The 115,343-nt window shown below is 70.6% G+C and carries 88 protein-coding genes (2 of these 88 running past the window's edge); 31 read left to right on the top strand and 57 right to left on the bottom strand.

Features of this window, described 5'->3' with window-relative positions; all coding sequences use genetic code 11:
* A protein-coding gene (gene hemE / locus ACIBSV_RS06155; RefSeq protein WP_395859779.1) for a uroporphyrinogen decarboxylase crosses the window boundary here: on the bottom strand, positions 1–993 show its 5' portion. It extends 72 nt beyond the left edge of the window; 993 of the gene's 1,065 nt are visible here — the first part of the coding sequence; its start codon is at positions 991–993; its stop codon lies off the left edge, out of view.
* Between the two features lie 93 nt (positions 994–1,086).
* On the opposite strand from hemE, the gene ACIBSV_RS06160 reads away from it, so the two are divergent.
* The 4 genes from ACIBSV_RS06160 (at position 1,087) to efeU (ending at position 5,152) form a co-directional block, all read left to right on the top strand.
* Positions 1,087–1,683, top strand: a complete 597-nt coding sequence (locus ACIBSV_RS06160) for a DUF3000 domain-containing protein (RefSeq protein ID WP_395859780.1) — start codon at positions 1,087–1,089, stop codon at positions 1,681–1,683.
* A gap of 179 nt (positions 1,684–1,862) precedes the next feature.
* Positions 1,863–2,531 carry a response regulator transcription factor gene (locus ACIBSV_RS06165; RefSeq protein ID WP_078974877.1) on the top strand — a complete coding sequence of 223 codons (669 nt, stop codon included), beginning with the start codon at positions 1,863–1,865 and terminating at the stop codon, positions 2,529–2,531.
* Between the two features lie 269 nt (positions 2,532–2,800).
* Positions 2,801–4,078 carry an HRDC domain-containing protein gene (locus ACIBSV_RS06170; protein WP_395859781.1) on the top strand — a complete coding sequence of 426 codons (1,278 nt, stop codon included), beginning with the start codon at positions 2,801–2,803 and terminating at the stop codon, positions 4,076–4,078.
* Positions 4,079–4,300: 222 nt separating this feature from the next.
* A complete protein-coding gene (efeU, locus tag ACIBSV_RS06175; protein ID WP_395859782.1) occupies positions 4,301–5,152 on the top strand; it encodes an iron uptake transporter permease EfeU in 852 nt (283 codons plus the stop codon).
* A 129-nt stretch (positions 5,153–5,281) separates the two neighbouring features.
* Here efeU and efeB read toward each other — a convergent pair whose 3' ends face one another.
* Together efeB and efeO are read right to left on the bottom strand one after the other, a co-directional pair.
* On the bottom strand, positions 5,282–6,559 hold the full coding sequence (efeB, locus tag ACIBSV_RS06180) for an iron uptake transporter deferrochelatase/peroxidase subunit (RefSeq protein WP_395859783.1): 1,278 nt from the start codon (positions 6,557–6,559) through the stop codon (positions 5,282–5,284).
* A 110-nt stretch (positions 6,560–6,669) separates the two neighbouring features.
* Positions 6,670–7,806 (bottom strand): iron uptake system protein EfeO, encoded by a 1,137-nt coding sequence (gene efeO / locus ACIBSV_RS06185; protein WP_395859784.1) that lies wholly within the window; start codon positions 7,804–7,806, stop codon positions 6,670–6,672.
* Positions 7,807–8,268: 462 nt separating this feature from the next.
* Between efeO and ACIBSV_RS06190 the strand changes: the two genes are divergently transcribed.
* Positions 8,269–9,495 (top strand): thiolase family protein, encoded by a 1,227-nt coding sequence (locus tag ACIBSV_RS06190; RefSeq protein WP_395859785.1) that lies wholly within the window; start codon positions 8,269–8,271, stop codon positions 9,493–9,495.
* Entirely contained in the window at positions 9,492–11,627 is a 2,136-nt protein-coding gene (locus tag ACIBSV_RS06195) for a 3-hydroxyacyl-CoA dehydrogenase NAD-binding domain-containing protein (protein ID WP_395859786.1), read from the top strand. Before ACIBSV_RS06190 ends, ACIBSV_RS06195 begins: the two co-directional genes overlap by 4 nt.
* Before the next feature lie 115 nt (positions 11,628–11,742).
* Here the strand turns inward: ACIBSV_RS06195 and ACIBSV_RS06200 are convergent, their stop codons facing one another.
* Genes ACIBSV_RS06200 through ACIBSV_RS06215 form a run of 4 tightly spaced genes read right to left on the bottom strand, consistent with a single transcriptional unit; the run spans position 11,743 to position 19,866 of the window.
* Positions 11,743–13,035, bottom strand: coding sequence for a TIGR02679 family protein (locus ACIBSV_RS06200; RefSeq protein ID WP_395859787.1), 1,293 nt, complete (start codon positions 13,033–13,035; stop codon positions 11,743–11,745).
* A complete protein-coding gene (locus ACIBSV_RS06205) occupies positions 13,032–17,147 on the bottom strand; it encodes a TIGR02680 family protein (RefSeq protein ID WP_395859788.1) in 4,116 nt (1,371 codons plus the stop codon). Before ACIBSV_RS06205 ends, ACIBSV_RS06200 begins: the two co-directional genes overlap by 4 nt.
* A complete protein-coding gene (locus tag ACIBSV_RS06210; RefSeq protein WP_395859789.1) occupies positions 17,144–18,337 on the bottom strand; it encodes a TIGR02678 family protein in 1,194 nt (397 codons plus the stop codon). The genes ACIBSV_RS06205 and ACIBSV_RS06210 overlap by 4 nt, the downstream gene beginning before the upstream one ends.
* Positions 18,334–19,866 carry a DUF2397 domain-containing protein gene (locus ACIBSV_RS06215; RefSeq protein WP_395859790.1) on the bottom strand — a complete coding sequence of 511 codons (1,533 nt, stop codon included), beginning with the start codon at positions 19,864–19,866 and terminating at the stop codon, positions 18,334–18,336. Before ACIBSV_RS06215 ends, ACIBSV_RS06210 begins: the two co-directional genes overlap by 4 nt.
* 199 nt (positions 19,867–20,065) lie before the next feature.
* On the opposite strand from ACIBSV_RS06215, the gene ACIBSV_RS06220 reads away from it, so the two are divergent.
* On the top strand, positions 20,066–20,572 hold the full coding sequence (locus ACIBSV_RS06220; protein ID WP_395859791.1) for a GNAT family N-acetyltransferase: 507 nt from the start codon (positions 20,066–20,068) through the stop codon (positions 20,570–20,572).
* 176 nt (positions 20,573–20,748) lie between these two features.
* Positions 20,749–21,801: an LCP family protein gene (locus ACIBSV_RS06225; protein ID WP_395859792.1), complete on the top strand. Its 1,053-nt coding sequence runs from the start codon at positions 20,749–20,751 to the stop codon at positions 21,799–21,801.
* A gap of 4 nt (positions 21,802–21,805) precedes the next feature.
* Here ACIBSV_RS06225 and ACIBSV_RS06230 read toward each other — a convergent pair whose 3' ends face one another.
* Positions 21,806–24,805: a hypothetical protein gene (locus tag ACIBSV_RS06230; protein WP_395859793.1), complete on the bottom strand. Its 3,000-nt coding sequence runs from the start codon at positions 24,803–24,805 to the stop codon at positions 21,806–21,808.
* Between the two features lie 774 nt (positions 24,806–25,579).
* Between ACIBSV_RS06230 and ACIBSV_RS06235 the strand changes: the two genes are divergently transcribed.
* From ACIBSV_RS06235 to ACIBSV_RS06245, 3 genes are all read left to right on the top strand, one after another.
* Positions 25,580–26,389, top strand: coding sequence for an SDR family NAD(P)-dependent oxidoreductase (locus tag ACIBSV_RS06235; protein WP_395859794.1), 810 nt, complete (start codon positions 25,580–25,582; stop codon positions 26,387–26,389).
* A gap of 182 nt (positions 26,390–26,571) precedes the next feature.
* Positions 26,572–27,690, top strand: coding sequence for an LLM class flavin-dependent oxidoreductase (locus tag ACIBSV_RS06240; RefSeq protein ID WP_395859795.1), 1,119 nt, complete (start codon positions 26,572–26,574; stop codon positions 27,688–27,690).
* Between the two features lie 77 nt (positions 27,691–27,767).
* The gene (locus ACIBSV_RS06245; RefSeq protein ID WP_395859796.1) at positions 27,768–28,562 is read left to right on the top strand and encodes a hypothetical protein; all 795 of its coding nucleotides are present in this window, start codon (positions 27,768–27,770) and stop codon (positions 28,560–28,562) included.
* 136 nt (positions 28,563–28,698) lie between these two features.
* Here the strand turns inward: ACIBSV_RS06245 and ACIBSV_RS06250 are convergent, their stop codons facing one another.
* The 4 genes from ACIBSV_RS06250 to ACIBSV_RS06265 form a co-directional block, all read right to left on the bottom strand.
* Positions 28,699–30,168 carry an amino acid permease gene (locus tag ACIBSV_RS06250; protein ID WP_395859797.1) on the bottom strand — a complete coding sequence of 490 codons (1,470 nt, stop codon included), beginning with the start codon at positions 30,166–30,168 and terminating at the stop codon, positions 28,699–28,701.
* A gap of 359 nt (positions 30,169–30,527) precedes the next feature.
* Positions 30,528–32,462, bottom strand: coding sequence for a 1-deoxy-D-xylulose-5-phosphate synthase (dxs, locus tag ACIBSV_RS06255; protein WP_395859929.1), 1,935 nt, complete (start codon positions 32,460–32,462; stop codon positions 30,528–30,530).
* A 136-nt stretch (positions 32,463–32,598) separates the two neighbouring features.
* On the bottom strand, positions 32,599–33,729 hold the full coding sequence (locus ACIBSV_RS06260; protein ID WP_395859931.1) for an ROK family transcriptional regulator: 1,131 nt from the start codon (positions 33,727–33,729) through the stop codon (positions 32,599–32,601).
* Between the two features lie 414 nt (positions 33,730–34,143).
* The gene (locus ACIBSV_RS06265) at positions 34,144–34,611 is read right to left on the bottom strand and encodes a hypothetical protein (RefSeq protein WP_395859798.1); all 468 of its coding nucleotides are present in this window, start codon (positions 34,609–34,611) and stop codon (positions 34,144–34,146) included.
* A 146-nt stretch (positions 34,612–34,757) separates the two neighbouring features.
* Here ACIBSV_RS06265 and ACIBSV_RS06270 point away from each other — a divergent pair, with 146 nt between their 5' ends.
* A complete protein-coding gene (locus ACIBSV_RS06270; protein WP_395859799.1) occupies positions 34,758–35,756 on the top strand; it encodes an asparaginase in 999 nt (332 codons plus the stop codon).
* 293 nt (positions 35,757–36,049) lie between these two features.
* On the opposite strand, the gene acnA is transcribed toward ACIBSV_RS06270, so the two are convergent.
* Positions 36,050–38,767 (bottom strand): aconitate hydratase AcnA, encoded by a 2,718-nt coding sequence (gene acnA, locus ACIBSV_RS06275; RefSeq protein WP_395859800.1) that lies wholly within the window; start codon positions 38,765–38,767, stop codon positions 36,050–36,052.
* Between the two features lie 351 nt (positions 38,768–39,118).
* Here acnA and ACIBSV_RS06280 point away from each other — a divergent pair, with 351 nt between their 5' ends.
* Entirely contained in the window at positions 39,119–40,144 is a 1,026-nt protein-coding gene (locus ACIBSV_RS06280) for a Gfo/Idh/MocA family protein (protein ID WP_395859801.1), read from the top strand.
* A gap of 64 nt (positions 40,145–40,208) precedes the next feature.
* Here the strand turns inward: ACIBSV_RS06280 and ACIBSV_RS06285 are convergent, their stop codons facing one another.
* On the bottom strand, positions 40,209–40,583 hold the full coding sequence (locus tag ACIBSV_RS06285; RefSeq protein ID WP_395859802.1) for a PH domain-containing protein: 375 nt from the start codon (positions 40,581–40,583) through the stop codon (positions 40,209–40,211).
* A gap of 49 nt (positions 40,584–40,632) precedes the next feature.
* The gene (locus tag ACIBSV_RS06290; protein WP_395859803.1) at positions 40,633–41,739 is read right to left on the bottom strand and encodes a PLP-dependent cysteine synthase family protein; all 1,107 of its coding nucleotides are present in this window, start codon (positions 41,737–41,739) and stop codon (positions 40,633–40,635) included.
* Between the two features lie 231 nt (positions 41,740–41,970).
* Here ACIBSV_RS06290 and ACIBSV_RS06295 point away from each other — a divergent pair, with 231 nt between their 5' ends.
* From ACIBSV_RS06295 to ACIBSV_RS06315, 5 genes are all read left to right on the top strand, one after another.
* Positions 41,971–42,480 (top strand): SigE family RNA polymerase sigma factor, encoded by a 510-nt coding sequence (locus ACIBSV_RS06295; RefSeq protein WP_395859804.1) that lies wholly within the window; start codon positions 41,971–41,973, stop codon positions 42,478–42,480.
* Between the two features lie 205 nt (positions 42,481–42,685).
* Positions 42,686–43,630: a hypothetical protein gene (locus tag ACIBSV_RS06300; protein ID WP_395859805.1), complete on the top strand. Its 945-nt coding sequence runs from the start codon at positions 42,686–42,688 to the stop codon at positions 43,628–43,630.
* Positions 43,631–43,813: 183 nt separating this feature from the next.
* The gene (locus tag ACIBSV_RS06305; protein WP_395859806.1) at positions 43,814–45,184 is read left to right on the top strand and encodes a DUF2252 domain-containing protein; all 1,371 of its coding nucleotides are present in this window, start codon (positions 43,814–43,816) and stop codon (positions 45,182–45,184) included.
* Positions 45,185–45,272: 88 nt separating this feature from the next.
* Positions 45,273–46,733: an AlkA N-terminal domain-containing protein gene (locus ACIBSV_RS06310; RefSeq protein WP_395859933.1), complete on the top strand. Its 1,461-nt coding sequence runs from the start codon at positions 45,273–45,275 to the stop codon at positions 46,731–46,733.
* The gene (locus ACIBSV_RS06315) at positions 46,730–47,284 is read left to right on the top strand and encodes a methylated-DNA--[protein]-cysteine S-methyltransferase (RefSeq protein ID WP_395859807.1); all 555 of its coding nucleotides are present in this window, start codon (positions 46,730–46,732) and stop codon (positions 47,282–47,284) included. The genes ACIBSV_RS06310 and ACIBSV_RS06315 overlap by 4 nt, the downstream gene beginning before the upstream one ends.
* A 44-nt stretch (positions 47,285–47,328) precedes the next feature.
* On the opposite strand, the gene ACIBSV_RS06320 is transcribed toward ACIBSV_RS06315, so the two are convergent.
* Complete coding sequence (locus ACIBSV_RS06320; protein ID WP_395859808.1) at positions 47,329–48,240, bottom strand: hypothetical protein; 912 nt, start codon at positions 48,238–48,240, stop codon at positions 47,329–47,331.
* Positions 48,241–48,456: 216 nt separating this feature from the next.
* Between ACIBSV_RS06320 and ACIBSV_RS06325 the strand changes: the two genes are divergently transcribed.
* On the top strand, positions 48,457–49,662 hold the full coding sequence (locus ACIBSV_RS06325; protein WP_395859809.1) for a DUF4073 domain-containing protein: 1,206 nt from the start codon (positions 48,457–48,459) through the stop codon (positions 49,660–49,662).
* Positions 49,663–49,918: 256 nt separating this feature from the next.
* Here ACIBSV_RS06325 and ACIBSV_RS06330 read toward each other — a convergent pair whose 3' ends face one another.
* Both ACIBSV_RS06330 and ACIBSV_RS06335 read right to left on the bottom strand, forming a co-directional pair.
* Positions 49,919–50,854 (bottom strand): hypothetical protein, encoded by a 936-nt coding sequence (locus tag ACIBSV_RS06330; protein ID WP_395859810.1) that lies wholly within the window; start codon positions 50,852–50,854, stop codon positions 49,919–49,921.
* Positions 50,855–50,888: 34 nt separating this feature from the next.
* Positions 50,889–52,802: an IucA/IucC family protein gene (locus ACIBSV_RS06335; protein ID WP_395859811.1), complete on the bottom strand. Its 1,914-nt coding sequence runs from the start codon at positions 52,800–52,802 to the stop codon at positions 50,889–50,891.
* 1,208 nt (positions 52,803–54,010) lie between these two features.
* Between ACIBSV_RS06335 and ACIBSV_RS06340 the strand changes: the two genes are divergently transcribed.
* A complete protein-coding gene (locus ACIBSV_RS06340; protein WP_395859812.1) occupies positions 54,011–54,247 on the top strand; it encodes a hypothetical protein in 237 nt (78 codons plus the stop codon).
* Positions 54,248–54,292: 45 nt separating this feature from the next.
* On the opposite strand, the gene ACIBSV_RS06345 is transcribed toward ACIBSV_RS06340, so the two are convergent.
* On the bottom strand, positions 54,293–54,715 hold the full coding sequence (locus tag ACIBSV_RS06345) for an ATP-binding protein (RefSeq protein ID WP_355529513.1): 423 nt from the start codon (positions 54,713–54,715) through the stop codon (positions 54,293–54,295).
* 242 nt (positions 54,716–54,957) lie between these two features.
* Between ACIBSV_RS06345 and ACIBSV_RS06350 the strand changes: the two genes are divergently transcribed.
* Complete coding sequence (locus ACIBSV_RS06350) at positions 54,958–55,455, top strand: hypothetical protein (protein WP_395859813.1); 498 nt, start codon at positions 54,958–54,960, stop codon at positions 55,453–55,455.
* Positions 55,456–55,538: 83 nt separating this feature from the next.
* A complete protein-coding gene (locus tag ACIBSV_RS06355) occupies positions 55,539–57,101 on the top strand; it encodes an MDR family MFS transporter (RefSeq protein ID WP_395859814.1) in 1,563 nt (520 codons plus the stop codon).
* Here the strand turns inward: ACIBSV_RS06355 and ACIBSV_RS06360 are convergent.
* Positions 57,063–57,602 carry a hypothetical protein gene (locus ACIBSV_RS06360; RefSeq protein ID WP_395859815.1) on the bottom strand — a complete coding sequence of 180 codons (540 nt, stop codon included), beginning with the start codon at positions 57,600–57,602 and terminating at the stop codon, positions 57,063–57,065. The two genes, ACIBSV_RS06355 and ACIBSV_RS06360, sit on opposite strands and share 39 nt — an antisense overlap.
* 1,036 nt (positions 57,603–58,638) lie before the next feature.
* Positions 58,639–59,013 (bottom strand): peptidase inhibitor family I36 protein, encoded by a 375-nt coding sequence (locus tag ACIBSV_RS06365; RefSeq protein ID WP_395859816.1) that lies wholly within the window; start codon positions 59,011–59,013, stop codon positions 58,639–58,641.
* 202 nt (positions 59,014–59,215) lie between these two features.
* Here ACIBSV_RS06365 and ACIBSV_RS06370 point away from each other — a divergent pair, with 202 nt between their 5' ends.
* Entirely contained in the window at positions 59,216–59,716 is a 501-nt protein-coding gene (locus tag ACIBSV_RS06370; RefSeq protein WP_395859817.1) for a hypothetical protein, read from the top strand.
* A gap of 42 nt (positions 59,717–59,758) precedes the next feature.
* Here the strand turns inward: ACIBSV_RS06370 and ACIBSV_RS06375 are convergent, their stop codons facing one another.
* From ACIBSV_RS06375 to ACIBSV_RS06405, 7 genes are all read right to left on the bottom strand, one after another.
* On the bottom strand, positions 59,759–60,436 hold the full coding sequence (locus tag ACIBSV_RS06375; RefSeq protein ID WP_395859818.1) for a class II aldolase/adducin family protein: 678 nt from the start codon (positions 60,434–60,436) through the stop codon (positions 59,759–59,761).
* Positions 60,437–60,486: 50 nt separating this feature from the next.
* Positions 60,487–62,124, bottom strand: a complete 1,638-nt coding sequence (locus tag ACIBSV_RS06380) for a BCCT family transporter (RefSeq protein ID WP_395859819.1) — start codon at positions 62,122–62,124, stop codon at positions 60,487–60,489.
* A 48-nt stretch (positions 62,125–62,172) separates the two neighbouring features.
* Positions 62,173–63,615, bottom strand: coding sequence for a hypothetical protein (locus tag ACIBSV_RS06385; protein ID WP_395859820.1), 1,443 nt, complete (start codon positions 63,613–63,615; stop codon positions 62,173–62,175).
* A 26-nt stretch (positions 63,616–63,641) separates the two neighbouring features.
* A complete protein-coding gene (locus ACIBSV_RS06390) occupies positions 63,642–64,037 on the bottom strand; it encodes a hypothetical protein (RefSeq protein ID WP_395859821.1) in 396 nt (131 codons plus the stop codon).
* A 245-nt stretch (positions 64,038–64,282) separates the two neighbouring features.
* Complete coding sequence (locus tag ACIBSV_RS06395; protein ID WP_395859935.1) at positions 64,283–65,230, bottom strand: ATP-binding cassette domain-containing protein; 948 nt, start codon at positions 65,228–65,230, stop codon at positions 64,283–64,285.
* Positions 65,231–65,268: 38 nt separating this feature from the next.
* Entirely contained in the window at positions 65,269–66,078 is an 810-nt protein-coding gene (locus ACIBSV_RS06400; protein ID WP_395859822.1) for an ABC transporter permease, read from the bottom strand.
* Positions 66,071–66,925, bottom strand: coding sequence for an ABC transporter permease (locus ACIBSV_RS06405; RefSeq protein ID WP_395859823.1), 855 nt, complete (start codon positions 66,923–66,925; stop codon positions 66,071–66,073). The genes ACIBSV_RS06400 and ACIBSV_RS06405 overlap by 8 nt, the downstream gene beginning before the upstream one ends.
* Before the next feature lie 300 nt (positions 66,926–67,225).
* Here ACIBSV_RS06405 and ACIBSV_RS06410 point away from each other — a divergent pair, with 300 nt between their 5' ends.
* On the top strand, positions 67,226–68,530 hold the full coding sequence (locus ACIBSV_RS06410; RefSeq protein ID WP_395859824.1) for a TerD family protein: 1,305 nt from the start codon (positions 67,226–67,228) through the stop codon (positions 68,528–68,530).
* A gap of 465 nt (positions 68,531–68,995) precedes the next feature.
* On the opposite strand, the gene ACIBSV_RS06415 is transcribed toward ACIBSV_RS06410, so the two are convergent.
* From ACIBSV_RS06415 to pstC, 15 genes are all read right to left on the bottom strand, one after another.
* Positions 68,996–70,045 (bottom strand): hypothetical protein, encoded by a 1,050-nt coding sequence (locus tag ACIBSV_RS06415; RefSeq protein WP_395859825.1) that lies wholly within the window; start codon positions 70,043–70,045, stop codon positions 68,996–68,998.
* Between the two features lie 312 nt (positions 70,046–70,357).
* A complete protein-coding gene (gene arcC, locus ACIBSV_RS06420; protein WP_395859826.1) occupies positions 70,358–71,293 on the bottom strand; it encodes a carbamate kinase in 936 nt (311 codons plus the stop codon).
* A gap of 162 nt (positions 71,294–71,455) precedes the next feature.
* On the bottom strand, positions 71,456–72,457 hold the full coding sequence (argF, locus tag ACIBSV_RS06425; RefSeq protein ID WP_395859827.1) for an ornithine carbamoyltransferase: 1,002 nt from the start codon (positions 72,455–72,457) through the stop codon (positions 71,456–71,458).
* A 91-nt stretch (positions 72,458–72,548) separates the two neighbouring features.
* A complete protein-coding gene (locus ACIBSV_RS06430) occupies positions 72,549–73,775 on the bottom strand; it encodes an arginine deiminase (RefSeq protein WP_395859828.1) in 1,227 nt (408 codons plus the stop codon).
* A gap of 162 nt (positions 73,776–73,937) precedes the next feature.
* Positions 73,938–75,392: an amino acid permease gene (locus ACIBSV_RS06435; protein WP_395859829.1), complete on the bottom strand. Its 1,455-nt coding sequence runs from the start codon at positions 75,390–75,392 to the stop codon at positions 73,938–73,940.
* Positions 75,393–75,666: 274 nt separating this feature from the next.
* Complete coding sequence (locus tag ACIBSV_RS06440) at positions 75,667–78,267, bottom strand: polynucleotide kinase-phosphatase (protein WP_395859830.1); 2,601 nt, start codon at positions 78,265–78,267, stop codon at positions 75,667–75,669.
* Positions 78,264–80,051: a 3' terminal RNA ribose 2'-O-methyltransferase Hen1 gene (locus ACIBSV_RS06445; protein ID WP_395859831.1), complete on the bottom strand. Its 1,788-nt coding sequence runs from the start codon at positions 80,049–80,051 to the stop codon at positions 78,264–78,266. The genes ACIBSV_RS06440 and ACIBSV_RS06445 overlap by 4 nt, the downstream gene beginning before the upstream one ends.
* 126 nt (positions 80,052–80,177) lie before the next feature.
* The gene (locus ACIBSV_RS06450; protein ID WP_395859832.1) at positions 80,178–81,110 is read right to left on the bottom strand and encodes a MerR family transcriptional regulator; all 933 of its coding nucleotides are present in this window, start codon (positions 81,108–81,110) and stop codon (positions 80,178–80,180) included.
* A 292-nt stretch (positions 81,111–81,402) separates the two neighbouring features.
* Positions 81,403–81,789, bottom strand: coding sequence for a hypothetical protein (locus ACIBSV_RS06455; RefSeq protein ID WP_355529452.1), 387 nt, complete (start codon positions 81,787–81,789; stop codon positions 81,403–81,405).
* Positions 81,767–82,483 carry a phosphate ABC transporter ATP-binding protein gene (locus ACIBSV_RS06460; RefSeq protein ID WP_395859937.1) on the bottom strand — a complete coding sequence of 239 codons (717 nt, stop codon included), beginning with the start codon at positions 82,481–82,483 and terminating at the stop codon, positions 81,767–81,769. Before ACIBSV_RS06460 ends, ACIBSV_RS06455 begins: the two co-directional genes overlap by 23 nt.
* Before the next feature lie 181 nt (positions 82,484–82,664).
* Complete coding sequence (locus ACIBSV_RS06465) at positions 82,665–83,627, bottom strand: sortase (protein WP_395859833.1); 963 nt, start codon at positions 83,625–83,627, stop codon at positions 82,665–82,667.
* Positions 83,624–85,903: a hypothetical protein gene (locus tag ACIBSV_RS06470; protein ID WP_395859834.1), complete on the bottom strand. Its 2,280-nt coding sequence runs from the start codon at positions 85,901–85,903 to the stop codon at positions 83,624–83,626. Before ACIBSV_RS06470 ends, ACIBSV_RS06465 begins: the two co-directional genes overlap by 4 nt.
* Before the next feature lie 196 nt (positions 85,904–86,099).
* Positions 86,100–87,731: a phosphate ABC transporter substrate-binding protein PstS gene (gene pstS / locus ACIBSV_RS06475; protein WP_395859835.1), complete on the bottom strand. Its 1,632-nt coding sequence runs from the start codon at positions 87,729–87,731 to the stop codon at positions 86,100–86,102.
* Entirely contained in the window at positions 87,728–88,906 is a 1,179-nt protein-coding gene (gene pstA, locus ACIBSV_RS06480; protein WP_395859836.1) for a phosphate ABC transporter permease PstA, read from the bottom strand. Before pstA ends, pstS begins: the two co-directional genes overlap by 4 nt.
* Positions 88,907–88,955: 49 nt before the next feature.
* Positions 88,956–89,972, bottom strand: a complete 1,017-nt coding sequence (gene pstC / locus ACIBSV_RS06485; RefSeq protein ID WP_395859837.1) for a phosphate ABC transporter permease subunit PstC — start codon at positions 89,970–89,972, stop codon at positions 88,956–88,958.
* Between the two features lie 371 nt (positions 89,973–90,343).
* On the opposite strand from pstC, the gene ACIBSV_RS06490 reads away from it, so the two are divergent.
* The 3 genes from ACIBSV_RS06490 (at position 90,344) to ACIBSV_RS06500 (ending at position 94,292) form a co-directional block, all read left to right on the top strand.
* A complete protein-coding gene (locus ACIBSV_RS06490) occupies positions 90,344–91,312 on the top strand; it encodes a PstS family phosphate ABC transporter substrate-binding protein (RefSeq protein WP_395859838.1) in 969 nt (322 codons plus the stop codon).
* Positions 91,313–91,800: 488 nt separating this feature from the next.
* Positions 91,801–92,574, top strand: a complete 774-nt coding sequence (locus tag ACIBSV_RS06495) for a hypothetical protein (RefSeq protein WP_395859839.1) — start codon at positions 91,801–91,803, stop codon at positions 92,572–92,574.
* A 98-nt stretch (positions 92,575–92,672) separates the two neighbouring features.
* A complete protein-coding gene (locus tag ACIBSV_RS06500) occupies positions 92,673–94,292 on the top strand; it encodes a hypothetical protein (RefSeq protein WP_395859841.1) in 1,620 nt (539 codons plus the stop codon).
* A 179-nt stretch (positions 94,293–94,471) separates the two neighbouring features.
* Here the strand turns inward: ACIBSV_RS06500 and ACIBSV_RS06505 are convergent, their stop codons facing one another.
* Both ACIBSV_RS06505 and ACIBSV_RS06510 read right to left on the bottom strand, forming a co-directional pair.
* Positions 94,472–95,398, bottom strand: coding sequence for an LLM class F420-dependent oxidoreductase (locus ACIBSV_RS06505; protein WP_395859842.1), 927 nt, complete (start codon positions 95,396–95,398; stop codon positions 94,472–94,474).
* Between the two features lie 138 nt (positions 95,399–95,536).
* Positions 95,537–96,088, bottom strand: coding sequence for a hypothetical protein (locus ACIBSV_RS06510; RefSeq protein WP_395859843.1), 552 nt, complete (start codon positions 96,086–96,088; stop codon positions 95,537–95,539).
* A gap of 337 nt (positions 96,089–96,425) precedes the next feature.
* On the opposite strand from ACIBSV_RS06510, the gene ACIBSV_RS06515 reads away from it, so the two are divergent.
* On the top strand, positions 96,426–96,782 hold the full coding sequence (locus ACIBSV_RS06515; protein ID WP_395859844.1) for a hypothetical protein: 357 nt from the start codon (positions 96,426–96,428) through the stop codon (positions 96,780–96,782).
* A complete protein-coding gene (locus ACIBSV_RS06520) occupies positions 96,779–98,101 on the top strand; it encodes a hypothetical protein (protein ID WP_395859845.1) in 1,323 nt (440 codons plus the stop codon). The genes ACIBSV_RS06515 and ACIBSV_RS06520 overlap by 4 nt, the downstream gene beginning before the upstream one ends.
* 201 nt (positions 98,102–98,302) lie before the next feature.
* Here ACIBSV_RS06520 and ACIBSV_RS06525 read toward each other — a convergent pair whose 3' ends face one another.
* Both ACIBSV_RS06525 and ACIBSV_RS06530 read right to left on the bottom strand, forming a co-directional pair.
* Positions 98,303–99,673, bottom strand: coding sequence for a class I SAM-dependent RNA methyltransferase (locus ACIBSV_RS06525; protein ID WP_395859846.1), 1,371 nt, complete (start codon positions 99,671–99,673; stop codon positions 98,303–98,305).
* A gap of 222 nt (positions 99,674–99,895) precedes the next feature.
* Entirely contained in the window at positions 99,896–102,019 is a 2,124-nt protein-coding gene (locus ACIBSV_RS06530; protein WP_395859847.1) for an APC family permease, read from the bottom strand.
* A 149-nt stretch (positions 102,020–102,168) separates the two neighbouring features.
* Here ACIBSV_RS06530 and ACIBSV_RS06535 point away from each other — a divergent pair, with 149 nt between their 5' ends.
* Positions 102,169–102,831, top strand: coding sequence for an NAD-binding protein (locus ACIBSV_RS06535; protein ID WP_395859849.1), 663 nt, complete (start codon positions 102,169–102,171; stop codon positions 102,829–102,831).
* On the top strand, positions 102,831–103,487 hold the full coding sequence (locus ACIBSV_RS06540) for a TrkA family potassium uptake protein (RefSeq protein WP_078974936.1): 657 nt from the start codon (positions 102,831–102,833) through the stop codon (positions 103,485–103,487). The genes ACIBSV_RS06535 and ACIBSV_RS06540 overlap by 1 nt, the downstream gene beginning before the upstream one ends.
* A gap of 24 nt (positions 103,488–103,511) precedes the next feature.
* Here ACIBSV_RS06540 and ACIBSV_RS06545 read toward each other — a convergent pair whose 3' ends face one another.
* From ACIBSV_RS06545 to ACIBSV_RS06590, 10 genes are all read right to left on the bottom strand, one after another.
* Entirely contained in the window at positions 103,512–104,897 is a 1,386-nt protein-coding gene (locus tag ACIBSV_RS06545) for a hypothetical protein (protein ID WP_395859850.1), read from the bottom strand.
* A 357-nt stretch (positions 104,898–105,254) separates the two neighbouring features.
* Positions 105,255–106,049, bottom strand: coding sequence for a DUF3159 domain-containing protein (locus ACIBSV_RS06550; RefSeq protein WP_395859851.1), 795 nt, complete (start codon positions 106,047–106,049; stop codon positions 105,255–105,257).
* Between the two features lie 4 nt (positions 106,050–106,053).
* Entirely contained in the window at positions 106,054–106,455 is a 402-nt protein-coding gene (locus ACIBSV_RS06555; RefSeq protein WP_395859852.1) for an OB-fold nucleic acid binding domain-containing protein, read from the bottom strand.
* 115 nt (positions 106,456–106,570) lie between these two features.
* On the bottom strand, positions 106,571–107,245 hold the full coding sequence (locus ACIBSV_RS06560; protein WP_078974940.1) for a response regulator: 675 nt from the start codon (positions 107,243–107,245) through the stop codon (positions 106,571–106,573).
* Positions 107,242–109,806 carry a DUF4118 domain-containing protein gene (locus ACIBSV_RS06565; RefSeq protein WP_395859853.1) on the bottom strand — a complete coding sequence of 855 codons (2,565 nt, stop codon included), beginning with the start codon at positions 109,804–109,806 and terminating at the stop codon, positions 107,242–107,244. The genes ACIBSV_RS06560 and ACIBSV_RS06565 overlap by 4 nt, the downstream gene beginning before the upstream one ends.
* A gap of 79 nt (positions 109,807–109,885) precedes the next feature.
* Positions 109,886–110,620, bottom strand: coding sequence for a potassium-transporting ATPase subunit C (locus ACIBSV_RS06570; protein WP_395859854.1), 735 nt, complete (start codon positions 110,618–110,620; stop codon positions 109,886–109,888).
* 5 nt (positions 110,621–110,625) lie between these two features.
* A complete protein-coding gene (gene kdpB / locus ACIBSV_RS06575) occupies positions 110,626–112,740 on the bottom strand; it encodes a potassium-transporting ATPase subunit KdpB (RefSeq protein ID WP_395859855.1) in 2,115 nt (704 codons plus the stop codon).
* Positions 112,737–114,401 carry a potassium-transporting ATPase subunit KdpA gene (kdpA, locus tag ACIBSV_RS06580; RefSeq protein ID WP_395859856.1) on the bottom strand — a complete coding sequence of 555 codons (1,665 nt, stop codon included), beginning with the start codon at positions 114,399–114,401 and terminating at the stop codon, positions 112,737–112,739. The genes kdpB and kdpA overlap by 4 nt, the downstream gene beginning before the upstream one ends.
* A complete protein-coding gene (kdpF, locus tag ACIBSV_RS06585; RefSeq protein ID WP_391581698.1) occupies positions 114,402–114,491 on the bottom strand; it encodes a K(+)-transporting ATPase subunit F in 90 nt (29 codons plus the stop codon).
* A 443-nt stretch (positions 114,492–114,934) separates the two neighbouring features.
* Positions 114,935–115,343: the final stretch of a DUF3710 domain-containing protein gene (locus tag ACIBSV_RS06590; protein ID WP_395859857.1), read on the bottom strand. 410 nt of this gene lie beyond the right edge of the window; only the last 409 of its 819 coding nucleotides appear in the window; its start codon lies beyond the right edge, outside the window — the gene reads right to left on this strand; it ends in the stop codon at positions 114,935–114,937.

The raw sequence follows: 115,343 nt of genomic DNA on the forward strand, positions 1-115,343 counted from the left end.
GCCGTGCCCGAGGTTGAAGATGTGCCCCTCGGCCGCGCGGCCGGCGGCGAGCACCTCGTCGGTCTTGGTCCGCACCGCGTCCCACGGCGCGAACACCACCGCCGAATCCAGGTTGCCCTGCAGCGCCTTGCCCGGCCCCACCCGGGTCACCGCCTCGTCCAGCGGAATGCGCCAGTCGACGCCGACCACGTCGGCCCCGGCCTCGCCGAACATGCGCAGCAGTTCCCCGGTACCGACGCCGAAGTGGATCCGCGGCACGCCGTAGTGCTCGACCGAGGCCAACACCTTCGTGCTGGCCGGCAGCACCGACGCCCGGTAGTCGGCGGCGGACAGCGCGCCGGCCCACGAGTCGAACAGTTGGATCGCCGACGCGCCCGCCTCGATCTGCACCTTCAGGAACGCCGAGGTGATCTGTGCGAGCCGGTCCACCAGGTCGGCCCAAAGCTGCGGGTCGCCGTACATCAGCGCCTTGGTGCGCTCGTGGTTCTTCGACGGACCGCCCTCGACGAGGTAGCTCGCCAGCGTGAACGGCGCACCGGCGAAGCCGATCAGCGGTGTGCCGCCGAGTTCGCCGACGAGTTGGCCGACCGCCTCGGTGATGTAGGGGACGTCCTCCGGCGTCAGGTCGCGCAACTGCGCGAGGTCGGCGCGCGAGCGGATCGGGTTCGCGACCACGGGGCCGACGCCGGGCTTGATGTCGAGGTCGACGCCGATCGCCTTGAGCGGGACGACGATGTCGCTGAAGAAGATCGCCGCGTCCACGCCGTGCCGGCGCACCGGTTGCAGGGTGATCTCGGTGACCATGTCCGGCAGCGTGCACGATTCGAGCATCGCGGTGCCCTCGCGCAGCTTGCGGTACTCGGGCAGCGAACGACCCGCCTGGCGCATGAACCACACCGGGGTGTGCGGGACGGGTTCACGTCGGCAGGCCCGCAGGAAGGCCGAGTCTCGGACGGTGGCGTGCGGAAGGCTCGTTTCGGTCACATCCGCCATCGTCCCAGACGCACCCGGACGGCCCAGACCGAGCACCCCCGCCCGGCGCGTCGCCCGGGCCTGGCGACCCCGGCGCGGCCTAGGCTGCCAGGCATGGCAGCAGTCGGCGAGACCGAGGAGCCCGAGGAGTTCCGGCAGGCGCTGGCCGGATGGCGGACCGCGATCCTGCGCCCGGAGATCGTCCTGGAGGAGATGTCCCGGCCGCGCGGCCTGGCCCCCTTCTCCGCGGCGTTCGCGGCCGAGGTGGCCCTGGGCGAGGACGAGGACGAACTGGCCGGCGGCCGGATCGTGCTGCTGCACGACCCGGCGGGCCACGAGGCCTGGGAGGGAACGTTCCGCGTGGTCACCATGACGCGCGCCGAACTCGAACCCGAGCTGGCCATGGACCCGCTGCTGCCCGAGGTCGGCTGGACCTGGCTGACCGAGTCCCTGCACGCCGTCGGCGCCGCCTATCGGGCCCCCAGCGGCACCGTCAGTCGCAGTACGTCGCAGGGTTTCGGCGGGCTTTCCGGGCAGATCGCCCGCACCGAGATCGAGGTGCGGGCATCCTGGACGCCGGCCGACGACGAGTTGTTGCCGCACCTGTTGGCGTGGACCGAACTCATGTGCACGTGCGCGGGTTTGCCGCCGGTGGTTTCCGGCGAGGGGGTGGTGGCCATACCGCGCCGGCCCTCGCGACCCGGTTCCTGACACGCCGGGTCCGCATCACGAGACCTCACGGTCACACACCCGGGTCAACGTCGCATAACGGATTTGGATCTTCCTCTAAAGCCGAGCGCCATATGTGCCGAAGGACAGGGTGACCACCCCGAAGGAGTAGCTGGTCGGGCCGCTTCTTCGGGAATCGCGATCACTGCGCAGGAGGCCCGGTGTCGGTACTTCTCGATCACCCTGCAAACCTGCTTGCCTACCGTCCTTCCAAGCCCACGGCAATGGTTGTCGTCGCGGACCCTCGGGTTCGTGACGCGGTCATCCGCCACCTGTGGGCCCTCGGTGTACGCGACGTCGTCGGGGCGTCGACCATCGCCGAGGCTCGATCCCGTGCCGGCACGCCGCGCGACCTGTGTGTCGCCGACGTGCACCTGCCGGACGGCTCCGGACTCACGCTTCTCACCGAGATGCGCGCGTCCGGTTGGCCGAACGGCTTGGCACTCTCCGCAGCCGACGACATCGGTGCCGTCCGTTCCGCGCTTGCCGCGGGCGTTCGGGGCTATGTCGTGACCGGCGCGCGAGCGGGACTGAACCCTGGACACGCACGGCAAGCGGGAATGCACCACGGGATGCCCCAGGCAAACCGCATGCGTCCGTCGGAACAGCGCGGGACGGAGCCCGGCTCCGGCGTCCGGGAGCTTTCGGCGCGCGAGATCGAGGTCCTGCGCCTCGTCGCGGAGGGCCGGTCCAACAAGGCGATCGGCCAGGCGATGGGCCTGTCGGCGCTGACGGTCAAGAGCCATCTCGCCCGCATCGCCCGCAAGATGGGCACGGGCGACCGTGCCGGCATGGTGGCCCTCGCGTTGCGGGCGGGCATCATCAGCTGACGCAGGTCGGCCGAGCATCAGGACACCTCATCAGGTACGGCCCAATCCCGGCGGGTGGACCCACCCGCCGGGATTCGGCATGTGGCGCCGCGCCCGAGACAGGTGGTCCCGCCGCCGAGCCGGCGGGCCGATTCCGACTCCCCGGCACGTCCCGGATGTTTCGCGCCGGCTGATTTTGTGCGGTTTCCACCCGCCGTACACCCCCCGTGGCGCGCCCACCTTGGCGGGGACCTGCCCGATCGGGTGGACGGGCGGGTTATTTTGGTGGGGTGACCGACGCCTCCTTCGAAACCTCATCCGAACTTCCGGCGCCGGTCCCCCCGGCGCCGGTCCCTCTACTGGCACCTCGTGAGGGCGTACCGCCGGTCGTGGCGGATCCGCGGGCGCTCGCCGAGACCGTCGCCGCCTTCGCCGCCGGAGCGGGACCGGTCGCCGTCGACGCCGAACGGGCGTCGGGCTATCGCTACGGACAACGCGCGTATCTGATCCAACTGCGTCGGGCCGGCGCGGGCAGCGCCCTGGTCGACCCCGCCGCGTGCCCGGACCTGTCCGAATTGGGCGCGGCCATCGTCGACGCCGAATGGGTCCTGCACGCGGCCTCCCAGGACCTGCCGTGCCTGGCCGAGGTCGGTATGGTGCCGCGACGGATCTTCGACACCGAGCTGGCCGGCCGGTTGGCCGCCTTCCCCCGGGTGGGACTGGGCGCGATGGTCGAGACCGTGCTCGGCTTCTCGTTGGAGAAGGGGCACTCGGCGGTGGACTGGTCCACCCGGCCGCTGCCCGAGCCGTGGCTGCGCTATGCGGCGCTGGACGTCGAGGTGCTGATCGAGCTGCGCGACGAGCTCGAAGCCGTCCTGATCGAGCAGGGCAAGCTGGACTGGGCCCTGCAGGAGTTCGCCGCGATCGCCGCCGCGCCGCCGCCGGCGCCTCGGGTGGACCCGTGGCGACGCACGTCCGGGCTGCACCGCGTGCGGCGGCGCCGCCAGCTCGCGATCGTGCGCTCGCTGTGGCTGGCCCGGGACGCCATCGCGCGGCAGAAGGACGTCTCGCCGGGCCGGGTCATCCCGGACGGCGCGATCGTCGAGGCCGCGCTCGCCGGGCCTGCCTCGGTGGCCGCGCTGCTCGCGCTGCCCGGCTTCACCGGTCGCGACAGTCGGCGTCAGGCCGGGGTGTGGCTGGCCGCGATCGAGCAGGCCCGGGCGCTGCCCGAGGTCGAACTGCCGATGTCCACGTTGCCGCACGAGGGCCCGCCGCCGGCCCGGGCATGGACGGACAAGGACCCGGCCGCCGCGGAGCGCCTGACCGCCGCCAAGACGGCCGTGGCGGCCATCGCGGACGAGCACACGCTGCCCACCGAGAACCTGCTCGCGCCGGACTACGTGCGCCGGCTCGCCTGGGCCCCGCCCGCGGCTCCCACCGCCGACGCGGTCGCCGACGTACTGCGCGCGTTCGGTGCCCGGTCCTGGCAGATCGGCCTGACCGCGCACGCGCTGTCCGGCGCGTTCCTGCGACTGGCCGCGCACGCCGCCAACGGCACGAGCGCCTGACGGCTACGGCCGTACGGCCGTGCACCGGGCGCGCCCCGCCCGGTGCACGCACCCCGGTGTCGAGCAGCGCCCGGCGTCGGCCCGCCGCCCGCGCTTCGCCGCCTGTGCGTGCCCGGACACCCTTACCGGGGCTTTGCTTTGCCCGCATTGACGCCGGAACCGCCGGGTGGTTTGGTTAGCCTCGCCTAAATTTCAACATTTGTTCGAGTCGTGGGGTGGCCTGTGTTCGCCAACTATCTGATTGGCCTGCGCGAGGGCCTGGAGGCGGCCCTCGTGGTCAGCATCCTGATCGCCTATCTCGTCAAGAGCGAGCGCCGGGACGCGCTGCCCGCGGTCTGGCTCGGGGTCGGCGCCGCGGTGGCACTGAGCGTCGCGCTCGAGGCGACCCTCGAACTGACCTCGGCCGAGATGACGTTCAAGCAGCAGGAGTTGTTCGGCGGGTCGTTGTCGATCCTCGCGGTGCTGCTGGTGACCTGGATGATCTTCTGGATGCGGCGCACCTCGCACGCGCTCAGGGCGCAATTGCAGGGCCGGCTCGACCAGGCGCTCGCGATGGGTACCGGCGCGCTGGTGACCACCGCGTTCCTGTCCGTGGGCCGCGAGGGCCTGGAAACCGCGGTGATCGTGTGGGGCACCGCCCGCTCCACCGGCGAGAACACCGACCCGATGATCGGCGTCGCCCTCGGTCTGGCCACCGCCGTCGTCCTGGGCTACCTCTTCTACGCCGGCGCCGTCCGGATCAACCTCGCGAAGTTCTTCCTGTGGACCGGCGCCGGCCTCGTCGTCGTCGCCGCCGGCGTCCTGGCCTACGGCGTCCACGACCTCCAGGAGGCCGACTTCGTCCCCGGCCTCAACAACCGCGCCTTCGACATCACCGACACCATCCCCCCGGACAGCTGGTACGGCACCCTCTTCAAGGGCATCCTCAACTTCCAGCCCGACCCCACCGTCCTCCAGGTCGCCGTCTGGCTCGCGTATCTGGTCCCCGTGATGGCCCTGTTCCTCTTCCTCCCCAAGGGCGACGGCAAGAGCAGGACACCGGCGGCCGGCCTGGAAACCCCGGCCACCGCCTGAGCAAGGACCACACCACGGCGAAGGGCCCGATCCGTACCTCGGATCGGGCCCTTCGCGGCAACGCCCACAGGACGGTGGGGCAGGCCGGGAGACGTACCGCGCGCGGTGGCGTGGCACGGTCGCCGCGGGTCAGCCGAACAGCGCCTTCCCCCAGTGGTCGTCCGCGCCGCGCACCCCGCCGGGACACGCGAACAGGGCCGAACCCACGTGCTGGATGTACTCGTTCATCGTGTCGTTGGCCGCGAGGTGCTGCTGGAGCGGGATGAAGCCCTTGCGCGGGTCGCGCTGGTAGGCCAGGAAGAACAGACCCGCCTCGAGCCGGCCGAGCCCGTCCGAGCCGTCCACGAACGAGTAGCCGCGGCGCAGGATGGTCGCGCCGTTGTTCGAGTCGGGATGCGACAGCCGTACGTGCGAGTTCTCCGGCAGCGCCTTGAGCGGGACCACGTCGTGTTCGCCGGTCGCGCCGTGCGGCGCGCCGACGCCCTTGGAGCGGCCGATGATGTCCTGTTGCTCCGCGAGCGAGGTCCGGTCCCAGGTCTCGATGTGCATCCGGATCCGGCGGGCGACCAGGTAGGACCCGCCGGTCATCCAGTCCGGACCCTCGCCGGCCGGCACCCACACGTGCTCGCGCAGTCGCTCGGTCTCGGTGCCGGCGATGTTGCGGGTGCCGTCCTTGAAGCCGAACAGATTGCGCGGCGTCATCGCCTCGGGCGTGGTCGAGGAGGTCTTGCCGAAACCCAACTGGGACCAGCGCACCGACACCACGCCGAAGCCGATCCGGGCCAGGTTGCGGATCGCGTGCACCGCCACCTGCGGGTCGTCCGCGCAGGCCTGCACGGCGATGTCGCCGCCGGAGCGCTGCGGGTCGAGCTTGTCGCCGGGGAACAGGGGCAGTTCGGCGAGCGCCTCGGGCTTCCTCGCGGCGATCCCGAACCGGTCCTTGCCGTCCTTGTCGAACAGCGAGGGCCCGAACCCGACGGTGAGCGTGAGGTTGTTCGGCGGCAACCCCACCGCCTCGCCGGTGTCGTCCGGCGGCGACTGTGGGACGCCGCTGTCCGCGCCGGTCCCGATCGCCTTCCCGGTGGTCATCGCGGCCGCGGCCGCGGTCCACTGCCGGAGCATCCTGACCAGCTTGGCGCGGTCGTCGGTGATCACGTCGAACACGCAGAAGTGCAGCCGGTCCTGGACCGGGGTGGCGATGCCCGCCTGGTTGACGCCGTAAAAGTCCACCGCGCCCGTCGGTTCGTCGGCCGACGTGTCGTCGATGCCGGTGACCGCGGTGGCCACCCCGCCGGCTGTCGCGGCGCCGACCACGAGCGCGCCGCCGGTCCAACCCAGCAGGGCCCGTCGACTGAAACCGTCACCCGACGGCTCGACCGTCTCGGTGTCGTGCTCGATCTCGGTCATGGGCCCTCCCTATGGCGTTTGTTGCGACCGGACGTCGTGCCGCGACCGGCCGTATTGCGACCGCACGTTTCGATACGGCCGGCCGCTTCGGCGCGGCCGGCCGTACCGGGCTAGGCGACGACGCCAGCCAGCTTCGACAGCGGCTCGCCGAGCGCGTTGACCGCGTCCGACAGTTCCTTGCGCTTGGCCTCGTCGACGGTGTCGTAGGAAACGTAGCCCTCGCCCTGCCTGTACTTGGTCAGCAGGCCCTGGATCTTGGCGAACTCGCCGTCGAGGGTGCCGGCCAGCGCCGCGTCCTTCTCCGCCACGTACGGCTTGAGCAGGTCGAACGCCTTCTTCGCGCCGTCCACGTTGCCCACGAAGTCCCACAGGTCGGTGTGGCTGAACGCCTCTTCCTCGCCGGTGACCTTGCCGGTCGCCACCTCGTCGAGCAGTTCCTTGGCGCCGTTGGCGATCGAGGTCGGGGTGATCTCGGCCGTTCCGACCTTCGACTGCAGTGTCTTGAGGTCGGCCAGCAGCCGGTCGGCGTAGCGCTTGTCCTCGTCGGTGATCTGCCCGGTCGTCCACAACGTCTTCTCGATCCGGTGCCAGCCGGACCACTCCTGCCCCGGCTCCAGGTCCGCCTCGCGGGCGTCCATCTGCGGGTCGAGGTCGCCGAAGCTCTCCGCCACCGGCTCGATGGTCTCCCAGCCCAGGCGCGACTTCGGGTAGAGGTCCTTGGCCTTGGCCACGTCGCCGGCCTTGACCGCGTTCACAAACTCGGTGGCGATCGGCAACATCCGGTCCACCGTCTCGGTGGTGAACGCGCGGTAGTGCGCGACGGCCGTGGCCAGGCGCGGGTCGACCGGCTTCTCGGCGGGCGTACCGGCGACCGTGATCGTCTGCCGGATGCCGTCCCCCTTCATGCCCGGCTTGCAGGCGACCTCGTACTTGCCGGCCTTGATCTCGAAGGTCAGCGTCGCCGACGTGCCGGGGCCGATGTTCTCCCGCTCGGTGACGATCCGGTCGCCCTGCGCGTAGACGTAGAGCTCGGTGACCTGGCTGCCCTTGTTGGTCACCTTGATGCTGTTCTTGCCGGCCGACCAGTCCTTCTTCGCGACGTCGCACGACTTGTCCTTCGCGGTGACCTTGACCGCGTCGCCGGAGGAGGAGTCGTCACCGCCGCACGCGCTGAGGGCGAGCGGGAGCGCGAGCAACAGTCCGGTACCCAGCACACGGGCGGCGGGGCGGCGACGGACGACAGACATGGACTCTCCCGGGGACGAGACAGCGCGAAGACGGGTCGAGGCCCGGCAGACGGATGGCGTGGGGATGCGTCGCGCCCGACACGGCGGGACACACCGGGTCGAACACGCATACACAAAGCGGGTGTTCAAATGCGACGAAAGGCAGTTATTAGGCAAGGCTAACCAAGCCTAGGCTTGGCTTATTTTGTCAGCCGAATGCCCCCATACGGTCAAGCCGGGGTAAAGGCCCGCGCCGGCGAAAGTGGATCACGTCACGTCGCCCGCGACTGCCACCCGACCCCGCCCCCATCACGTGCCGAGGGGTGGGATCCCGCCCGCGGCGCGGCCCACGACGGCCCGCGACGACCCGGACGAGACGACCGGCGGGACACGTCGGTGACCGGAATGGAGCCGAGGGCTAGGACCATTGGTTACTCATGAGTAGCATGGGGCCCGAACCCATCGCAGGAGGAGTGTGCGCTCGTGCCTCGTAACGTCCGGGACGTCGTCTTCGTAGACGGCGTCCGTACCCCCTTCGGCAAGGCCGGCCCCAAGGGCATCTACCACGAGACGCGAGCCGACGACCTCGTCATCGCGTGTATCCGTGAGCTGATGCGCCGCAACCCGTCGCTGCCGCCGGGCCGCGTGGACGAGGTCGCCATCGCGGCCACCACGCAGATCGGCGACCAGGGCCTGACCATCGGCCGCACCGCGGCGCTGCTCGCGGGGCTGCCGCGCGAGGTGCCCGGCTACTCGATCGACCGCATGTGCGCGGGCGCGATGACCGCGGTCACCACGGCCGCCGGCAGCATCGCGTTCGGCGCCTACGACGTCGTGGTCGCGGGCGGTGTCGAGCACATGGGCCGCCACCCCATGGGCGAGGGCGCCGACCCGAACCCGCGGATCATCTCCGAGCAGCTCGTGGACCCGTCCGCGCTGGTCATGGGCAACACCGCGGAGAACATCCACGACCGCTTCCCGCAGCTCACCAAGGAGCGCGCGGACAAGTTCGCCGTCGGCAGCCAGGACAAGGCCGCCAAGGCGTACGCCGACAACAAGATCCAGCCCGACCTGGTGCCGGTCGCGGCCCGCTCGATCGAGCAGGGCTGGGGCCTGTCGAGCGTGGACGAGCCGATGCGCCCGGGCACCACGCTCGAGGGCCTCGGCGCGCTGAAGACCCCGTTCCGTCCGCACGGCCGGGTCACCGCGGGCAACGCGGCCGGCCTCAACGACGGCGCGACCGCGTGTCTGCTCGCCTCCGAGGACGCCGCGCGCGAGCTGGGCCTGCCGATCAAGATGCGGCTCGTGCAGTTCGCCTTCGCCGGCGTCGAGCCCGAGGTGATGGGCATCGGCCCGGTCCCGGCCACCGAGAAGGCGCTGGAGCGGGCCGGCCTCACCATCGAGGACATCGGCCTGTTCGAGCTGAACGAGGCGTTCGCGGTCCAGGTGTTGTCCTTCCTGGACCACTACAAGATCGCCGACGACGACCCGCGCGTGAACAAGTACGGCGGCGCGATCGCCTTCGGCCATCCTCTCGCCTCGTCCGGCGTGCGCCTGATGACGCAGCTCGCGCGCCAGTTCGAGGAGCACCCCGAGGTTCGCTACGGCCTGACCTCGATGTGCATCGGGCTCGGCATGGGCGGCACCGTCATCTGGGAGAACCCGAACTGGACCGCGAACACCGCGAACTCCGAGGGGAACGACAAGTGAGCGACCTGACCCGACTGGCCGCCGAGGTCTTCCCGGACGAGCTGGTCTCGCACTTCCCCGTACGCGTGCTCGATCTCCCGGGCGGCGCGGGCAGGTTCGCGCTGATCACGATCGACAACGGCTTCGACCACACCAAGCCGAACACGTTCGGCCCGGCCGGTCTGGGCGAGCTGAACGCTGCGATCGACAAGGTCGAGGCGATGGCCGCGGCGGGCGACATCGTCGCGGCGGGCGTGACCGGCAAGCCGTTCATCTTCGCGGTCGGCGCCGACCTCAAGGGCGTCGAGAAGGTCGGCCTGCGCGAGCACGCGCACGCCATCGGCAAGGCCGGCCACGACGTGTTCAAGCGGCTGACCACGCTGTCGGTGCCCACGTTCGCGTTCTACAACGGCGCGGCGATGGGCGGCGGCGTCGAGATCGGACTGGCCTGCACGTACCGCACCATCTCCACCGCGGTGCCGGCCTTCTCGCTGCCCGAGTGCTTCCTGGGTCTGGTCCCCGGCTGGGGCGGCTGCGTGCTGCTGCCGAACCTGATCGGCCCGGACAACGCGGTCACCGTGATCATCGAGAACGCGCTGAACCAGAACCGGCAGCTCAACGGTCCCAAGGCCTTCAAGCTCGGGATCGCGGACGCGCTGGTGGACTCGGCCGACTTCCTGGCCCAGTCGCTGGTGTGGGCGGGCAAGGTCGTCTCCGGCGAGATCGTGGTCGAGCGGCCGGAGATCGACCGCGGCGCCGGTTGGGACGCGGCGATCGCCCGAGGTCGCGAGATCGCCGACTCGAAGGTGCACGGGGCCTCCCCCGCGCCGTATCGCGCGCTGGAGATCATCGACGCCGCGCGCACGGCCCGGTTCGGCGATGTCGCCTCCCTCCAGGCCGGCTTCGACGCCGAGGACGACGCGCTCGCCGATCTGATCATGGGCGACGAACTGCGCGCGGGGCTGTACTCGTTCAACCTGATCCAAAAGCGCGCCAAGCGCCCGGCCGGCGCCCCCGACCGGCAGCTCGCCCGCCCGGTCACCAAGGTCGGCGTGGTCGGCGCCGGGCTGATGGCCTCGCAGCTCGCGCTGCTGTTCGCGCGTCGCCTGCGGGTGCCGGTCGTGCTGACCGACATCGACCAGGAGCGGGTGGACAAGGGCGTCGGCTACGTGCACGCCGAGGTCGACAAGCTGCTGCTCAAGAAGCGGATCTCGGCGGACGCCGCGAACCGGCTCAAGGCGCTGGTGACCGGCTCGCTGACCAAGGACGCGTTCGCGGACGCCGACTTCGTGATCGAGGCCGTGTTCGAGGAGATGTCGGTCAAGCAGCAGGTGTTCGCCGAGGTCGAGGCCGTGGTCTCGCCGACCTGCATCCTGGCCACCAACACCTCGTCCCTGTCGATCACCGAGATGGCCTCGAAGTTGGCGCACCCCGAGCGGGTCGTGGGCTTCCACTTCTTCAACCCGGTCGCGGTCCTGCCGCTCCTGGAGATCGTGCGCGCGGAGCAGACCGACGACGGTGCGCTCGCCACCGCCTTCGCGGTCTCCAAGCAGCTCAAGAAGACCTCGGTCCTGGTCAAGGACGCCCCGGCGTTCGTGGTCAACCGCGTCCTCACCCGCTTCCTGGGCGAGGTGCTGGCCGCGGTGGACGAGGGCACCCCGATCGAGATCGCCGACAACGCGCTGGCCCCGCTGGGCCTGCCGATGTCCCCGATGGTCCTGCTCGAACTCGTCGGGCCGGCGATCGCCGCGCACGTCGGCGAAACCCTGCACACGGCCTTCCCGGACCGCTTCGGCGTCTCGCCCAACCTCGAGCGTGTGGTCAAGGCCGGGAAGCGCTCCTTCCTGACCTGGGCCTCGGGCGCCCAGGAGGTCGACCCCGAGGTCGCCGCGCTGCTGCAGGTGGGCGACTCCCCCTCCACGGAGGAGCAGGTCCGCGACCGGGCGTTGGCGGCCCTGGCCGACGAGATCAACCGCATGCTCGAAGAGGGCGTCGTCGCCGCCCCGCAGGACATCGACCTGTGCATGATCACCGGCGCCGGCTGGCCCTTCCACCTGGGCGGCATCACGCCGTACCTGGACCGCGCCGGGGTCAGCGAGAAGACCCTCGGCAAGCGCTTCCTCCCGGCGGGCGCGGCTTCGGTGCCGCGCTAGTCGACAACGTGCGAAGGGCGGCCCTGCTCCATCGGGCCGCCCTTGGCGCGCGTGTCGGACGCGGTCGGACGCGCCGGCATCGCGGTGTCGGTGCGCGCCGTGCGCGCCTGCTCGATCACGCCGCCCGCAGCAGCTCCGCGACCAGGAAGTCGAGAACCGTCTCCTCTTCGAGCTTGACGCCCGACGCGAGCATGGTCGGGGTGAGTTCGGGGTCCCATGTGGCGTTGTGGGGGCCGCCCGCGAGGGGCTCCAGTGGGGTGGCGTGCCTTCGGGCCAGACCGACGCCTGCTTCGTAGTCCGCGGTTGCCATCCGCCACGGCGAGGCGCCGAAACGGCGCAGCACCCGGTCGGCCATCGCCAGGCCCGGCCAGTCGAAGTCGCCGTGGTAGCGCAATCGGGCGCCGGCCCCGGCGAGGGCTTCGAGCAGGGTGATCACCACGGTCGCCGGGTTGCCGGCGGTACACACGAGCGCGGCTCGCACGCCGCGATCGGCGGCGACCTCGACCACCCGTGGGTTCTCGCAGACGTAGACCCGCGTCCCCGGCGGAACGGGCGGACCGGCCAGCCGACGGATCTCCCGCATGCTCAGATGCGTCTCGTATCCCGCGTCCGCGCGCTCGCGCAGCAGTCGAGAGGCCGGACTCGAACCCGGGGGCCGCAGACCGAGGGTCAGCACGGTCGCCGAGACCTCGTCGGTGACCGCGCCGGCCGTTCGCCACAGGTCACGCCGGCCCGGCGCGTGGGCGGGGATCTCACCCCGCGCGTGTCGAAGCGCCAGCCCGCGCAGCACGATCCGGGCCAGGAGCGTGCCATCGTCGAGCCCGTGCGCGGTACCGGTGACCAGGGCGGCCAGGTCGCCGCGACCGACGGGGCGATCGGGGTCGATGGTGGTCAGGACTCGGGCGCCCTGTTCGATCAGCCGCAGGGCGGCGGCCGTGTCCAGGCGGGCGAGGGTACCGGAGCGGCGTACGGACTCGACCCAGTCTCGGTCGGCGATCGTGGCGGCCTCGTCCCACAGTCGCGTCGTGGCGTCGCGGGCGCTGAGGCGTTCGCCCCGGCGGTCGCGGATGGGGCCGCCGAGCGCTTCGAGCGCGGGGATCAAACCGCCTGCGGTGGCGCGCAGTCGGGCGTCGACGTCGGCGAGCGCCACCGTGACGTTTCCGGTCGGCGACACGGACCTACCGAGCAGCATCGACAGTTCACGGCGTTCGGCCTGGTCCCAGTGCCCGCCGCGGATGTGGCCTTGCACGGTGCGGCCGTTGCCCTCCAGACGGGCACGCAGGCGTTGCCACAAGCCGGCGAGTTCGGGGCGGGCGAGCCAGGCCACGGTGGCCGGGGAGAGCTCCGGCGATGTCGGGATCTGCGGCGGATCGACGCTCGCCGTGCCACCGGGCGGGTTCGAACTCACGTCGCCACCAGGCGCTTGCGGGAGCCGTCCCAGGTGAAGTGGAGGGTTGCCACCCCGCGATGGTGCGGGTCGCGCAGGCATTCGTAGATGTGCAGCGACGGCACCTCGCGGAAGGTGCCCCACAGGCGTTCGCTGGTCAGTACGAAGTCGAGATCGAGCCGGACCAGGAGGCCCAACAGGCGCCCGTGCGTAGGTTCGTCGACCTTGGCGAACGCGTCGTCGAGCAGGATCATCCGCGGCGCTTGGACGGCACCGGCCGCGACCGACTCGAAGTGCGCGGCGGCGGTGGCGAACAGGACGAGGTAGGAGATCACCCGCTGTTCGCCCTGGCTGAGGCCGGTCCGAGCGTTGAGGGCGCGTGCGCTGCCGGGGCGCGCGTCGTCGAGAACCTGGACACCGAAGGCGTGCCATTCGCGGTAGTCCAGGGCCCGACGCAGGTGCAGGGCGTAGCCGGCGGTGGGGTCCTTGAGACGTTCGGCCTCGATCAGCCGCTGGAGCACGGTCCGCAGGCTTTCCGCGTGTTCGCGCGAGCGCAGCGCGGCGGGTCCGTCCAGCAGGTCGACCGCGGCGCGGGTATCGGCGTCGGCGTCCTCCCGGATCTTCCACACCAAGCGCGCGCCGAGGCCGTGCGAGGTGCGGACGCCGTCCAAGGTCTCGTTCATCAACGCGATCAGCGCCTTCGCCGCGAACACCTGACCGGTGAGGTTGTCACCCAGCTCGCCCAGCAGGTACTTCTCGAAGACCTCGCGCTCGCGCTCGGAGAGGCGGTTGCGGGCGTCCTGGGCCTGCCCGGCCAGTCGCAGTGCGATCAGGGCCACGTCGTGCCGCCCGTGGTCGTCGGCTATGTGGCACAACTTGACCCCGTCGGTCTCGGTCAACGCGGCGTCGTAACCGCCGCGCAGGCCGGCCCGGAGTTCGGTGTACCGGTTGAGCAGGGTCGTATCGGAGACGTCCTTCGTCGGCGCGCCGAGCCGCTCGCGAATCTCCCGCAGGAGGCCGTCGAGGGCGCGGATCCGGGCGCGGACATCGGTGCCGGGCGGCTCGGGCGCGATCAGCGCCTCGACGCCGTCGAGACCGGCGCCGCGCTGGACCTCGGGCAGCGCGAGCGCACGGCGCAGGTCCGCGCCGGCGTCGACCACGGCCTCCTCCAGGGCACTCAGATCCGCCTTGCGGGCGTCGCGTTCGGTTTCGGCTCGGATGGCCTCGTCGTGGATCCTCGCCACGGCGCGCTCCGCGGGGCGGATCTCGCCGCGGGCCTCCTCCAAGCGCCGGGACACCTCCCGCTCGCGGGCCAAAATGGCCTGCGGGTCCTCACCGAGCGCGGCCTCCAGTACGGCCAGCCCGGCCCGTTCCTCGGCGAGGTGCAGCAGGCTGTCCTCATGCGCGGCAACCAGGCGATCGTGCTCCTCGTGGGCCGTTCGCCATCCATCGCGCGCGTCCCGATGCGGCGCGAGTGCGTCGCGCGCCGCGAGGACGCGCCGACGCAGTCCCTCGACGTCGTGTCGGACCCGATCCACGAGCCCGCGCAACCTGGCCAGTTCGGCCTGTTCGGCGGGCAGCGCGTGTGCGGTCGCGTAGGCGTGGGCGCGCTCTCGACACGTGACCTCGACGACCCGCTTCGCGTCCGCGTCCCGGCGGGCGACGGCCAACCCGGTCGCCAGGTCACGCGACTGTTCGCGGGCCTCGCCGAGCCTGACCCAGGCCGCGTGCAGATCGCGGCCCGAGGGCAGGGCGCGAAGCAGGGCACGCAGTTCCTCACGCCGGCGATCGAGGCCGGCGAGCGCGGCCTGCCGGCTCTCGTGTTCGACTCGGGCGTTCTCGATCCGGATGACGAGCTCGGCGAGCCGCCGGCGCCGGGTCGCGGCGCGAACCTCGGCTCCGACGTACTCGGCCTGTGCCTTGGTGTACGTTCCGGTTGCCACGCCGAGTTTCCAGGTGCCGTCGGGAGCGATCCGGCTCGTGCCCTCGTGCACACCGATCGAGCGCAGCAGCGCCCGAACCTGACCACCGGTCACGCCGCTCTCCGGCACGGACACCGGGACGAGCAGGTCGTCCAGGCTCTGCCCGCCGATGGCACCCGCCGGCACCAGGAGCACGTCGCGGGTGTCCGCGGCCAACACTCGGCCCTCGGCGGTGACCCAGCCATCGAGCAGCCCCGATGCCTCCAGCGCGGCCTCCAAGCCCGCCCGTTCGGCATCGCTCAGGTGGACGGCGAAATCGACGAGGCGGTACAGCGGCGCACCGGTACCCGGTGCCCGGAGCGCCGATCGGAACCGTCCGGCGGCAGGCATCGAGTCGACTCGGCGGGTCCACTCGTCGTGCTCGGCGCGAAGCGCGGCGAGTTCGCCGGCCGCGGTCCGGACCTGTTCGCGAGCCTCGTCGCGATCCGCGTCGAGCGCGACGACCAGCGGATCCACCACCATCCGCGCGGCGCGCTCGACGTCGTCGTACGTGTCGGCCGGCAGCGCGCGCTCCGCCAGGGGCAGCGAATCGTCCTGCGCCGCGGTCACCAGCGTCACGATCGGCGCCGCCAGGTCCGCGAGCGGGTGCGCCCACGCGCGGACCCGCTCGGCGAACACGGCGCCGGCCTGCTCCACCTCGGCCGTGTGCCGGTCGATGCGCAGCCGCGCGTGCTCCACCTGGGTGTCCAGGCGCTCGACGTCCGAGGCGGCGGTCCGCGCCGCCTGACCGGCGTCGAGCGCCGCCACCAAGTGCCGATCGAGTTCGCCGACGGCACGCAGTCGGGCCCGGACCACGGGGCCGGCCGCTTCCAGTCGGCTCGCCCACTCCTCGATGGCCGCACGCAGCGGTTCGACATCCACTGCGATCACCCCGGGGGCGAAGGTCTCGACGGGGGTGGTCGGTGCGACGCCGGTCGTGGTGGCGTCGAGCCCGGCGGGTACGACCGTTCGAACGAGCGCGCGGTGTTCGGCTCCGAGATCCTTGACCGTGCCCGCGATCCGTTCGAGGTCGGCCGCGAGCCGGGCAGCGGCGGCCTCCTCCGCCCGACGGGCGGTGTCGGCGGCGCGGCCGGCGGACCGGGAGGCGTCCTCGATCGCCTGGACCCGCAGCGTACGGTCCTGGATCTCGGTCAGACTCCGGTAGGCGGCACTCTCCTGGAGGGCCCGCAACTCCGCCGTGGCGGCGCGGAACAAGTCCCCCCAGTGGGTGAGTACTTCGGTGCGCCGGTCCTCTTCGGCGCGCAGGTCGGCGGCCTTGCGCTCACTGTCCCCCGCGGCCCGCCGACCGGCGGCCAGACCGGTCAACCGATCGGCCACCCTGTCGACCCGGCCTCGGAGCACTCCGTGCAGATATCCCTGATAGCCGGTCAGGAAACGAGCCAGAGCCCGGTCCAGCTCTTCGAGATCGTGGAGGTCGTGCCGGATGGCCGCCAGGTCGTCGAGATGCTTGGCGACCATCGCCAGGATGTCCTCGTCCAGCGGCGGCAGCGCCTCGGTGAGGACGGCGGTCAGGCCACCGGCCTCGATCCGGTCCCCCACAGTGGGCCGGCGCAGGCGGTGCAGGAGATGGGTCAGGCTGCGGTAGCGGGCGACGTCCGTGAGGCCGAACAGATCCCGGGCGACCCGGGTGCGATGCTCGGCCGCGCGATCGGTGACGTTGGCCGCGCCGACTGCCTCCTTGAGGCGGTCGATCCCGAGCGGTTGTCCGTTCTCGACGAGCGTCAAGTCGTGGTCCACGCGCCGGCTCGTGACGAAGAAGAAGGGTTTGGCCTCCTTCGTCGAGTTGGACGCGCGCACGGCCGCGCCGAGGGTGATGTGCCGGAGGGCGCCATCGCCGTCAACGCGTTCGAACTCGACCCACAGGTAGCCGAGCCGATTGGTCGCGGTATAGCCGTCGAGCATCAGCCACTTGAGCGTGGTCCGCCCGGTGCCCATCGCGTCGATCGAGCGCTGTTCGCCGTCGAGCAGGTAGGGCAGCAACATCTCGAGCGCCTTGGACTTGCCCGCACCGTTCTTGCCGCGCAGCAGCATCCGGCCGTCGGCGAAGTCGAAGCGCGCGTCGTCGTACTGCCAGACGTTGCGGATGCCCGCGCGGGAGAGGCGGAATCGGTGCGGGTGTCGCGGGAGGGCGAGGGGAATCGGCACTGTCACAAAGGGATACCTTCCTGAACCGCGCGGGGCTGCCGCTCGCGGACGCGGGCGGCATAGCGGGCGGCGATCGCGGGGACCTCCCACACGACCCCCTCCTCCCCGGCCACGGGTCTCCGCAAGAGCCTCATGTGTGCCAGGAGTCGGGTGACCTCGTCACGAAGGCGGGTGGGGTTCTCGATCAGATCGCGCTGCCACCCGGCCTTACGCCCATACTGCGCCACGAGCGCCGCGAGTGTCTCGTCGATCACCGGCTCGGCCGCGAAGACCGCGGCGGTCGGCTCGTGGGGACGCAGCCGGGCGACCAGACGTTCGATCAGCAGCAGCGCCGCCTGGGCGACCGTTCCTCGGCCGGGGAAAGCCAGATCGGACAACTCGTCGGCGGGGTCGAACAAGGCGACGCCCTCGGCGCGGATCTCCGCGTGCAGGCCGAGGAATTCCTCGAACGTGCGGGCCTCCCGCCGCTGATTCCTGCGCAGCCAGTCGTCCTCGTCCGCATCGAGTTCGTCGCGAAGGACGACGGGGGTCTCCGCCAAGCGTCGACGGACCGCCACGCGCACGCCGTGATGGCCCGGTTCCCGGGCGAGCGCGACCAGGTGCGCGGCGTCGTTCGCCTGTCCGAGCGGGCCGGCGATCAATGCCCGGGCGAGGTCGCGGTCGACGCTCAGCAGTGCCTCCGCGTCCTCCTTCTCGACGTAGTCGCCGAGGTTGCCGTCGACCTCGACCAGTACTCCCCACAGCACGAGTTGGCGCAGAGCGGCGGTGAGCGTGCGACGCTCGACCTGCCGGCCCGCGTCCTCGAGTTCGATCCGGGCGTCGACCGCCGCGCCGCGGATGTCGGTGACGAGTTGGGACAACAACACCTGATCGGACGCGGTGACCAGCGCCGCGAGGCCGAGAGTGAGGTAGGCGTAGGTCCGCGGATTGAACGGCGTCCCGGTGGAGCGGGTGAGCCCACGCCCCGCGCCCGCTCCGGGCCCGGCCTTCAGCAGCCGGGCGAAACGCGCCTCGACAACGACCTCGTAGCCGAGGAACCGACGAAAAGCGGTGGTGAGCCACTCGGCGTGCCGGCGGATCGCGGCGAACTCGTCGCGATGCGGTCCGTCCGCGAGCACCAGCGCGTCGGCGAGCAGTCGTCGAGCCGCGATACGTCGCTCGTCCGCGATCGCGGCGTCGTGGTCGAGGTCGCTCATCGACTCTCCCGGACCGTGGAAAGGCCCCAATCGGCGCCGGCCCGGCCGAGCAGGAGGCGTAGTCCCTCGATCTCGAAGTCACCTTCGGCGCTGCGTACCACCGTGCGAGCCGCGGGTTCGACGCGCAGCCCGAGCGCGATATCGAGCTCTTCGAGGTCGCAGCGGGCGCCGTCGAGGGCGGCGAGATCACCACTCACGCTGCCCAGCGCGCCGGTGAACAACTCCTCGAACAGCCCCTTGGCCGCCGTGGAGAGCCTGGCCCGCTCGAACTGGCCGGCCACTGCCCGCAGTTCGGCGGCAGCCTCGGTTCGAGCGGTCGCCTCGGCGTGGGCGCGTGCCATCAGGTGGGCCTTTTGCGCGGTGTGGTCCTCGACCGACGCCGCCCGTCCGCGTTGCGACCGCTCACCGCGCTCGCGCAGGGCGAGCGGCACCTCCGCCACCGGTCCCTCCCACCAGCTCGTTCCGGCGGGAACCGTTTGGTCGAGGTCCCCGGCCACGCCCAGCCGACGTGCCCCGTAGAGCCCGAACGCCGCCGCGTACAGGTCATGAGCGCCGGCCTCGTCGCACGCGTCGAACCAGGCGGCGAGTCGGATCAGATCGCCGCGCCGGGACTGCCCCGAAGTGGTCGAGCGGATCATCCGCTTGGCGTTGGCGAGCAGCGAGCCGAGCGCACGCATCGTCGCGGCCCGGAGCTGATCGACCTGACTGCCGCGCCCATCCGTGTCGACGAACCACGCGCGCAGCGCGTCCCAATCGGCGAGTTCGCGGCCACGACTGCGCTGTACCCGTGCGCCGGTGACCTCTTCGATGCCGGTCAGGCCGCCCCCGAGATCGTCGATCCGGCGCAGAAGGTCACCCAGATGCGGCCACAGCGCGTCGAGGGAGGCCCGGATGCGCGGCGTATGAAACGCCACGTCCGCACGGATGGCCTCGACGTAGTCGAGCAGCAGTGCCTTGAACCCGTGGTACTCGTCACCGTCGAGGTCGTAGCGCGCCAACACCTGCCCCAGGTAGGCATAGAAGTCCCGCACCGACTCGGCGAACTCACCGAACTGAACGAACAACGTGGCGACCGCGTCCCTGCCCTGCTCGGTGTCCACGCCACCGGGCGCCACCACCCCCAGAGCCAGCCCCGCCAGTTCCCGGTCCACCAGCGCGAGCAACTCGGCGGCCACCTCACGCGCCGCATCCGCCCAGGAGAGCACGTCGTCCACGTCCCGCTGGATGCGCTCGCCGAGCTTGGAGATCTGATAGCGCGCCCGGGCCCGCTGGAACTCGGCGATGCTGGCGGCCCGCACACGATGTGTACTGCGGATCAGGTTCCCCCAGCCGACCAGCGCGTCCAACCGAGCGGTCACGGTATCCAGGTCACCCCGGCCCAGCCGCTCTGCGACCTCGTGTGCCGACAGATCGGCCATCAACGAGGTCCCGAACAGTCGGACGATGGCGAGATAGTCGTCCCGCTCCGGCACACTCAGATAGCTGTACGCAACCAGCCGAGCCCGATTCTCCTGGTCGCCGTGCGTCATCCGCTCAGCCTAGGCGACCTCGGCCGGCCCCTCCCCGCGAAGCCGCCAAAAGCCACGGCCTCGGAGATCGGCTCTGCGGCGATCCGGGGAGTTCCCCCGTCGGAACCGACGGGGCCATCCATGCGGCGAACGCCACAGTGGCGGACATGAACGATGTGCCGACGGGGCCATCCATGCGGCGAACGCCACAATGGCGGACATGAACGATGTGGTGCGGGCCGTCTCGGCGGGCGAGTTGGAGCGGCTTCGGGAGATCGAGGTGGCGGCCGGGGTGGGCTTCGCGGCGGTGGGGATGCCGGAGATCGCGGCGGACGAGCCGCTGTCCGTCGAGGAGTTGGATGCGTATCGGGTCGGCGGACGGTGCCTGGTGGTCGGCGAACCGGCGCTGGCCTACGTGATCTGGGATCTCGTGGACGGCGCCGCGCACATCGAACAGGTGTCGGTGCATCCCGACGGGGCGCGGCGTGGACTGGGGCGGGCGTTGATCGATCGGGTGCAGGCGGACAGCGGGCTCGCGTCGACCCTGACCACATTTCGGGACGTGGCGTGGAACGCGCCGTACTACGCACGGATCGGATTCCGGGTGCTCGACCCGGGCGAGGTGACTCCGGGCCTGGCCGCGATCCGGGCCCACGAGGCGGCCATCGGGCTGGACCGGTGGCCGCGGGTGTGCATGCGACGGCCGTTCGCCGACCTGCGACTGTAGGGCGAGGCCCCGGAAGCACGGCGCGGGGGTGCCGCCCCGAAACCACGGCACTGAGCGACGCCCCGGAACCGCAGCTCCCGGGCGAAGGGAGAGCCCGCACCGAAGTCGATCTCTTCTTCGCACTGATTTTCGGATTTCCCTGCCGTTGCCGACAGCCGGTCGACTAGCTTCTGCGCATGACGGATGCGCTGGGTGCGACGGACGAGTCGGCCGAGGTCAGCGGGACGGACGAGGAAGTCGAGCCGGAACCGACACCCGAGCGCAAGCCCTGGTCGCGACGCCGCAAGGCGGTCGTGGGACTGGTCACGCTGCTCACGCTGTCACTGTTCGTGATCGGCGGATGTACGGCCTGGCTGCTCTACTCGCTGAACTCCAACATCAAGCGGATCGACGGGGTCTTCGATCGCTCGGGCATCCCCGCCGCGGGGCCGCGTCCGGCGGCCGATCCCGCCGCCGGCCGGGCGCTGAACATCCTGCTCGTCGGGATGGACGCGGCGGCGGCCGGTGCCGATCCCGAGGCGCTGGAGGGCCGACGCAGCGACACCATGATGCTTCTGCACCTGCCCGCCGGTCGGGCATCGATCTCGGCGATCTCGCTGCCGCGCGACTCGTGGGTGTCGATCCCCGGGCGCGGCGAGGCCAAGCTGAACGCGGCGTTCTCGTGGGGCGGGCCGGCGCTGCTCGTGGCCACCGTCGAGAACCTGACCGGGGTCCGGATCGACCACTACGCGGCGGTGGACTTCGGCGGCTTCAAGGGCATGGTCGACGCGCTCGGCGGGGTGACGGTGGACGCCGACAAGGGCGAGGCCAAGCTGGACGGCAACGAGGCGCTCAAGTTCGTGCGGCAGCGGTACGGGCTCGAACGGGGCGACCTCGACCGCGTCGCGCGCCAGCAGCAGCTCCTGGGCGCGATCGCGGAGAAGGTCACCGCGGAGGGCGTACTCGCCAGCCCGCTGCGGACCGAGAACCTGCTGCAGTCGCTGACCAGGTCGCTGACCGTCGACGACGACCTGAACTTCAAGGCGCTGCTCGACCTGGCCACCGACCTCAAGGGCATCAGCGAGTCCGACCTGGCGTTCCGCACCGCGCCGGTCGCCGGATTCGGCGAACGCGCCGGCGGCCAGAGCGTGGTCCTGCTCGACGACAAACGTTGCAAGGAGCTGTTCGCCGCGGTCCGCGCCGACATCCGGTGGCCGGAGCCGGCCCCCGGCGAACTGTGGCGGCCGTGAGCGCTCAGCGCAGTCGGTGCAGGGCCCGGCGGGCGGCCTTGGCCACGTCGGGATCGGGGTGGGTGGCCTCGGCGAAGCGCAGCACGTCCTCGGCGCACGGGTGGCCCATCGTCGCGAGTTCGCCGAAGACCACGTCGGCGCCCGGGCCCTGACTACCGGTCACCTCGGTGAGCAGGCCCAGTACGGCGGCCTCGTGCCGGCCGAGCAGCGCCGCGGCGGCATTGTCCGCGGTGAGCCAGGCCAGGGTGCGCAGCGTCGCGGGGGGCACGTCGCGGTCGTGGGTCAGGCGCCAGTTCCACACGTGCGGGGCGAGGGTGGGATCGGCGGCGGCCTCGGCGAGGGCGCGTTCGACGGCGGCCTCGGGGAGGTCCGCGTCACCCACGTGGGCGAAGAGCATGAGCCGCTCCGTGGGGCCGGCCGCGCCCGCGACCGCAAACAGTTCGGACAGCGCGGCATCGACCGGACGGCACGCGATCCAGCTCGCGAAGGTACGCGTGGCCACCGGTCGCGGCCACGCCCCCATCGCACCGAGCAGCCGGGCGCCCGACGCCGCGGTGTAGTCGTCGACGGTGGCGACCGGCAGCCCCTGCTCGCGGAACATCCGGTGCACGAGCGTGCCACCGAGGCCGGTCAACGTGATGCCCTCGGCGGTGCGCCGAACGATGCCGAGCGCCGCCAGCCGATCGGCAAGCAGGATCACACCGGCCCGAACCCGGCCGAGCAACTCGGCGGGCGTGCGATCCGCGATCGCGGGCGGGGTCGCGGGCGCGGGCTGGGTCGCGGGCGCGGCCCCGGGCAGGTGCGGGTCGGGCACAAGCGCGTCAGTCGCGGGCAGGTCGGTCGCAGGCGCGGCCGCAGGCGGGTCGGCCGCAGATGAGGACGAGGCGCTCACGGGCGTGCGCGGGTCGGTCGCGGGCGGGGTCGCGGGCGTGCGCGGGTCGGTCGCGGGCGGGTACCCGTCGCCCGCAGGCGCGGGCGCAGGCGAACTCGGCTCGGGCTCGGGCGCGGGCACGGGCGAAGGCGGGCATTCGTCGGCCGCAGGCGCAGACATGCGCAAGTCGGTCGCGTGCAGGTACCCGTCGATCGCAGACGCACACGCAGACGCAGACGAACTCGAGTCGATCGCATCCGCGCCCGCGCCGCACAGCCGGCCCAGTTCCCGGACCAAGTCGGGCGCGTCCAGGATCCGGCCGAGCGCGAACGCCTCGTCGTCGGCCGGCGGCTCGGCGGGCAACGTGCGCACCACGTGGTCGAGGTCGCGGCGCACCGCCAGACCGACGAACAGCGACACCGGGAGCGGACCACCGAGCTGGACCAAGCCGGTGAACAGCGACGCGGCGAGCCCCTCAGGAACATCCCATCGCTGCTCGTGGGCCTCGCCGAACGTCGCGTTGTCCTCGGCCACCACCACCATCGCGCGCGCGGCGAGCGCGATCAGCTCGCGGTCGCCACCCTCGCGCCACACCCGCAGACCGTCCGCGACGTGCACCGCGTCGTCGGCCAGGACCAGCAGGCCGGTGCCCAGTGCGAGCGTCCAACGCCGGTGCAGGGCGTGCTCGCCCCGGGCGGTACGGGGCGGGGCGGTGGCGGGACGGGGCGGCTGCGCGCGAATGCCGAGTTCGGCCATGACCCGGCGCGCGACCCCGCCCGCGAGTACCTCCTCGTGGGTGACCGGCAACGGCCCGTGCTCCGCCACGTACTCCGCGAGCGCGGCGGCCTGCGCGAGCAGCGGTGACATCCGCGCGGCCAGCGCGCACTCGGAGGTGGGCGGCACGTACAGCGGCGGCAGCGCGGGATCGGTCGGACCGCCACCCGGGCCGGTGAGCGGCGCGGGCACACCCAGCTCCAGGAAGCGAGTGCGCAGCCCGTACAGCCCCAGCGGGGTCAGCCGCACCGCCATGAACGGCGCCCCACCACCGACGAGCTCACGGATCTCCAGGACGCCGAACGCGCGCAGGTCGTCCATCTGATGAGCCAGCGTCAGGCCGGTGAACAGCGCCGGATCGGCGACCGATGGCGACCGCGGGCGGCCGTCGGGCGTATACGAGAGCAGTTCGAACAACCCGCCCATCGGCACCCATCGACCCGCGTGGTCGTACAGCTCCCGCAACAACTCGCGGATCACGTCGCCCCCGCGCAGCACGTGCCCGGCGCGACGCACCGCCGGTCGCCCGGTGGCCTCGCCCACCGCGACGCCCTCCCACAGGCTCGACCACACGCCCAGCACGTCGCGGGGTCGGCCGACCGCCAGCGCCCGGGCGAGCGCGCCGGCGGTCGCGACGGTGCGGCCGACCTCGATCAGGCCCGCAGCGCACGCGATCGACCAGACGTGGTGCAACGGCTCCACGTCACGCGCGCTGCGGACGCCCGCGATCGGTTCGATGCCCAGCAGCAGCGCGGCCTCGGCCGCGGGCGCCAAACGCAGGACCCCGGTCGCGGTGACCGGCCGGCCGCGACCGACCCAGCGGGCAAGGGTGAGCGCGGCGGCGAACGACGGCGCCGTCGACGCGGCCCGGGCCAGCTCGCGCTCGTCCGGCAACCGCACCGCCGGCAACGCCCTGCCTCGGCCGGGACCGGTCGCGTAGCCCGCCACGAACAACTTCTTCGCCGATCCCCAGCAGGTCGAATCGGCCATCCGAGCCGGGAGTTCGCCCTCGTGCCGATCCAACACCGCCAACATCGGGTCGAGCCGGTCGCTGTCCGGATGCAGGGGCCCGCGCTCGCGCAGGAACTCCAGAAACAGCCGCAACGCGGGCACGACCAGTCCGACCGTGTCGTCACGGGGCAGCGCAACGTGCGCGGGCACCAGCGTCTCCAGCAGCGCGTTCAGGTCGCCGGCGCGCCAGCGGGTGTGGTCGTCGAGCCGCAGACAGGCCACCCGCAGATCGAGCAGCGTGCCCAGGACGTCGATCATCCGCTCCGCGTCCCGGGCCGGTCGGCCCGCTCGCGCGAGCCACGTGCCGAAGTCGGCCACGATGCCGCAGGAATCGGGAGATAGCGCCACGTCGCAGAGCGTAGTGAGCGCCGCAGCCCCTTCGCATGGATTTCGGACAATCCATGCGAACCCCCAAGACCCGAAACCACCACCCCTCATGGGGCCGCCGAGCACACCACCATCCGCGCCTCCACCTACCGCAATTCCCGGGCGACGCCAGCGATCAGCCCCGAAATCATCCGTACCTGCGCCGACCGGCGTCCGCGCACGCGACGACGGTTCGCCACCCACAACCGCCGGCCCTCGCACCCGCGACCACTCGCGCCCGCGCCTGCGCCCATTCCCACCTGCGACCGCACCCGCGACCCTCCCAGCCGCGCCCTCGACCCACCAGCGCCTGCGCCTGCGTCCCCTCGCGTCTGCCCCACACCCGCGACCACGCCCCCACCTGCGCCTGCGCCCATCAACCCCCGCGCCTGCACCTGTGCCCGCAGGCGTCGCCACTCGCAGCCACCGGTGCCCACGCATGACGACACCCGCACCCGCCCCCCACAACCACCTGCGCCCGCGCCCGCGGCCGCGCTCACACTCGCAGGCGCCCCCACCCCGTGCGCCATGCCATTCCGCGCCCATCCCCAACGGTGATGTCCGCCACTTTTACTGACAGAGCGTCAGATCTCCAGCGGACCTGCGTGAACACCGGCGCGTCGGGACGGAAAAAGACAGCCGTCTCCCTTCAGGTGACGGGTCGTCAGGTGGCATGGTGACCCCAGCGCAGAGCACGCCCGCAACGGCGGCCCCGCGCCGAGGCGACAACGTACGCGATCCACAGTGAGGTGCCCCGTGCTGCTCGACCCTTCCGCCGCCCTGCTCACCGATCGCGTCGCCGTGGTCACCGGTGCCGCCCGGGGAATCGGCGCGGCGACGGCCGTCGCGCTGGCCAGGTTCGGCGCCGACGTCGCCATCTGCGACCGCGAGCCGCTCGGCCTCCAGGAGACCGCGAAGGCGATCGAGGCCACCGGGCGCCGCGCGTTCGCGGCCGAACTCGACGTCCGCGACGGCGACGGCGTCGAGCACTTCCTCCGCGAGGCGCACACCACGCTCGGCCCGCTGGACATCCTCGTCAACAACGCCGGCGGCGGCTTCTGGTCGCCGTTCCTGGAGGTCCGCCCCAAGGGCCAGACCGCCCTCGTCGACGAGAACTTCACCTCCGTCACACACGTGATCCGGCACGGCACCCCCCTCATGCGCGAGGGCGGCTCGATCGTCAACGTCACCAGCATCGAGGCATTCCGCGCGGCGCCCGGGTTCGCGGTGTACGCCGCGATGAAAGCCGCGGTCGAGCAACTCACCAAATCGCTCGCCCTCGAACTCTCGCACCGCCGCATCCGGGTCAACTGCGTCGCCCCCGACGCGATCCCCACCCCCGGCGACGCCGGCCTCGCGGAGACTTTCGAGACCGACGAGGGCGCCTACGACTATGCCGCCAAGGTCCCCCTCGGCCTCGGCACCCCCGACGACTGCGCCGCCCCGATCGTCTTCCTCGCCGGCGACCTGGCCCGCTTCGTCACCGGCACTACCCTGCACGTCGACGGCGGCACCATGGCCGCCTCCGGCTGGGTCCGCCGCCCGGACGGCACCTTCACCCCCTGACTGCCCCCCGCACCCGCCGGCCCGGCCCCGCACCCGCACCCGCCGGCCCCAGCGCTCGCGACCACCCGAAGCGCCCGAACATACCCACCGCCGGAACGTACACACCGCCCGTCAAACCCACCGCCCACCGGACCCGACCGACCATCCCGCCCGACCCGACCGACCGCGGAATTGGGAGTGCAATGGAATTCGGCATCTTTCTTCAGGGCTACAACCCGTCGTTCCGGCGCGAGGGAAACCCCAACGCCGAACACGAAGCGCTGATGAACGACATGGACTTCGCGATCGCCGCCGACCGGGCCGGCTTCAAGTACGTCTGGCTGAGCGAGCACCACTTCCTCGACGAGTACTCCCACCTGTCCGCCAACGACGTCATGTGCGGCTACCTCGCACACGCCACCGAGCGGATCCACATCGGCTCCGGCATCTTCAACCCGCTCCCCCAGGTCAACCACCCGGCCAAGGTCGCCGAACGGGTCACGATGCTCGACCACCTCACCAAGGGCCGCTTCGAGTTCGGCACCGGCCGCGGCGCCGGCAGCCACGAGATTCTCGGCTTCCTGCCCGGCATCGAGGACATGTCCGAGACGAAGGCCATCTGGGAGGACGTGATCCGCGAGTTCCCGAAGATGTTCCTCCAGGACACCTACGAGGGCTACGACGGCGCCTACTGGCAACTCCCGCCGCGCAAGATCCTGCCCAAGCCGTACGGAAAGTCGCACCCGGCCATGTGGTACGCCGCCGGCAGCCCGCCCTCGTACGCGATGGCCGCCCGAATGGGCCTGGGCGTACTGGGCTTCTCGATCGGCGACCCGGCGAGCGCCGAGAAGCTCGTGGCCGGCTACAAGCGCGAGATCGGCAACGCCGAACCGATCGCCGACTTCGTCAACGACAACGTACTCGCGGTCAGCACCGGCTTCGTCGCCGAAACCCGGGAACAGGCGGTCGCCAACGCGGTCGCGGCCCGGCCGATGTACCTGACCAGCAACGTCTTCCGCTACCACGACACATTCCCGCACCCGGAGGGCATCCCGTACTGGCCCGAGTTGATGCCCGACCTGACCCCCGAGCTGGTCGAGTTCGCCGCCGACGCCGGCGCGCTGATCTGCGGTGCGCCGGACGGCGTACTCGACGCGGTCAAGGCCTACGAGGCGGTCGGCGTGGACCAACTCGTGCTCGGCCTGGGCTGCGACAACCGCGAGAACACACTCAAGACCATCGAGCTGTTCGGGAAGCACATCATCCCCAAGCTCGACACCGAGCCGGAACACCGCACCACCCGGTTCCGCCGGCAGGCCTGACCACCCCCACCCGGTCGGCGCCCCCGGCCGGGTCCGTCCCGCCCGACACGTGTCACCGCACGACCCGAAAGGCAGCCATGAGCTTCAAGGAATACCCGATCCGGGTGGGCAGCATGCTGTTCACCGCCGTGGACCCCGAGCGCGGCCACGAGGTGAGCTACAACCGCTGGTACGAGCGCGACCACTACTACGCGGGCTGCATGATCGGCCCCGGCATGCTCGCGGGCAGCCGCTGGGTGGCCACCGCCGACCTCAAGGCGCTGCGCTTCCCGGCCGACACCGACGTCGTCCCGGCCATCGAGGCGGGCTCCTACGTCGCGATCTACTGGATCAACGACGGCCAGTTCGACGAGTGGAACGCGTGGGCGGTCGACCAGGTCAACTGGCTCTACGGCAACGACCGCGGCTTCCAGCACCGGATCCACGCGCACACCGGCATGTATCTGCACGACAGCCGCTGGTACCGCGACCAGGACCCGGTTCCGCTGGAGCTCGCCCTGGACCGCAACTACCAGGGTCTGGTCTCGCTCGCCGTACAGCGCGCCGAGGGCACCACGCAGGAGGACCTGGAGGCGTGGTTCACCGCGCAGTTGCCGGACTTCCTCAAGGGCTCGCCGATCGCGTCGGTGGCCGCGTGGACCGCCGTCCCGCTCAAGGACGACGCCCCCGCGTTCGTACCGCGCGACCCGAACGCGGCGACCCGCAGCATGCAGCTGTACTTCCTCGAGGGCGACCCACGCGAGAGCTGGGACGCCTTCAAGGAGTGGGCCGAGCGGATCGACGCCTCGGGCATCGGCCGGGTCACCTACTGCGCCCCGTGGATCCCCACCGTGGTCGGCACCGACAAATACACGGACGAACTCTGGGGCTGATCCCGACCGTTGATCGACACGTACGCGGCCCCGGGTCCAGTCGACCCGGGGCCGCGTACGTCACCGCAACAGCCGTCACCGGAACAGCCGCAACGAACATCCGTCGATGAACAGCCGCGACCACAAGCCGTCGCAATCACCGCAGTCGGCTGTGCTGCTTCCCGTAGAAGAAGTAGACGGCGAAACCGGCCACCATCCACACCGCGAACCGAAGCCACGTCTCGCTGCTGAGGTTGATCATCAACCACAGCGTGGCCATCATCGACAGGATCGGCAGCCACGGCACGAACGGCACCCGGAACGCGCGCGGCAACTCGGGCCTGGTCCGGCGCAGGATCAGCACACTCGCCGCGACCACCATGAACGCGAACAGCGTGCCGATGTTGACCATGACGTCGATCTCGTGGATCGGGGTGAATCCGGCGATCGCCGCGACCACAACCGCGATCAGCATCGTACTCACGTGCGGCGTGCCGTACTTGGGATGCACCTTCGCGAACAGCGGCGGCAGCAGCCCGTCCCGGCTCATCGCGAAGAAGACCCGGCTCTGACCCATCATCAGGATCATGCACACGGTGGTCAGACCGGCCACCGCGCCGATGCTGATGATGGTCGCGATCCAGCCCTTGCCGACCGCCCGGAACGCCTCCGCCAACGGCGCGGACGACGAGAGCATGTCGTAGCGTTGCATCCCGACCACGACCAGCGAGACCGAGACGTACAGGATCGTGCAGATCAGCAGCGAGCCGAGGATCCCGATCGGCATGTCGCGCTGCGGCTTGCGGGTCTCCTCGGCGGCGGTGGCGACCACGTCGAATCCGATGTACGCGAAGAACACCAGGGCCGCGCCGGAGAAGATCCCCATCGCCCCGTAGATCTGCGGGTCGAACCCGAACAGGGTCTGCACGAGCGGCGCCTTGAGCCCGTCCTTGCCCGAGCCCGACGGCTGCGAGTCGGGCACGAAGGGGTTGTAGTTGCCGGTCTTGATGAAGAACAGACCGGCGAAGATCACCAACAACACGATCGCGATCTTGATGGTGACCATGACGAGGTTGAACCGCGCCGAGAGCTTGACGCCGAACACCAGGATCGTCGCGACTCCCAGTACCAGCACCAGCGCCGGCAGGTTGACCGTCCCGCCGTCACCGGGCGCGGCCGTGATCGCCTGCGGCAGTTCGATGTCCGCCTGCGAGAGCAGCGAGGTCAGATAACCCGACCAGCCGATCGAAACCACCCCGACGCCGAGCGCGAGTTCGAGGATCAGGTCCCACCCGATGATCCACGCGGGCAATTCGCCGAGCGTGGTGTACGAGAACGTGTACGCCGAACCCGCCACCGGGACCGTGGACGCGAATTCGGCGTAGCACAGCGCGGCGAGCCCACAGACGACCCCCGCCAGCACGAACGACAACGCGACGGCCGGACCGGCGTAGTCCCTCGCGGCGGTACCGGTCAGCACGAAGATACCCGTGCCGACCACCACGCCGACGCCGAAGACCATCAGGTCGAGCGCGGACAACTCCCGGCGTAGACCGTGCCCTTCGGAGACATCGGTGTCCTGGATGGACTGCTCGATGTTCTTGGTGCGAAACAGCGCGTTGGCCATGGCAACACCTCCTGGTGGCGGAGACCGTTGCCATGATCGAGGGTTTCACTCCTGTTTTCGGGTGACCGATCCTCGGCGCGTCAGGGTGATCTTCGAACTCGACCCCGAGGCGCCGAAGCGGCGACCGGCCCGAGACCGGCGCTCCTCGAAGCGCGAGAGCCCCCGAATCCGGGCACCGACGGGCACGGTTCGGCCCGCGAACCGAAGGAGTGGACGGCCCGGGAAGGCCGCCCACCCCGCAGGCTGGGAAGCCGGGAAACGGGAAGCCCGGAAAAGCGAAACGGCCCCGGGGCCGGGAGCGGAAGCCATGGCTCCCACCCCGACCCCGAGGCCGTCACATCGCGCGCGCCGCTCTCGGGTCAGGCGGTCGTCTCGTGCTGCTCGGCGTCGGCGTCCGCCGTCTTGGACGCGATCTCCTCGACCACCTGGCGCGAGATGTCCTGGGCGTTCAGCCCGATCCGGGCCAGCACCTCCGGACGCTCCGCGTGGTCCAGGAACTCCTGCGGGATGCCGAAGTCGCGCAACGGTACGTCCACCCGCGCGTCCCGCAGCGACTGCGCGATCATCGAACCCACGCCACCGGCACGGCCGTTGTCCTCGATCGTGACCACGAGCCGGTGCCGGGCCGCCAGCGGCGCGAGCCCGGCCGGGACCGGCTTGATCCAGCGCGGGTCGACCACGGTCGCGGCAATGCCCTGGTCGGCGAGCCGGTCGGCGACCTCGACCCCGATCTCGGCCATCTGCCCGACGGTCACGATCAGCACGTCGCCGCGCTCACCGCCACCGTTGCGCTCGGGGCCGGTACGGCGCAGCACGTCCATCCCGTCGATCCGGCCGATCGCCTCGATGTCGGGACCCACCGCGCCCTTGCCGAACCGCACCACGGTCGGCGCGTCGCCGACCTCCATCGCCTCGCGCAGTTGGGCACGCACCTGTGTCGCGTCCCGGGGAGCGGCGAGCCGCAGGCCCGGCACGACCTGGAGGATCGACATGTCCCACATGCCGTTGTGGCTGGCCCCGTCCGGCCCGGTCACACCGGCCCGGTCGAGCACGAAGGTCACACCGCACTTGTGCAGCGCGACGTCCATCAGCACCTGGTCGAACGCGCGGTTGAGGAAGGTGGCGTACACCGCGACGACCGGGTGCAGGCCGCCGGTGGCCAGGCCCGCCGCCGAGGTCACCGCGTGCTGCTCGGCGATCCCGACGTCGAACACCCGGTCCGGGTGCTTGGCGGCGAACTTGTGCAGCCCGACCGGGATCAGCATCGCGGCGGTGATGCCGACGACGTCCTCGCGCTCGTCGGCGATGGCGACCATCTCGTCGGCGAACACCGACGTCCACGAAGCGCCCGACTTCTTCACCGGCAGGCCGGTCTCGGGGTTGATCACCCCGACCGCGTGGAACTGGTCGGCCGCGTCGTTGACCGCGTGCGCGTAGCCCTTGCCCTTCTGGGTGATCGCGTGCACGATCACCGGCCCGCCGAAGCCCCGGGCCCGGCGCAGCGCGTTCTCCACGGCCTCGACGTCGTGCCCGTCGATCGGACCCACGTACTTCAGGCCCAGGTCCTCGAACAGGCCCTGCGGCGCGACCGCGTCCTTGAGGCCCTTCTTGGCGCCGTGCAGCATGTCGTAGACGGGGCCGCCGACCACCGGCGTGCGGCCGAGGACGCCCTTGCCCCACTCCAGGAAACGCTCGTAACCGCGCGTGGTGCGCAGCGTCGCGAGGTGGTCGGCGAGGCCGCCCTGGGTCGGACCGTACGAGCGCTCGTTGTCGTTGACCACGATGATCACCGGGCGGTCCTTGGCCGCCGCGATGTTGTTCAGTGCCTCCCAGGCCATGCCGCCGGTCAGCGCGCCGTCGCCGATCACCGCGACCACGTGCCGATCGTGCTGCCCACGCACCTGGTACGCCTTGGCGAGGCCGTCGGCCCAGGACAGCACCGTCGAGGCGTGCGAGTTCTCGATCACGTCGTGCTCGGACTCGGCACGACTGGGGTAGCCGGACAGGCCGCCGGCCTGGCGGAGCCGATCGAAGCCGTCCTTGCGGCCGGTCACGATCTTGTGCACGTAGCTCTGGTGACCGGTGTCGAACAGGATCTTGTCGCGCGGCGACTCGAACACCCGGTGCATCGCGATCGTCAGCTCGACCACACCGAGGTTGGGACCCAGGTGACCACCGGTCTTGGAGACGGACTCCACCAGGAAGGTGCGGATCTCGTCCGCGAGCTGCGCGAGCTGCTCGGGCGAGAGGGCCTTGAGATCACGGGGTCCTCGAATGCTGTCCAGCAGGGCCACCCGTTCCTCCTTCGTCAGATCCGTCACCGCCCCCACGGGTCTGCGTGCAGGAGAGGCGTCCACCGAGTCTAGACGCGGCGGTGCACCCGGATGGTTCGCATCGAGGTACCGCGATGGGCCATCCGTGCGGAACGGCTCACATCGAGACGCCGGCGATCTGCGCCTCGGGTGTGCGTTCGACGGCGAAGGGAGACATCTCGCTCATCACCATCGCCATCGCGCCGAGCACCTCGGCCCGCTCGCCGAGCGACCCGGTGACCACGGACAGTCGGCGCGAGGCGCTGGGAATGGCGTACCGCCCGACCGACTCGACGATCGGCGCGATCAACAGGTCGCCGGCGCCGGCGAGGTCGCCGCCGAGGATGATCCGTTGCGGATTGAGCAGGTTCGTCAGGCTCGCCACACCCACTCCCACGTGCCTGCCGGCGTCCGCGACCACCCGCCGGCAGCCCGCGTCGCCGTCCTTGGCGAGCTCGATCATGCGCTGGATGGTCAGGTCGGTGCCGTGACTGCCGCGGAGCAGGTCGAGCAGGTAGGAGGCGTTGGTGAAGGTCTCCAGGCAGCCGCGGTTGCCGCACCGGCACACCGGTCCGGACTCGTCCAGCGTTATGTGACCGATCTCGCCCGCGGTACCGCCCGGGCCCCGGTACAGCCGGCCGCCGATCACCAGGCCCGCGCCGACGCCGCCGGACACCTTGAGGTAGGCCATCTCGGTACAACCCACGCCCGCGCCCCACACGAGTTCGCCCAGCGCGCCGAGGTTGGCGTCGTTGTCGACCAGGACCGGCAGGCCCAGCCGTGCCTGCATCGCCTCGCGCGGGTGGCAGCCCACCCAGCCCGGCAGGATCGTGGTCGAGCCGAGCGCGCCGGTGTCGATGTCGATCGGGCCGGGCACGCCGAGCCCGACGCCGGTGACCTCGCCCCGAACCGCGCCGGCGCGCTCGAGCAGCACGCCGAGCAGGCGGTCCGCGAGCGCGAAGCCCTCGTCGGCGGAGGAGTCGACGTCGATCGGCACGTGCTCCTCGGCGAGCACGCGGTGCGCGAAGTCACCGATCGCCACGCGCAGGTGACGGTGGCCGAAATCGATGCCGACGACGACGCCCGACGCGCGACTGAGCGAGACGTTGCGGGCCCGCCGGCCGCCGGAGGACGTGGGGGTCACCTCGACCATGTCGAGGGCCTTCAACTCCCGTACGATGTTCGACACCGTCGCGGCGGACAGCCTGGTACTCCTGGCGATCTCGGCCTGGGTGAGCGCACCCGCCATGCGCACCGCGTGCAGGACCCGATCGAGGTTGGCCCGGTGCAGCGAGGACTGGGACCCGGACGAGTGCGACCCCGGCGGCTGGGCCTCCTGGAAGCGGGCCCCCGTCATGCCGTCGGACATCTGCGATCCCCTCGCCCCGGTGCATCTGACGCACTTCTTGTGTGCAAGTCCTGAACTCTATTGCGCCCTTCGTTCGGGCAGAAGAGTCAAACCTGAACGCAGGCGTCACGATCGGGCCTCTATTCACCGCTCCGCGCGCGGTGAACGCATGGAACGTTACAAACACCCCTTTCGCGCCGGCGCCCGGCGACCCCGCGCCCGTGCCTTGTGCCCCACGCCTTGTACCTTCTTGTGCACGGGCGTCGGGCGACGCCGCGCCCGCTCACCCGCTCCGCGACGCGGAACGTGTCACGGTCACAGCCGAGGCTCCCAACGTTCGCCCGCGAGGGCCTCCTCGACCAGCCGAACCGCCCGCTCGGTGGCCGCCGCCCGCGAGCCCTCGTACTCGTACATGCGCAGCACCGCCTCCAAAGCGGCCACGGGCACCCGGCCCGCGAGTTCGACGCGCGCCGTGCCGTAGCCGTGCCGGGCGGCGGCAAGCGCGGCGGCGACGTGCTGACGGGCCATCCGGGCCAGGATCAGCGGGTATTTGCGCAGCACGTCGTGGCTTCGATAGCCGGGTGGGCACAGGTCGTACAGCCAGGCGACCGCCGTGTGCTCCCAACCCGGTACACCGGGTGGCCGAACGCCTCGCGGCCAACCCGCCGGCGCGATCCCGTCCCTCCCGCGGGGCTTGGATTCCGCCCCGTTCCCAGCCTCGGCACGCCTGAAGCGACCCGGCTGCTCCCAGGCCGGGGTGTCGCGATCGCCATTGCCGTACATATGTTCGATTATGCGCGGTGGCTGGCCGAGAATGCACGCGTGGATCATGGAGGGGGACATCCCGCACCCGCGTTCGACCTCCGGGTCGGCGGGATCGGCCCCGCTCCGCCCCCGTTCTACTCTCGTACGACCTTCCAGGAGGACCCGTGATCCAGGCCGACCGCTCCGGCGACGAGGCCGCGTTCGCCCACATACCGCTGGTCGGCGTGTGGCGGAACGGCTTCCTGGAATCGATCCACCACGGCACGGCCGTACTCACCGGCACCGACGGCTCGGTGGTCGAGGGACACGGCGCGGTGGACGCGCCGATGTTCCCGCGCTCGACCAACAAGCCGTTCCAGGGCCTGGCGATGGCGCGCAACGGGCTCGACCTGGACGGCGAGCTGCTCGCGCTCGCCTGCGCCAGCCACTCCGGCGAGACGTTCCACCTGGAGGGGACCCGACGGATCCTGGCCCGGGCGGGCCTGCCGGAGAGCGCGCTGCGGTGCGTGGCGGACCTGCCCCTGGGCGCGGCGCAGCGCGACGCGTGGCTGGCGGCCGGCAAGGGGCCGGAGCGGATCGCGATGAACTGCTCGGGCAAGCACGCCGCGATGCTGCTCACCTGCGTGCGCAACGGCTGGTCGACCGAGGACTACCTGGATCCGGAGCACCCGCTGCAGCGGGCCGTGCGCCGGGCAGTCGAGGACGTCGCCGGCGAGCCGGTCGCGGCGGTGGGTGTGGACGGGTGCGGGGCACCGCTGTTCGCCATCTCGCTCGCGGGCCTGGCCCGGTCCTACGGCCGCTTCGCGGGGGCCGCCGAGGGCACGCCCGAACGACGGATCGCGGACGCGATGCGCGCCCACCCGGAGTGGGTCGCGGGCACCGGTCGCGACGTGACGAACCTGATGCGGGCGATCCCGGGCCTGCTCGCCAAGGACGGCGCGGAGGCGGTGTACGCGGTGGGCCTGCCGGACGGTCGGGGCGCCGCGGTCAAGATCGCGGACGGGGCGACGCGGGCACACATCGTCGCCATCGCGGCGCTGCTGTGGCGCATGGGCGTGGACGAGCAGACCCTCGCCCCGTTCGCGCAGGCACCCGTCTACGGCGCCGGCGAGGTGGTCGGCGCCGTCCGCGCGTTCCCCCTTTTGGGTGAACCGACGCCCTAGCCCTGTCGCCCACACGAGCCGGGCACAAAACTGACCCTGCGGCCGGTTGGGAAACCAACCGGCCGCGCCAGTGCCGCCCGATCCCGGTGCCCTCGAACGCGCCGGCGGATGCGCCCGCGGGTGCGAGCGCAAGGGCCGCGCCCGCGAGCGCAGCCGCACCGACCGCACCCGTCACATTCCGTCCCGGATCGGCGACTCGCTCGGGCCGAACCCGAAAGGCACCGGGCCGAGCCCCCGAAGGAGCCCGACCCGGTGCCTCGATGGCGCGCGACCTACCGTCGCCGCGGCGATCGTCAGCCCTTGTTCACCAGCGACCGCAGCACGTACTGCATGATCCCGCCGTTGCGGTAGTAGTCCGCCTCGCCGGGGGTGTCGATGCGCACGACCGCGTCGAACCCGACGCCGGTGTCCGTGGTGACCTTGACGGTCTTGGGGGTGCGACCCTCGTTCAGCGCGGTGATGCCCTCGAACGCGAAGGTCTCCTCGCCGGTGAGGCCGAGGGAGGCGGCGCTGTGGCCGGCCGGGAACTGCAGCGGGATGACGCCCATGCCGATCAGGTTCGAGCGGTGGATGCGCTCGTACGACTCGGCGATCACCGCGCGCACGCCCAGCAGCGAGGTGCCCTTGGCGGCCCAGTCGCGGGACGAGCCCGAGCCGTACTCCTTGCCCGCCAGCACCACCAGCGGAATGCCCGCGGCCTGGTAGTTCACCGACGCGTCGTAGATCGTCGACACCGGGCCGTCGGCCTGCGTGAAGTCACGCGTGAAGCCGCCCTCGGTGCCCGGCGCGATCTGGTTGCGCAGACGGATGTTCGCGAACGTGCCGCGGATCATCACCTCGTGGTTGCCCCGGCGCGAGCCGTACGAGTTGAAGTCCTTGCGCTCGACACCGTTCTCGGCCAGGTACTTGCCCGCCGGACTGTCGCCCTTGATCGAGCCCGCCGGCGAGATGTGGTCGGTGGTGACCGAGTCGCCCAGCTTGGCCAGCACGCGCGCGCCCGCGATGTCCACGACCGGCGCCGGCTGCATCTGCATGCCCTCGAAGTACGGAGGCTTGCGCACGTAGGTGGACTGCGGGTCCCACTCGAAGGTGGCGCCCGTCGGGATCTCCAGCGACTGCCAGCGCGAGTCGCCCGCGAAGACGTCGGCGTAGCGGTCGATGAACATGTCCTGGTCGATCGAGGAGGCCACGACCTCGGCGATCTCCTCGTCGCTCGGCCAGATGTCCGCGAGGTAGACCGGCTTGCCCTCGGAGTCCACGCCCAGCGGCTCGGTGGTGATGTCGATGTCCATCGACCCCACGAGCGCGTACGCGATCACCAGCGGCGGCGAGGCCAGGTAGTTCATCTTGACGTCGGGGTTGATCCGACCCTCGAAGTTGCGGTTGCCCGAAAGCACCGAGACGACCGCGAGGTCGGCGTCGTTGACCGCCTTGGAGACCTCCTCCGGCAGCGGGCCGGAGTTGCCGATGCAGGTCACGCACCCGTAGCCGACCAGCGAGAAGCCGACCTTCTCCAGGTACGGGATCAGGCCCGCCTTCTCGTAGTAGTCCATGACGACCTTGGACCCGGGCGCAAGCGTGGTCTTGACCCACGGCTTGCGGGTCAGACCCTTCTCGACGGCCTTCTTCGCGAGCAGCGCGGCGCCGAGCATGACCGAGGGGTTCGAGGTGTTGGTGCACGAGGTGATCGAGGCGATCACGACAGCGCCGTGGTCGATCTCGTACTCGACGCCGTCCTCGCCGACCACCGTGGTCGGGTTGTGCACGCGACCGTTGGAGCCGGTGGGCGCGTCCGAGGCCGGGAAGGACTCCTTGCCGGACTCGTCGCCGTTGGTGACGTAGTCCGCCAGCGCGCTACGGAAGCGGGCCTTGGCCTCGGCCAGCACGACCCGGTCCTGCGGGCGCTTGGGGCCGGAGATCGAGGGCACCACGGTGGAGAGGTCGAGCTCGATGTACTCCGAGTACTCCGGCTCGTGGCTCGGGTCGTGCCACAGGCCCTGGGCCTTCGCGTACGCCTCGACCAGCGCGAGCTGCTTGTCGTCCCGGCCGGTCAGTCGCAGGTAGGTGATCGTCTCGGCGTCGATCGGGAAGATCGCGCAGGTCGAGCCGAACTCCGGCGACATGTTGCCGATGGTGGCGCGGTTGGCCAGCGGCACCGCGCCGACGCCGTCGCCGTAGAACTCGACGAACTTGCCCACGACACCGTGCTTGCGCAGCATGTCGGTGATGGTCAGCACGACGTCGGTGGCGGTGACGCCGGGCTGCGCCTTGCCGGAGAGCTTGAAGCCGACCACGCGCGGGATCAACATGCTGACCGGCTGGCCGAGCATCGCGGCCTCGGCCTCGATGCCGCCGACGCCCCAGCCGAGCACGCCCAGGCCGTTGACCATCGTGGTGTGCGAGTCGGTGCCGACGCAGGTGTCGGGGTATGCCTGGCCGTTGCGCACCATGATGGTGCGAGCCAGGTGCTCGATGTTGACCTGGTGCACGATGCCGGTGCCGGGCGGTACGACCTTGAACTCGTCGAACGCGGTCTGGCCCCAACGCAGGAACTGGTAGCGCTCCTTGTTGCGGCCGTATTCGATGTCGGTGTTGATCTCGAACGCGTCCGGCCGGTTGAACACGTCGGCGATGACCGAGTGGTCGATGACCATCTCGGCGGGCGCGAGCGGGTTGATCCGGGAGGCGTCGCCGCCGAGGGCCTTCACGGCCTCGCGCATCGTGGCGAGGTCCACGACACACGGCACGCCGGTGAAGTCCTGCATGATCACGCGCGCCGGCGTGAACTGGATCTCTTCGCTCGGCTCGGCCTTCGCGTCCCAGCCGCCCAGGGCACGGATGTGATCGGCGGTGATGTTCGCGCCGTCCTCCGTGCGGAGCAGGTTCTCCAGCAGGACCTTCAGGCTGTAGGGGAGGCGCTTGCTGCCCTCCACCTTGTCCAGCCGGAAGATTTCGTACGACTCGTCACCCACGTTCAGGGTGGAGCGAGCGTCGAAGCTGTTCGCGGACACGACGGTCTCCCTTGATCTTGTGCGTTTCTCCCGCATCCTGCCGACACCCACTCGACTCACGCCAAGCAAGGTGACCCTAAGTAGGGGATGCCGGGGTCTGCGCCCCGCAGATATCTTGATGTCAAGACAAGTCTAGTCTAGGCCCCGACTCCTCCGTGCGGGTACCCGCCACACCCGCGCCGACCCGTCGCTCGCGGATTCCTGTGGGCGATCTCCCCCACACGCGCGCGTGCGCCCCTAACATGCGGACAGCGAGTCCGGCACGACCCACGCGTGGGTCCGGCGAGTGGCCCGGGTATGCGTTCGGAGCACGAGCGCCTCGGGCGGGATGGCGACGAGGGGGATGACGCCATGAAGCGGATCCGGATCGGCGTATTGGGCGCGGCTCGCATCGCGCCGGCCGCACTGGTCAAGCCCGCGCGGCTGATCCCGGAGGTGCAGGTCGCCGCGATCGCCGCCCGCGACGCTGCCCGCGCGGATACCTTCGCGCGACGGCAGGGCATCCCGCGAGTGCATACGGACTACGCCGCCCTGATCGCGGACCCGGAGTTGGACGCGGTGTACATCCCGCTGCCCAACGGGTTGCACGCGCACTGGACGATCCGCGCGCTGGAAGCCGGCAAACATGTGCTGTGCGAGAAGCCGATGGCCGCCAACGAGGCCGAGGCACGCGAGATCGCGGACACCGCCGCAAGTGCCGGCCTGGTGGCGATGGAGGCCTTCCACTATCGGTATCACCCGCTCGCAGGCCGGATGCGCGAGATCCTGGACGACGGCGAGTTGGGCGAGATCCGCCGAATCACCACGTCGATGTGCTTCCCGCTGCCGCTGCTCGGCGACATCCGCTACCGCTACGACCTGGCGGGCGGGGCGCTGATGGACGGCGGGTGCTACGCGGTGCACCTGATGCGACTGCTGGCGGGCGACGACGGAAGCGACCCGATCGAGGTGGTGGACGCGCACGCCCTGACGGTCCGCAAGGACCGGCGGGTGGACCGCGCGATGTCGGCCCGACTGCGCCTGCCCGGCGGCGTGACCGGCACCGTGCACGCGTCGATGCTGTCCCGGCGCGTCCTGGACATGCACGCGCACGTCGTCGGCACCCGCGGCGAGATGCGCGTACTGAACTACCTGATGCCGCACCTGCCGCACCGCTTCACCGTGCACACGGGCAAGCGCAAGCGCCGTGAGCACCTGGGCGAGGCCGCGAGGACCCCGACGTACCGCCTGCAACTCCAGGCGTTCGCGGACGCGATCCGCCTCGGCGAGCCGCCGCTGACGCCCGCTGCGGACGCGGTGCCGACGCTGCGCGTCATGGACGCGATCTACCGCGCGGCGGGCCTGCCCCTGCGCGGACAGACCCCGGCCACCAGGTGAGCGCGAAAGAGCCCCGCCGTAACCGAGGCCGGCCCATCACGCCTTCGAGATACGACGCGCCGGCTCAAAGCATGATGTAGTGCAGGATCACGTCGTGGACGTGTCGGCCCTTGTCGTCGCTGCGAAACTCCACGCTGTAGGTCTGCGTGCCGACGTGGATCGCTATTTCGCTGGAGCTCAGGTACGAGCCGGTGAAGCTCTTGTTGGAGACCATGCTCACGCTGCTGATCTTCGAATAGGGCAAGGAGGTGATCGCGACCTTCTTGCCCACGAAGCTGTTGTCCTGGATGATCGCGCGCCGGTCGGTCAGGCCGATGAACCCGGTGCCGACGCCCTTCGCGTCGTAGACCGCGATGATCTGCTCACCCGGCAGCAACCCGCTCTGGATCTTCTCCAATTGCTCACGCTTGTCGAAGACGACGTTTCCCGCTCCGCTCATCCTTTGCTCCTCCTCGTCGACCTGCGACACCCAGCCTAAGGCCGCTCGATCAGCGCCATTCACTCGTCGCGTGGAAGTGTCGCAACGTGTCCTCGTACGCGGTCAGATCCAGCTCCTGTCGCGCGAGCCACTCGTCGGAGTAGTACGAGTGCGCGTAGCGCTCGCCACCGTCGCACAGCAGCGTCACCACCGAGCCGGTCCGACCCGCGGCGCGCATCTCGGCCACCAGACGCAGCGCACCCCACAGGTTGGTGCCGGTCGAGCCGCCCGCCTTGTGTCCGGTACGCAGGTGCAGGTCGCGCATCGCCGCCACCGACGCGGCGTCGGGGACCTTGATCATGCGATCGACGATGTTCGGCATGAAGCTGGCCTCGACCCGGGGTCGACCGATGCCCTCGATCCGCGACGAACACGCGTCGGTGTACGCCGGATCGTGCGTGCGCCATCCGTCGAAGAAGGCCGAGTTCTCGGGATCCACGACGCAGATCTTGGAGTGGTGCCGGCGGTAGCGGACGTAGCGGCCCATGGTCGCGCTCGTGCCGCCGGTGCCGGCGCCGACCACGATCCACTCGGGGATGGGATGCCGCTCCTCGGACATCTGCTCGAACACCGACTCGGCGATGTTGTTGTTGCCCCGCCAGTCGGTTGCGCGCTCGGCGTAGGTGAACTGGTCCATGAAGTGCCCGCCGGTCTCCGCCGCCAGCGCGCGCGAGACGTCGTACACGGTGGCGGCGTCCTCGACCAGGTGACATCGGCCGCCGTGGAACTCGATCAGCTCGATCTTCTCGGGGCTGGTGGTGGCGGGCATGACCGCTACGAACGGCAGGCCGATCTGGTTGGCGAAGTACGCCTCCGAGACGGCCGTGGAACCCGAGGACGCCTCGATCACGGTGGTGCCCTCCTCGATCCACCCGTTGCACAGGGCGTAGAGGAAGAGCGAACGCGCGAGCCGGTGCTTGAGCGAGCCGGTCGGGTGGGTCGACTCGTCCTTGAGGTAGAGGTCGATGCCCCACTCCGCGGGCAGCGGGTAGGCCAGCAGGTGGGTGTCGGCAGAACGGTTCGCGTCGGCGGCGACCTTGCGGATGGCCTCGTCCACCCAGTCGCGGGTCTTGGCGCTGAAACGATCCACATCGTGGTCCACCGACGTCACGTCCACTCCCCTGGCTGGTTCGTACCCCGCGCCGGGTTCGGGCGGCGAGGGCTGCGGGATCGATGGTGATCGATCGTGGCCCAGGCTACGGGCCGACGCGCGGGCCCCTGGGCCAACCCCTCGAATGGCCCATGAGCTGCGCATACGTATTCTCGGCCGGAAGTTGTGACGTGCCGGGGGGTCCGCCGCGTCTATGGGGTGGGTACGCGCGAGGGCGCGTAGGGACGAGGAGGGTCTATGGCGGGCTTCGACGCTGAGCCGGCCGATTTCCTGGAGTTCGCCAACGCGTGCAGCGGTCGGCTGTTCCGGACGGCCTGGCTCCTGTGTGGCGATTGGCATCTCGCCGAGGACCTCGTGCAAACGACGCTGGGCAAGTTGTATCGGGCCTGGAAGCGGGTCAGCCGGGCCGACAGCCCGGAGGCGTACGCGCGCACCGTACTGACACGCACCTATCTGTCCCACCGACGCAGGCTGAGCAGCACCGAGCAGCCCTACGCCGACCTGCCGGAGGGCTCCGGCCCCGAGGAGGACCAGGCGTTGCGGTTGACGCTCTTGAAGAGCCTGGCCGAACTGCCGCCCAAGGACCGGGCGGTACTGGTCCTGCGGTATTGGGAGGACCTGAGCGTGGAGCAGACGGCGCGGCAGATGGGCGTGTCCGAGGGGGCTGTGCGCAGCAGATCGATGCGGGCGTTGGAGAAGTTGCGCAGCGTGCTCGGGGCCGAGTCGGGATGGCTCTCCGCCGCATGAGGGAGTTGCCGCGTACACCGCCGGTACGGCCGTACGGCTGGTGAGCAGCAACGACCTGTGTTCGCACGGATGTCACCGATGGCGAGGAGACGGTAGGTCTATGGGGTCCGACGAGAATGAGCTGGCGGCCGCGATGCGGACGTCGGCGTCGGGGCTGGTCCCCCCGACGGGATTGGTCGCGGGCGGCATCGCCCGAGGCAGACGCATGAAGCTGGTACGACGTATCCAGGTCGGCGCGTCGACCGCGGCGGTACTGGCCGTCGCGAGTACGACCCTGCTCGTCGTGGCGAACGGAAACGACGACCACCGCGGGCGGGTGGCGGGTCCCGCGAGCACGACCGCCGAGGTCTCCGCGCCCGCCACCGAGGCCGGGCCCAAGCCCCGGCCGACGCTCACGGTGCCGGCCGGGACGGTGCCCGTGCTGCCACCGCTGCTGCTGCACAAGCTCTTGGCACTTGTGCCGGAGAACCTCCTGACCTCCCGGCTCACCGGCTCGGACAACACGAACCGGACGTCTGCGGGAATTCACAACGCAGGCGCTTCGGCGTCGTTCGTTCTCGAGGACTCGGCGGGGCCCAGCCTGCTCTCGGTGTCGGTGGAGCAGAACGCCGACACCCCGGGAACCGTTGAATGTCCGCACCCGGGCGGCGAGGTCTACGCCAAATGCGTGAACTACGAGGCTCCGGCAGGCCGGGTGGTGGAGCGGCAGGACTGGGTCTACCCCGCGGCGCCGGACACCCCGGAGAACCGCGCGGACGGCAAGGCCGGACCGTGGGGCAACGGGCCCAAGGTCTGGTCCGTGCGAGTCCTGCGTCGTGACGGCGTCGTGATCACCATCGAGGAGATCGCCTCGCGGGAGGAGAAGGGCGACATCGGCCGGAACACGCCGATCCTGTCGATGGACCGGCTGCGTGCGATCGCCACCGACCCGACCTGGCAGCTGTGGGTGGCCTCGGACGCCAACAAGGCGGCGGCCGACGCCTCGCCCAAGATCGGCAACCGATCCCCGTTCGGCGAGAATTACCAAACCCCGCCGTCCACCTCGCCATCCCCGTCGAACACGGGGCCAGCGCGGTCGGAGAACGGGACCGGAGCCGTCTCGTCGGGGCCCGGTGTCCCCTCCGGAACCGTCGGGACCTCGCGGTCCTGAACATCTTCGACGCCTGCCGGGCATGACTCGCCGTCGGCCGGGCATGCGCCGGATATCGAGCCCCCGGGCGCCTCTGACTCCCCCCTCACGCTCCGGGGGCTCGATGCCGTCCCGGTCCTCCCGTCTGGGATCCTGACGCGGGGTCCTGCCGGCCCCGAGGAGACTTCGAGGGAGGCGGTCGCGATGACCGAGGGCATAGGGATCGGTCTGGGCGGCGTGGGGTTCGAAGGTGGCTACGCGGAATACGGCCCGGCGGACGCCGAGGACCGCGCCCGGCACATCCTGGAGGTCTTCGAACGGGCCTTCGGCGCCCTGATCGATGGCGACTCCGCCGCGTTCCGGGTGAAGTTCCGCAAGATGGCGGCTTCGGCGTTCGCGTTCTATCGGGGCACGGCCTGCCTGTTCTACGCCGACCTGGACGGTCGTGAGGACCCCTTCCTGGACGAACGCAACTCGCGGGTGTGGATCCACGGCGACCTGCACGCGGAGAACTTCGGCACGTACATGAACGCGGACGGCAAGCTCGTGTTCAACGTCAACGACTTCGACGAGGCGTACGTCGGCCCGTGGACCTGGGACGTCAAGCGCTTCGCGGCGAGCCTCGCGCTGATCGGACACGGCAAGGCCCTCAGCGACGACACGATCACGACCCTCGTCGCGGGCTACGGCGCCGCCTACCTGGACCAGCTTCGACTGCTGACAGACAAGACCACGCCGCAGGAGGCCGCGCTGACCCTGGCGACGACCGAGGGGCCGCTCCTGGAGGTGCTGCGGCAGGCCCGGCTGCAGACCCGGATCGAGTTGCTCCGCTCGCAGACGGTGGTGCAAGACCACGAACGGCGATTCGCCCTGTCCGGCGGCGCGTTCGAGTTGTCCGACGACGTCAAGGCGACGGTGCTGGAGGCCTTCGGGCGCTATCTCGACACGTTGCCTCCCGCGACCCGGCAGCGGCCGGACACCTACGACGTCAAGGACGTCGTAGGGCGGCGCGGGGTCGGCATCGGCAGCGCCGGCCTGCCCTCGTACAACTTGCTGATCGAGGGCAACACGGAGGCGTTGGAGAACGACGTGATCCTGTACATGAAGCAGGGCCAGACGCCGTCGGTGAGCCACCACGTCACCGACCCCGAGGTGCGGTCCTACTTCGAGCACGAAGGACACCGCACGGTCATCTCGCAGCGCGCACTGCAGGCGCACGCGGACCCGTGGCTGGGCTACACCGACATCGACGGGGTGGGCCAGCTGGTCGCCGAGGTGTCGCCGTACGCGAACGACCTGGACTGGTCCGACCTCAACGAGGTGGACACGATCGCGGAGGTCGTGGAATACCTGGGCCGGGCCACCGCGACGATGCACGCGGTGGCCGACGAGGAAAGCGGTCACACGCTCGTACCGTTCTCGACCGAGCACGCGATCCTCGAGGCGATCGAGCGCGACGAGGAGGGCTTCACGACCTCGCTCGTGGACTTCGCGCACGCGTACGGGGCGCGCGCTCGCGCCGACCACGCCATCTTCGTCGACCTCTTCCGTAACGGGCTGATTCGGGGGTTGTAGGCGCCACCGGCGGCGCGAAGACGCCCTCACGGTGCTGTCCGATTCCCGCCGGCCACTCCTGCGGGAACGGGTGACACTGGTCGACGTGATGGACGACGAGCAGTGCTACCGAGCGTGCAGCAGCCGGGACAGTCGGTTCGACGGCTGGTTCTACATGGCGGTCACGAGCACCGACATCTACTGTCGGCCGAGTTGCCCCGCGGTCAAGCCGAAGCGTGAGAACGCGCGGTTCTACCCGTCGGCTGCGGCCGCACAGGCGGCGGGTTTCCGGGCGTGCAAGCGCTGCCGTCCGGACACCTCGCCGGGTTCGCCGGAGTGGGACGTCCGCGCCGACGTGGTCGGGCGCGCGATGCGGCTGATCGCGGACGGGGTCGTCGACCGTGAGGGCGTCGGCGGCCTCGCGGGCCGGCTCGGGTACAGCGACCGCCAGTTGAACCGTCTGCTGATGGCCGAGGTCGGCGCGGGCCCTCTCGCGCTCGCCCGGGCTCGACGGGCGCAGACGGCCAGGGTCCTGCTGGAGACCTCCGACCTCCAGATCGCGCAGGTCGCGTTCGCAGCCGGGTTCGCGAGCGTGCGGCAGTTCAACGACACCGTGCGCGAGGTGTTCGGCCGCACCCCCACGGAGGTGCGTGGGCGGGCCGGCGCCCGAGGCGTCGAGCCGGGCGAGATCCGGCTGCGGCTGCCCTACCGGGAGCCGATCGCGCTCGGGCACGCGCTGGATTTCCTGGGGTTGCGGGCGATCCCCGGCGTCGAGGAGTACGTCGACGGGGTCTACCGCCGGGTGCTGTCGCTCCCGCACGGCACCGGCGTGGTCGAGCTCTCGCCCGGCCCCTCCTGGGTGTGGTGCCGCCTGGTCCTCGCCGACCTGCGCGACTTGGGCGCCGCCGTGCAGCGCTGCCGACGACTGCTCGACCTGGACGCGGACCCGCTCGCGGTCGACGAGGCGCTCGGGAGCGCCGAAGCGGGCGAGGGTGGCTTGGGCGCGCTCGTGCGGGCCACCCCGGGGCTGCGCTCGCCGGGACACGTGGACCCCGACGAACTCGCCGTGCGAGCCGTGCTCGGCCAGCAGGTCTCGGTAGCGGGCGCGCGCACGATCGCGGGCCGGCTGACGGCCCTGTACGGCAAGCCGCTGGCAGCACCCCTGGGCGGACTCACCCACGCGTTCCCCTCCGCGACCGCGCTGGCGGACGCGGATCCGGCGGATCTACCGATGCCCGTGTCACGCAAGAAGGCGCTGTTCGCGCTCACCGGTGCGCTGGCGTCGGGGACGGTCCGGCTCGACCCGGGCGTGGATCGCAGGGCGGCGGAGGCGGGCCTTTTGGCCCTTCCGGGTATCGGCCCCTGGACGGCGTCGTACATTCGACTGCGGGCACTGGGCGATCCGGACGTGTTCCTGCCCACCGACTTGGGCGTCAAGCACGCACTCGCGCGATGGGACCTCCCGGTCTCGGCCGCGCAGTCGTGGTCCCCCTGGCGCTCGTACGCACTGCACCACCTGTGGGCGAGCCTGTCCGCAGCACCCACCGTCTCGGTGAAGGAAGCAGCATGAACCAGGACGCCCTGTTCGAGGCCGTCGAAGCGCCCGACCCGCACGTGCCCCCGGCCGTGTTCCACACTCCGCTCGACGGCCCCCGCCGATACGCGGTGATGGACTCCCCGGTCGGCGAGCTGCTCATGATCGGCGACGGCGACTCGCTCACCGCCCTCTACATGGCCGCCACGCCGGGCGCGGACTGGGTACACGATCCCGGTGCGTTCACCCAGGCGCAGGCGCAGTTGAGCGCTTACTTCGCCGGCGAACTGCGCGAGTTCGACCTGCCGTTGGCGCCGGCGGGCACGGACTTCCAGCTCAAGGTCTGGTCGGCCCTGACCACCATCCCGTTCGGGCACACGATGTCCTACGGCGCCCTGGCGACGAGGTTCCTCGGCCAACCGACGGCGTCCCGCGCGGTCGGACTCGCCAACGGCCGCAACCCGATCAGCATCATCATCCCCTGCCACCGGGTGATCGGCGCCGACGGCACCTTGACCGGCTACGCGGGCGGATTGCCGCGCAAGCAGCGCCTGTTGGCGCTGGAGCACGTCCGCGTCACCGGGTAGCCGGGCCACTCCGAACCGCACCGGCGCCGGCGAGGCCGCGCGATTCACGACTGGAACGCCCGCCGCACGACCCCCGCGACCCGCCCCCGCCGGAGCGTGTCGCGCCAGGTGAAGCGCAGCACGAGCGCGCCCACGAGGGCCAGTTCGTTGGCCCGGGACCGGTCGCGAAAGAGCGCGTCGGGCCGCGAGTGCACGTCCGCGCCGTCCGCCTCCGCGAAGATCGGTCGCAAGCCGGTCAGCCACGCGAGATCCACGCGGGCCCGGCCGCCGCCGGGCAGTACGACCTCGTGCTGCAACTCGTCCGGTGCGACCCCGCCCCGAACGCAGTCGAGTCGTACCCGCGACTCCAATGGGCTCTCGGCCCGCGCGTCCGCGATTTCGAGCAACGGCCGAGCCCGCCCCGCCCCGGGCCGGCCCGCTGCCGCCCGCTCGACCGCCTCCAGCTCCGCCGCCTCGACCAGGCCCAGATGCAGCGCCGAATCGAGGACCGCCAGACCCTCCTCGGGCGGCAGCGTCGGCACCAGGTCGGCCAGTGTTCGCACCGGTGTCGTCACCGCAAATCCGTCCACCGTCACGATCTCGTCGGCCCGCAACCGGCGCCGATGCGCAACGATGCCGGGCCCACCACGACGCGACGCCGTGTCGGGCGTCGCGATGTGCACACATTCCACCGGCGGCACGCCACGCATCCCGTGCACGCGGGCCGCACTGTGCAATACGGCCACGGCTCGTTCGCCATAGGCCGCGAGCCCGGCGCGCAACAACCCGCGCGAGGAGAGCGCACATCGATCGGCATCGACGAGCCCCACGCCTCGCGCGAGTTCGCGCACCTTCCCATCGTTGACGAGTCTGCGCCACACCCGCCCGGACACCCCGGCGGATACCGCCTGTTCCCGTGTTACCACTCCGTCGTGCTGCCATGCCAACCCCCGCAAGACTCGTACGGCCTCTTCCATCCCCGGATCCTGGTCCGTGCGGCCCGCGGCGCGGTGTGAGCGGTCGCAATCTGTGGACAACCCGGCACTTGTGGACACCCAGGGGCGTGCTTTGCCGGATTCGTGGATGATCTTCAGCCATTGGACACCTTCATGATCATTGCGAGCCGCCGCGCGGCCGGCGCCAACCGGTGTGATGGGCGGGTCCCCACGCCCCGTACCGTCCCGAGGATCGCCATGCCCAACTTCCGCAAACACCGACGCGTCGCGGCCGTGTGCGCCGCGCTCGCGCTCACGGTGGGCGCCGGTTCCGCCTACGCCGAGAGCCGGCCGGCTCCCCGTGCGACCACTCCCGCCAGCGCCACCCCCGCCGCGCCCGCCAAGGTGTCCTTCAACGTCATCAGCGACGTGCAGGGCGACCTCGCGGACTTCGGTCGAGCACTCGACCAGATGAAGGTGATCAACCCCGCAAGCGGCGCGCTCGTCGTCAACGGCGACATCACCCCGCGCGGCTACAGGGCCGAGTACGACCAGGTGAAGCAGGTCCTGAACACGCGTCCGCACCCGGCGAACACGTTCTTCACGATCGGCAACCACGAGTTCTACGTGCCCAAGTACTGCAATCCGGACAAGCTGTGTCAGGAGACCTGGCCCAACGGCACCACCGAGCAGTCGCTCTTCCAGAACTTCTACGACTTCACCGGGCTCGACAAGGTCTACTACGAGCGCGTCGTCGACGGTGTCCCGATGTTGTTCCTCGGCACCGAGAAGTACATGAAGTACAGCGACCCCACCAAGTGGGACGAGGTGTGGTTCAGCGATGAGCAGCTGACCTGGCTCGAGCAGCGAATGAACTACTGGGAGGCGCAGGGCAAGCCGACGTTCGTGTTCTCGCACCACGTCCTGCCGGACACGGTCTCGGGCACGCGCAACAAGCTCTACAAGTCGGACTACCTCCAAGCCGACCGCATCATGAGCATCCTGGGCGCGCACAAGGACGCCGTGCTGTTCACCTCGCACACGCACTGGGACCTGAACCTGTCCGACTGGGCGGTGCGCAAGGTCGTGCCGGGGACCGGCAACCTCGAAGGCTTCACGGTCGTCAACACCGGTGCCGTCCAAACCCAGTGGACCGACGACGGCTCGGGTGGTGAGAGCGCGCTGAGCGGGTTGGAGAACAGCGGGCTCCAGGTCGAGGTCACCAACGACCGGGTGTCGATCAAGGCCCGCGACTTCCGGCGCAACCAGTGGGTCAAGGAGCTGAACGTCCCGCTGCACACCAAGTGCGCCGCGGCCAAGCCGTGGACCGAGTCGATGACGTACACGAACGGCGACACCGTCGTGTGGAACAACCACACGTGGCGCGCCAAGTGGTGGACGCGCGGCGAGACGCCGGGCACGACCGGCCAGTGGGGCGTGTGGGAGGACCAGGGCGCCTGCTGATCGCCCGCGACAAGACCTGAAGGGGTGGGACCGTCGGCGGCCGGTCCCACCCCTTCGGCCGACCCGCGCCGCCCGCAGCGGACGTCTCAGGACTTCGGGGCGAGCCGCGGGGTCGACCACCGCATGAGGGTACCTCCGGTGAAGGCATCGCCTCGACCGATATGGCACCGCTTCGGCCCCGCGCACGACGGTGCTCGCCGGGCCGTTGGCGACCAAGGCAACCGGTTGTCGATGCCCTCACCCGCCGAGTCGAGCACTACCGGGGCCCGGCTCGACGTCGGACCGACGACGACGGGGACGTACGCGGAAGGTCTCGTGCGAGATCGGGCGCCGCATCCGAAGCCACCGGGGCCCGAGCCGGGCCGATCATGGGGTCGATGCGCACGATGGTCAGGTCCCCGTGCTCGAGTACGCCCGCCCTCCGTCGCGCGCCCACCCACCGGACGAGTTCACGGGGACTGCCCGCGGCCGGCTCGCGCAATTCCTCCCACGGCCGCCCACCGGCGAGAGCGCTGCGCAGGAACCACGCGCCGGCCGTGTCGTTGGCCACGTACAGCAGGTCCCGGTCGGTCCAGGTTCCTCGCGCACACCGAACCCGCCGCGCCACCGCGGCGGGGTCCGCGCCGTTGCTGGTCGCGACGTCGGGCCGTCGTGAGGTCGGAAACACCCGCCAGAGCCGGTCGCCGCGCACCTGGAAGAGATAGGCGTCGCCGAGCACCGCCGCCGCCCACTGGCCCCGCCCGGACAACCAAGGATGCGGCGCGATGTGCGCCGCGAGCACCGCGGACGCGTGCGCTCCGCGTTCCAATTTGCGTAGTTCGTAGGGCTGTACCGGCATTCCGCGCCGGTCCCGCTCGACCAGGTAGCGCTTGGTCAGGTCGGGCCATCGGTCCGCCGCACGCGCCAGCACGTCGGCGAATCCCGTACCGCCGCACAGGAGCGGGGTGGGCGCCGCACCGCACGCCCGCACCAGGAGTTCGGCCCAGCGCCGCGCGAGCAGACTCTCCGCGGCGCCGTCCGCGAGGGCGACCCGCAAGGCGCCCGGGCGGTCGACGCGGGCGCGCCTGCACGCGGGTCCGGCCGGCGGCAGGAACCCGCGTCCGGCCCCGTCGCCGATCCAGACCGCGTCCTCGTATTCGAGGGGTTCGCCTTCGTGCCGGTGCAGCGCCAGGACCGTGACGTTCGCGCGCACCGTGCCGTCTCCTCTGTGGTGGTACGAGAACCGCTCAGCCGCGTACGTCCGCGATCGGGTTGAGGATGTCGACGTAGACGGACTGGGTCTCCAACGGGACTTCGAGTTCGTCGAGACCCGCGACACGGGTGAGCAGGTTGGCCTTGCACCGCAGTGTGGCACCGTCGAGGAGGCGGTCCACGAGCGGGCGCCCGGCGGGGTGATCCGTGCGCGTGCGCACGAGCCGGTCGCGGAAGATCGCGATCAACGCCCGCTCGTCGGCCAGCCCTTGCGCACCCATCGCGCCGACGAGGCCGAGCACGTTGTTGATCGCGAGGTAGTAGCCGAGCCGTTCGTCGATCACGTGGTCGGGACACCAGGTCCCCAGGTCCCGGCCCGCGCCCGGGAGCCAGCGGGCCAGGCGCGCGCCGCGTTCGGCCGAGAAGTAGTAGCCCTGATTGCCGCGATAGCGTCCGCCGATCGGGCGGCCGTCGGTGTCCAGCACGACCAGCGTGTTCTGTTGATGGGCCTCCAGCCCGAGACCGTACTCACCGTGCAGCCACAGGATCGGTGCGACCAACACGTCCAGGTAGCGGCGGAACCACGACTCGGCCGTCTCGCGCAACGGCGTCGCGGTACGGGCGGCGAGCGTGTACAACACGTCGGCGAGCATCGACCGACCCCGCGGCAGGTCGGGGCGCGGCGCGGCCAGTCCCGCGATGCAGTACACGCGGTCGCGCGGGCCGAACGGGTTGTCCCGCACCACGAGTTCGAGGCCGGATTCGCCGCGCCCGCCGGGGACGTCCACCGCTATCCAGCCAAGATCACGCAGCACGTCGAACCCCGGGTGGGCGGAGTGCATGACGCGCTTGAGACCGGCGTCGAGCATCCGGTGCACGGCGAGGCCTCGGCGCAGTTCACTGCGGTGGTTCTCCCGGCGGGAGTTGGTGATCTCGACGCCGAGCGAGGTCTTCAGCATGACGGGCGCGCCGGTGCGGTACACGGTGCGCAGCGAGGAGGTGGCCGACCACGCGGGCCCGCCGGGGCCGAGGTCGCGGAGCAGCCCGCGCTCCAAGAGCGCGGCGACACCGGGTCGCCCGAGGACGTCGCGGGCCTGCCAGGGGTGCGCCGGCAGGGCGACCATGCCCGGCGGCAGGTTCACATCGCCTTCGGCGAGCCCTGCGAGCACCACCGGCACGGGTCGCCCCAGATCGCCGTCGTGGATCGCCACCGAGGGGTCCACGGCGAACCAGTGCAGGGGGAACGATCCGCGCAATTCCGGCGAGTAGCGCGGCGACGAGGGTCCGTACATGCCTTGCCGGGACGCCGGCGAGGGATGCATCGGGTGGCCGAGAACAATCGACTGTTCGGTGCTCAGGAACGGCGTCGTTCCCGGAATGTCCTCGGGCACCTTGCGGCGCTCGGCGAGGTGGTGGGCGATCCGCCGGGTCGAGTCGATCACCCGGTCGGTCATGTCGGCGATCGCGGTGATCGAGCCGACTCGGCCGTGCGCCGCCTCGATTGCGAGGAGTACGGCCAGCGTGGTCGCGTCGAGTGCGACACCACTGCTCAGTCGGACCGGGCCGAAGCGGTGCATGCCGGTCTCGGAGCGGTACAGGATCGGCGCGACGACCGTGCTGGCGGTCGCCGGCAGCGGAAGCCGTAACGGCCCGTCCACCGGAACCGCGGTTCCGCTTTCGCGGATGCGGCAACGAAGCAGGTTCTCTATGGCCGCGTGATCGGCGGCACGTGCGGGCGCGGGGTCGAGCAGTGGATCACTCGCCCCTCGGTCGCCGGGGGCGAGGTGTCGGGCGGCGCCGAGTACCGCGCCGGTGCGCGGGTGTTCGGGTTCGGGATGGGCCGGGTGGGCACGCGCGGGCGAGGGCTCGTCGCCTGCCGGGCCCGGAACGGGCTTTCGAGGGCTGCCCGGTCGCGCCGGCTCCGGAAGCGCCTCCGCGGATGTCGACATGTGCGGTACGTACCTCCCCTGGTCTGCACGGCCGTGGGTCGGGTTCGAATTGTGGACGCGGTCCATTCGCCACCGCTCCGAGGGACGTTCACCGTACGGCAATCCGCCGGTTATCAGAATCATGTCCCGCGACGGGCTCCCGTGTGCGGGCTTTGCGTGATGGCAACCCCTTGTCATGCTCCGGCGAGGTCGGCGGTCGCGGACCGATCGCGGGCGCGACCCGTCGCTCACGGCGTCGGCACCGGGCATGCCCGAGGACGCTTCGCCACGGTACGAACGGCCCCGTAAGAGCGGCATCAGGGGCCGGAGTCGGCAGCTCCGGTCGGTTTCGTGCTCCCCCGGGTGGGGTCGCGCGGACTTGGCAAGGTGATCGTGGGGTCCGCCGGCCCGTGACGATCGTCGATGCGAACGATTGGGGATGAGCGCGACGTGCATCTCGCACCTCGCACCCATAAGGAGTTTGCGCCATTTACGACGGATCGGGGCACCGGTGGGGAATTTCTCCGCCGCGATCTGCTCGATCCGTCGATCATCGCCACCGACCGTCCACTTGTGGTTACGATACGAACGCCCTTGTGCCGTAGGTGCCGAGGGGCGGAACGGGGGGAATCTCGGTCCAGTCCGTACTTCCGCGCGCACGTTTCCGCGGACGCTTGGACGAGGCTCCGTCGCTGCCTGGAGAACGACCTGCCGCCTCCGCGCGTCGGGCCTCAGCCTTGGGCAAACACGGAATCCGGAGCCGGTCATGCCATACCAGCATCAGCCGAACGGCCCACACCAACCGCCATACGGGCAACAGCCCCACCAGCCCTATCCGTCGCAGATCCCGCCCCCGTACCCGCCACCGCACCCACCCCCCGCGCCGCGACCGAGACGGCGGCGGCAATGGGAGGTTGATGTTGCTTCTCACGCTGATCGGGACGGTGGCGACCGTGCTGAGCATGCTCGTCGCGGCGGGCATCGGCCCGTTCGATCTCTCGGACGACTCGCCGGCGTCGGGCGGGGCGACAAGAACGGGGCCGACCCGGCGGCCTCGGCGCAGGGGCCCGCGAAGCAGACAGAACGGCGGAAAGCTACGTCCGGGCGGTCAACGAGGTCTGTTCGGCTCGTTCGGACAACGTCACCAGGCTCTTGAACGACCTGACCGCCTCGACCGTCTCGAATGACGTCGCCGCAGCAACGCACCGCGCTGAGCGACGAGCGCCGAGTTGAAGAACACCGCATCCCACATCAGGGCCGTACCGTTGCCGGCCGATCCGGCCGCGGCCGGGCCGTTCACGCAATGGCGTAACGCCTACGACAGCCGGGTCGACGCCCTGAGCGAGGCAGCCGCGACGCTGAACAGCGGCGACTCGGCGGGCTTTCGGGTCGCGTCGGACCGATTCGTCAACGAGACGGGCCCGATGAAAGACAAGCAACGCGCCCTGAACCTCGCCTGCCCGTAGCAGGCACGGGTGACGGGGCCGGGAGGGGGAAGCCGGGTGAGCGGGTCAGGCGACCGGCCACGGCAGGATCACCCACAGGGTCTTGCCGTCCGGGTGTGCCTCGATGTGGATCTGACCGCCGAGTTCGGTGACGATGTTGCGCACGATCAACAGTCCTCGACCCGACGTGTCGTCGACCGTTTCCAACAGGGCGACCGGACGGTAGGGATGGCGGTCGCGTACACCCAGCCACAACCAACCGTCGTGCACGGTACAGGTGACCGATACCTCCGGCGACAAGACGGCCGCGTGTTCGACGGAGTTGGTGATCAGCTCGGAGGCGACCAGCTTGAGGGCGTAGCCCAGATCGTGTCCGTAGGGCAGTCCCCAGTAGGTCAGATGGTCCGCCAGGGCCCGTCGGGCCTGTGCGACAGAGGCCGGTTGGGCGGGCAGGGTGAACCAGCAGGATCGCTCGTATCCCGTTCCCATGTCACCCCTTTCGGCACCGCGCCTCAGCGTACTGACCGGCGCGCTTGCGGGCGCACGGTTGACGATTCGTCATATCGCTACGATTCGATGATCGGTCGCGTGTGTGAGTGAAGGTCGACATGGGCAAGACCATCGCAGTCCACGTCCCTCCCGACGTGTGATTGTGAGCGCCGAACAGCGGCATTCCTCTGCGAATGACCGGATTGTGCACGGTGCGGATTCCAGAAGGGTGACTACCTGTGGTGGAAGATCTCGATGCCGTCGAACAGGCCATGTTGGCCAACCTTCTCGACGGTCGTCGGCCTCGTCGGCGCACCTCGGAGACGCCGACCCGGTCCAATCGACAACACCAGCCCCCGCAGCAGCAGCGCCGTCAGGCGCAGTCGGTGCCGCGTGCGGTCATCCCGGCGCCGGTGCCCGCGGCGGCACCCAACCGGGACGCTACGCGCGTTCTCGACATCGGTCGCGTGATCAAGCAGATCGACCCCCGGACCACGCCCGAGCAACGGCACGCGATGGCGACGAGCTGGACCCAGTTGGATCTGACTGCGGCCCAGGTGTTGGCCTGGCTGACCGCCGGCATCCTGCCCGCGGAGTACAAGCTGGCGGCGGCGTGCCTGGAGCGGGGCCTGACCCCGCAGGACATGAAGACTCGCCTGGACGGCGTGCGCGTGGTCGAGCGGCTGCGCAGCGACGGCGTGGACGGCGTGGTGGCGCAACTGCGCAGCGGCGCCGCGTAGGCGGGCCGCGCCGGGGGACATCGCGGGCCGGGCCGGTGGATGATCATTGACATGGTTCATTACCAAGCCTAGCTTTTAGCGATGTGAAGGATTCGGGGGCGGGTTCCGCCGCCCCACCCACTCTGACGCATCGCCAGATCATGTTGGTCTTCTGCGGGTTGATGCTCGGCGTCATGCTGGCATCGCTCGACGCGACCATCGTCTCGACGGCGATGCCGACGATCGTTGCCGACCTCGGCGGGCTCGAACACCTGGCATGGGTGACCACCGCGTACACCCTGGCCACGGCGGTTTCGATCCCGCTGTACGGAAAGCTCGGCGACGTATACGGGCGCAAGCGGCTCTTCCAGTTCGCCATCGTGGTGTTCCTCGTGGGCTCCATGCTGTGCGGTACCGCACAGTCGATGGGCGCCCTGATCGCCTTCCGGGCGATCCAGGGACTCGGCGCCGGCGGGCTGATGAGCAACGCGCAGGCCATCATCGGCGACCTCGTACCGCCCGCCGAACGCGGTCGATACCAGGGCTTCATCGCGTCCACGGTCGCGTTCTCGACCGTGTGCGGGCCGCTGATCGGCGGCTTCTTCACCGAGGCGCTGTCGTGGCGATGGGTGTTCTATGTGAACATCCCACTGGGCGCGGTGGCGCTGATGGTCACGTCCGTGGTGCTCAGGCTGCCGCGCAAGGCCTACACCAAGCGTCCGTTCGACGGTTTCGGCCTGGCCCTGCTCACCTGCGGAACCAGTGCCTTGATCCTGTTCACCAGTTGGGGCGGTACGCAGTTCGCCTGGGTCTCCGCGTCGAGCCTGGTGCTGGCCCTGACGGCGGTCGGCGCGCTCGCGGCCTTCGTGTTGGTGGAGCGGCGTGCGGCCGACCCGTTGATTCCGCTGCGGTTGCTCTCGCGCAACACGATCGTGCGGGTCGCGTGTCCGCTGACGATGGTCACCGGTTGCCTGACCCTGGGAATGAGCACGTTCCTGCCCATCTACCAGCAGATCGTGCGCGGCCACGGGCCGACCCGGTCCGGGCTGCTGCTCGCGCCGATGATGCTCTCGATGATGGTGTGTTCGACGCTGTCGGGTCGGCTGATCTCGCGAATCGGCAAGTACAAGCGGTTCCCTCTGGTCGGCACGCTGCTGGCCGCGGCAGGGCTCGTGGTGTTGTCACTGCTCGGCGTCGACAGCCCGTACTGGCACCTGCTGATCGGGCTGATGGTGCTGGGGTTCGGGCTCGGCACGATCGGTCCGGTCACCACGCTCGCGGTGCAGAACTCGGTCGACCACGCGGACATCGGTGTGGCCACCGGCCTGAACTCGTTCGCGCGTTCGATCGGCTCGGCCCTGGGCGCGGCCGTGCTCGGCGCGGTGTTCGCGCACGGGGTGGCCGACGGGACGGGGCCGGGCCGGGCGGGTGAATCCGGCATGGGGATCACTCGGCAGGCGATCGACGCGTTGCCGGCGGAGCAGCGGGAGGCGACGCTGGTCGGGTTCGCGGACGCGCTCGACGCGGTGTTCCTGGCCGCCGTCCCGATCGCGGTGCTCGGCTTCGTCCTCGCGCTCATGTTGCGGGAGATCCCCTTGCGTCGCGGCCCGAAGCAGGTCGCGGCGGTCTCAACCAGCACCGAGCGCAAGCTGTTCGAGACCGGCTGACAGATCGCGCAGGTCCTCTGCGGCGTCCCAGGCCCAGTGGTTGGGGTTGCCGGCGAGCGCCTCGTCGGTCTCCAGTCGGCGCAGTGCGAGCCCCGCGAGGTCCAGGACCAGGTCGTGTTCGCCCTCTCCGTTCAACCGGTGCAGCACGCCCACGACGTCGCATACCCGCCGGGTGAGGCTGCGTTCGGGGATGCCTTCGATCAACCGGGAGAGACCGTAGCCGGCCATCAAGCTCAGGATCATGCCGCGTATGGCCGATAGGTCGCGCCGTTCCCGGGCCGGTTCGAACCGACGCCACCAGCACACCCACGCTTGCGGCTCCGTGGTCGCGCGAGCCTCGATCGCGGTACGACGCGGCGGGAAGGACGCCGACCGCGCGGATCCGGCGAGCATCAACCGCTCCAGCGCCGCGTCCACCGCGACCTCCAAGTCGGGGTGCGGCCGATCCGAGCACACGCGGGTTCGGGTCTGTTCGGCGGATGTCATCGCCATCGTCGTCATGCGATGTATTGGAGCGGAGTGTCTCGTCGGCCCGCCCTGCGATCACTCGAAAGAGGGACAATGTGTCGCATGAACGAGTGGGAACTGTGGCGCCAGGACGACAATGGCGCGCGTTTCCGGATCCGGGGCCATACCAATCGTGTGGCCGCGATCGCCGGCCGATTGTCCGGACGCCGCACGAGCAGCTGTACTGGGTGGCGGGCCCACGAACCCCGAGCTGCCCGACACCGGCCGCCCCCGCGGACCTGATCCAGGTCCTGGCGGCGGATCGCGAGCCTTCGGCGCCCGCGTTCCTCGTCGCCTTCCGGGACGTCGGGGCGTCGTTGCGGGATGAGCGCTGCCTCGAACGCGACACGATCGCGGCCGTGTTCAGCGCCGCGCGGGACACCGCCGAGTCCGGGCCCGCGCGGGCGCGGGCGCGATCCCGAGCGCGAGCGGGCGGGCGAAGGCGACCCGGAGCGGGCTCCGGCGCTCGACCGCGCACGGGACCATCTGGCCCACGCAGCGGCGCAAAATTTCAAGGCGTCTACGTTCGCCGTGCCGGCGGGTTGGACGGTCCGGCAGGGCAGTGAGGGGCCCAACGTGCTGTGCGTGTGCCGCCCGCCGCGCTCCTGGGGCGCCCGAACGACGGGTGCGCGGTGGACGGCGTGGAAATCCGCCTCCCTGATCCGCCGGACGACGAAGCGGGCCGGCTGCTGCACTTCGAATCCGGATCGGGCTGGGTTCGGCAGGGCGACGCCTGGTGCCGCGGGGCGGTCCCCCCGCGGCACCATGTTGACCACGTCCTCGACGTTCGTCGAACACGGGTGCCGCCCGGTCGGACCCCAGGCCGTCGACTACCGACGCTGGTCAGCCGGTTGCGACCACGGATCGACCTATCACCCGCGGGTGTGGTGGCTGCCGACCACGAAGCCGTCCAGCGCGACCTTCGCCATGCCACCGATTCCGGACGCGACGGTCGATCGAGTTGCCGCGTCCTTCGACTTCTCGGGCTACTCCGGAGTCCGGGGACGACGGCCGTCTCCCGCGCCCGCCGTCACGGCTTCTCCCAGATCTGGAAGGCCCGGACCGTGAAGGGCACGTCGGGCACGAAGACCCCGTCGCCCGGATACGTGCTGAAGTCGCCTTCCGTGGCGCACTCCCTGCTCTGGTACATCGTCACGTAGCGATCCATGCGGTTCGCGAAGGAGAGCGCGTCGACCCCGTCGGGCAGGGAAATGCACTGCTCGACGTTGACTTCGGCCAACTCGAATGCCGCCGCCGGCGCACCGGCGAAGGCCGGCCCTGTCCAGAAGCACACCTGCCCCGGTTCACACGTGGCAGCCCCGGTCGGGTCGGCGGAGGCCCCCGGCGCCGCCACGGTCAGCAGGCTCGTGGTCAGGGCCAGCGCGCAGACAAAACGACGTCGCATGCGGTTCATCGGTGATACCCCGTTCGTCGAATCCGTTGCCCCGGTTCCGACGTGTGTCCAGGGTCGCTCGTGTATCGGCGAAGCGCCGGCAAATGTGGCCGGATTACTTCGAAAGAGTGCATTGAAGATCAACTTCTGCCATCTCGGAACCAGAGTGCGAAACGTTTCGTCGCTGTAGATATCGGCTCATTCGGAGGCTGTCATGGCTGTTGTATCCGTCCCCCGTCGCCATCTCGTCCGCTCCGCCCTCGGCGTCGCCGCCGTCGTCGGCATCACCGCCACCACCGTGTTGTCCGGGACCGCGCAGGCCGCCGGCACCACGTACCTGACCAACATCCGCACCGGACAACACGCGACCTTCGACCGCGTGGTCCTCGACTTCTCCGCCGGCCTCCCGGCGTACGGGAGCACCACGAGCAGCGGTCTCGAGCAGTGCGCGAGCGGCAAGCCCGTCAGCTTCCCGAACAGCGCCGAATACCTCGAACTGGACATCGCCGGCGCCGCGCACGACGACGACGGCAACGCCACGTACACCGGCCCGCGCCACGTGGTGACCAACATGCCTTCGCTCACCGGGTACGCGGTCACGTGCGACTTCGAGGGCAAGCTCAAGGTCGGCATCGGTTACAAGAGCAACGTGCACGAGGTGCTCACGTTCGTCCTGAACAACCCGAGCCGCATCGTGATCGACGTCAAGCGCTGACCGGGACCGGGCCGCGCTCCGCCGCAGCCGGCCCGGGCCTTCCTACCGGTTCATCCGACGTTCGACCGCCGCCAGCTCGGCGGCGGTCAGCACGTTCGGCGTGCCCACCGCGAGCGAGCGCACGTACACCTCGCACAACCACTCCAGGATCCGGGTACGGTCGTACGCCTCGATCAGGTCCCGTCCCAGGGTCACGCCCCCGTGGTTGGCCATCAGCGCCGCGCTGCGGCCGCCCGCGAGCGCCGCTCGCACCGAGGCAGCCAATTCCGGCGTCCCGTAGGTCGCGTACGGCGCGACCCGCACATCGTGCCCGCCGAGCAGCAGCACGTTGTAGTGGATCGCCGGCAACACCGGCAGCGTTGTCGCCACCACCGCCCCGAACACCGCGTGCGTGTGCACCACGGCGCCGGCGTTCGGGTCGCTCTCGTACAGCGCGAGGTGCATCGGCGTCTCGGAGGAAGGCGTCCGCGTGCCCTCCACGACCGTGCCCGTCATGTCCACGACCACGCACTCCGCCGGCGTGATGCGCTCCAGCGGGACGCCGGAGGGGGTGACCGCGACCAGCGGGCCCCGGCGCACGCTCAGGTTGCCCGAGGCTCCGACCACAAGTCCGCACTCGACGATCCGTGCTCCGAACTCGCACAGTTCGCGACGCTCGTCCTCCAACAACACCGCGGCCTCCCGACCGGGATACGCCCGGATTCGCTCTGACACCACCATGACCGATCGAGGCCGACTCGGCCCGAACGGATCCAATCAGATCGGCGTACTCAGATGCCGCCGTGGTGTCGGTGGAAGGCCTCCGCGTCGACGCCCTCGCCCTCGTCGCCCACGGTCGCGCGCACCGCGGCGGACAAACCACGCGCCCGCATGCGTCTCGGTCCCGGTGCGACCATCGGGTCGCTGTTCAGGTCCTTCAGCAGAGCCACGCACAGCGCCAGCATCACCAGCACGAACGGCAACGCGACCAGGATGGTCGCCTGTTGCAACGCGGTGAGACCACCCGCGACCAGGAGCACCGCCGCGACCGCGCCGATCAGCGCGCCCCACCCCACCACCAGCCAGCGCGCCGGTTTGAGCGAGCCGCGGCTGGTCAGCGAGCCGAGCACGAGCGAGGCCGAGTCGGCCCCGGTGACGAAGTACAGCGCGACCAGGATCATCGCCACGGTCGCGGTGACGGCGTACAGGGGTAGCGCGTCGAGCATCGCGAACAGGCCCGACTCCGGCCCGTCGGCGACCTTGGTCACCAAATCGGCCGCGCCGGTCTGTTGCAGGCGCAGCGCGGTCCCGCCCATCACCGCGAACCAGATCGTGCTCGCCCCGCTGGGTACCAGCAGGACGCCGATCACGAACTGGCGAACCGTCCGGCCGCGCGAGATGCGTGCGATGAACGTGCCCACGAATGGGGCCCAGGACAGCCACCACGCCCAGTAGAAGATCGTCCACGAGCCCATCCAGGCGTCCCCGCCGAAGGTTCCGGTACGGGTCGCCAGGGTCAGCAGATCGTTGAGGTAGCTGCCGACGGAGGCGGGCAGCACCCCGAGCACGTACACCGTCGGGCCGACCACGAACACGAACACCATGAGCACCAGCGCGAGCAGCACGTTGGCGGTGCTGAGCCACTTGACGCCGCGATGGATCCCACTGAAGGCGGACACCACGAAGGCGGCCGTGAGCGCGATGATGATCACCACGTGCAGCGTCGAGGTGTCCTTGATGTCGGTGGTCAGGTCCAGGCCCTTGGCCACCTGGAGGGCGCCGAGTCCCAGGCTGGTGGCCGAGCCGAACACGGTCGCGAAGATGGCGAGCAGGTCGATCGCCTGCCCGGCGGCACCGTCCGCGTGGCGACCCAGGAGCGGTACGAACGCGGCGCTGACCCGATTTCCGCGACCACGCCGAAACGTGGCGTAGGCGAGGGCGAGGCCGGCGATCGCGTAGATCGCCCACGGATGCAACGTCCAGTGGAAGAGCGTCCATTCGAGCGCCGCGCCGGCCGCCCTCGGAGTCTGGGCGACCGCGCCCGAGGCCGGTGGTGGCGCGGCGAAGTGTTGGATGGGTTCGGCCACGGCGTAGAACATCAGCCCGATACCCATGCCCGCGCTGAACATCATCGCGACCCAGGCGCCGGTACTGAATTCCGGCTCGTCGTCGTCCTCGCCCAAGCGGATTCGGCCGTACTTCGACGCGGCGATGAAGACCGCGAGCACGAGAAAGGTGTCGGCGGCGACGACGAACAGCCAGCCGAAGTTGCGGATCGTCCAATCGAGTCCGGTCGACGCCGCGGTGTCGAGCGAACCCTTGGCGAGGACGCCCCACAGGACGACCGCGAGCACGAGGGCGAAGCCGATGGCCGCGACGACCGGGTCCACGCGGGGCGCGGCGGCGTCGTCCCGGCTGGATCCGCTCACGTGGTCGTCCTTTTCATCCGCTCAAGCGCCACACGACATGGTGCGGTCTCACGGATGGGGAAGGGCGGGACGCGCCGGAACAACCTCCGGCGTCACTCCTTTGTCGCAACCACCGGCGCGTCGTTCGTCGCGGATCGGTACAACGCCACGATCTGCCGAATGCGACCCGCCGGCAACGCGAGGCGTTCGTCGAGCGCGGTGTGGGTGGCCGATCCGAACCGGATCGACGAAGCGGCTCACGGCTGCGAGGGCGGAGCGCAGGTCGCCTTCCGAACCGGGATCGCCCGGCTCGACCGGACCGTCCGGATCACCGAGTCGCGGCCCGGCCGGGTCTCCGAACAGCACGGCACGATCCGCACGGAGCAGAGCGGGGATCACGTCGCGTTCGCTCACCGTCCCGGCGTCGTCCACCACCACCAGGTCGAAGCGCACGTCATCGGGCAATCGCCGAACCGCGCGCGGCGACATCACCCTCACGGGTGCGCCCGCCGGCGCAGCCGACGGGCCGACCCGCACCCCCGACACCGGCCTCGGGCGGACAACCGCCGTCGCCGACGCTCGGGTTCGATACCGGTGGGCGTGCGCTTGTAGGCCTACCACCCCGCCGGGCCCGCCGGCGGTGATGGTGTGGGCGAGCGAGGTGTACAGGAAGTGCTCGTACCCGCCCGCGGCCCCCTCCGGTGATACCGCTCTCGCCGTCAGGTCGGCCATGAGCGGTCCCAAGCCGGCGGTCGCGAGGGCGCGGTACCAGCGACAGCGGTCCGCCAGTCGCTCGCAGGACACGCCGTCCGCCGAGATCGACTCGGCGAGCCGATCGAGCCGCTCCCCGATATCGGGCAACGCGGCGTCCACCGGCAGGCCCAGGACCGGGAACAGCGATTCCGCGTAGCCCGCAAGCGCCTGCCGTTCGCATTCCGAGTCGGACCACGCCGGGACCATTTCCCGCAGGAACACCGTCTCGGGCAACCCGTCCGGCTGTTCCTGGAAGAGACGGACCAAGGCTCGGGCCTCGGTCATGGTGAGCCGCATTGCGGCCCGGTCGGTCGGGGATCGCGTACGTTCGCGCAGGTATCGGCGCGCCGCGGGTCGTCCGTACCAGCGTGTGGTCGCCGGCAGTCGGGGAATGGAGTACGGACCGGTGAGGACTTCCGGGTCGACCACGATCGAGAGCTGCCGCACTCGCTTGACGAGTGCGAGACACGCCGTCCATTCGGCGAGATCACGCGGCTCGGCCCGATCGGGGTGGAGCCGGGCCCGGGACGCGGCCGCCCGGATCTCGCGCCACCTTGCGCGCAGTTCGGCGACTTCGCCGACCACGGAGCGGGCCTGCTCGAGCGTGTCGATCCGCACGCCGTGCCAAGCCGCATCACGCAACCCGCCCGCATGCGCCAATCGTTCGAGGTCGCGCCCGAGCCGATGGGCCTCGTTCGGATCGAGCGCCGACACAAGCTCCGGATCGAGCACGGGCCCGGTCCACAACGGCCGCCCCACGAGGTGATCCTGAACTCCGGCCAGGGTCAACCCCCAAGCCCCGTACGGCGCGACCATCGAGCGCGCATGCCGAGGCGCGTTACAACCAGCACGCGTCCGCCGGCGTCGAGTTCGCGGCGGATCACCATCGCGGCGGTCCTGGTCTTGCCCGTACCGGCCACCCCCACGACCACCAAAGCGGGAGGACGGGCAGACGCGGCGGCGAGTACCCGTATCTGGTCCAGGTCGGCGTCGCCCACCCACCCGACCACCGCCGCGTCGGGCTCAGCCGCCCGCAGCGTCACCGCGGCCCCGGCCAAGGCCGCGACGACGCCTCCGCGAGCGGTGTACCAGTGATGCCCCGAGTCGGTCGGCAACGGAAACCGCCCGTTCGCCCACCGCGGCAAAGCGGCACCGACGACCTCGTCCTGACTGTGCGTCATGTCCCGTCCCCCTCAGGAAGACTCTCCTCCGGGACCGCACACGACCGCAGGGGGCAATCCCTCAAAACCGGGAGCCCGCCGAACACGTCCACCGGCCCCGGACACTGGCGACGGACACCGGCGCCGACCACAACGCATCACCGGCAACCGCTTGCGGCCGCAGCCGGACGCCCATCGCCATCGCCCATCGCGCGTCGCGCGTCGCGCGTCGCCCGCAGAGGTCCCCCGCCCGCGAGCCCGCCCCATCACCCCCGATACAGCCTCGCGACCACCTCCTCGATCGTCGGCTCCCGCACGGACACGTCCCGCAGGCCCCCGTCGCGCGCGATCCTGGCGATCAACTCCCCCGCAGGCACGCCGTCCAGCGCGAAGGTGACTCGCCTGCCGTCCGCCTCGACCGCCTCGATCGCGACCCCGGGCATCCGCACGTCCAGCGCACGCGCCTCGTCCAGATCCACCACCACCCGCCGGCGCGAGCCGTAGCGCGCGTGCAGGGCCTCCAGCGTCCCGTCGTGCACGACCTGGCCGCGGTCGATCACGATCAGCCGCCGGCACAGGTGCTCGATGTCGGCGAGGTCGTGCGTCGTGAGCACGGTCGTGACGTCCCCGCGTGTGCCGATCTCGGCCAGGAAGGCGCGCAGCGACTGCTTGCTGACCACGTCGAGTCCGATCGTCGGCTCGTCCAGGAACAGCACATCGGGACCGTGCAGGAGGGCCGCCGTGATCTCGCCGCGCATCCGCTGCCCGAGCGAGAGTTGACGCACCGGTGTGTCCATGAACTCGTCGAGTTCGAGCATCGCCCGGCACTGTCGGAGCCTGGCCTCGTGCTCGACGGCGGGCACCGCGTAGACAAACCTCAGCAACCTGAACGACTCGCGCAGCGGCAGGTCCCACCACAGCTGCGAGCGCTGTCCGAAGACCACCCCGATCCGACGGGCGAGCCGGCGTCGACGGGGCACCGGTTCCAGGCCGCAGACCCGTACATGCCCCGAGGTCGGCGTCAGGATCCCGGTCATCATCTTGAGGGTGGTCGACTTGCCGGCGCCGTTGGGTCCGATGTAGCCGACCGTCTCGCCGCGCGCGACGCTCAACGCGACGCCGTCCACGGCGGCCACCGTGAGCGATTCCCGGCGGACCCGGCCGATCTTGCGCCTGACGGTGAACTCCTTGCGCAGGTCCCGCACTTCGATCATCGTCTCGGTCGCGGTCTGGGTGATGGTCTCGGTCGCGGTCACGATCCCGTACTCCTGTAGTGCCGAATCCCGGTCCGCCACACCAGCAGCGCGATCGTCCAGGCGAACGCCGCGACGACCGGGGACAACCATGCGAGCCAGTCCGGCCCGCCGAGTGGATCCGCGCGTCCCGTCAGGAACAGCGCGGGGTGATAGCCGACCAGCGCGAGGCCGACCCCGTAGCCGAACACCCGGCGCAGCAACCCCGGGTAGATCGTCGCCGGGTAGCGGGCGAACTCCTTGCCGCCGTAGGTGAACGCGTTGGCCATCTCGCCGGATTCGACGAACCAGAACGCGACACAGGCCCCCAGTACGAACACCGCGGCGAACAGCGCACAGCCCGCGATCGGGGTCAGCACGAGCACCAGTACGCGCGCGGGAGTCCAGTGCAGGTCCGCGTACACGAGTACGGCCACCAGCAACACCAAGGACTGCGCGGCTCGACCGATCCGGCGCAACGCGAAGTCGGTGGCGAGCAGTTGCGGCAGTACGCGCAACGGACGGACCAGGATCGCGTCGAGCATGCCCTTGCGCACGTACAGGGACAGTCGTTCGATGTTGCCGACGAGCAGGTCGGCGAGGTCGAACGCGAAGACCGCGAGCGCGGACATCACGAGCACCTCACGCAGCCCGAATCCGCCGACCGTCGGCGACACCCGGAACACCACGAGGACGACGGCGGCCTCGACGAGCGTGGTCAGCGCGCAGGACGCGACGTCGATGGTGAACGAGGCGCGGTACTGGGTCTGACTGCGGATCTGGGCTCGTACCAGATGCGCGTACGCCTGGATCGTGCTCGACTCAGCCACCCTGGATCACCAGCTTGTCGGTCGCGGCCCGCTGCACGCGCCGCACGACGGGCACCAGGATCGCAACCCAGAACAACTGGAGCACGACGCTGCCGATCTGCTGTGCGGGGCCGGGACGTTCGACCACCACGTCGAGCGGGATCTGAAACAGGCCGGGGAACGGGGTGCACAACCACAACACGGCCTGGGCCCAGTCGGGCAGGAACCGCAGCGGGAAGAAGGTGCCGGCGAGTACACCCGAGGCGAGCAGCCACACCGCGCCGATACCGCGCGCGTCGAGCAGCCAGAACGCGCCGAGGTTGACGAGGTAGCGCAGCGCGAAGCTGAGCACCGTACCCAGGGTCAGCGAGAGCACGAACAGCGGAATCGTGTAGGGACGTTGCGGGACGTACAGGGTGAACATCAGCGCGCCGGCGAGGACGGGTACCACCATCCGGGCGAGCACCGCGTAGGCGGCCCGGCCGAGGTCGGCGGCCAGGAACGCCTCGAAGGGATCGATGGGGCGCAGCAGGTCGGCGGTCACGTCGCCGCTGCGGACCCGGTCGGCGAGTTCGTTCCAGGTCCACACGTGGACGACGCTGAGGATGCCCTGACCGACCCAGACGTAGGTGGCGAGTTGCGCCGCGTCGTAGCCGCCGGGCCGGCGGCCGTCGTCGGCGAGGGCGCGCAGCAACGAGTAGATCATCACACCGAAGACGATGTTGGTGAACAGTCCGGCGAGGGTTGCCTGCCGGTAGGTGGACCAGCGGCGGAAGCCCGCGCCGAACAGCGCGCCGAAGCGGTATAGCCGGGCCCGTCGGTCCGGCGGTTGGTCGATCCGCAGTGAGCGCGCGGAAGCGAACGACATGGTGAAATCCCTTTCCCCGGGCAGCGTGCGGCGTCGGCGGGGCCGAGCGGACACGCGACTCCGGGCATACCGAAGTGACCTCGGTCGGAGGTGTGGGGATGCTCACTCTTGGTTTCGTTGCGCCGAGCCTGATGCGTGACGAACGCCGGCCCCGGCCCGCAACACCCCGGGCAAGGCGAGCAAGAGTAGCGGACGAGCGGGTACGTTTCACCCCGGTTTTACTGACCCGTACGAGTGGGCACCCGATTTTTTCGCCGCAAAGGATGAACCGATCAGCCCACTCGTGTGACGATCGTGCGCATGGTGCAGCAGTTGGGCAAGGGACAGAACACGCCGGTGGCCGCCGCGAAGGTAAGCGCGGTCTTCGTCTGGCGACCGGGGCCGAGTACGCCCGGTCTGGACGCGTCGGCGCTGTTGTTGGGTGCGTCGGGTCGCGTCTCGGGCGACGCGGACTTCGTGTTCTACAACCAGCCGACCCATCCCTCCGGCGCGGTCCGCCACGCGGGCAAGAGCGAGGGGACGTGGTCGAGGGACGCGCTGGAGATCGACCTGGGGTCGCTTCCGGCGAGTGTGGATCGGGTGGTGCTCGCGGCGTCGGCGCACAGTGGCACCTTCGCGGGCATCCGGGATCTGCACCTGTTGGTGAGCGATCCGGGGGCCGAGGTGGACCTGGTCCGGTTCGACATCGCGGATGCGACCGTGGAGACCGCGATGCTCGCGGGCGAGTTGTACCGCCGGGGCGGGGCCTGGAAGTTCCGCGCGATCGGGCAGGGCTACTCGACCGGTCTGGAGGGGCTCGCGACCGACTTCGGCATCTCGGTGACGGCCCCGCCTCCGCCGCCCCCTCGGGTGCAGGCACCTCCGCCGCCCCCGCCGGCACCCACACCTCCGCCGGCGCCTCGGCTGAACGTCCGCAAGCCCGAGCCGGTACGGCAGCCGCCCGCACCGCCCGCCCCCGCGCCGACGCCGGCGCCCGCGACCACTCCGAACCGGCCGCCGGTGCGGTTGAGCAAGGTGACGCTGACCAAGGCCTCACCGATGGTCTCACTGAGCAAGGAGGGCATCACCGGCAGCCGCATGCGGGTGAACCTCAACTGGGTGCAGGCAGCTCCCGGGCGCGGCATGCTCAAGCGGCTGATGGGGCCGACCGACCTCGACCTGTGTTGCCTGTGGGAGCTCAACGACGGCACGAAGGGCATCGTGCAGGCGCTCGGCAACATGTTCGGTTCGGCGGACGCGCCGCCGTACGTGTACCTGGACGGAGACGACCGGACCGGCGCGAACACCGCGGGCGAGAACCTGTACATCAACCTCGACCACAAGAACAGCTTCAAGCGCCTGCTGATCTTCGCGTTCATCTACAAGGGTGTGACGTTCGACGACGCGCAGGCGGTGGTGACGCTCACGCCGGCGACCGGCCCCGAGTTGGAGATCCGGCTCGACGAGACCGGCGGTGCGGCGCGCTCGTGCGCGATCGCGCTCGTCCAGAACCAGGGCGGGGACCTGACGATCCAGCGCGAGGTGCGCTACATCAAGGGCAACCAGCAGAAGGTCGACCAGACCTACGGCTGGGGCCTGCAATGGCGAGCGGGCACCAAGGACTGACAAGGGAACCGAACACGGGACCGCGACCCCGATCGCGGGTGCGGGTGCGGGCGCGGGCGCGGCTACGCGCCGGCGGTCGCGAGCGCAGCGCCCTTGTGGTCGCGACCGTAGGTGCGCTTGCGCGTACCCGCAGGCGGTCGCGAGGGTACGCATGCGACCGCCGGCGCCCACGCGTGCGCGATCGCCCGTGAGGACGCAGGCGGTGGCGGTGGCAGCCGCACGCGCAGCCGAACGCTCACGCGAGCGCGAGCGGGCGCGGGCGCGCAGCCAGGTGGTCGCCGGCGCGGTCGCGAGCGCAGGCTCGCGACCGCGGTCGCGGGTACGAGGACACCGGTCGCAGGCGCAGGTGCGCGCCCCGTCACGCCGCCTCCGCCGCCGCCGCGACCGCGCTCCCTGCCCGGGACCCGTCCCGCCCCGCCTCGCCCGCGTGTCAGACCTTGAGCCCCAGGTCTCCGCTCGTCCCGGTCATGCGTCGTCCGGGTGTGTCCCCTCCGGGCGTACTCCGATCCCGGGCAGGTCGACATACCCGCCCGACGTCCATGCCCGAGTGCGCAGCCGCCGAGCGCCGTCGATGCCCCAGAAGGCGAACGCCTCCAGGATCGACTCGGCCGCCGCGACCGCGTGTTCGGTGCCGGGACGCAGCCATACCTGGCGTCCGTTGCCCGGCACGTTGCCCAGTTCGAGGCGGTCCTGCCCGACCCGGATCTCGACCGTGTGCGCGGGTTCGGCTACATCCCCCAGCACCAAGAGGACCGGTTCCACCCACCCGACCAGCGGCATGTCCACCACCAGCGAGGACAGTACGCGCGGCAACGCCTCACAAAAGTCGGCCCAGTCGCGCGGGTCCGGCCCGAACGGCAGGAACAGTTCCGCCAGGCTCATGTCCGGCCGACTGACACACCAGATGTAGGGCAGCTCGGCCAGGGACCCCGCCCGCTCGAAGCCGCGCCGCTCGAACGCCTCGCCGGCGCGCGTCGGAAACAACTCCATGACGAGCGCCTCGTTCGCGTCGTCCCGAGAAAGGCGCAGCGTGATCCGACGCGATCGCCAGCGCAGCCACGCGGCGGGCCCGCCTCGCCACGGCGCGGGCCCCAGCGTCGCGGTCAGCGCCGCGCCCAGCCGGGTGTGCGCGGCGTCCAACTCCCGCCCTCGATCGCGGACGTAGGGCACGGCGCCCCATGAGCCGGAACCTGGGCCGTACGCGTATTGACCCGGCACCGACGGGCCTTGGAACCCGGGCACCGGCGGCGGTGGGTCCACCCGGACCGGTAGTGGGGCGCTGAAGCGCACGCACGGCGCGCCCTCGGCGAGTTCGCCGGGGTCCGCCCGGCACTGCAGCCCGGGTATGCCGGTCTCGATCGCCACCTGCCCGTCCTCGACGCGGCGAGTCTCCCAGCCGAGCCGTCCGGCGGTCTCCTGCATGGCCTCGACGGACCAGTCCCCCCACTCGGCGCCTCGGGCGGCGAGCAGCGTTCGAGCGAGTGTGTCGGCGGCAGGCATCACGGAGACGGCCATGCTCGACATGGTCACAGGACACGGGCCGATCGGACCAGACCCTTTACCGATCCGCGCTCGAAAAGATCGTCGGCGAACCCGGGCCCCACACGTGTCCACCGCGATCCGCATCGCCTCCCCCGTCACGCCGACACACCCCCGCAGCCCCCCGAAGGCCCCGCCTCACCCGCGACACCGGGCCCGCGACACCGAGCCCTCGACCCCTCGCCTCCGACCCTCCGCCCCTCTGACCCTGTGGTCCTCTGACCTTCGGCTATTTGGCCCTCTCAACCCTCTCGGCCCCCTCGACCCTCTCAACCCCTCGACCCGCCGTCACAACAAACTGGTCTCCGGATACTTGCCACTGGGCGTGACAATCGTCCCCGCGTTGCCCCGGAGGATCTCCGCGGCCTGGTCGAGCGCGCCGATCGCCGCCATGTCGCCGGTCATCTCGACGAAGCGGCAGATCGCGTCGACCTTGGGGCCCATCGAACCGGCCGGGAAGTCCCCCGCGCGCAGTTGCATGGGGGTGGAGTTGGTGATCTCCTGCGCGTCGGGTTGTCCGAATCCGCGGACCACTCGGGGGACATCGGTGAGCAGCAACAGCGCGTCCGCATCCAGTGCCTCGGCCAGCAGGGCCGCGGTGAGATCCTTGTCCACCACGGCCTCGACGCCGGTGAGTTGGCCGAGTTCGTTGCGGACCACCGGGACGCCGCCGCCGCCCGCACACACCGCGACCGCCCCGGAGGCGAGCAATTGCCGGATCAGTCGGGTCTCCACGACCCGTGCGGGTTTGGGCGAGGGCACCACCCGGCGCCACCACTTGCCGTCCGGCTTGACGATCCAACCGCGCTCGTGGGCCAGTCGCTTGGCCTCGTCCTCCTCGTACACCGGGCCGACGAACTTGGTCGGATCCTGGAACGCGGGGTCGGCGGTGGAGACGAGGGTCTGGTTGATCAGCGAGCACACCTGCCTGCCCGGCAGCGCGTTCTGGAGGGACTGGAGCAGCCAGTAGCCGATCATGCCCTGCGTCATCGCGCCCAGGACGTCGAACGGGTAGGGCTGGGTGAGCGATTGGTCGGCGGCGGACTGGAGGGCGAGCACGCCGACCTGGGGGCCGTTGCCGTGGGTGACCACGAGTTCGTGTTCGCGCGCCAGCGGGGCCAGCGATTTGACCGCCTTTTGGATGTTGTGCAGCTGGATGTCGGCGTCGGGCTTGTCCCCGCGCTGAAGCATCGCGTTTCCGCCGAGGGCGACGACGACGCGCATGGTGGATCCCTTCGGTTCGGGCGGCGAGCGCGAGCGGTCGTCGACCGGTCGCCTCGTCGCGGCAAAGCGAATAAACGGGGCAAATGGGGCGTTCCACAACCACGTGCGGCCCGGGTACCGGTTGGTCCGGTGCCCGGGCCGCGCCGTTCCTCGTACCGCGCTCTAGTCGCCGAGTGTGGCGACCATGACCGCCTTGATCGTGTGCAGGCGGTTCTCGGCCTCGTCGAAGACGATCGAGAAGTCCGACTCGAAGACCTCGTCGGTGACCTCCAGCGCCTCCATGCCGGTCTTCTCGAAGATGTCCTGGCCGACCTTGGTGTTGCGGTCGTGGAACGCCGGGAGACAGTGCATGAACTTGACCTTGGGGTTGCCGGTGGCCTTCACCACGTCCATGTTGACCTGGTATGCCTTCAGTTGTGCGATCCGGGTGTCCCACACCTCCTTGGGCTCACCCATCGACACCCACACGTCGGTGTAGAGGAAGTCCACACCCTTGACGCCTTCCGCGACGTCGGCGGTGTGGGTGATCCGGGCACCGGTTGCGGTCGCGATCTCCTTGGCCTTGGCGACGATCTCCGCGTCGTTCCACAACTCCTCGGGCGCGACCATGCGTACGTCCATGCCCAGCATCGCGGCAGTGATCATCAGCGAGTTGCCCATGTTGTTGCGGGCGTCGCCGAGGTAGGCGAACGAGACCTGGTGCAGCGGCTTGTCCGAGTGCTCGCGCATGGTGAGCATGTCCGCGAGCATCTGCGTGGGGTGCCATTCGTCGGTCAGACCGTTCCACACCGGCACGCCCGCGTATTTGCCGAGTTCCTCGACGTACTCCTGCTTGCTGCCCCGGTATTCGATGCCGTCGTACATCCGCCCGAGCACCCGCGCGGTGTCCTTCATCGACTCCTTGTGCCCGATCTGCGAGCCGCCCGGGTCGAGGTAGGTCACGCCCGCGCCCTGGTCGTACGCGGCGACCTCGAACGCGCACCGGGTGCGGGTGGAGGTCTTCTCGAAGATCAGCGCGATGTTCTTGCCGACGAGACGCTTGCGCTCGTTGCCCGCGTACTTCGCGGCCTTCAGGTCCGCGGCGAGGTCGAGCAGGTGGTTGAACTCCTTCGGAGTGAAGTCCAATTCCTTGAGGAAGTTGCGGTGACGCAGGTTGAAGGCCATGGCTCCAGGCTTCTCTTCGTACGGGATCGAAAGGTCGGTGGACGCGTCGGGCGGGTCGGCCAACGCATCGTCGGATCGGCAAACCGCCAGGTTAGACGGCCTCGCGCTCCACCGGACAGCTCATGCAGCGCGGCCCACCGCGACCGCGGCCGAGCTCGCTGCCCCGGATGGTGACCACTTCGATGCCGTTCTTGCGCAGGTAGGTGTTCGTGGTGACATTGCGTTCGTAGGCGAAGACCACCCCGGGTTCGACCGCGAGCACGTTGCAACCGTCGTCCCATTGCTCGCGCTCGGCGGAGCGCACGTCCTGCGTCGCGGTCAGCACCCGGATGTCGGACAGGTCCAGGGCGTTCGCGATCGCCTTGTGCATGTCGTGTGCCGGGTGGTCGGTGACCTTGAGTTCCTTGTCGTGCTCGCCCGGCTCGATCGTGTACGACGGCAGCATGCCCATGCCCGCGTACTTGGTGAAGGTCTCGCCGTCGAGCATCGTCATCACCGTGTCCAGGTGCATGAAGGCGCGTTTCTTCGGCATGTTCAGGGCGACCACCTTCGTCGCGGAACCGTGCTTGAACAGCGCCCGCGCGAGCGCCTCGACGCCCTGCGGGGTGGTCCGCTCGCTCATCCCGACCAGGACCGCGCCGTTGCCGATCACCAGCACGTCGCCGCCCTCCATCGACGCGGGGAAGCTGCTCTGGCCCGGGTTCCACACGTTGAAGTCGCCCTTGGCGAAGTTCGGGTGGTAGTTGTAGATCGCCTCGAAGTGCACGGTCTCGCGCCGCCGGGCGGGCATCATCATCGCGTTCACCGCGACGCCGTCGTAGACCCAGCACGAGGTGTCCCGGGTGAAGATGTGGTTGGGAAGCGGCTTGAGCACGAAGTCGTCCACGTCCATCGTGTGGAACGCGACGCTGTGCGGTTCCTGCATCAACTCCAGGATCTCGCGCTTGGTGATCCCGCCCACCAGGTAGCGCACCAGCTCGTTGGTGTCGAAGCCCTCGAACAGACCGCGCAACTCGTCCACCGCCAGCAGGCCGAACTCGCGTTCGTCGAAGACCCGGTCCAGCACCATCTTCTTGGCGGCCGGCTCGCCCGAGAGCGTCTCGCGCAGCAGGTCCGTGAACAGGTGGACACGAATGCCCCGATCCCGCAGCGCGTCCGCGAAACCGTCGTGCTCCTCGCGGGCCCGCTTGACCCACAAGACGTCGTCGAACAGGAGTTCGTCCTTGTTCGTCGGGGTCAGCCGCTTCATCTCCAGATCCGGGCGGTGCAGGATCACCTGCTTGAGTCGACCGGTCTCCGACTCGACGTGGAACCCCATGGATGGTCCTCCTGACCGTTGCGAACTGCGGTGTGCCTTCCGGCCATCGGGACCGGGTCCGGTTCTGCTTCCGACGGTGCTTCCGGTTCTCGTGCCGTGTGCGCCTGCGAATGATGTTTCCGATTTCGAAAGGTACGACGCGCGCTGGGCGCGTGCGCCGCGCTACTCGCGCATGGCGGGGGTCGCGCCCTCGACTTCGACGCGGCTCGCCTCCTTGTCGCCGGGGCGGTACGCGCCGCGCGCGGCCTTGACCCGGAGATGGACCGGGATGCCGAGCACCAGCATGATCAGGCTCTTGAGCACCGCGTCCATGCCCGCGCCGTGGAGCATCCACAGGGCGAACAGCAAGCCCGCGACGGCGATGGTGAGGTCCTTGGCCAGTGCCGCGCGAGTGACCGCACGCTCGCGGGTGACCAGCCAGAACAGTTGCGCCGAAGCGGAGGACAGGTAGGGGATCACGGTGGTGACGGTGGCCAGGAGCAGGATCGTCTCGAAGGCGTCCTCGGACCACACGTGGTTCACCGCGACCACGACCGAGGTCAGGACGGCGGCGACCAGCACGCCGAAAACCGGCACACCCGCCCGGTCGACAACGGCGAACCGCCGGGGGAACACGCCGTCCTTCGCCGCCGCGTAGGGCATCTCCGCGCACAGCAGGGTCCAGCCGTTGAGCGCGCCGATGCCGGAGACGATCGCAACCGCGGCCATCACCCCGCCCCAGGGGCCGCCGCCGAACATGTGGTTCAGCGCGTCGGAGAACGGTGCGGACGAGTCGACGAGTTCGGCGTGCGGGACGGTCCCCATCACCGCGATCGTGCTCAGCATGTACAGGGCGGCGCAGGCGAACGTGCCGTGGATCGAGGCCCTGCCGATGTCGCGTTCGGGGTTCTCGACCTTCCGGGCGGCCACGGACGCGGCCTCAATGCCCGAGTAGGCGAACACCACCAGCGCCGCGGAGACCTGCAATGCGCCGAGGAAGTTCTCGCCGCTCGTATTGAACTCGCCGAAGTTGCCGCCCTCGACGAAGAACAGACCGACAACGGCCACGAACAGCAGCGGAACGACCTTGAGCACGGTGGTCACGACTTGGAACAGGCCCGCGTTCCCGACCCCGGACAGGTTGATCAGGGCCGGGATCCACAGGCCGACCAGGGCGATCGCGATCTTGCCGGGTGTGGAGTCCCAGTGCAGGAAGTAGTTCACGTAGCCGACCCAGGCCACCGCGATGGCGGCGTTGCCGACCCAGGCGGTGATCCAGAACGACCACGCGGTCAGGAAGCCGGGGAACTCGCCGAACGCCGCACGGGCGTAGGCGTACGGACCGCCGGCCGCCGGGACACGCGCACCGAGTCCGCCGAGGATCGCCGCGATCGCCAGGGCGCCGATGGTCACCAGGCCGAGGGCGAGGATGCTGATCGTGCCGTACTTGGCGAGCGTGGCCGGTAGCAGGAAGATCCCGGTGCCCAGGACGCCGCCGACCACGAGTGCGGTCGCCTGCGGGAGGCCGAGGGTGCCCTGCGAGGTCTCGCCGGCCGCGGGTGCGGGCGCCTGCGACGAGGTCTCGGGTGCGGCCGCCGGCGAGGACGTGGGGGTCGTGGGATCCACCACGTGGCTCATCGCTGCTCCTCCGTGTGTCGAGGCGATCCGGCGCCGCGGGTTCGGCTCCGCTTTCCACCACGTTCGGATCCTGCACCCGGGAGCGGGCACGCACCTCCGACACAGGTCACGACCTGCGGTGTCGCCGGGACCTCTCGACACGGGACCGTCGATCCGCCTCGATCGGCACAGGACACTGAAGCGACATACCCGAAACTTTCCGGCAATCACGCACACAAGGGCGGTATCCGTGTCGCCACGGATACCGCCCTTGCTGCGAACAGGTGACGCGGACTCAGAGCCTGGGGTCCACCGGCTCCGATTCCAGCGCGAGTACGGCGAAGACCGCCTCGTGCACGCGCCACAGCGCCTCGCCGGCCGCCAGTCGGTCCAGTGCCTCGGCGCCCAGCGCGTGCTCGCGCAGCGCCATCGAACGCTTGTGGCCCAGGCCGCGATTGCGCAACCGCTCCAGGTTCACCGGTTCGGTGTAGTCGGCGCCGTAGATGATCCGCAGGTACTCCGGACCACGGCACTTGACCCCGGGCTGCACACGTCGGTTCGCCACCCGCGCCGCCTCGCCCGCGAGCGGTTTGACGACCATGCCCTCACCGCCGGCCGCGGTCAGCGCGGTCCACCACTCGATGCCCGCCGCGACCTGTTCGTCGTCGGTGACGTCCACGACCAGTCGGCCGGTGGGCGCGAGCAACCCCGAGGTGTCGGCCGCCACCAGGCGGTCGGCGAGTGCGAGATGCCACGCGTGGTCCCGCCCCAGGTAGGACCCGCCGCGCCCGGCGAGCACCTGGAACGGCGCGAAGCGCAGACCCGCGAGACCGTCGGTCTCCCAGCAGTACCGGCCGTACGCGTCCACGAAGGCGTGCGCGTTCGCCTCGCGGCCCCGGATCCGGTCGGCGAGCTCGCCGACGTCGATTCCGCGTTCGATTGCACGCGCCAGCGCGGCGCCGGCGACCGGCAGCGCGGAGGTCGCGGCCGCGCCCACCGACGCGTACTGCTGCCGCAACAACTCCTGCGCCTTCGCCGACCACGGCATCAGCTCGGCGTCGAACAGCAACCAGTCGGTGTCCAGTTCCGCCCACAGCCCGGCGGCGTCGATCGCCGCGCGCAGCCGGTCCAGGAAGCCGTCGGTGGTGGCGCGGTCGGGGAAGAAGCCGCGGCCGGTGCGCGTCCACACCGCGCCCACACCCATCCCCTCGTCCACCCCGAACGCCTCGCGCGCGGCTGCCTCGTCCCGGCAGACCAGGGCGACCGCGCGCGAGCCCATGTGCTTCTCCTCGCAGATCACCGTGGCGACCCCGTCCGCGCGGAACTGCGCGAACGCCTCGGCCGGGTGTTCGAGCAGGCCCGGCAGCGTGCTGGTCGCGCACGGGGCCATCGTCGGCGGCAGGTACACCAGCCAGCGCGGGTCGATGGCGAACCGGCTCATCACCTCCAGGGCCGCCGCCGCGTTCTCCTGACGTACCGTCACCCTGCCCGCGCCGGCCGTCTCGACGTGCCGGCGACCGACCCCGCCGGGGCTCAGGTCGAGCACGTCGCCCAGGTCGAGGGTGCGCCCGTCCCGACCACCGGGCGCCTCCGAGGCCAACGGTCGCACCGGCTCGTACCAGACCCGCTCGGCCGCCACGGCGACCAACTCGCGCTCCGGCCAGCGCAGCGCGGTCAGCTCGCCGCCGAACACCGCGCCGGTGTCCAGGCAGATCGTGTTGTTCACCCACACGGCACGGGGCGTGGGCGTGTGGCCGTAGACCACGGTCGCCTTGCCCCGGTACTCGTCGGCCCACGGGTAGCGCACCGGCAGACCGTACTCGTCGGTCTCCCCCGTGGTGTCGCCGTACAGCGCGAAGCTGCGCACCCGACCGGACATCCGACCGTGGTACTTCTCCGGAAGACCCGCGTGGCACACCACGAGCCTGCCCTCGTCGAGCAGGTAGTGGCTCACCAGGGCCTCGCAGAAGTCGACCACCTCGGCGCGGAACTCCTCGCTCTCCGCGGCCAGTTGTTCGAGCGACTCGGCAAGGCCGTGGGTGGTCTTGACCTGCCGTCCCTTGATCGCGCGCACCAACTTGTTCTCGTGGTTGCCCGGTACGCACAGCGCGTGTCCGGCGCCGACCATGCCCATCACCAGGCGCAGCACGCCCGGCGTGTCCGGTCCGCGGTCCACCAGGTCGCCGACGAACACGGCGGTGCGGCCCAGGGGGTGTACGGCGTCGACCGGGCGCCCCGCGTCGTCGCGGGTGATCCCATAGCCGAGCTCGATCAGCAGCGTCTCCAACTCGGCGCGGCAGCCGTGGATGTCGCCGATCACGTCGAACGGCCCGGTCAGGTGCCGCAGGTCGTTGTATCGGCGCTCGTGCACGATCTCGGCGCGGGCGACCTCGTCCACGCCGGAGAGCACGTGCACCTTGCGGAAGCCCTCGCGTTGCAGGCCGCGCAGCGATCGGCGCAGGTCCCGGTGCTGGCGCTGGACCACGTGCGGGGGCAGGTGCATCCGGTCCGGGCGCTCGGCGTTGCGTGCCTGGCACTCGGCCTCGGGGATGTCCAGCACGATCGCGACCGGGAACACGTCGTGGTCGCGGGCGACCTTGACCAGGTGCGCGCGGGCCTCGCGCTGCACGTTGGTCGCGTCCACGACGGTCAGCCGGCCGGACGCGAGCCGCATCCGGGCGACGTGGTGCAGCAGGTCGAACGCGTCGCCGGAGGCCGCCTGGTCGTTCTCGTCGTCGGCGACCAGGCCGCGGAAGTAGTCGGAGGAGAGCACCTGGGTGGGCTTGAAGTGGGTGCGGGCGAAGGTCGACTTGCCCGCGCCCGTGGTGCCGATCAGGACCACCAGGCACAGGTCGGGCATGGTCAATGCGCGGCGGGCGCTCGCGTCGTGGGTCATGCCGTTGCTCCGGTGCCTTCGTCGTTCGCGGTGGGGGTGGGTATGGACGTGGGGACGGCGGTGTCGCCGGGCCGGGGGGCGTCGGCGGTTCGCGTGGTGCCGGCGGGTTCGGTCTCGGTACGGGTGAACACGGCCATCTGCGTGGAGGGGCCGACCTCGGGGTCGACCTCGCCGACCGGTTCGAAGCGGGCCGCGTAGCCGTACTTGGCGGCCGCCCGTTCGGCCCACGCGCGAAACGTGGCGCGGTCCCATTCGAAGCGGTGGTCGCCGTGCCGCATGGCGCCGGCCGCGAGGCCTTCGCCGCCCGGCTCCTCGGGGGCGTAGCGGATGTTGTATTCGACGTTGGGCGTGGTCACCACGACGGTGGCCGGCCGGGCCGCGCCGAGCACCGCGTACTCCAGGGCGGGCAGGCGCGGCTCGTCCAGGTGCTCGATCACCTCACACAGCACGGCCGCGTCGTAGCCGACGAGCCGCTTGTCGGTGTAGGTCAGCGCACCCTGGATCAGCCGCACGCGGTCGCGCTGCCGCTCCGACATCCGGGCGAGCTTGAGCTTGCGCTCGGCGATGGTGAGCGCGCGAGTGGACACGTCTACCCCGACGATCTCGCGGAAGCGCGGCTCCCGGAGCATCGACCCGATCAGCTTGCCGTCGCCACAGCCCAGGTCGAGCACGCGCTCGGCCCCGGCCGCCCGCAGGGCCGCCAGGATCGCGTCCCGCCGCTGCCTGGCGAGCGTCATGGGCCGCTCGTCCGCACCCGCACCCGCAGGTGCGCCCGCGACCACGGCGTCGGCGGTCGCCGGCGCGGTCGCGAGCGACTCGTCCGCGGCGACGGCACCTGCGCCCGCAGCGACATCGCCCGCGCCCGCGGGCGCACTCTCGGCAGTCGCACTCGCCGGCGTCGCACCCACACCCTCGGGCACGTCCGCGGCACAAGCGGCGCTCGCAACCGCGACCGCGGCCGACTCCTCCGCCGCCCCCGCGTCCTCCTCGACCTCGTCCGGTACCGCGTTGTCCAGATTCTCCGGCGCGGTCTCGTCGACCTCGGCGAGGCGCTCGATCGCGCTGCGGGTGAGGGTGTGTCGCCGTGAGAGGTATCGGCTCGCGATCAGGTCCCGGTCCGGGTGCGCCGACAGCCAGCCCTCGCCGGCGCGGAGCAGCTTGTCCACCTCGTCGGGTGCGACCCAGTAGTGCTTCGCGTTGTCCAACACCGGCAGCAGCACGTACAACTGCCGCAGGGCCTCCGCGAGCGGCATCGTGCCGGTCAGCGCGAGCCGCACATAGCGCGAGTCGCCCCACGCCGGGAAGCGCGGATCCAGCGGAATCGGCTCGATCGCGACCTGCCATCCCAGCGGCTCGAACAGCCGCCGGACCATCTCCTCGCCGCCGCGCGCGGGCAGCGCGGGCACCTCGATCTCCAACGGCATCGCCGTCGCGGGCAGTTCGGGCCGCGCGTCGCAGCGCCCCTGCATCGCGGTACGGAAGACCGTGCCGAGCGCGACCGCGAGCAGCGACGAGGCGGCGTAGGGCCGGTCGTTGACGTACTGCGCGAGCGCGAGGTCGGGCGAGCCCTTGGCGCCCTTGCCCCGCTTGACCCCGCGCGTGAGCGCGATCGGGTCGACGTCGAGCAGCAGCGCCGCGGTGCAGCGCGTGTCGTCGGCCTCGGGGTAGAAGACGTGTGCTTCGCCGTAGGTCGTGGAGAACCGTTGCGCCTTCCCGGGATGCTTGTGCAGCAGGAAGCCGAGGTCGGTGGCGGGCTGATGGGTGGTTGCGATGGTCAGGAACACCAGGCCGATTATGTGTCAGATACCCACTCGCCGACGATCGCTTTTCACCGGTCTGCGCCCTCACTCCATGCCCTCGCTCGACACACCCTCCGCGCGCCCTCGCCGTACATCCCCTCCCCCGAGCCTTCACCCGTCGACGCCACTGTCAACGCCGCCTTCGACGCCACCATCGAAGCCACCGTCGCCATCGACGTCGACCGACAGTTCCACCGCCATACGAGTCGCCGCCCCGGGCGCGCTCGCGAGCTCTCGCGGGCAGTGTTGGCGCAGGCTGCCCAGGTCGATCGACAGGTCCCGTCCGGCGGCGGCGCGGACGAGCGCGGCGAACGCGGGGTGTACGGCGGTGCCGTCGTCGGGGTCGTTGTCGGTGACCACGTGGTCGGTGCACAGTTCGCGGCCGGCCGGCCGTACGCCGGCGATCGTCCGCCGGCCCGGGACGGACCAACCCTCGGGGACCGGTTCGGCGAGTGGCAGGCACAGGGCGACCTCTGCCCCGGCGGCGTCGGAGGGGCGTCCCAGGTCGAGCCAGAAGCCGCCGGTGGGTGCGATGCCGTCCGCGTGCAGGCTCGCGTACAGGTCGAGCAGTGCGCCCTCGATCGCGACGTCGGCGTCCACGACCGCGCCGTCGGGGCCCTCGATCACGGGCTCGGTGTCCTCGGGCGTCGCGACGTACTCGACGACGCCGACCCACGCCTGGGCTCCGGTCCGGCGCAGTCGCACGTCGTAGTCCACGTCGGCGCCGGCGAGCACCCGCTCTGCCGCCGCGATCGCCCGGTCCTCGCGTGCCCGTTCGGTTCGGACCGCCTCCCGGCGCGCCCGCAGCGCCTCGTGTGCGGAACCGCCGTTGCCCATCGCGGTGCGGATCGCCGCGAGCGGCACGCCGGCCGCGCGGAGCGCGCGGACCAGACCCGCCTGTTCGAGTTGGCCGATCGTGTACCGGCGGTAGCGCGTGTGCGGATCCACGTCCGCGGGCACCAGCACGCCCTGTTCGTCATACCATCGCAGCGCCTTGACGGTCAGGCCCGTGGCGCGTGCGAAGTCTCCGATGCCGAGGAACATCCCCATCACCTCCCGATCGACCACAGTGCCCTCTCCCGTGACGGGAGGGTCCACCCCAGGGCACCGGGAGGTCCACCGCAGGCGCTCGGGAAGCTCCACCGGCCGGGCACCGGAAGGCCCGACGCAGGAGCACGGGAAGCTCCACCGCGCGGGCACCGGAAGGCCCGACGCAGGAGCACGGGAAGCTCCACCGCGCGGGCACCGGAAGGCCCGACGCAGGAGCACGGGGAGGTCCCGGCCGCAGGGGCGCGCCGCCACGATCGTCGTGATCGCGGCGGGCGCGCGGCCCGGGTCACCAGTCGTCGGGCTCGGTGACGGTCAGCAGGCGGACGAATCTCTCGTAGGACACCTGGCAACTCTCCAGGCGCTCGTAGGTGCGGGCCGACAACGCGACGGGAGCGCTGGGTTCCAGAGCCACGCTCCAGAACCAGCCCGGCGCTCCGGTGGCCCGTCCGATGACGGGCACGAGGTCGACCACCCGGCGACGCAGCCGGTCCAACTCGATACGGCAGGCCCCCGCCGTGACATGGCCCCGAGCGGACCGCGCGAGCACGCGGCCGTTCGGGGCGATGAGCCGCCACCGCACGTGCTGCTCGGCGTCCAGGTGGACGTCGTAGCGCGCGTGCCGTTCCGGCGTACCGTCCGGGGCCCGCGACTCATCCGAAGCGACCGGCGACATAGTCGGCCGTCCGGGGGTCGCGGGGGGTGCCGAAGATCGCGGTGGTGGGTCCGGCCTCGACGATGTGGCCGGGGGTGTTCTCCGCCGCGAGGAAGAACGCACAGTGGTCGGAGACACGTTGGGCCTGCTGCATGTTGTGCGTGACGATCACGATGGTGATGTCGTCGCGCAGCTCGCCGATGGTGTCCTCGATCCGCCGGGTGGAGGTCGGGTCGAGCGCCGAGCAGGGCTCGTCCATGAGCAGCACGTCCGGGTCGACCGCCAGGGAGCGGGCGATGCAGAGACGCTGCTGCTGACCACCGGAGAGCGCGCCGCCGGGTTGCCTGAGCCGATTTCTCACCTCCATCCACAGGCCGGCCCGAACCAGCGAGGACTCCACGACGGCGTCCTTGTCCGCGTTGCGCACGCCGGTCAGCTTCAGGCCGGCGACCACGTTGTCGTAGATGGACATCGCCGGGAACGGGTTGGGCTTTTGGAAGACCATCCCGACCCGCCGCCGGGTCTCGATCGGGCGGCGGGTGGAGTCGTAGATGTCCTCGCCGTCGAGCAGGACCCGGCCCGCGAGTTGGGCGCTGGGCACGAGTTCGTGCATCCGGTTGAGGATGCGCAGGAACGTGGACTTGCCGCAGCCGGACGGCCCGATCAGGGCCGTGACGGAGTTGGCCGCCATCACGAGGTCGACGCGTTCGAGCACCTTGTGGGTGCCGAACCAGGCGCTGACGGCCTCCGCGGTGAGCGTCGAGCCACGCCCGCCGGCGGATTGGGCCGGTAAAGGCTGGGTCTCGGCTGCGGGAGCGAGAGTCGTCGCACCGCTGTCCGGGCTGGTCACGTGCGGAGCCTCCGGGGTGTGGAGTGGGACGGGACGAGAACCGGCGTCAGAGCGTCGCCGGGAGTACGCGAGCGGCGGATTCGTACAGTGCCCACACGACGGCGAGCACGACCGGGGTGCCGAGCAGGAGCGTGACTCGGCGATCGGGATGGCGGCGCAGCGCCCAGGCCAGGACGACGAGCACGAGCGTGAACGCCTGTGCCCACAGCAGCAGTCGCACGCCGGCGTCCGCGTAGCCGCCGGTGCCCTTCTCGTCCGCGCGTAGACCTTGCGGACGGCGGCCCTCCTGGGCCTTGGGGGCGCCCTGCAGTTCGGCGATGACCACGGTGCGACCGCCGGGCCGGATCCACGAGTCGGCGGTGATCAGCACGAGCCGGTTCTCCCGGCCGGGCGCGAGCACGTCGTCCTTGCCGTTTCTCACGTGCCGGCGCTCGATCACCTTGTAGGTGAACTCGCCCTGCTGGGTGGTGGCTTCGATGCGCTGGCCGACGCGCAGCTTGCCGATGTCCCGGAACGGACCGCCGAAGGTGTGTGCGCGGCCCATGATCACGCTGTGTCCGCCCTGGCCGGGCAGGCCGCTGGTGCGCAGGTGTCCGGGTCCCTTGGCGAGCGAGTCCGCGGTGGTGCCCTCGACCACGACCTGTCCGAGGCCGATCGCGGGGATCCGCAACATCGCCACGGGGCTGCCCTTGTCGATGCTGCCGCCGAGCGGGCCGACGTCGCGGTAGAGCTCGTCGGAGAGCCGGTCGGCCAGGATGCTCTGGTCGCGCGCCTGTTGGATGTCGGAGACCACGTACAGGTAGCCGACGAAGCCCGCGATGAGCAGCGCGAGCAGCGCGACCGACGCGCCGGCGATCGTGTACGGGTCGGGGCGCCCCGCACGCGGCTTGCTCGCGCTCGCGGGCGGTCGCGCGCCGGCGCTCGCGGGTGCGCCCGCAGGCGTCGATGCGGCCGCGGGGGCGGTCGCCGGCGCGGTCGCGGGCACCTTGGAGACGGTGTCGGCGGTCATGCGGCTGCCCCCTGGCGACCGATCAGGCGCAGGACGGCGGCCACCGGCGGTGGCCAGTCGCCGGTGCGGCGCTTGTGCCCGAGCGAGAGCAGCACGGGGCAGGCGAGCAGGGCGGCCCCGCTCACGCACATCAGGATCAGCAGCACGACCGCGGACGGGTCGCCGGCGAGCGCGTCCTTGATCACGTTGGCGACCGAGGGAAACGGGTTGTTGTCGGCAGGCGGGGTGGCCGCACCGACGGGGGCGGTGGAGGGCGCGGTCGACGGCGCCGCGGTCGGGGCCGGGGTCGGGTCGGTCGCAGGCGGGGTGTTCGGGTTGCCCGTGTTGCCGGCGCTCGTGCCCGCCGAGGCGCCCGCGTTGTTGTTATCGCCGCCCTGGTCGACCGGCGGCGGGGTGGTGGGCGGCGGCTCGCCGGTCCACTTGGGCGCGGCGGCGATCTTCTGCCGGGCGGCGGCGATCTGCTGCTTCTGGGCGTCGCTGAGCGGGATGTAGCCGGGCGGCAGGCTGCCGGGCTGGAAGCTCCCGGTCTGCACCTGGCCGGCGGTGGCCGCGTAGGCGAGGAAGGCGTCGATCTTGGCCGCCTTGGCGGCGGTGAGCTTGTCCGTGGAGACCATCGCCACGTCGGTGACGGTGAGCGGGTAGGCGTTCGCGACCGTGCTCTGGAAGTCGTTGGTCAGCGTGACTCCGTCCGGCCCCGGCTTGGCGGCGGCGAGGCCGGCGCGCACGGTCGCGGGGTCGGTCGGGTCGACGAAGTTGCCCGCCGCGTTGCGGATCCTGGCCACCGGCGTGCCCATCCGGGTGGCCGCCTCGACCGAGGTGATCGCCATGACGCTGTGGAAGCCGTACTTGTCCTGGCCGTCGTCCTTGGGACCGACATCGGTCATCGAGCGGTTGGTCGGCACCGAGTTGCCCAGCCGGTTGGCGATGTCCTCGTACACCGTCTGCGGCACGTTCACATCGACGAGCATCTCCAGGCGGTTGGTGTACACCGCGAGCGGATAGCCGACGTTGCCCACGCGCCACTCCGCGGGACACACCACGTTGTTCTGGTCCGGTGTGCCCGACAGCCACGCCAGGGTCTCCCGGTCGGAGGCCAGCCACGTGGTCAGCGCCCAGATGGTGTCGTCCTGGACGCCGCGCAGGATCGGGGTCCGGATGTTCCCAGGCCAGTTGCGGGTGTCGTTGATGGCGGTGAACTCCGGGTCCGTCCACAACGACCTGATCGAACCGGGCGTCTGCGGCGCGGCCGGATACGCGCCGGTGATCAGCTTCGCGATCAGACGGGGCGTCAGTTTCATCGACGGAATGGGCAGGTGGGTCTGCACGTCGTCGATGTTGAACGCGAACGCCAGCGCCCCGTTGGTCAGCGGCGCGTACACCGTCTTGGCCTTGTCGCGGATGCCCGGCAGCGGTACCGGACGGGCCTGGTCGAGTGCGCCGCCGATCGGCTGTTGGGTGACGCCGATGTCGACGCCGTCGCTGAGGAAGACCTCGCGACCGCTGGGTCCGGAGCCGGCGCTCACCGTCATATTGACCCCGTTGTTCCGGGCGGAGCACAGACCGAACACCCACGAGGCGCCCGCCTGGGTGAACTCGCCGGAGCCGTTGACCGACAGGTCCGGGTGCTCCATGCCCGGGCACGCGTCGGGCGTGGGTACGAAGGACAGCGGCGTGAACGCGGCCTGCCCGGCGGCGAAGGCCAGTTCCATGTCGGTGTCTCGAGGCGCCAGGGTGTCGCCCAGGAGCACGGTGGACAGGGGGCGGAAGGACGTCGCGGTGCTTGTCTCGTCGGGCATCACGAACACCGCGATCGAGCACGCCTGCCGGTCGGAGCAGCCGAGTTCGGCCAGTTGCAGTGCGGGCCGCACCTGGATCCAGACCTGCCCCGATCCGTCCGCGGCTGTGGGCAGCCCGGTCTGCTTGGTCGCCAACCCCGGTGGCAGCCCGTCCGGTTGGCTGATCTCCTGGCCGTTCTGCGTCCAGCGGGGAGCCCAACAGTCCCGAGGTCGGGGCGTAGTGCCCTTGCACTGCATCACCACGATGCTGTTGGTGCCGGCGGCGAGTGTGAAGCCGGTCCACTTCACCAGGATGCGCTGGTTGACCAGGTTGGCGCTCTGCGACACGGTCACCGCGGGCCGGGCCGGCTCGGCCGCGCCGGCGGACCCCGCGACCACGCTCAGCCAGCCGGCGAGCAGGGCCACGCACAACGCGAGGACGCCGGCGACGGACAGGGCTCGTCCGTCCGGCGAGGCGGCGGATCGTTCGGTGCCCGTCACGGCGACTCCACTTCTTTCGCCCGCGTTCGGGATCGACTCCCGGCGAGGACGACCCGCGCCGATCCTCGCGCGGCGCGGCGGCACTGCGGGAGCGGAAACCGACACGGTGTTCGAAAGTTCGCCTGCGCCGCACGGACCGGACATCTCCCGGTCACCCGACCCGACCGGCTCGACCGGCTCGACCGGCTCAACCGGCTCAACCGACATCGGGCCCACGTCCTCGACCGAGGCGGCTGTACAGGAACGGGGCGCCGAACACGGCCGCCGCGAGGCAGACCAGGGTCAGCGCGTAGAACCACACCGGTGGCAGCGGTGGCGAGTCGCCCGCCTCGACGGATCCCGCGCTCACGGGCCCGCCGTTGCCCTTGTCCCCGCCGGCCACGACCTCGCCGGTGCCCGCGTCGGGCGTACCGCCGCCGCTGCTCCCGTCCCCACCCTGCGCCCCGGGCACGCCCCCGGCACCGGGGTCGCCCGGCGTGGGAGTGGAACTTCCGCTCGGGTTGGCCGAGTTGTTGCTGTTCCCGTTGTTGTTGTCGTTCGTGTTGTTGTTCTGGTTGCCGCCGTTCTGCTGCGGCTGCTGCTGTTGTTGCGACTTCTGCTCCGGCGGGACCCAGGACGGGTCGAAGGTCGGGTTCGGACAGGCGTCGAAGTCGGCCTTCGTCGGCTTGTCCAGGTTCGCCGGCATCACTCCCGGGTCCGGCGCGCCGGGGATCGACTTGATCGCCTCGTAGCCGAAGCTGACCAGCTTGGGCGGCAGCGGTGAGTACCCCAACCTCGGGGCCTGCGCCTGCCCCGCGCACAGGAAGTACTTGATGAACTTGCCGAGCGTCTCACCCTTGGCCTCGTTGAACGAGAACTGCTTGGCGGCCGGCACGATCATGTAGCTGTAGCTGGAGATCGGATACGCGCGCCGATCGGCGTTGGTGTAGACATCGTCGAGGATCTGCGTGCTGTCCGGGTTCAGCCGGGCCTTGGTGAGCGCGACGGCCACCGCGTCGGAGGTGGGCTGGACGTACACCCCGCCGGCGTTCTTGACGGAGGCGACCGGGAACTGGCGTTGGAGGGCGTAGGCGGTCTCCACGTAGGTGATCGCACCGTCGCCGTAGCCCGCCGCGACGTAGTTGGCCACACCCTCGGAGCCCGCCTGCGCCTTGGCGGCGCCCTTGACCGGGAACTCGGAGGTCATCCCGCCGGGGAAGAACGGCCGCCAGATGTCGTTGACCTGGTTGGTCAGGAAGGCGGTGAACTGTGCGCTGGTGCCCGAGCCGTCGGAGCGCACGACCGGGGTGATCGGCGTCGACGGCAGCGAGAGCGCCGGGTTGTCGTCCTTGATCGCCTTGTCGTTCCACAGCTTGATCTGGTTGGTGAAGATCCCGGCGATGGTGCGCGGCGACAGTTGCAGGTTGCGTACCTGCCGGCCGCGGATCTTGAGGTTGTACATGAACGAGGTACCGCCGGCGACGATCGGCAGGTACTTGAACTTGGTGTTCGTACTCGCCAGCGCCGCGAGTTCGTTGGTCGCCTTGCCGGTGCGGTCGACGTAGTTGCCCTGGAAGGGGATCTCCGACACCGCAAAGTCGACGAGGTGTTGGGAGAAGTCGGTGCGTCCGGCGGTGGAGCCGTTCTGGTTGTAGTCGACGGCGAGGCCGCGGGCGGCGACGTCGGCCGCCCACTGCTTGGTCGCGGGCGCGCTCCACGTGGAGCCGCTGCCGTGGATCGCGGCGGCCGCGGACGCGCTGCCGGCGGGCATCAGGGTGAGCGGGACGGCGAGCGCGGACGCCGTGGCCAGTCGTAGCAAGAGCGCGGGAACGCGCCTGATCCTGGTCATGAGGTGGGCTCCGGGGTGAGGGACTTGGCGACGGCGGAGCGCTGCCGCTTGCGACGCCCGGACTCGCCGGGGGTGCGCCCGCCGATCAGGCGCGCGAGGGTGAACAGCACGAGGACGATCAGCAGCAGGGTGACGCCGGCGCCCCACGCGAGGGAATTGAGCTCGTCGCTGGGCGACTTGTAGTTCTCCCAGATGAAGTACGGCAGCGAGTTCTGCACACCGCTGAAGGGGTTCCAGTTCATGCCCGCGCTGCCGCCCGCGACCAGCAGTACCGGCGCGGTCTCGCCGACCACGCGGGCGCAGCCGAGGATGACCGCGGTCACCAGGCCGCTGCGCGCGGTGGGCAGGACCACGTTCCACAGGGTGCGGAACTCCCCGGCGCCCAGCGCCAACGAGGCCTCGCGCAGCCCGTTGGGCACCAGGCGCAGCACCACCTCGGTCGCGCGGGTGACGACCGGCATCATCTCGACGGACAGTGCGAGACCCGCGGCCAGGCCGCAGAAGCCCTGGCCGAGCGAGATGACGAAGAAGGCGTAGACGAACAGGCCCGCGACCACCGAGGGGATCGCGGTCATCGCCTCGACGACCACCCGCACCACGGCCGCGAACCGGCCGCCGACCTCGTTCATGTAGATCGCGGCGGTCATCCCGAGCGGGACGCTCAGGACGATGGCGATGCCCATCTGCTGGAAGGTGCCGACGATGGCGTGTGCGGCGCCGACCGCGACGCCTTCGGTGCTCAGCGCGCTGAAGTGTCGCTGGGTGGCGGTGAAGAAGTCGGCGTGCAGAATCTGGCCGAAGCCCTTGACGAAGACGTACCCGATCACGGTCGCGACCGTGCCGACCATCAGGGCCGCGCCGGTGGAGATCACCGCGCCCGCGACCCGGTCGCTCGCGGCCACCCTGTCCAAGCGCATGCGGGTGGCTGTGGCGTACAGCACCAGGAAGCACACGTACGCGGTGATCAGGTATCCCTGCCAGCCGGTGACCGGCAGGATCCGCCCGTAGAGCACCCAGGCGAGGCTCGCGCCCGCGACCCCCGCGCCGAGCGCGACGCCGACGTCGTCGGGGGCCACGCGGCGCAGCGCCACGCGGGCTTCCTCCGGTGGTCGCGGCGCGGTCGCGGGCGGCGGCGCGTCGGGCCCGGGCCGAACGATCGGCTCGGTGACGGTCATCGTCGTGGATCCCCTCGGTGGTGGGTCTGGTGGAGCCGCTGTTCGGTGTTCAGATCTCGGTGGACTTGCCGCTGCGCGAGCGCGCGACCAGCACACCGGCGACGGTGTTGACGGCGAGGGTGAGGACGAAGAGCGCGAGGCCGGCGGCCATCAGCGCGGAGATCGACTCGTTGTCGGCCTCGCCGTACTTCAGGACGATCAACGAGGAGATCGTCGAGCCCTGGCCGTCGAGGATGCGGAACGAGAAGTCGGTGTTGAACGAGATGATCATCGCGACGGCGATGGTCTCGCCCAGGGCCCGGCCCAGGCCGAGCATGATGCCGCCGATCATGCCGCCGCGACCGAACGGCAGGACCACCGCGCGGATCACGCCCCAGCGGGTGGCGCCGAGCGCGAGCGCGCCCTCCTTTTCCCCGACCGGCGCCTGGCCGAACACCTCGCGGCTGACCGAGCAGCAGATCGGGATGACCATCGTGGACACGACCACGCCGGAGATGAACAGCGACGAGCTGAACTGGCTGTCCACGAAGCGGGCTTTCACGTCGATCGTGCGGATCTCGAAGATCGGCAGGAATTCCAGGTTCGTGGCGAGCCATCGGCTGACCGGGATCAACTGGGGTTGCAGCACGAAGAAGCCGAAGATGCCGTAGATGATGCTGGGCATCGCGGCCATCAGGTCCACGGTCGAGGTGAGCACGCCGCGCAGGCGCCGGGGCGCGAACTCGGTGATGTACAGGGCCGCGGTGAGCGCGATGGGCACCGCGACCACGAGCGCGACGAGCGCGACCAGGACCGTGCCGGTGAGCAGGCCGCGTACGCCGAACGTGCCGGACTTGGGCTCCCACACGTCCTCGGTCAGGAATCCCCAACCGGCCCGATCCAGTGCGCTGCTGCCCTGGTAGAGCAGGTAGCCGCCGATCGCGACGAGCAGCCCCAGGACCAGGATCGCGACGCCGCGCGTGGTCCAGCGGAAGGCGTGGTCGGCCCTGGTCCGGCGTACCACGATCCGCCGGGGCCGATCGATGAGTTCCGGCGACTCGGGTGCGAACACGGGCGGATGTGCCATGGCTGTCGGCTCCTGGAAGCGGGTGGCGAACCGACCTGACCGTTCGTCATGTCGCCCGGCGATCAAGCCGGATGCCCCTCGCCTGGAGACAACCAGAGCGCAGCCCCTCGGCAACTGTCCGCTACGGAAACAACCGGTGCCGAGGGTGTACGGCAGTTGTCGTATCCGTGCCGCTCCGGTTGTGGAGTATCCGGTTTCCGTTACAGGCGCGGTCCGTTCGTGTCGGCGCCTCGTGCGGCCCGGTGCCGTTTCCCTGCCGGACATCCCACGACGATCAAGCCGCCGGCAGCGTTGTCGGCGTCGGCCACTGCGGTCGACGGCCAGCAAATGCCAAGAGAGAGTTGGGACTTCGAATGTCCAGCGTCTTCAGCATGCGCAAGACCGCCACCGTACTGGGCACCGCGACCGCCGCCATGGCGCTCGTCGTCGGCGCCAACGCGTCGGCGAACGCGGCCACTTACGTCAACGCCGGTTCGGACACGCTGCAGAACGTCACCGCGGCGCTTGCGTCGGACTATGCCGCCAACGTGGACCCGGGCGGCAACAACTGGATAACCGTGAACGCCGGCGTCCCGGCCGGTGGCCAGGCCACCGGCAAGGCGGCGTGCAACACCCAGTACGGCACCGGCGCCAACCCGTGGCCGAACGGGTCGAGCGCCGGCATCAACGCGCTGCTGGCCGAGCGCGCCGGTACCAGTGCCAACTGCCTCAACTTCGCGCGTTCCTCGCGTGGCCCGAAGGCCGGCACCGCCGAGACCACGCTCACCTTCGTCCGCGTCGGCGGCGACGCGGTCACCTGGGCCACCAAGAAGGCCGGCGCGCCCGCGAGCCTGACCTCGGCGCAGCTGCACGGCATCTACGACTGCTCGATCACCAACTGGAGCCAGATCAACCCGAGCCTGTCGGGTGCGATCCAGAAGCACATCCCGCAGGCCGGTTCCGGCACCCGCCAGGAGTTCATCGACAAGGTGCTCGGTGGCTTCGACCCGACCTCGGCCGCGAACGGCGCCTGCGCCGCGACCGTGATCCAGACCGCGCAGGAGAACCGCGGCGACGCGCCGCAGATCACCACGACCGACGCGATCATTCCCTACTCGCAGGCCGCGTACGGCGAGCAGACCACCCCCGCGTCGGGCGTGACCAACCACACCAACGGCTTCACCCCGCGCCAGATCGACGGCAAGGCGCCGAACGCGACCGGCTTCGTCGGCAACCGCTCGGTCTACTTCGTCTACGACCCGCTGGACACCGAGAGCGACACCGACACGATCGCGTTCATCAACTGGGCCAAGGCCCCGGCTCAGGTCCCGATCTGGCAGACCTTCGGCTTCGTCGCCTAGTCCTCGCCCGAGCCGAACCGCAAGACGTGACCAGTGGCGGGCCGTCCCGAATCGAGGGATCAGGGACGGCCCGTCCCACGGGCCTTCGGGCCCGTGGCGCAACCTCTTCTCGATGAGCGCGGGGCCCCGCGCGAGAACGGTCTCGGTGTCGCGCGCACGACGCGGCCGCCGAGGAACGCCGGCAGCGGTGGGTTCGCCCTGGACGACACCGCGACGATCGTGTGCACCAGGGGGCCGAGGCTCCGGCGCAGCTCCCGATCCGGGCCTTCCACGGTTTCAGGCCCTGATTGTCGCCGGGTCGACGTGATGCTCCGACGCGGCGGCCTTCCCGATCCGATGTCTCGAGTGTCCTCGCGGCACTGTTCACCCTCCGGTGGCGGATCGCTCATCCATTCGCCATCGCGAGCGCCTGACGTTTCCCTCGCGGATGCCCAACCGGCCGCCGCGTGCTGTTTTGCTCGAACCCACTGACCCCGGAAGGGCATTTCATGAAGCTCCGTCGTCTGCTCGCGCTCACGGTCGCGGTTCCGGCCGCGCTCGCGATCGCCTCCGTGCCGGCCATCGCCACGGACGCCGCTCCCACGTCGCCGGCGACCACCGCGCCGGGCACGATCAAGGTGAGCCCGCTGTACGGCCCGGCCGACGCCACCGGCAAGGCGACCGTCCGCGCGAGTGTGCCGTGCGGCCCCGACGCGACCGCGTTCCGGTTCGTGGTGCGTTCGGAGGGCGCCAACGAGCGGGTCTTCGGTGGCTCGTTCCTGGGCACCCCGCTGCCGGCCGACAAGGTCGCGGACACCGCGGTCGTCGGCCAGCGTGCGCTGTTCCCGGTCGGCTCCGCCACGCAGGAAGGCGTCGCGCACAAGCTCGTCGCCCAGTGCTACACGACCGGCGCCGACGGTGTGTTGACCATCACCGAGCCCGCGTCGGTCGACCTGCGCGTCAACTCCGGTGTGTGGAGCGCGCTTTCGCCCGAGGCCCGGGCGCTGCCGACCAAGATCGGCGCGCTGCGCTTCGGTCTGGTCCTGTTTCGCGGCTTCGCGCCCGGTGAGCACGTGGACGGCGCGGTGCGCGCGGCCGACGGCACCTCCACCCCGGTTTCGCTCCAGCCGCAGATCGCGCCCGACGGCACCTGGGGCGGCGCGCTGCTGACGCTTCCGGCGACCGTGGCCGACGGTTCCTACACGCTCGTGCTCTCCGGCACGAACTCGAAGGCGACCACCTCGGTCGCGATCACCCTCGACTCGTCCCGCCTGTGGTGGTGACGCGGCGTCGGTGACAACGCCTTGGGCCGCCGGGATTCTCCCGGTGGCCCACTTGCGATCCGTCCCCGTTTTCCTTTCTTCTCAACGGAGTTGACCAGATGAGCCTAAGACTCGCGCGCGTGCTGGCATCGTGCGGAGCCGGGCTGCTCGTAATGTCGGCCATGCCGACGCTCGCGGCGGCAGCCGACTCCGGCTCCCCGACACCGACGATCATCGTCGCTCCGGGCACCGGCAAGATCGATACCAAGGTCACGATGAAGGCGACGGTGCCCTGCGCGGAACCGGCCGTCAACTTCCGGTGGACCGTGTCCGGGGGCACGCTCACGACGCCGCGTCTGATCGGTGGCGAGACGGGCGATCCGCTTCCCGCCGATCGCATCCCCGACCGCACCGCACCGATCCGGTTGTTCCTGGCGGCGACCGATCTCACGGGCACCTTCAAGATGACCGCGCAGTGTGTCAGCGAACTCGGCGAGTTGCTGAGTGAACCCGCGTCGGTCGACATCACCACGGCGGACGGACCGGACGGCAAGACGTGGAGCGTGGCCGCTCCGCCCACCTCCGAGCCGCCGACCACCGCGCCGCCGACGACGACGCCACCGACCGGCGAGGACGAGACGCTCGTTCTCGATCCCACGAGTGGTGAGTTGGGGGCACGGGCGAGCATCACCGCCGCGAAGGCGTGTCCTCAGGCAGCGACCAAGTTCCTGTTCATCATGACTCCTCCCGGGGGCGGCTCCGAGATTCGCATCGGCGGATTCTCCCCGCAGCCGCTGCCGGCGGACCGCAAGCCGGCGATTACGCCGAAGCCGATCAACCCGAACGGGGCGGCCGGTGACTACCGCGTCCGGGCCCAGTGCCTGGATGACGCCGGCACGGTCGTGGCGAACGACCTCGCGCGGGTCAACCTGAAGCTCGAGGGGACCACCTGGAAGGTGGTGGCCACGGTCGTCCCGACCGTGGGCTTCGACGAAGAGATCAAGATTCCCGACGCGGCGGGCGTCGAGGTCAACTACTCGCTCTCGTTGACGAACTTCCCCGCGAGTGTCCCGTTCAAGGCCACGGTCACCAAGAAGAACGACACGACCTTCCCTTCGGTCGAGCTGGCCTCGGACCGAACGGACGCACAAGGTCTCTTCACCGCGGTCCGCTCCATCTTCCCGCGGACCGGGGCCACGTGGACCGACGGCGACTACATCCTGACGGTCACCGCGTCCGAGACCGGGCCCAAGGTCGAACGGCCCTTCAAGATCACGCTCGTGCACGCCGGAGCCACCAACGGATCGACGACCGGCACCACGACGGGCACCACCACCGGGACCACCACGGGCACCACGGCCGGAACGACGACGGGCACCACGACCGGCACGACCACCGGGACCACCACCGGCACCACGGCCGGTGACACCACCGGAACCACCACGGGTACCACCACGGGCACCACGACCGGAACGACGACGGGCACCACGACCGGCACGACCACCGGGACCGCCTCCGGCACCAGTTCCGGCACCTCCGCCGGCAGCGGCAACGGGGGCGGCGGTAGCCTCGCGCGCACCGGAAGCCTGCTGGACCCGCGCCTGCTCGGCACCGCCGGCGGCACGCTCCTGATGATCGGCGGCGTCATGTGGTACCGCGCACGCGGCACCCGCAGCGCGCTGCTCGCGGGCAGCGGCACCTTCGGCGACGGCGACGAGGACACTCCCGCGACCGCCTGACACCGAGGGAACACACCGAACGGCCGCCCGCTGTGGCACCGGGGGCGGTGGGGTGAGAAGAGGGGCTCTGTCGCAGCGCACGGGCTGCGACAGGGCCCTTTCCCGTTCCTGTTCCCGGGCCTGCCGGTCTCCCGGATCTCCCGGGTTCCCCTGGCATCCCGTTCGCCCTCGGCTCGCCGTCAGCCGCCGAGCTGGGTCATCACCTCCGAAGCGATCAACTCCAGATGGTCCAGGTCGTCCAGGTCCAGGATCTGGAAGTAGATCCGGGTCGAACCGATCTCGGCGAACCGGCCGATCCTGTCGACCACTTCGCCCGGTGAACCGGCGAGGCCGTTCTCCCGGAGCTCGGCGGGTTCGCGGCCGATCGCCGCGGCACGCCGGGCCACCTCGGCGTCGTCCTTGCCCACGCAGGCCACCAGCGCGTTCGAGAAGACCATGTCCTCCGCCTTGCGACCGTGCTCGGTCAGTGCGCCCCGGACCCGCTCGAACTGCTGCGCGCTGGTGTCCACCGACCCGAACGGGACGTTGAACTCGTTCGCGAAGCGGGCGGCCAGGGCAGGCGTGCGCTTGGCGCCGAAGCCGCCGATCAGGATCGGCGGGTGCGGGTGCTGCGCGGGCTTGGGCAGCGCGGGCGAGTCGGCCAGGGAGTAGTGCCGCCCGTCGTAGCGGAAGGTGTCGCCGACCGGGGTGTCCCAGAGCCCGGTCAGGATGTCCAACTGCTCCTCGAGCCGCCCGAACCTCTCGCGCGGAAACGGGATCCCGTACGCGGTGTGCTCCTGTTCGAACCAGCCCGCGCCGATGCCCAGTTCGACCCGGCCCCCGGACATCGCGTCGACCTGCGCAACCTGGATCGCGAGCACGCCGGGTAGGCGGAAGGTCGCCGCCGTCATCAGCGTGCCCAGTCGGATGCGCTTGGTTTCCCGGGCCAGTCCGGCCAGGGTGATCCACGCGTCGGTGGGACCGGGCAGGCCGTCGCCGCTCATGTGCAGGTAGTGGTCCGAGCGGAAGAAGGCCCCGAAGCCGAGGTCTTCGGTGGCCTTGGCCACGGTCAACAGCGTGTCGTAGGTCGCGCCTTGCTGAGGTTCGGTGAAGATTCGAAGATCCATACGCCCATCCTCTCCCGAGCGCGAGACTCGCACGGGAGCCGGCCACGCGCAGCACACGGAGGCCGAGCAGGCGCACTACACGCGCCCCGAGCGAACGCACCGCACGGAACCGGTGCGGGCCCGGCACGCGCGACGCGATCACGCGAGCCGCGCGGGGAAGGGCACCACATGCGCCGAACCGCGCCGCCGGCGTTGCGGGATCGCGGGGGCGTGCCGATGCGGTCGGCCCGACCAGGTCGCGGTCTCCTCGGCCGCGCGCAGCCGGACCAGATTGCGGAAGACGATCGCCCAGGCCGCCGCGCAGGCCCGGCGCTCGGCGGGCTCCAGCCGCGCCCAGTCCCCGCAGGGGTTGTCCGCCACTCCTTGCCGAGCCAGGAGCGTGAGCACCTTGGCCACTCGCCCGAGCACTCGGGCGGCCCCCGCGATCGGCACACTCGCCGGATCGCCGCCGGGCAACGGAACCACCGTGTCGGCGTCGGGACCCACGATCCGGGCGACGATCTCCCGGGCGTCGCCGAGTTCGTCGGCGACCCGACACAGGCAGCCGCCCCGGTCCGGCTTGCCGCTCCAGGCGTGCACCACCTCCTGCACGGTGTGCAGCGCGAGGGCGACGGCGGCCAGCGCGCGTGGCGTGGAATCGACGGTGGCCAGTTCGTCGTCCAGTTCGGCGAAGGTCTGAATGGTGTGCATGATCGCTCCCTCGTGCGGTGCTCGTCCGGCTCGCCTGCTGTCGGTCCGGTGTGTTCACGACGCCTCCAGGTTGCGCCCGCAGGGCGGACGAATCGCCCGTCACCGAACAATCTGTGGACAACCAAGCGGATTTCGGCGCGGTTTCACTCTCCGGAGTGACGTGCTCCCCCGGTTGTCCACAGGACATCGGCACGCAGAGTGACCGTGTGCCAACCTGATCGTTTCCCGGGAGGGCGCCTCGATCGATTCCCGACCGAGCACCGCGTTCCGGCCGGCCCCCGCCCGAGGCGACCGGCGATCGAGCACACGGCACGAACACACATCAGGGGGTGGTGACATGTCCCGCACCGACGGCGACGGCACGGCGGGCTACACCGTCGACACCGGCGAACTGCACGGTCTGGTCCGGCGCTTGCACAACATCGGCACCGACTACCTCGCGCGCGGCTGCTTCGCCGAGCCCGCCCGGGTCGCGGCCGACACCGCGCTAAGCACCGACGCCCTCGGCTCGCTCCCGGGCGCCGCCGAACTGAGCGACCGGCACCGCCGCGCCTCGGCCCGGATGGTGGACCTCCTCACCGGGATCCGCGCCGAGTTGGCCGCGACCCGGGTCGAACTCGGCCTCACCGCCGACCGGTTCACCGACACCGAGGCCGAGGTCGGCACACTGCTGCGCACGGTGGCGCCGCGATGACCGCCCCCGACGCCGTGGAAGCGTACGCGGCGATCCACGCGGCCCGACCCGGTGCGGTCGGCGCCGCGGCCGACGGTTGGCGCCTGGCCGCCGCCCGGCTGGCCGAACTGCGGGACGCGCTCGCCGAGACCGCCCGGCACGGCACGCGGATCTGGACCGGCGGCGGCGCCGAGCGATTCACCGCCCGCTGCCACGCCTTGGCCGACGTCGCCGATCGACTCGCCGCCCAGGGCGCCGCCTTGCACGAGCACCTCGGCGCGGCGGCCCAGGCCCTGGCCCAGGCCCAGGAGCACGCGTCCGACCCGACGGCCGCGCGAGCCGCCGCCACGCGCCTGGAGGACGTGTATCGCGACCTCGGCGACCGCCTGTGCGCCCTGCCCGACCCACCGAGCCCCGCCGAAGCACCGAAACCCACACCATCGAGCGCGGCCACGACCACCGACATCACCGACCAGACCCCACCCCGCCCATGCACACCGGCCACCACCCCGGCCGCCACCGCTCCCGCTACTCCCGAACCCGCTACTCCGGACCTCACTACTCCCGAACCCACCAGCAGCGACCCCACCACCCCCGCAGCCGACTCCACCCCGACAGCCGCGCCGGACGAGACCGCGCCCCCACCACCCGCCGCTACGACGGCCTCGTGCGAGCCTCCCGAGCGTCCGACTCCCGAGGCCCCCTCGACGCTCCCGCCGACCACAACGACCTCGACGACCACACCGTCTCCGCCACCCCCGCCGCCACCCCCGCCGACCACCCCATTGACCACCTGCATGGCCACCACGACGCCGCCCCCACCACCGCCCGACCTCCCGCCCCCACCCGCGCCGGTGTCCGCGTCCGCTCCACCCCTCCCGCCACCCCCGAGCACCTGCGCGGCACCCCCATACCCGACCACCCCACCGGCCCAGCCCGTCGTCGGCACCCCACTGCCCCACGAGCCCCGCCCGGTGCGCCCGTCCGGAATCGGCCCACACCTCCAACACACCGCACCATCACCCCCGGCCCCGATCGCCCCGGTGACCGGCATCCGGGTCGCACCCGGCCTACACGGCGACGGCAGCGGCAACAACGACGGCTCGACGGCCACCCACGACGCCGCGCACTCCGACCTCGTCCCCGACCTCGTCGGCGGCACCGCTCGCAACGGCACCCCCGCCATCCCCACGTCCCCCACGTGGGTGACCGCCCCCACCACAGCGGGCACCCCCGCCACCCCAACCCCCCGCACCCGCCCCGGCACCCGCTACGCAACCCACCCGGCCGAAGACTGGTGGACCACCCCGCCACCGCCCCAGGCACCGGCCCCGGCCTAACCCGGCCCCATCCCAACTCAACCCAACCCGGCAGCCCCGAACCCGAACACACGAAAGGGCCGCCCCGACCAAGCCGGGACGGCCCTGCACCAAACACACCTACACCTACACCTACACCTATCTACCTACTACCAACGCCTACACCCACACACCCATACACCCGCACACACCCACAACCAACCCCCACCACCCCACGGCCGATCACCGCCGCCCGCGCCCACCGTCCCGCTTGACCGCACGCGGCGCCGGCTCCAGGATCGCCACCGACTCCACATGATGCGTATTGGGGAACAAATCGAACGACCGCACCGACCGCAGCTTGAACCCGACACCCGCGAAGTACGCCACGTCGCGCGCCAGCGCCGCCGGGTCGCAGGCCACATACGCGACCCGTCGCGGCGTCAGCCGCGCGATCCGCTCGACGACCGCCTTGCCCGCACCCGCGCGCGGAGGGTCCAGCACCACGATGTCGGCCCGGCGCAGGAAGCCCGGTCGGCTCAGCACCTTCTCCACCGTGCCGGTCTCGAACCGCGCGCCCGGCACGTCCCGAAGGTTGTGGATCGCGTCCTCGACCGCCTGCTTGGAGCTCTCGATCCCGATGATCGTGTCGCTGTCCGCGAGCCGCTCGGAGATCGCGCCCGCGAACAGGCCGACGCCGCAGTACAGGTCGAGTGCCAGGTCGCCCGGTCGCGGCTCCAGCCCTTCCACCACGGCCTGCACGAGCACGTCGGCCGCGGCCGGGTGTACCTGCCAGAAGCCGCCCGCCGAGACCTTCCAGGTCCGTCCCGCGGCCACCTCGCGCACCGCCGGTCGGCCGTGCACCTTGCGTACCCGGCCCTTGTCGTCGGCCCGGAACACCGACACCGCGCGGTTCAGCTCGACGATCGGCATCCGCCCGTCCGTGCCCTCGGCGGGCACCACGGTGACCGCGCGGTCCAGCGAGCCGGTCGCCGAGACCGCCTCGACCGAGGCGACGCCGGGCCACTCGTGCGCCTCGATGCCCAGTTCCTCGACGCCGGGCGCCGCGATCGGGCAGGAGTCGATCGGCTGCACGTCGTGCGAGCGGTGCTTGCGCAGCCCCGCGCGGCCGGTCGCCGGGTCCACGGTGAACTGCACGCGCGTTCGCCAACCGAGGCCCTCGGGCATCCCGGGCGGGCTGTCCACGCCCTCGACCTCGACGTGTACGTCGACCTTGCCCAGCCGCAACAACTGCTCGGCCACCACGTCCGCCTTGAGCCGGCGCTGCGCGGCGGGCGTGGCGTGCTGCCAGTCGCAGCCGCCGCACATACCGGGGCCGGCCACCGGGCACGCGGGGGTGATCCGGTCCGGCGAAGCGGCCAGCACCTCGACCACGTCACCACGCAGGAAGCGCGACGTGGGCCCGCCATCGGTGATCTCCACGACGGCCCGCTCGCCCGGGAGCCCGTGCCGGACGAAGATGACGCGGCCCTCGTGGCGGGCCACGCAGTGCCCACCGTGAGCGACCGGGCCGATCTCGACCTCGTACCGCTCACCCCGCAGGGACTGGTCCGATTCGGGGGTGGTCGATCCGACAGGCACGGCACTCCTCATACAGCTCAGCTCGCACAGACATCGACAAGAGTTTCGGTGATCCCTCGGCCGGCGGCGCCTGACGGCGACGCCCGGGGACGACACGACGACACAAAGAAAGCGCCTCACGGCGGTGGGCGCGGTTCCAGGGTAGTCCCTACCCGAAGAACCCGCGCCCACCGTCGTGCCCCACACCCATGCCCCACGCCCATGCCCCGAATCAACCGGCCCGCACGAGCCGACTCAGGAACCCGACCCCGATCCCGACTCCCCCGCCGACCCGCCCGACCCGCCCGCTCCGCCCGACCCGCCCGACTTGGTCGGTCCGCCCGACTTGCTCGTTCCGCCCGACCCCCGCCGACCGTCCCCGGCGCGCGGCGTGCGCGCCGGTCCACGCCGTACCGAACCGGGGGCGACCCACGCCTTCGGCTCCTTGAGCCGCTCGGACGACTCCAACTGCCACGGCACCGATGTCACCATGACCCCCGGCGTGAACAGCAGTCGGCCCTTGAGTCGCAGCGCGCTCTGGTTGTGCAGGATCTGCTCGTACCAGCGCCCGACCACGTACTCGGGGATGTACACGTTCACCACGTCGCGCGGGCTGGACCGGCGCACCGACTTCACGTACTCGATCACCGGTCGGGTGATCTCGCGATACGGCGAGTCGAGCACCTTGAGCGGCACCTCTATCCCGCGCTCGTCCCACTCTCGCCGCAGCGCCTCGGTCTCGGCCGGGTCGACGTTGACGGTGACCGCCTCGACCACGTTGGGCCGCGAGTAGCGCGCGTATGCCAGGGCCCGCAGCGACGGCTTGTGCAGCTTGGACACCAGCACGATCGCGTGCACGCGCGAGGGCAGCTTGGTGTCGTCGATCTCGACCGCCGCGAGTTCGGCGGCGACCCGGTCGTAGTGCCGGCGGATCTGCTTCATCAGCAGGAACAGCACGCCCATCGCCGCGATCGCGATCCAGGCCCCCTGGGCGAACTTGGTCACCAGCACGATCACCAGCACCGTGCCGGTCATGAACAGACCGAACGCGTTGATCACCCGGCTGCGCATCATCCGACCGCGCGCGGCCGGCTCGGTCTCGGTCTTCAGGTGCCGGGTCCAGTGCCGGATCATGCCCGCCTGGCTCATCGTGAAGGACACGAAGACGCCGACGACGTAGAGCTGGATCAGCTTGGTGGGCTCGGCGTCGAAGGCGATGATCAGCACGATCGCGAACGCGGCCAGCATGATGATGCCGTTGCTGAAGGCGAGCCGGTCGCCGCGCGTGTGCAGTTGCCGGGGCAGGTAGCGGTCCTGGGCCAGGATCGAGCCGAGTACCGGGAAGCCGTTGAACGCGGTGTTCGCGGCCAGGATCAGGATCAGACCGGTGACCGCGAGCACGAGGTAGAACAGCGGCGACGCGAACGTGCCGCCGAAGACCGCGTCGGCGACCTGGGCCACCACGGTCTTCTGCTCGTAGTCGGCGGGCGCCCCCTGGATCTGACTGGCCGGGTCCTCCGCGAACCGCACCTTCGTCATGTTCGCCAGCGCCAGCATGCCCATCAGCATGGTCACCGAGATGGTGCCCATCAGCAGCAGCGTGGAGGCCGCGTTCTTGCTCTTGGGCTTGCGGAAGGCCGGTACGCCGTTGCTGATCGCCTCGACACCGGTCAGCGCCGCACAACCGGAGGAGAAGGTACGCAGCAGCAGGAACACGAGCGCGAAGCCGCTGAAGCTGTCCTCGGCCTCGATGTGGAACCCGGCGCTCTCGGCCTCCATGTCCGCGCCGGTGGCGCCGCGGATCAGGCCGAACAGGGTCATCCCCAGGATGGCGGCCATGAACGCGTAGGTGGGAACCGCGAAGAGCTTGCCCGACTCGCGGACGCCGCGCAGGTTCATCGCCATCAGCAGCAGCACCAGACCGACCGCCAACAGCACCTTGTGTGATTGCAACGCGGGCACCGCGGAGGCCATGTTCGCCACCCCGGAGGAGACCGACACCGCCACCGTCAGCACGTAGTCGACGAGCAGCGCGCTGCCGACCGTCAAACCGGCGTTGGGACCCAGGTTGACGCTCGCGACCTCGTAGTCACCGCCGCCGCTGGGGTAGGCGTGCACGTTCTGGCGGTAGGAGGCGACGACGGTCAGCATGACCACGACGACGGCCAGACCGACCTTCCACGAGAAGTGGTAGGTCGCCATTCCCGCCATGGAAAGGGTGAGCAGAATCTCGTCCGGCGCGTAGGCGACGGAGGACAGTGCGTCGGAGGCGAAAATGGGCAACGCGATGCGCTTCGGCAGGAGCGTCTCGGACAGCTTGTCGCTGCGCAGGGCTCGGCCGACAAGGATGCGTTTGGACAGATCGGTCAGTCTTGACACGCAGGTGATCGTAAGCCCATCGACTTTCGCCGGGCCGGGGGCATGCCGCAAGGCTCCCACGTGTAACGTCTCGGCGAGGTCTGCCACCCTGGTAACACCACAAACGAGCATCAGACCGGGCACAACGGACCAAATCCGGAAGGACGGCCGTGCACATCGTCATCATGGGCTGCGGGCGCGTGGGATCCACGCTGGCCCAGACGCTCGAGGAGCTGGGGCATTCGGTGGCCGTCATCGACCGCGATCCCTCGGCGTTCCGCCGGCTGGGGTCGCACTTCTCCGGCCGCCGGATCAAGGGCATCGGTTTCGACCAGGACACCCTGCGCGAGGCCGGTATAGAAGAGGCCGGCGCGTTCGCGGCGGTCAGCAGCGGTGACAACTCGAACATCATCGCGGCGCGGGTAGCCCGCGAGACGTTCGGCGTGGAGAACGTGGCCGCGCGAATCTATGACCCTCGGCGCGCCGAGGTGTACGAACGCCTGGGCATCCCGACGGTGGCCACGGTCCGCTGGACCGCGGACCAGATGTTGCGCCGGCTGCTGCCCAGCGGCGCCGAGCCGCTGTGGCGCGACCCGTCCGGGAGCGTGCAGCTTGCCGAGGTGCACGTGAACTCGACGTGGGTGGGTCACCGGATCACCCGGCTCGAACAGGCGTCGGGCGCGCGCGTCGCTTTCATCACCCGTTTGGGCGAAGGCATCCTGCCGACCTCCGAGAGCGTGATCCAGGAGGGCGACCTCGTGCACGTGGTCATGCACCAGGCGGATGTGGCCGCCGTCGAGGCGGCCTTCGAGAAAGCGCCGGAGGAGAGCTGATGCGGGTCGCAATCGCGGGCGCGGGTGCGGTGGGTCGCTCGATCGCGGCCGAGTTGTTGGAGAACGGCCACGAGGTCCTGCTCGTCGACAAGGCACCGGACGCCATCAAGGTGGACAGCGTGCCGCAGGCCGAGTGGCTGCTCGCCGACGCGTGTGAGATCTCCTCGCTCGACGAGGCCGCGCTGCAGCGCTGCAACGTGGTGATCGCCGCGACCGGCGACGACAAGGTCAACCTGGTCGTCTCGCTGCTGGCGAAGACCGAGTACGGCGTCCCGCGTGTGGTCGCCCGGGTGAACAACCCGAAGAACGAGTGGCTGTTCAACGAGGCGTGGGGCGTGGACGTCGCGGTGTCCACGCCGCGCCTGATGTCGGCACTGGTCGAAGAGGCGGTCAGCGTCGGCGACCTGGTCCGCCTGATGCGGTTCAGCCAGGGCGACGCCAACCTGGTCGAGCTGACCCTTCCGGGCGACGCCGCCCTCGTCGGCACGCGCGTCGGTGACGTGGCGTGGCCCGAGGACACGGCGCTCGTGACGATCATCCGCGAGGGCCGGGTGCTGGTACCCGGCAAGGACGACTCGCTCGAGGCCGGCGACGAACTCTTGTTCGTCGCGGCGCCGCACCGCGAAGAGGAACTGGAGGAGCTGCTGTCGGCCTGACCGACGGCGCCCTCGAACGACGGCTCAGGCGGCGGCCAGGTCACCCATGACCTGGTCCGCCTCCTCGCTGAACGCGCGCGCGATCGGCTCCCTGCCGTACGGGCGCAGCCGCCTGCGGAAGTCCGCGAGGAAGTCGTTGCACTGCGCGGAGGACAGATTGCCCGCGATCCGCAACGCGTCGGTGGCCTTGAGACACGCCGCGTCCAGGTCGCCCTGGGCCAGGTGCGCCGCGGCCATGAAGGTGGTGTCCTGCGCACACCGGCGGGACGCGCCCGCTCGGCGCAGTTTGATCGACTCGCCCGCGAAGCCGTGGATCTTCTCCGGCAGGCCGAGGTCGCGATGGCTGTGCGCGAACTCGTGCTGGAGTTCCGACTCGTCGAAGTAGTTGCACCACGACGGGTCGTCCTCGATCGCGCCGGCCGCGTCCAGATGCCGCTCGGCGACCCCCATCGCCCGCTCGCACGCGCGCCGGTCGCCCATCGCCGCGTAGCCGCGCGCCTCCATCGCGGCCACGATCGCCCGCGCCCGTGGACCCAGCTTGTCGCCGGCCCCCTGATCGGCGGCCCGGGCCAGTTGCACCGCCTCCCAGCCGTGCCCCAGGTACACCGCCTGGCAGGCCATGTTGGCCATCACGTACGCCCCGTACGCCGGGTCGTCGGCCGCCTGCGCGAGCCGCAGCGCCTGGATGTGGTAGCGCTGGGCGAGCGCGTGCCGGCCGGAATCGAACGACAACCAGCCCGCCAGTTCGGTGAGTTCGGCGACCGCGCGGAACAACCGGCGACCCACTTCCTCGCCGTAGGAGCCGGCCAGCTTGGTGCGCGCGACGCCGTTGAGGTGGTTGACCACGGTGTCCCGCAGATCCCCGCCGCCTTGCGCGCGGTCGAGTCGACGAAAGGCCAGGACGGTCTGGTGGATGCGTAGTACGTCCGCGTCGCGCACGGTGGTGGGCCCGTGCGAGGTGAGTCTCTCGGGCTCACCCTCGGCCCGGGACGCGGTCGACCAGAACAACGCGGGAGCGGCGAACGCCCCCACGCCGAAGGCCGTGTTGGCCAGGAAAGTACGGCGGTTCATGTCTCTCTCCGACAATTCGGCCACGGCGTGTCTGACTTCGGCCGCGGTCCGGGCGACGTTCAGCCCGTCGAAGGAGTCGGGGGTCGGTGGCCGCCGGTCGCACAGCCCGAGGTCCGCGACCGTGAGTTCGCATCCCAGCCGTCGTCCGAGGGCCTCGGCCAACAGTTCTGGAATCGGCCAGCGCGGCTGGGCGCCTTCCAGCCAACGAGCCACCGAGGTGTGGCTGCACCCGAGGTGCAGGCCGCGCCGTTCGGCGACCGTGTTGACCCAGCGGGCCAGTTCGCGCCGGGAGAAACCGGCTTCCGCTACCAATGCGATGAGGTCACCGTTTCCGGCCACCGTCCCCGCCTCCTTCGTCCACTGGAGGTCTAACGGGGACGCTAATGGCCCAGTTACGGGATCATGCGGGAACGGCTGATTGGACCGCACCTGGCCCAAATTCTCCGGAATCGACCGGGATGTGGTGCTCGAATGATCACTTCGATGATCAACTCGCGACCGCACCCGGCACACGCCACACGGCTCGAATCATCGGTCGTCCCAGGAACCGGAGCCCCTATCGCGCCGCGCAAAGACACGGATCCGATCGCCGGCGCGGAGCCACCTCTCGGTCGACCCACGCCCGCCCCCGGGCCGCCCGACCCGCACCGGAACCGCGCAGGAGCCACACCGGAACGCGAACCGCGCCCGCACCGCTCAATCCGCGACGCTGTCTTCCCGCCGCTCGTCGCGCTGCTCGACCACCGCCGACGCACCGCCGTCCACCGCGCCGCCACCCGCCGCGGACCGCTCGCCGACACCGTCCCCGTCGACCTCGTCGTCGTCCTCGTCGACGACCCGCACCGGCGGCGGCGCCTTCGACATGATCAGCCAGGTGATGTAACAGACCACCAGGAACGGCGGCACGCCCAGCGCGACCTTCGCGATGCCCAGCGCGGTGACGTTGCCGGACCAGTAGATCGGGATCTGGATCACGATCCGCAGCACGAACATGACGAACCAGACCCAGGTGGCCTTGCGGTACGCCGCGTACCGGCCCGGGTTCTGCCGCCAGGTGAAGTTCTCGCCCAGCGCCGGGCCGAGCACCACGCCGATGATCGGCCAGCGCACCAGGAGCGAGATCAGGTACGCGAGCGCGTAGCCGCCGGACAGCAGCATTCCGAACGCGTAGAAGTTCTCCGCCTTGCCGGACTTGACCGCGATCCAGCCGGCCAGCGCGACACCCAGGAAGCCACCGAGCGCGTGTTGCAGGGTCTCGCGACGCGCGATCCGCACCACGGCGAACGCCAGCGCGACGCCGCCCGCGGTCATCGCCGAGGTCCAGGTGGAGCGGCTGATCGTGTAGGCGATCACGAAGACCAGCCCCGGCACGGTCATGTCGATCATGCCGCGCACGCCACCGAAGGCGGCGATCATCGAGGCCGCGCTGTCGGTGGGGGCAGGCTGCTCGGCGGCCGAGTCGGAGGCGGGCTTTTCCATGTGGGCGGTCACTCGTTCACTCTCGGCCGACGGGGCGCAGCTCGTACCTGGGGTTGAACAGGACAGGCCGCCCCTGAGTGGTGCTCACCCGCCCGTGGGCGACCAACTGCCGCCCCGGCTCTATCCCGGCTATCCGCCGCCGACCGAGCCAGACCACCGACAACGCGGCCGAGCCGTCGTACAACTCGGCCTCCAACGCGGGCACGCCCGCTCGCGGCCGAAACGTCACCGTCCGCAGCGTGCCGCCGACCGTGATCAGATCCCGCTCGACCACGTCCACGATCTTGGTACAGCCGAGCCGCTGGGTGTCGTGCAGCAGCTCCTCGGCGTGCAATTCCTCATGGGTCGACGTCCACCGATCCAGCATTCGCCGCAATCGCCCGGACCGACGCTCCACCCCGGCTGCGCTACCACTCATGCCGGCAAGGGTACCGCCTAACCCACCGCCTCCCGCTGCCCGAAATCACCCGCCGACGGGCCCGACCCGCTCGGCCGAACCGACACCGGGACCGCACGCGGGCACAACGGACGCGCTAACCCTCGAACCGATACCCCATCCCCGGCTCGGTGAGCAGATGCCGCGGATGCGAAGGGTCGTGTTCCAGCTTGCGCCGCAACTGCGCCATGTAGACCCGCAGGTAGTTCGTCTCCGTCCCGTACTGCGGCCCCCACACCTCCTGCAGCAGCGCCCGCTGGCTGACCAACCGGCCCGCGTGCCGGACCAGCACCTCCAGCAGATGCCACTCGGTCGGCGTAAGCCGCACGTCGGCGCCGTCCCGGGAGACCCGCTTGGCCGCGAGGTCCACCGTGAACGAGTCGGTCACCACGACCGGCGCCTCCTCCTCGGGCACCGCACGCCGCACCGCCGCCCGCAGCCGCGCGAGCAACTCGTCCATCCCGAACGGCTTGGTCACGTAGTCGTCCGCGCCCGCGTCCAGCGCGGCCACCTTCTCCGCCGACGCGTGCCGCGCGGACAACACGATGATCGGGATCCGGGTCCAGCCGCGCAGTCCCTTGATCACCTCGACCCCGTCGATGTCCGGCAGGCCCAGGTCCAGCAGCACCACGTCCGGATGCCGGTCGGCGGCGGCGGTCAGCGCCGCCGTACCGTCCCCCGCGGTGTCCACGTCGTAGCCTCGTGCCTTGAGGTTGATGGCCAGGGCCCGCACGATCTGTGGCTCGTCGTCGACGACCAGGACCCGTGTCATCGTCGTTCCTCCAAAGTGGTTCGTTCCTCGGCCGCAGGGGTTCGCCCCTCGACCGCGCCCGCGGTGGGCGACCCGGCCGTCCGCAGCGCCAGCACCATCGTCAGCCCGCCGCCGGGGGTGTCCTCGGCCATCAACGTGCCGTCCATGGCTTCGGCGAAGCCGCGCGCGACGGCCAGGCCGAGTCCCACCCCATTGCCCTTCGGCGCATCGCCCAAGCGTTGGAACGGCTCGAAGATCCGCTCCTTGGACTCGTCCGGCACACCCGGGCCGCGATCGGCGACCCGCAGCTCGACCAGACCCTTGAGCGCTCCCGCCGACACGTGCACCCGGCGGCCCTCGGGGTTGTGCTTGACCGCGTTCTCGATCACGTTGGCCAGCACCCGCTCCAGCAGCCCCGCGTCCGCGCACACCGCAGGCAGCGTCTCGGGGATGTCCAGCGCCACCCGGTCCTCGGCGACACCGGCCAGCGCGCCCGGCACCACCTCGTCCAGGCCGATGTCGCCCATCAGCGGGGTCACCGTCCCGGTCTGCAGCCGGCTCATGTCCAGCAGATTCCCGATCAGCGTGTCCAACCGGTCCGCGCCGAACTCGATCGCCGCCAACAGCTCGGCCTCGTCCTCCTCCGACCAGCTCACATCCTCGGCCCGCAGGCTGGACACACTGGCCTTGATCGTGGCCAGCGGCGTGCGCAGGTCGTGCGAGACCGCCGCCAGCAGCGCGGTGCGGATCCGGTTGCCCTCCTTGAGCCGGCGCGCCTGGGCCGCCTCGGCGACCAACTGCCGCCGCTCCAGCACCACCGCGGCCTGCGCGGCGAACGCGCCGAGCACCCGACGATCCTCGGCGGGCAACACCCGGCCCGACAACGCCAACGCCAACGAGTCGGACACCGGCACGTCCACGTCCGCGTCCTCGGGCCGGACCGCCGGATGCGGCCCCACACTGCCCACGCACATCCACGGGCTGTGGTGCTCCTCGCGCTGGAGCAGCGCCACCGACTCCATCGCGAACGTCTCGCGCACCCGGTCCAACAACGCCGGCAGCGCCTGCTCGCCGCGCAGCACGCTGCCCGCCAAAAAGCTCAGCGTCTGCGCCTCGGCCTGACTTCGCGCGGCCTGATGAGTGCGTCTGGCCGCCAGGTCCACCACCGAGGCCACCGACAGCGCGACCAGCACGAAGATGCCCAACGCGAGCATGTTCTCCGGGTCGTCGATGGTCAGGTTGTGCAGCGGCGGGGTGAAGTAGTAGTTGAGCAGTATCGAGGACACCACGGCGGTCAACACCGACGCCCACAGCCCGCCGATCAGCGCGACCGCGACGGTGACCGTCAGGAACAGCAACATCTCGGTGGACAGGCCGTGACTGTCACGTGTCGCGTCCAGCGTGTACGTGAGCGCGGCCGGACCGATCACCGCCACCGCCCACGACGCGATCCGCCGCCCGCGTCCCAACGGCGAACGCAGCGGGCGCAGCACCCGCCCCACACCCGCGTGCTCGTGCGTGACGATGTGCGTGTCGATGTCGCCGGACTGCGCGGCGACGGTGGCGCCCACACCCGGGCCGAACAGGTACTGCCAGGGCTTGCGCCGGCTGCTGCCCAGCACTATCTGCGTCGCGTTCACCCCGCGCGCGAAGGACAGCAGCGCGGTGGGCACGTTCTCGCCGACCACCGAGTGGAAGGTGCCGCCGAGCGATTCGACCAGCGCGCGCTGCCTGGCCAGCGCCTCGGGCGAGGCGCCGGTGAGGCCGTCGCTGCGCGAGACGTACACCGCGAGCAGCTCGCCGCCGGAGCCGCGGGTGGCGATCCGCGCCGCCCGGCGCAGCAGCGTCTCGCCCTCCGGTCCGCCGGTGAGGCCGACCACGATCCGCTCCCGCGCCGGCCAGGTCGCGTCGATCTGGTGCTCGCTGCGGTACTGCTGGAGGTATTCGTCCACTCGGTCCGCGGTCCACAGCAGCGCGAGCTCGCGCAGCGCGGTCAGGTTGCCGACCCGGAAGTAATTGGACAGCGCCGCGTCCACCTTCTCCGGCGCGTACACGTTGCCGTGCGCCATCCGCCGGCGCAGCGCCTCCGGCGCCATGTCGACCAGTTCGATCTGGTCGGCCCGGCGGGCCACCTCGTCCGGCACGGTCTCGCGCTGCGGGACGCCGGTGATCGACTCGACCACGTCGTTGAGCGATTCGAGGTGCTGCACGTTGACCGTGGAGATCACGTCGATGCCGGCGTCGAGGATCTCCTCGATGTCCTGCCAGCGCTTCTCGTTGCGCGAACCGGGCACGTTGGTGTGCGCCAGTTCGTCCACGAGGGCGATCCTGGGTCGCCGCGCGATGACGGCGTCCACGTCCATCTCGGTGAACGAGCCGCCTCGGTGGGTCATCTCCCGCCGGGGAACGACCTCCAGACCGACCAGTGCCTCCTCGGTGGTGGGCCGCCCGTGGCATTCCACGAAACCGACCACGACGTCGCTGCCGCGCCTGCGCCGACGTTGCCCTTCGCCCAACATCGCGTAGGTCTTGCCGACACCGGGCGCCGCACCGAGATAGATCCGGAGCTTGCCGCGTGCCATGTCACCCATTCTCTGCCGCGGGCCGGGGAGTGCCGACACCGGCACTCCCCGCCCCGTGCCCGCCATGACCGCGCCGGGGTCAGCCGGCGAGCCTGGCGAGCGCGATGTTGAGGTCGAGCACGTTCACCCGCTCCTGGCCGAGGAATCCGGCGTCGGGGCCGTCCACGTGCTTGTCCACCAATGCGCGCACCTCGGCCGCGCCCGGGCCGCCGCGCGCCTTGGCCACCCGTTCGACCTGGAGCAGGGCGTACGCCTTGGAGATGTGCGGGTCCAGGCCGGATCCGCTCGCGGTGACCGCGTCCACCGGCACCTTGTCCTCGCCCACGCCGTTGAACTTGGCGACCTGCGCCTTGCGGTCGGCGATGAGCTTGACGAAGACGGGGTTCTCGGGGCCGTAGTTGGACGCGCCCGAGGCCAGGCCGTCGTAGTTGGACGCCGACGGACGCGGCTGGAACCACTTGGGGTCGGGCAGCGTGCCCACCCCCTCGGCCTGCTCGGCGGTCAGCGCGCCGCCGCCTTGCAGGTAGGTGTAGCCCTCGCCGTCCGCCGTGGCGATCACCTCGCGACCGTCCGCGTCGAACTTGCGCGCGTTGCCCTGCGCGTCGACCAGGTCGAACGACTGGCCGATCAGGCCGGAGCCGACGTCCCTGCCGTGCACGCTCACCATCGATCCGTCGGCCTTGTCCTTGAAGAACGCCTGCGCGACGCCGGTCATGGACAGCGGGTACAGGATGCCCAGGATCACGGTGAGCACCAGGAAGGCCCGTAGGGACGCGCCGAGGACTCGGATGCGGGTACTGAAGTTGGAGGCCATCTGAATCAACCGATTCCGGGGATGAGCGAGACGAGCAGGTCGATGAGCTTGATCCCGACGAACGGGGCGATCAGGCCGCCGAGGCCGTAGATCCGCAGGTTGCGGCCGAGCAGCTTGTCGGCCGACATCGGCCGGTAGCGCACGCCGCGCAGTGCGAGCGGGATCAGCGCGACGATGATCAGGGCGTTGAAGACGACCGCCGAGATGATCGCCGACTCGGGGGTGGCGAGCTGCATGATGTTGAGCTTGTCCAGGGGGGCGAGCGCCTCGGCGCCCTTGATGCTCGCGAACATCGCCGGGATGATCGCGAAGTACTTCGCGACGTCGTTGGCGATCGAGAACGTGGTGAGCGCGCCTCGGGTGATCAGCAATTGCTTGCCGATCTCGACGATCTCGATCAGCTTGGTCGGGTTGGAGTCGAGGTCGACCATGTTCCCGGCCTCTTTGGCGGCCGAGGTGCCGGTGTTCATCGCCACGCCGACATCCGCCTGGGCCAGCGCCGGCGCGTCGTTGGTGCCGTCGCCGGTCATCGCGACCAGCTTGCCGCCCGCCTGCTCGCGCTTGATCAGCGCGAGCTTGTCCTCGGGGGTGGCCTCGGCCAGGAAGTCGTCGACGCCGGCCTCGTCCGCGATCGCCTTGGCGGTCAGCGGGTTGTCACCGGTGATCATCACCGTCCGGATGCCCATCCGGCGCAGTTCGTCGAAGCGCTCCCGCATGCCTTCCTTGACCACGTCCTTGAGGTGGATCACGCCCAGGACCCGGGCGCCGTCCACGTCCTCGACCGCGACCAGCAGGGGCGTGCCACCGGCGGCGGAGATGCCGTCGACGAGTTCGCCGGACCGGGCCGGCACGGCGCCGCCACGCTCGGCCACCCAGGCGTTGATCGCGGAAGCGGCGCCCTTGCGCACCATCCGCGCGCCGTTGTCGTCGGTCAGGTCGACGCCGGACATCCTGGTCTGCGCGGTGAAGGCGATCCACTCGGCGTGCGCCAATTCGCCCTGGTGCCGCTCGCGCAGCCCGTAGCGCTCCTTGGCCAGCACCACGATCGAGCGCCCCTCGGGGGTCTCGTCCGCGAGCGAGGACAACTGCGCGGCGTCGGCCAACTCGGCCTCGGTCACCCCGTCCACCGGGACGAACTCGGACGCCTGTCGGTTGCCCAGGGTGATCGTGCCGGTCTTGTCCAACAGCAGCGTCGACACGTCGCCCGCGGCCTCGACCGCGCGCCCCGACATCGCCAGCACGTTGCGCTGGACCAGGCGGTCCATGCCCGCGATGCCGATCGCGGACAGCAGCGCCCCGATGGTCGTCGGGATCAGGCAGACCAGCAGCGCGACCAGGATGATCATCGACTGCTCGGCGTGCGCGTACGTCGCGATCGGCTGCAGTGTGACGACCGCGAACAGGAAGACGATCGTCAGCGACGCGAGCAGGATGTTGAGCGCGATCTCGTTCGGCGTCTTCTGCCGGGCGGCGCCCTCGACGAGGGCGATCATCCGGTCGATGAAGGTCTTGCCGGGCTCGGTGGTGATCTTGACGACGATCCGGTCGGAGAGCACCTTGGTGCCGCCGGTCACCGCCGAGCGGTCGCCGCCGGACTCGCGGATCACGGGAGCGGACTCGCCGGTGATGGCCGACTCGTCCACGCTCGCGACACCGTCGACGACGTCGCCGTCGCCGGGGATGATGTCGCCGGCCTCGCACACCACGAGGTCGCCGATGGCCAGGTCGGTGGCCGCGACCCGCTCTTCCCCGCCGCCGACCACGCGTCGGGCGAACGTGTCGGTCTTGGCCTTGCGCAGCGTGTCCGCCTGCGCCTTGCCGCGTCCTTCGGCAACCGCCTCGGCCAGGTTGGCGAACACCACGGTCAGCCAGAGCCAGACGGTGACCACCCAGGCGAACACGCTCGGGTCCTTGATCGCCATGACGGTCGTGATGACCGACCCGATCTCGACCACGAACATGACCGGGGTACGGACCATGATCCGCGGGTCGAGCTTGAGCAGGGCTCCGGGCAGCGACTTGAGCAGTCGACGGGGTTCGAACAGGCCGGCCGAGACCCGGCCGGAGCCGGTGGGGGTGTCGACGTGTTCCTCGGTGGGGCGTATCGCGGTGTCTGTCATGCCAATCCCTCGGCAAGCGGCCCGAGAGCCAGGGCGGGGAAGAAGGTGAGGCCGGTGATGATCAGGATCACGCCGACGAGTTGGCCCACGAACAGGGGCCGATGCGTCTGCAGGGTGCCCGCGCTGTCGGGGACGCTCTTTTGTTCGGCGAGTCGGCCGGCGAGGGCGAGCACGAGGCAGATCGGCACGAATCGGCCGATCAGCATGGCCAATCCGATCATCGTGTTGTAGAACTCGGTGTTCGCGCCGAGCCCGGCGAACGCGCTGCCGTTGTTGTTGGCGCCGGAGGTGAACGCGTACAGCACCTCGGAGATGCCGTGTGGCGAGTCGGAGTTGAGGATCGCCGCCTGTTCACCGGGCAGCGCGAGGGCGATGCCGGTGAAGGTCAGGATGGTGGCGGGCACCACGAGGATGTACATCGCGACCAGCTTCATCTCGCCGGCGCCGATCTTCTTGCCCAGGTATTCGGGCGTGCGGCCGACCATCAGGCCCGCCACGAAGACCGCCAGGATCGCCATGATCAGGATTCCGTACAGGCCCGATCCGACGCCGCCTGGCGTGATCTCGCCGAGCATCATGCCCAGCATGGTGATCCCGCCGCCGAGCCCGGTGAAGGACGAGTGGAACGAGTTGACCGCGCCGGTGGAGGTCATCGTGGTGGACACCGCGAAGACCGACGAGCCGGGGATGCCGAACCGCTGTTCCTTGCCCTCCATCGCACCGCCGGCCAGTTCCGGGGCGGCGCCGTTGCCGTGCGCCTCGGTCCACCACATCAGCAGGACGGCGACGAACCAGATCACGAACATCGCGGCGAGGATCGCGTAGCCCTGCTTGAGGCTGCCGACGAGGCGACCGAAGGTGCGGGGCATCGAGAACGGGATCACCAGGATCAGGAAGATCTCGAACACGTTGGTGAACGCGTTGGGATTCTCGAACGGGTGCGCCGAGTTGGCGTTGAAGAAGCCGCCGCCGTTGGTGCCGAGTTCCTTGATCACCTCCTGCGAGGCCACCGGACCGCCCGGAATGGTCTGCGTCCCGCCGGAGAGCGTCTGCACGGTGTGCGGGTCGGCCAGGTTCTGGATCGTGCCGGACGCGACCAGCACGATCGTGCCGATGATCGCGATCGGCAGCAGGATCCGGATCGAGCCGCGGATCAGGTCGACCCAGAAGTTGCCGATCTCGCCCGAGCGCACCCGGACGAAGCCGCGCACCAGCGCGATCGCCACGGCCATGCCCACGGCGGCCGACACGAAGTTCTGCACGGTCAGGCCGACCATCTGGACCGTGTGGCCCATCGCGGTCTCACCGGAGTAGGACTGCCAGTTCGTGTTCGCCGTGAAGGACGCGGCGGTGTTGAACGCCTGGTCCGGCGTGATCGGCTTCATCCCGAGGTCGAACGGCAGGTGGTCCTGGAACCGCTGGAGGGCGTACAGGCCCAGCAGCGAGAACATCGAGAACCCGAGCACGCTGCGCAGGTAGACGGTCCAGCGCTGCTCGGCGTCCGGGTCGGCGCCGATCAGCTTGTACAGGACGCGCTCACCGCGCAGGTGCCTGTCGCTGGAGTACACACGGGCCATGTAGTCGCCGAAGGGGCGATGTACCGCGGCCAGGACGGCTATCAGCAGGGACAGCTGGAGTATCCCCGCGAGCGTGACGCTCACCTAGAACCTCTCGGGGAAGATCAGGGCCAGGACCAGGTAGCCGAGCAGGGCGATGGCGACGCTCAGGCCGACGATGCCGTCCGCGTTCACAGCTTCGCCACCCCCTTGGCGATCACGACGACCAGCGCGAAGAACGCGATCGTCAGGACTACGAAGGCCAGATCAGCCATCGCGGGTGCTCCTTGGGACGGACAGGCGCTTGATCGCCCGTAAGGAGGACATTGATAGCACCTCCAAGCCGCCAAAAATCCCTATAAATAGGGCAAATCAGAAAGCGTTGGCGACGTCCTGACGCGCCCATATGCCTTCTTGACGCGCCCTTGACATCAAGATTCGAAGCACCCGGAACCGGACACGCGCGCGGACCACCCGAAACCCGGGGCCGAACACGCGCACGGAGCGCCCGCGGCCGCGACCGGACACGCACGAAGCCCGACCCCGCCTCACGGCGGGGTCGGGCTTCGGTGTCTGGTACGGGTCTTGCGGGCAAGGTGGGAGACGCCTTCGTGGGCGCCCCCGGGGCCGGTCGCGGCCTAGCGGACCTCGGTGATCTCCGGGCCGCGCTGGAACGGGTCCAGGTCACCCGCGAAGCGGTCCTCGTCGGCGCCCTGCTGCGGCACCGCGAGCCCGCTGTTCGGATCGACCTGGGCGTTCTCCGGCAGGCGCAGCAGGATCGGGTCGCGCGGCGCCATCGGTTCGTTGCCCCGGACCACGACGGTGTCGCGGAACATGGCCTCCAGGTCGGCACCGACGTTGGGATCCACCGCCGCCCGACCGGAGATCACGCCGCGCAGGAACCAGCGCGGCCCGTCACACCCGACGAAGCGCACCAACTGGTGGCCCTGGGTGCCGTCCGGAAGCTGGACCGGCACCTGGGCGCGCAGCTCCCAGCCCAGGCCGGCGTCCTGCTCGTCCACGATGCCACCCTGCTGGGTGATCCCC

Source organism: Embleya sp. NPDC050154 (genome assembly GCF_044460165.1).
Lineage (GTDB): Bacteria > Actinomycetota > Actinomycetes > Streptomycetales > Streptomycetaceae > Embleya.

Excerpts from the sequence above, each read along its gene's own strand:
- ACIBSV_RS06160 (WP_395859780.1), top strand. The coding sequence starts at position 1,087 with ATGGCAGCAGTCGGCGAGACCGAGGAGCCCGAGGAGTTCCGGCAGGCG.
- ACIBSV_RS06210 (WP_395859789.1), bottom strand. The coding sequence starts at position 18,337 with ATGAGCGACCTCGACCACGACGCCGCGATCGCGGACGAGCGACGTATC.
- ACIBSV_RS06495 (WP_395859839.1), top strand. The coding sequence starts at position 91,801 with ATGAAGCTCCGTCGTCTGCTCGCGCTCACGGTCGCGGTTCCGGCCGCG.
- ACIBSV_RS06280 (WP_395859801.1), top strand. The coding sequence starts at position 39,119 with ATGAAGCGGATCCGGATCGGCGTATTGGGCGCGGCTCGCATCGCGCCG.
- ACIBSV_RS06505 (WP_395859842.1), bottom strand. The coding sequence starts at position 95,398 with ATGGATCTTCGAATCTTCACCGAACCTCAGCAAGGCGCGACCTACGAC.
- ACIBSV_RS06440 (WP_395859830.1), bottom strand. The coding sequence starts at position 78,267 with ATGACCCACGACGCGAGCGCCCGCCGCGCATTGACCATGCCCGACCTG.
- ACIBSV_RS06565 (WP_395859853.1), bottom strand. The coding sequence starts at position 109,806 with ATGGCACGCGGCAAGCTCCGGATCTATCTCGGTGCGGCGCCCGGTGTC.
- ACIBSV_RS06510 (WP_395859843.1), bottom strand. The coding sequence starts at position 96,088 with ATGCACACCATTCAGACCTTCGCCGAACTGGACGACGAACTGGCCACC.
- ACIBSV_RS06465 (WP_395859833.1), bottom strand. The coding sequence starts at position 83,627 with ATGACCGCCGACACCGTCTCCAAGGTGCCCGCGACCGCGCCGGCGACC.
- ACIBSV_RS06360 (WP_395859815.1), bottom strand. The coding sequence starts at position 57,602 with ATGACGACGATGGCGATGACATCCGCCGAACAGACCCGAACCCGCGTG.
- ACIBSV_RS06335 (WP_395859811.1), bottom strand. The coding sequence starts at position 52,802 with ATGTCGACATCCGCGGAGGCGCTTCCGGAGCCGGCGCGACCGGGCAGC.
- ACIBSV_RS06250 (WP_395859797.1), bottom strand. The coding sequence starts at position 30,168 with ATGGCCAACGCGCTGTTTCGCACCAAGAACATCGAGCAGTCCATCCAG.
- ACIBSV_RS06305 (WP_395859806.1), top strand. The coding sequence starts at position 43,814 with ATGACCGAGGGCATAGGGATCGGTCTGGGCGGCGTGGGGTTCGAAGGT.
- ACIBSV_RS06405 (WP_395859823.1), bottom strand. The coding sequence starts at position 66,925 with ATGTCGTTCGCTTCCGCGCGCTCACTGCGGATCGACCAACCGCCGGAC.
- ACIBSV_RS06295 (WP_395859804.1), top strand. The coding sequence starts at position 41,971 with ATGGCGGGCTTCGACGCTGAGCCGGCCGATTTCCTGGAGTTCGCCAAC.
- ACIBSV_RS06315 (WP_395859807.1), top strand. The coding sequence starts at position 46,730 with ATGAACCAGGACGCCCTGTTCGAGGCCGTCGAAGCGCCCGACCCGCAC.
- ACIBSV_RS06490 (WP_395859838.1), top strand. The coding sequence starts at position 90,344 with ATGCGCAAGACCGCCACCGTACTGGGCACCGCGACCGCCGCCATGGCG.
- pstC (WP_395859837.1), bottom strand. The coding sequence starts at position 89,972 with ATGGCACATCCGCCCGTGTTCGCACCCGAGTCGCCGGAACTCATCGAT.
- ACIBSV_RS06540 (WP_078974936.1), top strand. The coding sequence starts at position 102,831 with ATGCGGGTCGCAATCGCGGGCGCGGGTGCGGTGGGTCGCTCGATCGCG.
- ACIBSV_RS06430 (WP_395859828.1), bottom strand. The coding sequence starts at position 73,775 with ATGGGGTTCCACGTCGAGTCGGAGACCGGTCGACTCAAGCAGGTGATC.
- ACIBSV_RS06285 (WP_395859802.1), bottom strand. The coding sequence starts at position 40,583 with ATGAGCGGAGCGGGAAACGTCGTCTTCGACAAGCGTGAGCAATTGGAG.
- ACIBSV_RS06260 (WP_395859931.1), bottom strand. The coding sequence starts at position 33,729 with ATGGCGGGTGCGCTCACCCAGGCCGAGATCGCCAGGAGTACCAGGCTG.
- ACIBSV_RS06310 (WP_395859933.1), top strand. The coding sequence starts at position 45,273 with ATGGACGACGAGCAGTGCTACCGAGCGTGCAGCAGCCGGGACAGTCGG.
- ACIBSV_RS06435 (WP_395859829.1), bottom strand. The coding sequence starts at position 75,392 with ATGAGCCACGTGGTGGATCCCACGACCCCCACGTCCTCGCCGGCGGCC.
- ACIBSV_RS06245 (WP_395859796.1), top strand. The coding sequence starts at position 27,768 with ATGAGCTTCAAGGAATACCCGATCCGGGTGGGCAGCATGCTGTTCACC.
- ACIBSV_RS06415 (WP_395859825.1), bottom strand. The coding sequence starts at position 70,045 with ATGGCCGTCTCCGTGATGCCTGCCGCCGACACACTCGCTCGAACGCTG.
- ACIBSV_RS06325 (WP_395859809.1), top strand. The coding sequence starts at position 48,457 with ATGCCCAACTTCCGCAAACACCGACGCGTCGCGGCCGTGTGCGCCGCG.
- ACIBSV_RS06365 (WP_395859816.1), bottom strand. The coding sequence starts at position 59,013 with ATGCGACGTCGTTTTGTCTGCGCGCTGGCCCTGACCACGAGCCTGCTG.
- kdpB (WP_395859855.1), bottom strand. The coding sequence starts at position 112,740 with ATGACAGACACCGCGATACGCCCCACCGAGGAACACGTCGACACCCCC.
- ACIBSV_RS06500 (WP_395859841.1), top strand. The coding sequence starts at position 92,673 with ATGAGCCTAAGACTCGCGCGCGTGCTGGCATCGTGCGGAGCCGGGCTG.
- ACIBSV_RS06515 (WP_395859844.1), top strand. The coding sequence starts at position 96,426 with ATGTCCCGCACCGACGGCGACGGCACGGCGGGCTACACCGTCGACACC.
- ACIBSV_RS06240 (WP_395859795.1), top strand. The coding sequence starts at position 26,572 with ATGGAATTCGGCATCTTTCTTCAGGGCTACAACCCGTCGTTCCGGCGC.
- ACIBSV_RS06390 (WP_395859821.1), bottom strand. The coding sequence starts at position 64,037 with ATGACGCACAGTCAGGACGAGGTCGTCGGTGCCGCTTTGCCGCGGTGG.
- ACIBSV_RS06560 (WP_078974940.1), bottom strand. The coding sequence starts at position 107,245 with ATGACACGGGTCCTGGTCGTCGACGACGAGCCACAGATCGTGCGGGCC.
- ACIBSV_RS06555 (WP_395859852.1), bottom strand. The coding sequence starts at position 106,455 with ATGAGTGGTAGCGCAGCCGGGGTGGAGCGTCGGTCCGGGCGATTGCGG.
- efeO (WP_395859784.1), bottom strand. The coding sequence starts at position 7,806 with ATGTCTGTCGTCCGTCGCCGCCCCGCCGCCCGTGTGCTGGGTACCGGA.
- ACIBSV_RS06525 (WP_395859846.1), bottom strand. The coding sequence starts at position 99,673 with ATGAGGAGTGCCGTGCCTGTCGGATCGACCACCCCCGAATCGGACCAG.
- ACIBSV_RS06410 (WP_395859824.1), top strand. The coding sequence starts at position 67,226 with ATGGTGCAGCAGTTGGGCAAGGGACAGAACACGCCGGTGGCCGCCGCG.
- ACIBSV_RS06220 (WP_395859791.1), top strand. The coding sequence starts at position 20,066 with ATGAACGATGTGGTGCGGGCCGTCTCGGCGGGCGAGTTGGAGCGGCTT.
- ACIBSV_RS06455 (WP_355529452.1), bottom strand. The coding sequence starts at position 81,789 with ATGTCGCCGGTCGCTTCGGATGAGTCGCGGGCCCCGGACGGTACGCCG.
- ACIBSV_RS06520 (WP_395859845.1), top strand. The coding sequence starts at position 96,779 with ATGACCGCCCCCGACGCCGTGGAAGCGTACGCGGCGATCCACGCGGCC.
- ACIBSV_RS06345 (WP_355529513.1), bottom strand. The coding sequence starts at position 54,715 with ATGGGAACGGGATACGAGCGATCCTGCTGGTTCACCCTGCCCGCCCAA.
- ACIBSV_RS06450 (WP_395859832.1), bottom strand. The coding sequence starts at position 81,110 with ATGTTCCTCGGCATCGGAGACTTCGCACGCGCCACGGGCCTGACCGTC.
- ACIBSV_RS06320 (WP_395859808.1), bottom strand. The coding sequence starts at position 48,240 with ATGGAAGAGGCCGTACGAGTCTTGCGGGGGTTGGCATGGCAGCACGAC.
- arcC (WP_395859826.1), bottom strand. The coding sequence starts at position 71,293 with ATGCGCGTCGTCGTCGCCCTCGGCGGAAACGCGATGCTTCAGCGCGGG.
- efeB (WP_395859783.1), bottom strand. The coding sequence starts at position 6,559 with ATGACCGAGATCGAGCACGACACCGAGACGGTCGAGCCGTCGGGTGAC.
- pstS (WP_395859835.1), bottom strand. The coding sequence starts at position 87,731 with ATGACCAGGATCAGGCGCGTTCCCGCGCTCTTGCTACGACTGGCCACG.
- ACIBSV_RS06370 (WP_395859817.1), top strand. The coding sequence starts at position 59,216 with ATGGCTGTTGTATCCGTCCCCCGTCGCCATCTCGTCCGCTCCGCCCTC.
- ACIBSV_RS06375 (WP_395859818.1), bottom strand. The coding sequence starts at position 60,436 with ATGGTGGTGTCAGAGCGAATCCGGGCGTATCCCGGTCGGGAGGCCGCG.
- ACIBSV_RS06225 (WP_395859792.1), top strand. The coding sequence starts at position 20,749 with ATGACGGATGCGCTGGGTGCGACGGACGAGTCGGCCGAGGTCAGCGGG.
- argF (WP_395859827.1), bottom strand. The coding sequence starts at position 72,457 with ATGGCCTTCAACCTGCGTCACCGCAACTTCCTCAAGGAATTGGACTTC.
- ACIBSV_RS06215 (WP_395859790.1), bottom strand. The coding sequence starts at position 19,866 with ATGACGCACGGCGACCAGGAGAATCGGGCTCGGCTGGTTGCGTACAGC.
- ACIBSV_RS06395 (WP_395859935.1), bottom strand. The coding sequence starts at position 65,230 with ATGATCGAAGTGCGGGACCTGCGCAAGGAGTTCACCGTCAGGCGCAAG.
- ACIBSV_RS06300 (WP_395859805.1), top strand. The coding sequence starts at position 42,686 with ATGAAGCTGGTACGACGTATCCAGGTCGGCGCGTCGACCGCGGCGGTA.
- pstA (WP_395859836.1), bottom strand. The coding sequence starts at position 88,906 with ATGACCGTCACCGAGCCGATCGTTCGGCCCGGGCCCGACGCGCCGCCG.
- ACIBSV_RS06570 (WP_395859854.1), bottom strand. The coding sequence starts at position 110,620 with ATGGCCTCCAACTTCAGTACCCGCATCCGAGTCCTCGGCGCGTCCCTA.
- ACIBSV_RS06265 (WP_395859798.1), bottom strand. The coding sequence starts at position 34,611 with ATGTACGGCAATGGCGATCGCGACACCCCGGCCTGGGAGCAGCCGGGT.